General features: G+C 44.1%; 121 protein-coding genes (1 of these 121 running past the window's edge). 78 read left to right on the forward strand and 43 right to left on the reverse strand.

The window, feature by feature from the left end:
- Positions 1-396 precede the first annotated feature (396 nt).
- Together QNM16_RS23010 and QNM16_RS23015 are read left to right on the forward strand one after the other, a co-directional pair.
- Positions 397-759: a hypothetical protein gene (locus tag QNM16_RS23010; RefSeq protein ID WP_284022577.1), complete on the forward strand. Its 363-nt coding sequence runs from the start codon at positions 397-399 to the stop codon at positions 757-759.
- A gap of 535 nt (positions 760-1,294) precedes the next feature.
- Positions 1,295-1,783, forward strand: a complete 489-nt coding sequence (locus QNM16_RS23015) for a hypothetical protein (protein WP_284022578.1) — start codon at positions 1,295-1,297, stop codon at positions 1,781-1,783.
- A gap of 553 nt (positions 1,784-2,336) precedes the next feature.
- On the opposite strand, the gene QNM16_RS23020 is transcribed toward QNM16_RS23015, so the two are convergent.
- A complete protein-coding gene (locus tag QNM16_RS23020) occupies positions 2,337-2,855 on the reverse strand; it encodes a hypothetical protein (RefSeq protein WP_284022579.1) in 519 nt (172 codons plus the stop codon).
- A gap of 1,263 nt (positions 2,856-4,118) precedes the next feature.
- On the opposite strand from QNM16_RS23020, the gene QNM16_RS23025 reads away from it, so the two are divergent.
- Positions 4,119-4,343 carry a hypothetical protein gene (locus tag QNM16_RS23025; protein ID WP_284022580.1) on the forward strand — a complete coding sequence of 75 codons (225 nt, stop codon included), beginning with the start codon at positions 4,119-4,121 and terminating at the stop codon, positions 4,341-4,343.
- Positions 4,344-4,482: 139 nt separating this feature from the next.
- Here QNM16_RS23025 and QNM16_RS23030 read toward each other — a convergent pair whose 3' ends face one another.
- The 3 genes from QNM16_RS23030 to QNM16_RS23040 form a co-directional block, all read right to left on the reverse strand.
- Positions 4,483-5,382, reverse strand: a complete 900-nt coding sequence (locus QNM16_RS23030) for a hypothetical protein (RefSeq protein WP_284022581.1) — start codon at positions 5,380-5,382, stop codon at positions 4,483-4,485.
- A 550-nt stretch (positions 5,383-5,932) separates the two neighbouring features.
- On the reverse strand, positions 5,933-7,468 hold the full coding sequence (locus QNM16_RS23035) for a class I SAM-dependent methyltransferase (protein ID WP_284022582.1): 1,536 nt from the start codon (positions 7,466-7,468) through the stop codon (positions 5,933-5,935).
- Between the two features lie 129 nt (positions 7,469-7,597).
- Positions 7,598-9,253 carry a hypothetical protein gene (locus QNM16_RS23040; RefSeq protein ID WP_284022583.1) on the reverse strand — a complete coding sequence of 552 codons (1,656 nt, stop codon included), beginning with the start codon at positions 9,251-9,253 and terminating at the stop codon, positions 7,598-7,600.
- A gap of 831 nt (positions 9,254-10,084) precedes the next feature.
- Here QNM16_RS23040 and QNM16_RS23045 point away from each other — a divergent pair.
- The 19 genes from QNM16_RS23045 to QNM16_RS23135 all read left to right on the forward strand — a co-directional run bounded on the left by QNM16_RS23045 (position 10,085) and on the right by QNM16_RS23135 (position 26,236).
- Entirely contained in the window at positions 10,085-10,915 is an 831-nt protein-coding gene (locus tag QNM16_RS23045) for a hypothetical protein (protein WP_284022584.1), read from the forward strand.
- Positions 10,916-10,917: 2 nt separating this feature from the next.
- Positions 10,918-12,819, forward strand: coding sequence for a hypothetical protein (locus QNM16_RS23050; RefSeq protein ID WP_284022585.1), 1,902 nt, complete (start codon positions 10,918-10,920; stop codon positions 12,817-12,819).
- Positions 12,820-12,874: 55 nt separating this feature from the next.
- Positions 12,875-13,471 carry a hypothetical protein gene (locus tag QNM16_RS23055; protein ID WP_284022586.1) on the forward strand — a complete coding sequence of 199 codons (597 nt, stop codon included), beginning with the start codon at positions 12,875-12,877 and terminating at the stop codon, positions 13,469-13,471.
- Positions 13,472-13,481: 10 nt separating this feature from the next.
- On the forward strand, positions 13,482-14,066 hold the full coding sequence (locus tag QNM16_RS23060; RefSeq protein WP_284022587.1) for a hypothetical protein: 585 nt from the start codon (positions 13,482-13,484) through the stop codon (positions 14,064-14,066).
- Between the two features lie 10 nt (positions 14,067-14,076).
- On the forward strand, positions 14,077-14,793 hold the full coding sequence (locus QNM16_RS23065) for a hypothetical protein (RefSeq protein ID WP_284022588.1): 717 nt from the start codon (positions 14,077-14,079) through the stop codon (positions 14,791-14,793).
- Positions 14,794-14,926: 133 nt separating this feature from the next.
- Complete coding sequence (locus QNM16_RS23070) at positions 14,927-15,664, forward strand: hypothetical protein (protein WP_284022589.1); 738 nt, start codon at positions 14,927-14,929, stop codon at positions 15,662-15,664.
- Positions 15,665-15,668: 4 nt separating this feature from the next.
- The gene (locus QNM16_RS23075; protein ID WP_284022590.1) at positions 15,669-16,400 is read left to right on the forward strand and encodes a hypothetical protein; all 732 of its coding nucleotides are present in this window, start codon (positions 15,669-15,671) and stop codon (positions 16,398-16,400) included.
- A gap of 3 nt (positions 16,401-16,403) precedes the next feature.
- Positions 16,404-17,228: a hypothetical protein gene (locus QNM16_RS23080; RefSeq protein ID WP_284022591.1), complete on the forward strand. Its 825-nt coding sequence runs from the start codon at positions 16,404-16,406 to the stop codon at positions 17,226-17,228.
- A 221-nt stretch (positions 17,229-17,449) separates the two neighbouring features.
- Entirely contained in the window at positions 17,450-18,235 is a 786-nt protein-coding gene (locus tag QNM16_RS23085) for a hypothetical protein (RefSeq protein WP_284022592.1), read from the forward strand.
- Positions 18,236-18,253: 18 nt separating this feature from the next.
- Positions 18,254-19,033 (forward strand): hypothetical protein, encoded by a 780-nt coding sequence (locus QNM16_RS23090; RefSeq protein WP_284022593.1) that lies wholly within the window; start codon positions 18,254-18,256, stop codon positions 19,031-19,033.
- 66 nt (positions 19,034-19,099) lie between these two features.
- Entirely contained in the window at positions 19,100-19,780 is a 681-nt protein-coding gene (locus tag QNM16_RS23095; protein ID WP_284022594.1) for a hypothetical protein, read from the forward strand.
- 3 nt (positions 19,781-19,783) lie between these two features.
- Positions 19,784-20,731 carry a hypothetical protein gene (locus tag QNM16_RS23100; RefSeq protein ID WP_284022595.1) on the forward strand — a complete coding sequence of 316 codons (948 nt, stop codon included), beginning with the start codon at positions 19,784-19,786 and terminating at the stop codon, positions 20,729-20,731.
- Positions 20,728-21,315, forward strand: a complete 588-nt coding sequence (locus QNM16_RS23105; protein ID WP_284022596.1) for a hypothetical protein — start codon at positions 20,728-20,730, stop codon at positions 21,313-21,315. The genes QNM16_RS23100 and QNM16_RS23105 overlap by 4 nt, the downstream gene beginning before the upstream one ends.
- A gap of 10 nt (positions 21,316-21,325) precedes the next feature.
- Entirely contained in the window at positions 21,326-21,913 is a 588-nt protein-coding gene (locus QNM16_RS23110; protein WP_284022597.1) for a hypothetical protein, read from the forward strand.
- Between the two features lie 160 nt (positions 21,914-22,073).
- Positions 22,074-22,856 (forward strand): hypothetical protein, encoded by a 783-nt coding sequence (locus QNM16_RS23115; RefSeq protein ID WP_284022598.1) that lies wholly within the window; start codon positions 22,074-22,076, stop codon positions 22,854-22,856.
- Between the two features lie 16 nt (positions 22,857-22,872).
- On the forward strand, positions 22,873-23,631 hold the full coding sequence (locus QNM16_RS23120; protein WP_284022599.1) for a hypothetical protein: 759 nt from the start codon (positions 22,873-22,875) through the stop codon (positions 23,629-23,631).
- A 150-nt stretch (positions 23,632-23,781) separates the two neighbouring features.
- The gene (locus tag QNM16_RS23125; RefSeq protein WP_284022600.1) at positions 23,782-24,546 is read left to right on the forward strand and encodes a hypothetical protein; all 765 of its coding nucleotides are present in this window, start codon (positions 23,782-23,784) and stop codon (positions 24,544-24,546) included.
- On the forward strand, positions 24,539-24,928 hold the full coding sequence (locus QNM16_RS23130) for a hypothetical protein (protein WP_284022601.1): 390 nt from the start codon (positions 24,539-24,541) through the stop codon (positions 24,926-24,928). Before QNM16_RS23125 ends, QNM16_RS23130 begins: the two co-directional genes overlap by 8 nt.
- Before the next feature lie 66 nt (positions 24,929-24,994).
- The gene (locus QNM16_RS23135; protein ID WP_284022602.1) at positions 24,995-26,236 is read left to right on the forward strand and encodes a hypothetical protein; all 1,242 of its coding nucleotides are present in this window, start codon (positions 24,995-24,997) and stop codon (positions 26,234-26,236) included.
- A 72-nt stretch (positions 26,237-26,308) separates the two neighbouring features.
- Here QNM16_RS23135 and QNM16_RS23140 read toward each other — a convergent pair whose 3' ends face one another.
- Positions 26,309-26,761, reverse strand: a complete 453-nt coding sequence (locus tag QNM16_RS23140) for a hypothetical protein (protein ID WP_284022603.1) — start codon at positions 26,759-26,761, stop codon at positions 26,309-26,311.
- Between the two features lie 530 nt (positions 26,762-27,291).
- Between QNM16_RS23140 and QNM16_RS23145 the strand changes: the two genes are divergently transcribed.
- The 3 genes from QNM16_RS23145 (at position 27,292) to QNM16_RS23155 (ending at position 30,217) form a co-directional block, all read left to right on the forward strand.
- Positions 27,292-27,939, forward strand: coding sequence for a hypothetical protein (locus tag QNM16_RS23145; RefSeq protein WP_284022604.1), 648 nt, complete (start codon positions 27,292-27,294; stop codon positions 27,937-27,939).
- A gap of 473 nt (positions 27,940-28,412) precedes the next feature.
- Complete coding sequence (locus tag QNM16_RS23150; RefSeq protein WP_284022605.1) at positions 28,413-29,252, forward strand: dUTP diphosphatase; 840 nt, start codon at positions 28,413-28,415, stop codon at positions 29,250-29,252.
- Between the two features lie 62 nt (positions 29,253-29,314).
- Positions 29,315-30,217: a ProQ/FINO family protein gene (locus tag QNM16_RS23155; RefSeq protein WP_284022606.1), complete on the forward strand. Its 903-nt coding sequence runs from the start codon at positions 29,315-29,317 to the stop codon at positions 30,215-30,217.
- 67 nt (positions 30,218-30,284) lie between these two features.
- On the opposite strand, the gene QNM16_RS23160 is transcribed toward QNM16_RS23155, so the two are convergent.
- Complete coding sequence (locus tag QNM16_RS23160; protein ID WP_284022607.1) at positions 30,285-32,165, reverse strand: site-specific integrase; 1,881 nt, start codon at positions 32,163-32,165, stop codon at positions 30,285-30,287.
- Between the two features lie 48 nt (positions 32,166-32,213).
- Between QNM16_RS23160 and QNM16_RS23165 the strand changes: the two genes are divergently transcribed.
- Entirely contained in the window at positions 32,214-32,354 is a 141-nt protein-coding gene (locus tag QNM16_RS23165; RefSeq protein WP_284022608.1) for a hypothetical protein, read from the forward strand.
- Positions 32,355-32,380: 26 nt separating this feature from the next.
- On the opposite strand, the gene QNM16_RS23170 is transcribed toward QNM16_RS23165, so the two are convergent.
- Positions 32,381-32,659, reverse strand: coding sequence for an HU family DNA-binding protein (locus QNM16_RS23170; protein ID WP_284022609.1), 279 nt, complete (start codon positions 32,657-32,659; stop codon positions 32,381-32,383).
- 661 nt (positions 32,660-33,320) lie between these two features.
- On the opposite strand from QNM16_RS23170, the gene QNM16_RS23175 reads away from it, so the two are divergent.
- The gene (locus QNM16_RS23175) at positions 33,321-33,590 is read left to right on the forward strand and encodes a hypothetical protein (RefSeq protein WP_284022610.1); all 270 of its coding nucleotides are present in this window, start codon (positions 33,321-33,323) and stop codon (positions 33,588-33,590) included.
- A gap of 15 nt (positions 33,591-33,605) precedes the next feature.
- Here the strand turns inward: QNM16_RS23175 and groES are convergent, their stop codons facing one another.
- From groES to QNM16_RS23210, 7 genes are all read right to left on the reverse strand, one after another.
- Positions 33,606-33,896 carry a co-chaperone GroES gene (gene groES, locus QNM16_RS23180; RefSeq protein ID WP_284022611.1) on the reverse strand — a complete coding sequence of 97 codons (291 nt, stop codon included), beginning with the start codon at positions 33,894-33,896 and terminating at the stop codon, positions 33,606-33,608.
- A 125-nt stretch (positions 33,897-34,021) separates the two neighbouring features.
- Positions 34,022-34,573, reverse strand: a complete 552-nt coding sequence (locus QNM16_RS23185) for a hypothetical protein (RefSeq protein ID WP_284022612.1) — start codon at positions 34,571-34,573, stop codon at positions 34,022-34,024.
- A gap of 95 nt (positions 34,574-34,668) precedes the next feature.
- The gene (locus QNM16_RS23190; RefSeq protein ID WP_284022613.1) at positions 34,669-34,971 is read right to left on the reverse strand and encodes a hypothetical protein; all 303 of its coding nucleotides are present in this window, start codon (positions 34,969-34,971) and stop codon (positions 34,669-34,671) included.
- Positions 34,972-34,981: 10 nt separating this feature from the next.
- Positions 34,982-35,401: a hypothetical protein gene (locus tag QNM16_RS23195; protein ID WP_284022614.1), complete on the reverse strand. Its 420-nt coding sequence runs from the start codon at positions 35,399-35,401 to the stop codon at positions 34,982-34,984.
- A 43-nt stretch (positions 35,402-35,444) separates the two neighbouring features.
- On the reverse strand, positions 35,445-35,780 hold the full coding sequence (locus QNM16_RS23200; RefSeq protein ID WP_284022615.1) for a hypothetical protein: 336 nt from the start codon (positions 35,778-35,780) through the stop codon (positions 35,445-35,447).
- Positions 35,781-35,796: 16 nt separating this feature from the next.
- Positions 35,797-36,324 (reverse strand): glycoside hydrolase family 108 protein, encoded by a 528-nt coding sequence (locus QNM16_RS23205; RefSeq protein ID WP_284022616.1) that lies wholly within the window; start codon positions 36,322-36,324, stop codon positions 35,797-35,799.
- A gap of 153 nt (positions 36,325-36,477) precedes the next feature.
- On the reverse strand, positions 36,478-36,969 hold the full coding sequence (locus tag QNM16_RS23210; protein WP_284022617.1) for a hypothetical protein: 492 nt from the start codon (positions 36,967-36,969) through the stop codon (positions 36,478-36,480).
- A 270-nt stretch (positions 36,970-37,239) separates the two neighbouring features.
- Here QNM16_RS23210 and QNM16_RS23215 point away from each other — a divergent pair, with 270 nt between their 5' ends.
- The 4 genes from QNM16_RS23215 (at position 37,240) to QNM16_RS23230 (ending at position 41,573) form a co-directional block, all read left to right on the forward strand.
- A complete protein-coding gene (locus QNM16_RS23215) occupies positions 37,240-38,424 on the forward strand; it encodes a ParA family protein (RefSeq protein ID WP_284022618.1) in 1,185 nt (394 codons plus the stop codon).
- A gap of 9 nt (positions 38,425-38,433) precedes the next feature.
- Positions 38,434-40,338: a hypothetical protein gene (locus QNM16_RS23220; protein WP_284022619.1), complete on the forward strand. Its 1,905-nt coding sequence runs from the start codon at positions 38,434-38,436 to the stop codon at positions 40,336-40,338.
- Positions 40,338-40,871, forward strand: a complete 534-nt coding sequence (locus QNM16_RS23225; protein WP_284022620.1) for a hypothetical protein — start codon at positions 40,338-40,340, stop codon at positions 40,869-40,871. Before QNM16_RS23220 ends, QNM16_RS23225 begins: the two co-directional genes overlap by 1 nt.
- Positions 40,872-41,099: 228 nt before the next feature.
- Positions 41,100-41,573, forward strand: coding sequence for a hypothetical protein (locus tag QNM16_RS23230; RefSeq protein ID WP_284022621.1), 474 nt, complete (start codon positions 41,100-41,102; stop codon positions 41,571-41,573).
- Positions 41,574-42,181: 608 nt separating this feature from the next.
- Here QNM16_RS23230 and QNM16_RS23235 read toward each other — a convergent pair.
- Positions 42,182-42,814, reverse strand: coding sequence for a hypothetical protein (locus QNM16_RS23235; protein WP_284022622.1), 633 nt, complete (start codon positions 42,812-42,814; stop codon positions 42,182-42,184).
- A gap of 194 nt (positions 42,815-43,008) precedes the next feature.
- Positions 43,009-44,022: a hypothetical protein gene (locus tag QNM16_RS23240; protein WP_284022623.1), complete on the reverse strand. Its 1,014-nt coding sequence runs from the start codon at positions 44,020-44,022 to the stop codon at positions 43,009-43,011.
- A gap of 560 nt (positions 44,023-44,582) precedes the next feature.
- On the opposite strand from QNM16_RS23240, the gene QNM16_RS23245 reads away from it, so the two are divergent.
- Together QNM16_RS23245 and QNM16_RS23250 are read left to right on the forward strand one after the other, a co-directional pair.
- Positions 44,583-44,990: a hypothetical protein gene (locus QNM16_RS23245; protein WP_284022624.1), complete on the forward strand. Its 408-nt coding sequence runs from the start codon at positions 44,583-44,585 to the stop codon at positions 44,988-44,990.
- A gap of 12 nt (positions 44,991-45,002) precedes the next feature.
- Complete coding sequence (locus tag QNM16_RS23250) at positions 45,003-45,830, forward strand: hypothetical protein (RefSeq protein ID WP_284022625.1); 828 nt, start codon at positions 45,003-45,005, stop codon at positions 45,828-45,830.
- 44 nt (positions 45,831-45,874) lie between these two features.
- On the opposite strand, the gene QNM16_RS23255 is transcribed toward QNM16_RS23250, so the two are convergent.
- From QNM16_RS23255 to QNM16_RS23275, 5 genes are all read right to left on the reverse strand, one after another.
- On the reverse strand, positions 45,875-46,327 hold the full coding sequence (locus QNM16_RS23255) for a hypothetical protein (protein WP_284022626.1): 453 nt from the start codon (positions 46,325-46,327) through the stop codon (positions 45,875-45,877).
- 65 nt (positions 46,328-46,392) lie between these two features.
- Positions 46,393-47,475 carry a ribonucleotide-diphosphate reductase subunit beta gene (locus QNM16_RS23260; RefSeq protein WP_284022627.1) on the reverse strand — a complete coding sequence of 361 codons (1,083 nt, stop codon included), beginning with the start codon at positions 47,473-47,475 and terminating at the stop codon, positions 46,393-46,395.
- A 75-nt stretch (positions 47,476-47,550) separates the two neighbouring features.
- Complete coding sequence (locus tag QNM16_RS23265; RefSeq protein WP_284022628.1) at positions 47,551-49,707, reverse strand: ribonucleoside-diphosphate reductase subunit alpha; 2,157 nt, start codon at positions 49,705-49,707, stop codon at positions 47,551-47,553.
- A gap of 204 nt (positions 49,708-49,911) precedes the next feature.
- A complete protein-coding gene (locus QNM16_RS23270; protein WP_284022629.1) occupies positions 49,912-50,340 on the reverse strand; it encodes a hypothetical protein in 429 nt (142 codons plus the stop codon).
- A gap of 47 nt (positions 50,341-50,387) precedes the next feature.
- Positions 50,388-50,915, reverse strand: coding sequence for a hypothetical protein (locus QNM16_RS23275; protein ID WP_284022630.1), 528 nt, complete (start codon positions 50,913-50,915; stop codon positions 50,388-50,390).
- Positions 50,916-51,015: 100 nt separating this feature from the next.
- Between QNM16_RS23275 and QNM16_RS23280 the strand changes: the two genes are divergently transcribed.
- The 4 genes from QNM16_RS23280 to secB are packed head-to-tail and all read left to right on the forward strand — an operon-like array spanning position 51,016 to position 52,812.
- Positions 51,016-51,813 (forward strand): PD-(D/E)XK nuclease family protein, encoded by a 798-nt coding sequence (locus QNM16_RS23280; RefSeq protein ID WP_284022631.1) that lies wholly within the window; start codon positions 51,016-51,018, stop codon positions 51,811-51,813.
- Positions 51,806-52,072, forward strand: coding sequence for a hypothetical protein (locus tag QNM16_RS23285; protein ID WP_284022632.1), 267 nt, complete (start codon positions 51,806-51,808; stop codon positions 52,070-52,072). The genes QNM16_RS23280 and QNM16_RS23285 overlap by 8 nt, the downstream gene beginning before the upstream one ends.
- Positions 52,059-52,343, forward strand: a complete 285-nt coding sequence (locus QNM16_RS23290) for a hypothetical protein (RefSeq protein ID WP_284022633.1) — start codon at positions 52,059-52,061, stop codon at positions 52,341-52,343. Before QNM16_RS23285 ends, QNM16_RS23290 begins: the two co-directional genes overlap by 14 nt.
- Before the next feature lie 4 nt (positions 52,344-52,347).
- Positions 52,348-52,812, forward strand: a complete 465-nt coding sequence (gene secB, locus QNM16_RS23295) for a protein-export chaperone SecB (protein ID WP_284022634.1) — start codon at positions 52,348-52,350, stop codon at positions 52,810-52,812.
- Between the two features lie 8 nt (positions 52,813-52,820).
- Here the strand turns inward: secB and QNM16_RS23300 are convergent, their stop codons facing one another.
- The 12 genes from QNM16_RS23300 to QNM16_RS23355 all read right to left on the reverse strand — a co-directional run bounded on the left by QNM16_RS23300 (position 52,821) and on the right by QNM16_RS23355 (position 64,358).
- Positions 52,821-53,606, reverse strand: a complete 786-nt coding sequence (locus QNM16_RS23300) for a DUF5662 family protein (RefSeq protein ID WP_284022635.1) — start codon at positions 53,604-53,606, stop codon at positions 52,821-52,823.
- 96 nt (positions 53,607-53,702) lie between these two features.
- Complete coding sequence (locus QNM16_RS23305; protein ID WP_284022636.1) at positions 53,703-54,500, reverse strand: hypothetical protein; 798 nt, start codon at positions 54,498-54,500, stop codon at positions 53,703-53,705.
- A complete protein-coding gene (locus QNM16_RS23310) occupies positions 54,460-56,721 on the reverse strand; it encodes an AAA family ATPase (RefSeq protein ID WP_284022637.1) in 2,262 nt (753 codons plus the stop codon). Before QNM16_RS23310 ends, QNM16_RS23305 begins: the two co-directional genes overlap by 41 nt.
- 212 nt (positions 56,722-56,933) lie before the next feature.
- Positions 56,934-57,380 (reverse strand): hypothetical protein, encoded by a 447-nt coding sequence (locus tag QNM16_RS23315; RefSeq protein WP_284022638.1) that lies wholly within the window; start codon positions 57,378-57,380, stop codon positions 56,934-56,936.
- An 8-nt stretch (positions 57,381-57,388) separates the two neighbouring features.
- The gene (locus QNM16_RS23320; protein WP_284022639.1) at positions 57,389-57,709 is read right to left on the reverse strand and encodes an HU family DNA-binding protein; all 321 of its coding nucleotides are present in this window, start codon (positions 57,707-57,709) and stop codon (positions 57,389-57,391) included.
- 217 nt (positions 57,710-57,926) lie between these two features.
- Positions 57,927-58,955 (reverse strand): metallophosphoesterase, encoded by a 1,029-nt coding sequence (locus QNM16_RS23325; protein ID WP_284022640.1) that lies wholly within the window; start codon positions 58,953-58,955, stop codon positions 57,927-57,929.
- A gap of 172 nt (positions 58,956-59,127) precedes the next feature.
- A complete protein-coding gene (locus QNM16_RS23330) occupies positions 59,128-59,688 on the reverse strand; it encodes a RuvC family protein (RefSeq protein WP_284022641.1) in 561 nt (186 codons plus the stop codon).
- A gap of 8 nt (positions 59,689-59,696) precedes the next feature.
- Positions 59,697-59,975 carry a hypothetical protein gene (locus QNM16_RS23335; protein WP_284022642.1) on the reverse strand — a complete coding sequence of 93 codons (279 nt, stop codon included), beginning with the start codon at positions 59,973-59,975 and terminating at the stop codon, positions 59,697-59,699.
- Positions 59,976-60,025: 50 nt separating this feature from the next.
- Positions 60,026-61,180, reverse strand: a complete 1,155-nt coding sequence (locus tag QNM16_RS23340; RefSeq protein WP_284022643.1) for a P-loop NTPase family protein — start codon at positions 61,178-61,180, stop codon at positions 60,026-60,028.
- A gap of 86 nt (positions 61,181-61,266) precedes the next feature.
- Positions 61,267-62,355: a hypothetical protein gene (locus tag QNM16_RS23345; protein WP_284022644.1), complete on the reverse strand. Its 1,089-nt coding sequence runs from the start codon at positions 62,353-62,355 to the stop codon at positions 61,267-61,269.
- Between the two features lie 90 nt (positions 62,356-62,445).
- Positions 62,446-63,192 (reverse strand): hypothetical protein, encoded by a 747-nt coding sequence (locus tag QNM16_RS23350; protein ID WP_284022645.1) that lies wholly within the window; start codon positions 63,190-63,192, stop codon positions 62,446-62,448.
- A gap of 203 nt (positions 63,193-63,395) precedes the next feature.
- The gene (locus tag QNM16_RS23355) at positions 63,396-64,358 is read right to left on the reverse strand and encodes an AAA family ATPase (RefSeq protein WP_284022646.1); all 963 of its coding nucleotides are present in this window, start codon (positions 64,356-64,358) and stop codon (positions 63,396-63,398) included.
- A gap of 804 nt (positions 64,359-65,162) precedes the next feature.
- On the opposite strand from QNM16_RS23355, the gene QNM16_RS23360 reads away from it, so the two are divergent.
- Positions 65,163-65,711 carry a hypothetical protein gene (locus QNM16_RS23360; RefSeq protein WP_284022647.1) on the forward strand — a complete coding sequence of 183 codons (549 nt, stop codon included), beginning with the start codon at positions 65,163-65,165 and terminating at the stop codon, positions 65,709-65,711.
- Between the two features lie 55 nt (positions 65,712-65,766).
- Here QNM16_RS23360 and QNM16_RS23365 read toward each other — a convergent pair whose 3' ends face one another.
- From QNM16_RS23365 to QNM16_RS23385, 5 genes are all read right to left on the reverse strand, one after another.
- The gene (locus QNM16_RS23365; protein ID WP_284022648.1) at positions 65,767-66,087 is read right to left on the reverse strand and encodes a thioredoxin family protein; all 321 of its coding nucleotides are present in this window, start codon (positions 66,085-66,087) and stop codon (positions 65,767-65,769) included.
- 158 nt (positions 66,088-66,245) lie between these two features.
- On the reverse strand, positions 66,246-67,280 hold the full coding sequence (locus QNM16_RS23370; protein ID WP_284022649.1) for a replication initiator protein A: 1,035 nt from the start codon (positions 67,278-67,280) through the stop codon (positions 66,246-66,248).
- Positions 67,281-68,129: 849 nt separating this feature from the next.
- Entirely contained in the window at positions 68,130-69,554 is a 1,425-nt protein-coding gene (locus QNM16_RS23375; protein WP_284022650.1) for a DnaB-like helicase C-terminal domain-containing protein, read from the reverse strand.
- 112 nt (positions 69,555-69,666) lie between these two features.
- Entirely contained in the window at positions 69,667-70,569 is a 903-nt protein-coding gene (locus QNM16_RS23380; RefSeq protein WP_284022651.1) for a hypothetical protein, read from the reverse strand.
- A 35-nt stretch (positions 70,570-70,604) separates the two neighbouring features.
- A complete protein-coding gene (locus tag QNM16_RS23385; protein ID WP_284022652.1) occupies positions 70,605-72,791 on the reverse strand; it encodes a DEAD/DEAH box helicase in 2,187 nt (728 codons plus the stop codon).
- Between the two features lie 485 nt (positions 72,792-73,276).
- Between QNM16_RS23385 and QNM16_RS23390 the strand changes: the two genes are divergently transcribed.
- From QNM16_RS23390 to QNM16_RS23440, 11 genes are all read left to right on the forward strand, one after another.
- Entirely contained in the window at positions 73,277-75,247 is a 1,971-nt protein-coding gene (locus QNM16_RS23390) for a DEAD/DEAH box helicase (RefSeq protein WP_284022653.1), read from the forward strand.
- Between the two features lie 23 nt (positions 75,248-75,270).
- Positions 75,271-76,278, forward strand: a complete 1,008-nt coding sequence (locus tag QNM16_RS23395) for a hypothetical protein (RefSeq protein WP_284022654.1) — start codon at positions 75,271-75,273, stop codon at positions 76,276-76,278.
- A 130-nt stretch (positions 76,279-76,408) separates the two neighbouring features.
- Positions 76,409-77,617, forward strand: coding sequence for a cell envelope integrity TolA family protein (locus QNM16_RS23400; RefSeq protein ID WP_284022655.1), 1,209 nt, complete (start codon positions 76,409-76,411; stop codon positions 77,615-77,617).
- 364 nt (positions 77,618-77,981) lie between these two features.
- Entirely contained in the window at positions 77,982-79,046 is a 1,065-nt protein-coding gene (locus tag QNM16_RS23405) for a hypothetical protein (RefSeq protein ID WP_284022656.1), read from the forward strand.
- A 14-nt stretch (positions 79,047-79,060) separates the two neighbouring features.
- Complete coding sequence (locus QNM16_RS23410) at positions 79,061-79,747, forward strand: hypothetical protein (protein WP_284022657.1); 687 nt, start codon at positions 79,061-79,063, stop codon at positions 79,745-79,747.
- Between the two features lie 337 nt (positions 79,748-80,084).
- On the forward strand, positions 80,085-81,131 hold the full coding sequence (locus QNM16_RS23415) for a hypothetical protein (protein WP_284022658.1): 1,047 nt from the start codon (positions 80,085-80,087) through the stop codon (positions 81,129-81,131).
- A 14-nt stretch (positions 81,132-81,145) separates the two neighbouring features.
- A complete protein-coding gene (locus QNM16_RS23420) occupies positions 81,146-81,835 on the forward strand; it encodes a hypothetical protein (RefSeq protein WP_284022659.1) in 690 nt (229 codons plus the stop codon).
- A 218-nt stretch (positions 81,836-82,053) separates the two neighbouring features.
- Positions 82,054-83,163: a hypothetical protein gene (locus QNM16_RS23425; RefSeq protein WP_284022660.1), complete on the forward strand. Its 1,110-nt coding sequence runs from the start codon at positions 82,054-82,056 to the stop codon at positions 83,161-83,163.
- Between the two features lie 4 nt (positions 83,164-83,167).
- Positions 83,168-85,771, forward strand: a complete 2,604-nt coding sequence (locus QNM16_RS23430; RefSeq protein ID WP_284022661.1) for a DNA polymerase — start codon at positions 83,168-83,170, stop codon at positions 85,769-85,771.
- Positions 85,772-86,137: 366 nt separating this feature from the next.
- Positions 86,138-86,731 carry a dihydrofolate reductase gene (locus QNM16_RS23435; protein WP_284022662.1) on the forward strand — a complete coding sequence of 198 codons (594 nt, stop codon included), beginning with the start codon at positions 86,138-86,140 and terminating at the stop codon, positions 86,729-86,731.
- Positions 86,732-86,878: 147 nt separating this feature from the next.
- Positions 86,879-87,562, forward strand: a complete 684-nt coding sequence (locus tag QNM16_RS23440; RefSeq protein WP_284022663.1) for a hypothetical protein — start codon at positions 86,879-86,881, stop codon at positions 87,560-87,562.
- Between the two features lie 34 nt (positions 87,563-87,596).
- On the opposite strand, the gene QNM16_RS23445 is transcribed toward QNM16_RS23440, so the two are convergent.
- A complete protein-coding gene (locus tag QNM16_RS23445) occupies positions 87,597-88,625 on the reverse strand; it encodes a hypothetical protein (protein WP_284022664.1) in 1,029 nt (342 codons plus the stop codon).
- 215 nt (positions 88,626-88,840) lie between these two features.
- Between QNM16_RS23445 and QNM16_RS23450 the strand changes: the two genes are divergently transcribed.
- From QNM16_RS23450 to QNM16_RS23535, 18 genes are all read left to right on the forward strand, one after another.
- Positions 88,841-90,838, forward strand: coding sequence for a BRCT domain-containing protein (locus QNM16_RS23450; RefSeq protein WP_284022665.1), 1,998 nt, complete (start codon positions 88,841-88,843; stop codon positions 90,836-90,838).
- Between the two features lie 76 nt (positions 90,839-90,914).
- Positions 90,915-91,349 carry a hypothetical protein gene (locus QNM16_RS23455; protein ID WP_284022666.1) on the forward strand — a complete coding sequence of 145 codons (435 nt, stop codon included), beginning with the start codon at positions 90,915-90,917 and terminating at the stop codon, positions 91,347-91,349.
- A 12-nt stretch (positions 91,350-91,361) separates the two neighbouring features.
- Entirely contained in the window at positions 91,362-91,631 is a 270-nt protein-coding gene (locus tag QNM16_RS23460; RefSeq protein WP_284022667.1) for a hypothetical protein, read from the forward strand.
- A gap of 12 nt (positions 91,632-91,643) precedes the next feature.
- Positions 91,644-92,651 carry a hypothetical protein gene (locus tag QNM16_RS23465; RefSeq protein ID WP_284022668.1) on the forward strand — a complete coding sequence of 336 codons (1,008 nt, stop codon included), beginning with the start codon at positions 91,644-91,646 and terminating at the stop codon, positions 92,649-92,651.
- Positions 92,652-92,695: 44 nt separating this feature from the next.
- Entirely contained in the window at positions 92,696-92,899 is a 204-nt protein-coding gene (locus tag QNM16_RS23470; protein ID WP_284022669.1) for a hypothetical protein, read from the forward strand.
- Between the two features lie 65 nt (positions 92,900-92,964).
- Positions 92,965-94,878 carry a hypothetical protein gene (locus QNM16_RS23475; RefSeq protein WP_284022670.1) on the forward strand — a complete coding sequence of 638 codons (1,914 nt, stop codon included), beginning with the start codon at positions 92,965-92,967 and terminating at the stop codon, positions 94,876-94,878.
- A 316-nt stretch (positions 94,879-95,194) separates the two neighbouring features.
- The gene (locus QNM16_RS23480) at positions 95,195-97,084 is read left to right on the forward strand and encodes a hypothetical protein (RefSeq protein WP_284022671.1); all 1,890 of its coding nucleotides are present in this window, start codon (positions 95,195-95,197) and stop codon (positions 97,082-97,084) included.
- Complete coding sequence (locus QNM16_RS23485; protein ID WP_284022672.1) at positions 97,081-97,782, forward strand: hypothetical protein; 702 nt, start codon at positions 97,081-97,083, stop codon at positions 97,780-97,782. The genes QNM16_RS23480 and QNM16_RS23485 overlap by 4 nt, the downstream gene beginning before the upstream one ends.
- Before the next feature lie 28 nt (positions 97,783-97,810).
- Positions 97,811-99,610: a hypothetical protein gene (locus tag QNM16_RS23490; protein ID WP_284022673.1), complete on the forward strand. Its 1,800-nt coding sequence runs from the start codon at positions 97,811-97,813 to the stop codon at positions 99,608-99,610.
- A 129-nt stretch (positions 99,611-99,739) separates the two neighbouring features.
- Positions 99,740-101,140: a hypothetical protein gene (locus tag QNM16_RS23495; protein WP_284022674.1), complete on the forward strand. Its 1,401-nt coding sequence runs from the start codon at positions 99,740-99,742 to the stop codon at positions 101,138-101,140.
- 229 nt (positions 101,141-101,369) lie between these two features.
- Complete coding sequence (locus QNM16_RS23500) at positions 101,370-101,891, forward strand: hypothetical protein (RefSeq protein WP_284022675.1); 522 nt, start codon at positions 101,370-101,372, stop codon at positions 101,889-101,891.
- Between the two features lie 76 nt (positions 101,892-101,967).
- Positions 101,968-102,453, forward strand: a complete 486-nt coding sequence (locus QNM16_RS23505) for a hypothetical protein (RefSeq protein WP_284022676.1) — start codon at positions 101,968-101,970, stop codon at positions 102,451-102,453.
- 178 nt (positions 102,454-102,631) lie between these two features.
- Positions 102,632-102,889, forward strand: a complete 258-nt coding sequence (locus QNM16_RS23510; RefSeq protein WP_284022677.1) for a hypothetical protein — start codon at positions 102,632-102,634, stop codon at positions 102,887-102,889.
- Between the two features lie 101 nt (positions 102,890-102,990).
- The gene (locus tag QNM16_RS23515; protein ID WP_284022678.1) at positions 102,991-103,623 is read left to right on the forward strand and encodes a hypothetical protein; all 633 of its coding nucleotides are present in this window, start codon (positions 102,991-102,993) and stop codon (positions 103,621-103,623) included.
- Between the two features lie 115 nt (positions 103,624-103,738).
- Positions 103,739-104,383 (forward strand): hypothetical protein, encoded by a 645-nt coding sequence (locus QNM16_RS23520; protein ID WP_284022679.1) that lies wholly within the window; start codon positions 103,739-103,741, stop codon positions 104,381-104,383.
- Positions 104,361-104,627 carry a hypothetical protein gene (locus tag QNM16_RS23525; RefSeq protein ID WP_284022680.1) on the forward strand — a complete coding sequence of 89 codons (267 nt, stop codon included), beginning with the start codon at positions 104,361-104,363 and terminating at the stop codon, positions 104,625-104,627. The genes QNM16_RS23520 and QNM16_RS23525 overlap by 23 nt, the downstream gene beginning before the upstream one ends.
- Before the next feature lie 14 nt (positions 104,628-104,641).
- Complete coding sequence (locus QNM16_RS23530; protein ID WP_284022681.1) at positions 104,642-105,190, forward strand: DUF4262 domain-containing protein; 549 nt, start codon at positions 104,642-104,644, stop codon at positions 105,188-105,190.
- Between the two features lie 61 nt (positions 105,191-105,251).
- Positions 105,252-105,590 (forward strand): hypothetical protein, encoded by a 339-nt coding sequence (locus QNM16_RS23535; protein WP_284022682.1) that lies wholly within the window; start codon positions 105,252-105,254, stop codon positions 105,588-105,590.
- Between the two features lie 246 nt (positions 105,591-105,836).
- Here the strand turns inward: QNM16_RS23535 and QNM16_RS23540 are convergent, their stop codons facing one another.
- The 3 genes from QNM16_RS23540 to QNM16_RS23550 all read right to left on the reverse strand — a co-directional run bounded on the left by QNM16_RS23540 (position 105,837) and on the right by QNM16_RS23550 (position 107,770).
- Entirely contained in the window at positions 105,837-106,337 is a 501-nt protein-coding gene (locus QNM16_RS23540; protein ID WP_284022683.1) for a hypothetical protein, read from the reverse strand.
- Between the two features lie 248 nt (positions 106,338-106,585).
- Positions 106,586-107,425, reverse strand: a complete 840-nt coding sequence (locus QNM16_RS23545; protein ID WP_284022684.1) for a thymidylate synthase — start codon at positions 107,423-107,425, stop codon at positions 106,586-106,588.
- 39 nt (positions 107,426-107,464) lie between these two features.
- Positions 107,465-107,770 carry a hypothetical protein gene (locus QNM16_RS23550; RefSeq protein WP_284022685.1) on the reverse strand — a complete coding sequence of 102 codons (306 nt, stop codon included), beginning with the start codon at positions 107,768-107,770 and terminating at the stop codon, positions 107,465-107,467.
- A 228-nt stretch (positions 107,771-107,998) separates the two neighbouring features.
- Here QNM16_RS23550 and QNM16_RS23555 point away from each other — a divergent pair, with 228 nt between their 5' ends.
- Positions 107,999-108,568: a hypothetical protein gene (locus tag QNM16_RS23555; RefSeq protein ID WP_284022686.1), complete on the forward strand. Its 570-nt coding sequence runs from the start codon at positions 107,999-108,001 to the stop codon at positions 108,566-108,568.
- A 3-nt stretch (positions 108,569-108,571) separates the two neighbouring features.
- Positions 108,572-109,189, forward strand: coding sequence for a hypothetical protein (locus QNM16_RS23560; RefSeq protein WP_284022687.1), 618 nt, complete (start codon positions 108,572-108,574; stop codon positions 109,187-109,189).
- A gap of 3 nt (positions 109,190-109,192) precedes the next feature.
- Here the strand turns inward: QNM16_RS23560 and QNM16_RS23565 are convergent, their stop codons facing one another.
- A complete protein-coding gene (locus tag QNM16_RS23565; RefSeq protein ID WP_284022688.1) occupies positions 109,193-109,735 on the reverse strand; it encodes a hypothetical protein in 543 nt (180 codons plus the stop codon).
- A 123-nt stretch (positions 109,736-109,858) separates the two neighbouring features.
- Between QNM16_RS23565 and QNM16_RS23570 the strand changes: the two genes are divergently transcribed.
- The 9 genes from QNM16_RS23570 to QNM16_RS23610 form a co-directional block, all read left to right on the forward strand.
- Positions 109,859-110,311: a thermonuclease family protein gene (locus QNM16_RS23570; RefSeq protein ID WP_284022689.1), complete on the forward strand. Its 453-nt coding sequence runs from the start codon at positions 109,859-109,861 to the stop codon at positions 110,309-110,311.
- A 14-nt stretch (positions 110,312-110,325) separates the two neighbouring features.
- The gene (locus QNM16_RS23575) at positions 110,326-110,841 is read left to right on the forward strand and encodes a hypothetical protein (protein ID WP_284022690.1); all 516 of its coding nucleotides are present in this window, start codon (positions 110,326-110,328) and stop codon (positions 110,839-110,841) included.
- Between the two features lie 17 nt (positions 110,842-110,858).
- Positions 110,859-111,089 (forward strand): RNA chaperone Hfq, encoded by a 231-nt coding sequence (locus QNM16_RS23580; RefSeq protein WP_284022691.1) that lies wholly within the window; start codon positions 110,859-110,861, stop codon positions 111,087-111,089.
- Between the two features lie 8 nt (positions 111,090-111,097).
- On the forward strand, positions 111,098-111,478 hold the full coding sequence (locus QNM16_RS23585; RefSeq protein WP_284022692.1) for a hypothetical protein: 381 nt from the start codon (positions 111,098-111,100) through the stop codon (positions 111,476-111,478).
- Positions 111,479-111,810: 332 nt separating this feature from the next.
- Entirely contained in the window at positions 111,811-112,350 is a 540-nt protein-coding gene (locus QNM16_RS23590) for a hypothetical protein (RefSeq protein ID WP_284022693.1), read from the forward strand.
- A 112-nt stretch (positions 112,351-112,462) separates the two neighbouring features.
- Positions 112,463-112,783 carry a hypothetical protein gene (locus QNM16_RS23595; RefSeq protein ID WP_284022694.1) on the forward strand — a complete coding sequence of 107 codons (321 nt, stop codon included), beginning with the start codon at positions 112,463-112,465 and terminating at the stop codon, positions 112,781-112,783.
- A gap of 129 nt (positions 112,784-112,912) precedes the next feature.
- Positions 112,913-113,068, forward strand: coding sequence for a hypothetical protein (locus tag QNM16_RS23600; RefSeq protein ID WP_284022695.1), 156 nt, complete (start codon positions 112,913-112,915; stop codon positions 113,066-113,068).
- A gap of 365 nt (positions 113,069-113,433) precedes the next feature.
- Positions 113,434-114,762, forward strand: a complete 1,329-nt coding sequence (locus QNM16_RS23605; RefSeq protein WP_284022696.1) for a hypothetical protein — start codon at positions 113,434-113,436, stop codon at positions 114,760-114,762.
- 68 nt (positions 114,763-114,830) lie between these two features.
- Positions 114,831-115,343 carry the 5' end (the start) of a hypothetical protein gene (locus tag QNM16_RS23610; protein ID WP_284022697.1) on the forward strand. It continues 816 nt past the right edge of the window, so only the first 513 of its 1,329 coding nucleotides appear in the window; it begins with the start codon at positions 114,831-114,833; the stop codon falls past the right edge of the window.

Genomic DNA, 115,343 nt, shown 5'->3' on the forward strand with positions numbered 1-115,343 from the left:
CTTCACCTGTTACGATTTCAAGGTTGTCATTTTTCATTGTGTTCATATCACGGTTCCAATTAGTTATTAAGTTATGTCTGTGTTTCGATTGAGTTCTATTATATACAAATCATTGTACAACACAACAGGTAGTTTCATTAAAAACGCCTGTGCGGCAGTGGATTACACTACAAACCCGCGTACAATATGGCCGCAATGGTGCGAAGAAAAAATTAAAAATCGTTTTTTTGAATCATAGAAAAATCAACATCATTGTACATCGAGTTAATTTTTAACAGGGCTCAAACTCAGTGCATGCGAGAGAATTTCAACGTAATGACTTGATCAAAAACAACAAAGCAATATACTAGTAGCCGAATTTGAGACTCAGAAACACGACTTTTAAGGAAAGCCATCATGACACACTATCTAGCGTATTCAGACGAAATCACCGCTTTGATCCGTGCGCAATTACAACCAGAGCTTGAAGGGTTTATCAAAACACTCAGTGTTGACTCTCCATGCGTTCAGGGCTATTTTAGCGAAGAGGGAACCCCCTTAATCAAAAGCCACCTAGATAACGTCGGATTAGAGATGCTGTTTGGTGATCAACAGCAATTAGAAGAGCTGATCTATGATAGTGTTTTTCGTACTGCTGGCAGCTATTTGCGGCAAACAGAAGCAGGCTCAGATGAAGTTCTGGTCTTTTTGATAGATACCAGCTATAAAATTTCAACAGCATTAAGTGCACAGCTGTCAGCACCGCGAACCTTACATTAAAAACGACTATTTTGCGTCTAAGCTCAATGGTGCTTGTGCACTGAGTCAATACGCCACAATTGAGCTGCGCTTATTGACTATCACAGTACATAACGCAGCTTCACAAAAGCAACACATATAATGGTGCGTTATAAATGCCTAGCATAGCGTGTCAATCCATCGCCAAAAACACGAATTCTAAATGCATAAAAGGTGACCGGTCAGGTTAATATATCACCATGTTAGGTATAGACAAATCAAGTATCTAAAGCTTTGGATCAAGATTTAATTAAGCTATTTTAAAAAGCCTCTTTTTGCTCCTTGTGGAACGACATCCTTGCTTAAGCAGCCTATGAGCAAGGACAGCTACTCTAAAAACAACGATTTTAAGTCAGAAAATTACTAACTCTTTTCATGCAGAGCGCCTTATTTTTCAGTCATAAAGCGGGGTATTACACATCAAGCCAAACAGCAGAAAACGCTTGCATCACAGGGGCTTTCATACTAAATTTGTACAATATTTTATCACTTCATAGTTTGTTTAGGCGATTGCGTAATGATTGAAATTCAAGTTTCTAAGCCCGTTCTAAAATATCTGATGGATTATGATACGACTATGGAACACGGTAAGATGGTACGTGCCGCTAATGGCGGACATGTGCAAATAAACTCCGAACTGGTAGAGAAGGTGATCCAACAGTATTGCGGTGAAGACCTGACAATTATGCATGTCTCAGACATTAAAAACATTCTAAAAATGTGTTCATCTCATGTCATTGAGCACAGTAAATCAGTGCAGCGACATGATGTGTTTTTCAACGGCCGTTTTATTCGGGATTACCGTATCCCACCAACGCCCCAGCAGCGCAACGCATTGAAACGCCGTTTTGACACTCTAACTAAGTTTTTAATAAATAGCGAACGTCGAGCTGTCATCATGGTCTTTGAACGACTCCCTAGTTCAAACTTATGCAGCGCAACTTTACTCTGTGATGGGGTAATAGAAGATAAATGCTTAATTGGGATGAATGGTGGCATTCACTGAGGTAAAGCAAATAAAAAGCAGATAACCTGCGTGATTAAGCTCAAGGACTTAGCCACTAGATAGCGGTAATGGTACTCCATAGGCATAAGTCAAAACACCGATTTTAAACAATATAGGTTGCAGCCCAGAGATAAAGCACAGCAAGATGCAGCATACTAAGAGCCTGATTAACTTTAAATAACGCACTTTAAGCCAAACCTTTTTTGACATCTCAGTCCTAAAGCCAAACGAAAAACCCAATTCATTGTATAACAAATTATATTCTTGTCAGCTAAGTATTCTTTTAGATTAAACACAAAGCGTAATGGTGTGATAAATCAATGTACAACACTAGAGGGTTCATGTTTCACAACATGAATAATGGGCTAATAAAACCTTTTCTACAGTATCAAATACATATCTTTATTGGACAAAAGCCGATTTATCACACGAATATCGTATTTTTTAACGCGGCGGAAGCGCTGGGCTCTGAGCTCCACCACCTGAACCACCAAAAACACGCTTTAAATCACCTTTGTCCAACTCTTTCATTTTAAATTCTCTTTAGTCTCGTTTAATATCGCCTGGCATAGTAAGCATAATGTAGACACACCAATGAAACTGCAATCTGAGCAGCATTATGCAATACATCTCGTACATTTAACTTAAACCATGCATCTTGTAAAACCCATATACTATATAGGTAAACTTCAATTAGCGTAACCAAATTAACCACAAAAGTAAATGCAAAAATGTAAATAAGTCTCTTGTCCAATTGCGTGTATTTATGCTGTAAGTATACTTGCTTGAAAAATTCAAATTGGCGAAAACGGTAGGCGATCAAATGACGCCACCAAATCACAGCCGCAAAAACCACACAGAGCAACATGCACCAAGCATAAAAGCCTATTGGCATGGTACGAGACCAATCGCTCAGTATTAAATCAGCCCATTCCAATAAAAAATAAATCATTAACAGCCAGCGTGCTGCTATATTTTTCCATGAGATAATTAGACTAGCAGCCAAAGCGCCTACAATAATGTTGTCTACTGTATCAATGATATTTACCAAACTTAGCCAAGTTTCAAACATTCCTCTCTTGTCCTTCTTTTATTTTATTTTTTATTAGGTACTGCATCATAATTTTCATTCAGGTCTAAAAGACTTTACGTAAATTAATAATCCGTATTAGATATGTTAAACCTCAAGCTTTCCACACAAAACTGGACAAATATCTTTATACCCAACTTAGTTGTAGTGAGGTTTCACTCAAAACTAAAACATGCCCTTCTACTTCCGGTTGATGTTACCACACCTTTGTGACACTCAAAGAGCATACCTTATCTAGTCGGCATACTTTGCTTATGTAACACCTAAAAATTCGGATAAAACAATTGTTTTCACGCCAGTATTTATTAATTTATTAATGTAACCAAATGCTATGTTAGCATAACTTTTTTAGTTGATATAACCTAGCATGCAGGGGATTGTACCCCCTTATACTTAGATTAACTATATTGATACGAAATTAGTTTGCAAAATTGCGGTCTAATAAACGGTAGGTCAAAATAATTGGCCTCTAACCGAGTTGTAATGCAATGATTTCGTTGTATATGCATATCAAGAAAAACTCAGCAGCCAGTCAAAGGCCATGAATAAAAATAAATGAGGAAATTATGATAAAAACAGAACTAAGGTTAGCCCACACTAAACTTCATAGAATACAACATCAGCTGTACACAACGGCCATTCCTTCGATGATTTTATCTTAAATATAAAGGGAACCGGCTACAGAATAATATGCATGACATTAATAATATGTACATATTAATAGCCGAAAAGCTATGATAGTACACAGTCGAATACAAGCTGGTAACACTAAAATACAAGATGAATAAGCTCTAACAGCCGAGGTCCAATCTAATCATTCACGTATATTTATCATGCAAATAGGTTGATAATTTACCAGAGTGAAAATTTTTCTATTAAAAGAATTATTTGAATTAGGCTCTTTTAAATATAAATAGGACAGATTAAACTGACTATTTTTCAACCAAACAAACAAGATTAGGATCATTGTACATTGCTCCTTGACGCCATTTAATCAAAAGCGCAGAAGCTGTTATAAACAAAAATATCCCTTATATGGCAACAAGTTGCCGAAAATCATGCAATTGTATTATATAGGTGTGAGAAATATCTTACATAAGATTAAGCTTTCACGCCATTGCCAAGTCAAAGATGTATGTCAATAATGCATCCGAAACATTATTGCAATGTTTACAATTAGCGGCACACAAAAAGGAGTCTGTGTGCACATAATAACTGTTTAATCAGAACTTTAGAGGTTTAAAGATGTGGAAGGATATCTTAGATAATTGTAAGTCCCCAGAGGTAAGACGCGCTTTATTTTTAAATGAGCAACTAAGTGAAGGACATACGCTTGAACGGCATATTTCAGGTGAATGGACAGTAGAAAGAAGTGTAGATCAAGTGGATTTACTCCTGAACCCAAACGACTACCGAGTACATATTGAAGTCGTTAAAGGAGGAGGAGCGATCACTTCTTTAGCAATGTAACACTGTAGATCTTACAGACACGTTACGTATGGGCGCGCAGTCATATGAGAAATTGACTGCCCATCTAATTTGATCCTAACAGCTAAGCCAACCGTGATAGTGCCTTATTTACCGTTTCGTCGTCGCCCATCAAGCTAACCTAATGAACTACGTGATTTTCCCTTAGCTCAATACCTGTTCCGTCCATCATATTGTCATTGGGCACCTCTTCTAATAACCCTAAAGACAAGCAATCTAAACATGACAAATACGTTTGCGTAATAATCAAAGTCGCCGCTTGAGCTTGAAACTCCTGATCAAAATGTACTTGTAACGTCCTTCGCAGTGCAGCCACATCATCGACAGATAAATCAGCATTGTATCTTAGACGCGTCATCAGAACCTCTAAGGCTATTGCAACTCCATTGCCAATAATCTGTGAGGACAGTTCACACAACTGCGCTACGGGCTGATTGTGCTCGAAAAAAGCAAGCTGCGCGCTCTGTTGAAGCCAATTGACGATGCCAAGAGCGAACTCTGGGCTATTGTATTCTTTAATAATTTGTTTGACCGATGTGTCGAAAAACAAGTTTTTACCATACCAGTTATCACGCTGTGATAATAACTCAGGGTGATCTGTATAGTGACTTTCACTTAGGTATAAAAATAGGGTTTCAACCACCTCAAAGACACAATCAATGAACAAGCGCCCACCCCATCTTGATGACGTGAGACTATATGTAACAGCCGCATTTAAATCACGGGAAAAACATTTCGGCTCCGTTATTTGAGCACCACATTGTCGACGCATGTGCACGATAATCTCAGCAAGTTGCTCTCCCTCGAACGCAAATTCTAAGTGTGCAAACTGATTTTGTGGACTTTCAAGATAGTCTATATAAGACCTAAGAGAGTCAAAACCAGCAATGTTAACCGCATGAGCATGCATTAACGCCTCCAGATCTAGACCACTTTCCCCAACTAGTGCCTCGAAGTACTCAAAAAATGCAGCTGCTCCCGAGAATTCCTCGTAAAAATGCAACCTCTTTACCTGTGCCATATAGTTATCCTTCCATCTCACACAAACAAATAGCTGTTTTACAACATAGTGCTTGTTCGAATATCTGCGACTAATCGTCTATTACCAGAGCAATAAAGTTAGTCCATTGTAAAAAACAATTAATAATAAAGAATTAAAAATAAAAAACAAAACAACCAAAAGAACTAGTTAAAAGCTTTATTTTGTGAGATTTATATTACATTTGTTCCTCACGTTCATAGGCTTTTATTTCAAACCCATCTTTAAGTTCTTATTTATGGTACCTTGAGACGACGTATTGCCACCGCATCACGTCACCATCAAGCGCTTTAAAAGATATATCTCAGTATGAATTTACCTTGACCCATGGACCTCAAATAGCCGAAACACCAAAATGTATCTAGGCACTGCATCCAAACAAATGGCTATTGTGACAATATTTTTAGTTAGCAAAGAATATAGTAAGACGGGTTTATTGTACAACACTATAAGTCGGTATAAGTAATGTACAACCGAAGAGAAAGGGCAGTTATGCCCTTAAGATACTAAAAGTAGTCCTATGTAGATCAGCTTAGTCAGCATTTAATTCATGATACACTTCTTTTGCTTTGCTCTTTCCAAGCAATAAAGAAGCTGCCTTTTGAGAAGATTGCTTAGTGAAAATCCAAGCAGGATCGCCTCGTAAAGTGGCGTCAAAATTAGCAGATGGTTTCGCACTGGCTACCCCAGCGCCAATCGTCCCCATATACTTAGCATCTGGTAGCTCTCGCTTAATTATACTCATAAGTGGTTCAACTAAACGGTAACGGCCACCTGTACGCGCATTAAAATCATCAAACTTAGGGGCTTTTAAGTCACCTAATTCAATCACCAACGTACCACCGATTTTTAAACAATCCCATGCTTTGACAATGGTCTTTTTCAAAAACTCATCAAGGAAATCATCAATTGAAGGATAGCGAATATACGCTTGATCTTGATCTTTGGTATAACGTTCATTATTGAAAGGCGGTGGCGCAAACATGATCATATCAACCGGGTCAATCAACTCATAAGAAAAATCTTCCGCAGCCTCTCTATAAATAGATACTGTTTTACGCGTTTGACGACAAAATTTATCCAATTTACGACTGGCTTCAACAATACGCTTATCAGGGTCAATACCATGATATACCAAGGGCGTTTCAGCGGCTTCAAACCCTAATAACCGAGAACCCCAGCCAACACTAAGATCCAGAACAGATTCAGGTTGGAAATAATCAAATAGAGCCTTAGAAACAAATGGTCTGTCCGGCGTTGGAATATAACGGCGTATACCAACATACTTTCTCAATGTATCTCGAGAAACAAGCGCTTCGGAGCTATCCAACAAACGATGAAAAACAGAGCGCAATACTTTAGGATCTTTCCAAGACTCAGCAGGAGAATCGGCTAAACTGCCGCGACACGTCCAACGAATATCTTGAAAGAAATAGTCACCAGCGAAGTTACCAACATTATTTGCCAATATGGTTAACATGCCTAAAGGTTGTTGATATGTAAATCGAGAATCCGTTCTGGAGCCAGCCATAAAGTCGTTAAAATCGGCACGTTTTAAATCGAGAAAACTTTTCCAAGCCGCGTCTCTCGTTATTTCTCTTGTTGGCATAGACATACCGTTATCGAGCACAACTTTCTCAAGTAAACGGATCAACACAGAGCGATGTTCACTGGTATTATATTTTTTAAGCAACAAAGCCCAATCTTCTTTACCAATCCAAATGTTATTAGACTCAGTAACGTAGCGACGAGGATCTAACAACTCATATTGTTCACGCCGTGTCTTAGTATGCAACTTAGAAGACTCTAGAGATGAAAGTTTAGAGTCAGCCGCTTGGACCACAGTTGTAGAGCCTTGACGTTTGAATGAAAGCGTACCAGATAAACGTTTGCTTTGTGGCTTCTCTTCAGTAACAGGCATAGCAGAAAAGTCACGGCGAGTCCGTCGAGATTTACGCAAAGATGTAGATTTATCAATAGATTCTATAGAGGAACTTGAACTCTCTTGAAGATTAGATAAATGATTATCTGAGCTAAGATTAAAGTCTCGTTTTTGACGTCGGCTCATTAAAGGTCCTCGATAACTATCAACACATACAGTGTTCAGCTAGATTAGTCTTATAATTATTCAGCGATTATATAATCAATACCACTGCGGCGCAATAGAGAAGAACAACCATTGTACAAGGCCAAAAGGTTAATCAGGAGGTTTGAAATAAAGGCCATTAAAACGAGATAAAAACCATGAAGATGTACCAACCAAGCCAAAAAGAAAATACGGTTTCGCCAAGGCGTTATAGGAATGGCTGTAGCGGTTGAGACAAGTTGTTTTGCTAAGGGCTATTAGGTCATTGAGTTTAACTTTTATTTGTTTTGTTGCTTGTTGTATTGCTTTGTCAATATATCTATAAAAGGTCGCTTTTGATAATTGTGATCTCTTCTGTAAGTTTGTTTTTAGTTTTGGCGATTCCTTGATTTGGTAAAGGCTTAAGTTGTTGTTTTTTATATATTGGGTTACTTCTTTACAGAGTTTATCCAGTGTTGTTTGTGCCTTTGCTTTGTTTGTGTGTCTTGCTGCCATTTTTTGTTTTGCTGCTTTTTGACCTGCACTGAGGGTTTTCTTTTTACGTGTTTGTGTAAAGTTTATTGGCAGTTTTAATTCGTCGCTTAATATCTTTTTCAAGCGTGTAAACCCATAGTAATAGGTTGTTGTTGCAGCAGTGCTGAGGTAAGACTTGAGTTCCTGCGCTGAAAGACCGATATATTTTTGGTTTATTTCCTGTATAAACTGCCATGCGGCAGAGGGGTCCATTACTCTATTTGCACAATTGAATAAATGAAATGCAGTGAGATCACGTTGACCTTTTAAGTTTGGTTGTTCTTTCGATAAGTATTGGACCCATTGTGTAATTATTTGAGTTAGCCAACATTTTTGTCCAATGCTGTCATAGCCTTGGGCAATACCTGGTAACTTTTTAGGCACTTGTTGGGCTGTGTTGAGCTTGGGTTTTATCTCGCTCGCACGGCGTTGGGTTGATTGGGATTTGGGCTTGCTATTTACGCTATTGCCTTTTTCTAAAGAGGCTGGCGCATTTTTGGGATATTTCCATTTTAGCCCTAGTTCATCAACCAAGGCTTGAGGAGAAAAAGTCTTACCGCCACGATAGTAGTCGACGCTGCGCCAAGTTTTATGGTGTAACGAGCCCGGTAAGCGCATATTTCCTGAAGGGTTGTGCGAAGCTGCAAAATCAACAAACCAGTCTTTATATCCAAGCTGCTTTCGCTGAGCATCAAAACGAGATGTCAATTGTCGACTGATCTCGCGCCAGCGTGTGATCAATATTTCCCTATGCTTGGCTGATTGCGTTAGTTGTGCACAGTCGTATAACCAATATAAGTGCACACCACCAGAACCTGTTGTGACAATATTGGTCGCCATAGGAATATCTGCAAGCCACAGTACCTGTGCGACTTCATCAAGCACTCTCTGTGATGCTTGTGGTGTTAACGCATTGTGGTTCTTGGTATCAATCTCTATCCAATGGGCCACAAAGCCAAACAATTGTTTTTGGTTGCGCCATTTGTAAAATAGATTAGGGGTGAAATAAACACCATGCGTCGTTGATGAGCACTCACCTGTATTGATTGTTTGCATATAATCCTTGCGTGTTGTGACTTCGCGCAATGGATCATATTGCGGTTTACCACTGGCTTGATGATCGGTGAGTTCATCCGTTTCTCCACAGGCACGGCAAAACCAACGCAAAGCGGGTTCGTCACCTACTTGCCAGTCTTCATCAAAGACAGATGTAGGCATTTTGTTGTAATGATATGCGCCTGCTTGTATGTTCAAGGTTTACCTGTGCCATTTTAAGTGGGGGCCTAAGGCCCGCTATTCCCCTTAAAATAAACCGATATAAAACCCTCGCAACCCTTATTTTTAAAGGGCTTCAGCGAGTTTTAATGATTCCTCAAAAGCCACTTTAAAAGCCGTGATATTTACCTTTTCAAAACTTATAAATTTTTCATTTCCAAATCATCTTTTGATCCTGTTTTTAAGTCTTAAATTGTACAATACCGGTGTTTTAACGCTAAATTAGCTATTTTTTATAAAGTAGCAATTAAACTAATCGCTGTTCTAATCCTGTTGTAAGCTGAACAATGCTGTATAAACAAACACAGGGTGCATTGGTTTTCATCAGAAAATAGTTAATGTATTACTGGTTAAACAACGGTATAAACAACGGTTCTTTTTATATGTTAATTGAACTTTATGAGGTATTTTTAATGATTATACTGAAGCGTGACATGGGTAAGTGTCTATCCAATGTGCACTCAAAAAGTGCTCACAAGAACTGACCATATAGAAGTGCGTGCAGTATGTGCCCTCGGGTCACGCGCCAGTATCAGAATACACTTAAACCATGAGGATCGTGACCTGAGGGCACGTTTGATCATATTGATCTTAGCGATCGCAATGTGACCTTAGGGCACAAGAAGTTATTTTTAAAATTTGTTGTACAATGTATTTGATTGACACTTTTTATTGCCAAATTGTACAATACAATGACTGCTTTGAGCCTCTTTTAATCCCTGTTTCTATTATCTTGGAGCCTAAAAGCGGCTAAGACCGAGTTGCGTGTGCGATTGTGAATATAAACCTTGATAACGGGAGGAGGCCGCCATGGCACTCGGCTCACAAAAACCTACCATGTCGTTGGTCAGCGGATCATTTGGTGATCCAGATTGGTTACGCGATACCTTATTAGACACCATGACCGCTTGGCGAAATAATGGGAAGTTAATCATTGCCCTGTTCGCTGGTCGTCGTCCCACACGTGAAGAGCTTGAAAACAATCACTATTTAATCTCTGGATATTACGCAAACTACTCATTTATTGGCATGGTGACATTAGATAAGTATGGTAATGGCAACCGTTCAGCGCCTTTGCTTCTAAACCCTAAATTAAAACATCACCGCAGTGAAGGGGAAGGATTGATCGATGAGCAAGCAACCCCTTATTACAACATGCCTAATCGTGAGTCGGAGTTAAGCACAGACCCAAATGACATCGTCAATATGGTGTTCCCAAAAGGGATGTCTTATGGCTTACATGGGCCTACACAGCATTACGATATGGAAGAGCGCAAATTAGTTGCATTGAACGGTAATGATAATCATCGTGCGACTTGGGGGTTAGTGTGTTTTGGTACAACCACATCGGTAAGATCCGATATGATCTTTGATAATACAACCGCTGAGTCCCGACGAAGTGCATCTACTTTGACTCGAGAGGGCCATAATGTGTATATCAATACGAGCCGAGCAACCGCGAATTATATGTATTATATCACGGTTGGTGATATTGAAGATGAGCCGACCGCAAACCTGGTATTGCGCCATGGTGCGCAAAAAGGCCTAACTCGCTACGCTTACAGACAAATTGTACCTTCACGTTTGAGGATCCGTATGCAGGATTTGGTCATTAACCCTAAAATTAAGGATGGTCTGTAACTATGTCTCTTAATCATATCAAGCGTTATCTTGCGGGAAAAAATGGCCGCACCACCGCAGCTCGATACGCTAAAACTGTCTTTTCTAGTGATGTTGCCTTAATCGGTGTTAACGACCAAAATGTCATCGCGGTACACTGGCTAATGCACAATGCAACGCCAATAAAAGAGTATGCTAATGAGTCATACCTGCGCTCTCGAGATACTTTAAGTACTGGCCATCATAGAGTTAAGCATGCCACTTTTGACAGCAAGATAATGCGTTATTGTCTTGAGTATAATCCGGTTAAAAATGCACATAGCATGATTGACGAGCATACACATAACATCAAAGCGTGGTATTTGATCGGGTTGGATTTTAATGTGCCCGCCGAACTTGATGAAATCGGTTTGTCGCAAGGCGGTACTGGGACCTTTGGACTAGGCGAGTCTGCTGCGGTACTAAATGAAGCGGTACTGGCGAGCCAAGGGCGCTTTTGGTTACGTTGGGATTGCAGTAATGTGACTGTAAATTCAAACACCGTAATTAGCTTTGGTTTTGTCAATGAAACAGGGGCTTCTCACCTTGTATATCGGGAGTCCAAGCAGCTTGATAGGGTGAGTGGTACCTTTTCTTTCAAAATTGATGACGACAAACGCGCCTTATTAAAGCCAAACAATCGCTTTATTATTGACCTTGATTGGTTCAATTTAGGTATGCCATCAGACAACCCTGTGGGAGAAGCGGTTAATCAGTTGTCTGCCAGATTTAATGAAGTCGCCGCTTACACCGCCAAGATATTGCATGGGGTTGAGCACATTGACTTAGGCCCTATGCCTCAGTTGCCGGTTATGAAAAGCACAGTGCTTGACTTGATGGCGCAAGGCAATTGGTATGACTCATTTAATCTTTATGATGATACGGGACGACATCCGCCTTTAGACATCAATGAGGGACTTTATTTTAAGGGCGGTGCAGCAAAGGCCAGTCATTTTGTCTATGGTGGCTCCGATAAAACATTCAGTTGGCCTGCCTCAAATACAGAGGGCGTTAAGGTTACTATCAAACTATTAGGAATGCATTCTGGCACTCAAGTTTCACCGCCCTATGAGTTTAACTTACGTTTAGTACCTGCCGATGAGGACTGGCGCATTGCACGACCAATTATGGAATATAACGATGACCGAGCAGGGAATCATTGCATCTCAACCGATACTGGCTCTCACTATATCGCCGCGTGTTTCAATATCTCGGAGCGTAATAAGCCTGATGGCAAAACGGCAAGCGCCATCCCAACTCATAAAGCGCAAAAATATGAGTTGTATTATATGCCTGACGGCCGAGTCATGGTCTATGTCGAGGGAACATATATGACTACATTGCTGTGTAATCCTGTGTCACTGGCCCCAAATCGCGCGTTTCGATTTGATTTATTCTCTTATTATAGCGTGTTTGACATGCATGAGCTTAAAGTGGAGCGATTTGATGTGCCCACAGAATACGAGCATGACTTGACGCCTCATCTTGTTGCTGTTAATGCATTTAACTCCAGAAATAAACTTGTTGATACGACTGAAAGATTGAATAGCGGGGTGGATAGTTATGCTCATGGCGCTTGGATCCAGAATATAAACGAGTATGTGGACTTTACCTTGACGCAAGATGCAAAAGTCTCGTTTAAGGGTCATATTCACTATAACTATACAGTGGGAAAACTGACCAAGTTAGATGGTGACCAGCCTTTTGAACTTGAGCTGCCTCAGCTTAACTCTTCAGAATATCAGGTGATCCATGAAAACTTGCCAAAAGGACGCTACCGTCTTCAAGCCACGACTAATACTCATATATGTGTGACGGGATGGCGTGCAGAAGCGCCTGTGGTGCCACCGCCAGAAGCGCCAGTGCCAGAAGCGCCAGCACAGTAATAAAAAGGCGTTATACGCCCCGCGATATCATTCTGAATTTAATCAAGGAAATACCATGCAAGCCTCTAATATTGTACGGCATCAGTTAATAAACACGCTTTCATCCTTTGTACAACGAGAGCACGCCGATTATACCAACCCTACTTTTTTTATGCGGGGCGAGCCACCAACAAACGACGAGCTGGCATTGTACATGCGTGATGATTGGATCAGAGACAGAAAGTTACCCTCAGATCCAACGAGTACACTCAACGCCAAGCTACTTGGCTATGTTGATAATTTTATGAATACACACTCATGGGCTCGCTCTGAAGAGACAGTGGCACTGGCCAACGAGCAAGTGACAGAGGCTGTTGCGAATTCAACGGTTCATAACATGGTTAAAGGGCTTGTCGGAACGCCACCGACAACGAGTTTTACGCTTGCGACGAGCCATAGCCAGATCAGTGCGTCGGCGCAGCCTATTACCTGGAGTATAACACTGCTCAATAATGCAGCAACGGATTTAGTTAATGAACGCACACATGTGATAGTCAATCGAGTAGGGACTGCCAGTGATCCAACTGCTGAGGTGGTATTAAGTGACAATTTAGTGAGCACTTCACAGTTAACCTTAGAGTGCCTAGAAGTGTATTTACCTGTTTTTGGTTAGGGAGACCCTTGTGGAATTTAGTAAACACTTACGTTTTCAAAGTTGTAACGCACTGCGTAGTTTATATGCTTTTAATACTGAAGAGCATCGGCAAGTGACGTATTTAATGACCGGCGACTTGCCTGAGTTTGACGTGCTTGCGGATATTTTAGAGACCCAATGGAAGCAACAAAATATTGCACCAGATGCACCGACGTCGAGTTTACACTCTTTGGTTTTAGGTAAGACAGAAGGATTATTGGCGCAATTTACTTGGACTAATCATGAAGAGAAACGCCCTGTGATGTATTGGGAGACTCGCCCTGATTTAAAGGACAATGTATTGCGTACCGAAAGTGTCTTAGTGGGCTTATCAGGGACTGCTGAGCACAATCAAGTCACAATACAGTTTGACCATCAAGCACATGGCACGCAGCAATGCCATTGGATGTTAACACTGTGGGTGTCGGATAACCCAGTGGCACGCAGTCGTTATGTGGCACATCGTGTTGGGGTAGAGTTTGAGCCAAATGCAGAACTGGTTTTGGCATCTAATGCTTTAACTGCTGACAATCCAACATTGGATGTCATTGAATTTATCACGCCAATTCATTAAGGGGGCACAGGTGGCATATTACAGTCCGCAATTAGTTTCAGAAATGATGATGCGCTGCATGACCGGATTTAATGACGGTTTTTTTCCTTACACGGGCCTGTTCTATCATCATAATACAGGTAATAATCGAACTTGGGGTGATGATACGGTAACGGGCGGGCACCGTTCACTGACGTACACGAATGCGCGGATCGACCGAGACTTCAAGGGCAATATTGGTCATGTATTTCAATATGTGGGCACTGCCATGCTTAGGCCATTTGAAGAGTACAACAAATTTTTTGATGCCGCTGAACTGCCCGATGTGACGACTTTGCGTGAGGGAATGGGGCCAATCATATGTCGAAATAACCGTGTAGAGTTCACCATCTCTGGCACATTTAGTACGTATATCTTGAAATGGCTAAAAGATCAGGGCACGACCTACCCATCTTTTGCTGGTTATCTGCATATGATGCATTTAAATGGCTCTTCATTTCATGAATGGCCATTGATGCGTTATACCTTCCAAGTTAAAGAGCGCAGTTTAGCAGATATACCCGAGAACTGGGTTGGTCACCCTTATCCAGATTTTAAATTGGAATATGACGAAACTGCACCTGACGCAGCCACTGAGGTGGCAAGTATTACCATGGATATTACTCAGGTTGCCTGTGTATCTGAGCGTTTTGAAAGTGATGTCGAAACGTGGGCGGCATTGCCAATGAGAAGTGAGACGGCTTACTAATGAGTGTCACGATGTCTACTGGGTTTAAGCAGGTATTAAACCCGATCAACACTTTATAAGTTGATATCGAGATTTAAAAAAATAGAGCAGCGCCGTACTTTAACACCGACAAGTAACAAAGAGGAGTAGGTCAATGAGCCTAGTATTATCCGCAGCATTAAAGCAAAACCTCAATCCTATAAATACGTTGCAACAAGATCTAAATGGGTTGTTAGAAGCGGGAGAATTAGCGCTATATATGATGAGTACACCGCCGCCAACCCCTGAAGAAGCCTTATTAGGAATGCAAACTTACAATGTAACGGATTATGGCTCAAGTGGTCGCATTGTACATATGACCATTACGGCGATGCAAGAATGTGCAGGTGTGTTTCCGCTCAATCCAGAGCAATGGGCGCTTGCTTCAGATAAGCGCAATCAATTACTAAATTTAAGTCAAAATCCAGATACAAAGAGCATGATGCACCTTGTGCCTAAAGAGGATATTGATGCTGTTACAGTCCGTCATTCATTTGAAATAAGGCATAGAAATCTCACCTTGCTTGAGCGTCCTGTACAGTGGGCACTATTAGGTCGAGTGAATGACTCCTTACTAGGGCGCACATGGTTTAGGCACCTTCGTAACGCTAGCCATGGCGAGTTGATCTCGCAAAATGACCGAATTTTGGATTTCCGTGGCATGGTGCCTTTATCAGTTGGGAAGGTCGGCAGCACTGCTAATATTTGGATGGCGGACAGTCAGCATTCCGAGATTTGGCATACTGCAAGTTGGAAAGGCAATTCAGGGCGTTATCGCTGCGACTTACTTGACCATCTTGATATTCACAAAATCGAGTTGGGAGCAAAAACTACTTTATCTCAAGGAGCTTAGGAGAATGAGTGTAACTATTTCGAGCGGTTTTAAATCTGCACTTAATCCAATAAACAGTTTAGGGAAAGATTTAACCCAACTCCTTGAAGCTGGTGAACTGGCTATATTTTTAATGAATACGCCGCCGCCGACGCCTCAAGAGGTGTTGTTTGGTATACAAACATACCGTGTATCAGACTATGGGGGGAGTAATAAGGTGGTAGATCATACGCGCACCTTCTTGTCCGAATGCATGGGGGTGTTCCAGTTGAAGCCCTCAGACTGGGTGGACGCCCATGAGGTCGCAAGCCATTTGTTGGGCAATGCAGATCAGGGGCTGGCGCGCTCTTCATTTCATCTTATCCCTAGTGAGCAAAGAGGAAATATAGAGCTGCGTCATACCGGAAGTGTCGTGCACCGTAACGCGCCTCCTCGGGGCTTGGCTGCACAGTGGGCCTTATTGGGTCGTGCATCCGACTCCTGCAATACTCGTACATATGTACGACCAGGTGGAGAAGAAAGAGCGATACTATACTCAGAGCAAGATCGAGTTTTAGATTTTAGAGGCATGATCCCTTTAACGATTGGTAAAGTGGGTAGCCCAGCTAATATTTGGTTAGAGGATGGCTGGTGGAAGCCGCTCTACCCCTGGGTAAACTTGTATTATGGCGGTGCAAAACACTTTATTTACTATATTTTAGAAGCACTTAAAGTAAGAAAAATAGAATTGAAACTAAACACCACAGCAGGAAACTAACCTATGTCATACCCGTATTTTAAATTGGATACGCTTGAACAACGTCAGCCTTTCTCAGATTTGATTGAAAAAAATAGCCAGCTTAGCTTTTCGACCGAATCCTCTTTGGCCCATTTAACCGCACTGTCAAACACGGGGAGTGTGGTAACCGATGGTACTTATCTCGAAGCCGTGGTTGGATATGGATATCTGGTATTTTACGATGCGCAATCGCAATTGCTGGTCAAAGTCGATGCCGAGATTGTACAACAGCCTGAAATCATAGATAAGGATAGCCCTGATGCGCTCATTGGATTTACCGGACGCAAACGTTGGTTCGGTCGCGGAGCAGGCTGGTACGAGTCTCATTACCCCACTTTGCAATATGATTATCTATTGATGACTAAACCTCGGGTAAACTGTCGGATCAGACCTGTGCCGGATAGCTCTGGTGTGCTCAATGAAGGCAAAACAGTGCTCTTCCACTCTACGGTGTTGCAAGCTGGTGAAGTGGCGCAATGCTACTTTGTACAAACGAAAAGTAATATGGCACAACCCTTAGAAGGTGCGCCAACACTCGAGGCATTAACCTTAGCAACGCCTGAGCAGCTGGATGTAGACAATAAAGTGGCTTGGATAAAACTCGAACATGGTGGAGATAACCCCGACATTCAGTTAAGTGGACAAAGCTTAGTCAAGTTGTCACGTTTTATTGTGCAAAATGAAGCCTCGTTTAGCTTTGATATTCACAGTGAGGAAGAGATCAATGCCGCACTTACCGCGTGCAAGCAAAAAATGGATGCGGCAGAAATTGAGTATACGGATTACAGCGTATCAAACCCTGTGTGAGTAGCGCACAGAGAAGTAGATAAATTAACTAATATTATTGTACAATGATACTGTGGTCAGCAAAGCTGGTCATCAATAGATGAGACCTTTCCAGAGCTGCTGGATAATGTGAGAAATGTGTTATAAGCACGTCAAAGGCGCACAGTGAGGCGGCTGACGGAATGTAATTCTATACAGCTTAGTCGACTCTGACTGAGCCTTTACTTAATAGGTTTTTATCAATGGCTGAAACATTTGATATAAAGACGCTTATTCCAACCGAAGAGCTACAGCGCATCGCAATGCGTACATTCAGTCCTGGACATGTTCACAAAACGTCAAAAAGTGGATTGGCAGGGTACGATTTTGAACTGTATTTTCATTTTTATACAGGGAAAATGCCTTCTCGCAGTGAATTCTTATATGGTATGTATTTTGATCAAATCGGTGACACACATAAGACTAAGTCCCTTACGCTCGCTGAGCGGTATCTCGGGCACTTTTACATAGCTGGGAATGGAAAAACTTACGATTATTACGGTGCGTTAGAGGTAGATGCTAAAGCCTCGGGAATGCAACATCCAGAAGGAAAAGTACCTGAACATGCAAGTACAGACTATGTCACTGTGCCAAAAGATCCCGCAGCGGATCTAAGCTGGATGATGGATTGGTCTTTTAGCGCGAATAAGACATATGATATATACGGCGGTAATTTAGATGCTTTACGAGTTGTTGCTGCTGCCGGGGAACTTGTTCACGATGCGGCACCAACTTACGTGATGATTTCAAAGTCGGTTAATCCCCCCCATAAATACACCGGAGTTAAGACGGGTTTGCCGCCAGTTTCTGGGGTGAAAGTTGGCACGGTTAACTATATTGCTAATAGTTATGAATCTTCACGGCCACTCATTATGGGTAGTGTCGGGCCTGTGGGCTCGGGGGCGATGATGGAGTTAGCCTCAGGTTATGATTTATCTGGATTTGTGCGCCCAGTTTCGCTGCGCATCATGTGCAACCCTGTCGCTTAACTTTAGAAGGAGTCCTCTATGACATTACATGTACATCCCGCTGTATTGTGGGCATCTGAATCCACCCATGCCACTGAAGCAACAATACAACACCAGTATAAAGTTGGTGGACTTAACATTGAGTATGCGCGTTTTTTAGAAGGCAAGCCTGCTCTTTTGTTAATAACCGATGCTGATAGCAATATTTTACTCTCGATAGTTGGCAGTACGGGGTGGGAGCATAATGATATGGCTTCCTTAGATGAGTCATTTGATTTGGGCCCGCTCGCTATTCGCCACAAGGTCGGCGCCGCATCCACTTCAACGATTCACTCGTTGGGGACTAACAAAGAGCGCCTTTGGACGCCTTATTATCCGGCTTTGCGTTTTACGCCCGCGACCAGTTTTAACGAAGTGATCCGCCGCAACGGCACGGCGAAAAAAGCATATTTAATTGCCGATACACGGGAGCAATTTTCAACAACAGAAATTAGCGCATGGCCATCGGAGCTATGGAATGGTACGCAGGCGTTGGACCTGAACACACTACCAACCAATGTCACTTATTTAGAAATGAGCGTTGGTGATGTGACGTCATCGGCCACGGTCCGTTTGACCAATACGGTACTCAATGTCAACGATGGAAGCGTGCAAACTGCCGACCCTTATTTGGATATTTATTTTACCAATGCCTTTGATGATTGGTCTAATGCTAAAGCAGAAATGAAAGCCATTATTGATGGGCTCCCATGGATTGGCAAAGACATTGATGAAATCGTGGCAAAGGAAACATTACATTACAACTTACCAACCGAATAAGACTGCCAAGGGGGATAGCCCCCTTATTTGTGCAGTAGCAATGAATAGAACAGAGGATATGACATTATGCGTTGGCATGTTGATCAAAGGGTTTGGCCAAGCACTGAACTGATGTCAAACAGTCGGTTGTTGGTGATCCAAGAAGTAGAAGAGGTGGTGCTTGATACTTTATTGATAAGACCAAGTGATAACCCTACATATTGGCAAGAGCGTCCTGATTATTTAAACCTTGCGCGCTTGTCTGAGTTGACGGTGTTAGGGGAATTTGAAAATGTGGTGACACCAGCAATAACAGGTACTTTTCAGCTGGGTTTTTCATTGGCGAGCAGCCCAAAGGGAATTACAGGTAAGCATGAGGACCACACATGGCATCACCCTGCCAGTGCTGAACATTTTGAGTTTCAGTTAAATCAGCAGCGCGGTGCGTTGAATCATTTGCTTAATAACCAAGAGGGGACTTTGCTGTGGATACAAACCGTGTCACATCACAAAGACAATGGTCAGTACAATCCGTACTGGTTTACCTCGTCAACAAAAGATGTACTGACGGGTACCCGCGGGGCGGTTGGTGCCCATATTAATGACCCTAAAGCAATCGCGGTTAAACCGGATTACAACCACCCTTCATTGGCTTTTTCTCACCAGGCAGTGACAGGGATGACGCTGAACTCGTCACAGCAAACCGTATTAAACATCACTCCATTACTGCAAGATAAAATTGCAACGTACCCTTACGAGGCAGGATAAACAATGCATGTAGTTTTAAAACGTCGCGGTGTCATACTGCGTGCCACTTGGGATGGCTTACAAAAGCCAGCTCAGTTTAATTCGGCACATTGGGTTCGTATGTCACCAAGCAAGGCTCCTTCTGAAATCGCGGCCACTCCTAAAGTGGCCAATAGCTCGGTGATGATGAATCAAAGTGAGTTTAATGCGTTCGCTGGGGTTGCAGTCAGCAACTTTGTTGGTGGTTCTGTATCAATGAATTTCAGTGTATCTGCGCGCTTTGCGCAGACTGAAGAGCTCAATAGTTTGATTAGCCCATTAGCAACGGATGCGCAGCTTAATCCGTGGAGATATATAAAGCTAGGTGTAGATAAACAGGTATTCCCAGCCAAGATAAGCGGAGGTCTTCGTCATACTCCTGCTCAAGGTTGGTTTAATGCTAGCTATACCGACACATTTGTAGTGAACCAAGCTGCGGCTAAAGTGCAAACTTGGCAATCGGCAAACGTTACCAGCCAATTTATGGTCGAAAAATTAACACAATCTACGCTTCAGCTAGGCCATCTTCGTATTAGTTCAAACGATGGAAAAACAAGCAATGCGGTACAATTCAACAAACGCGTACTGGCGATGCATGTATATGATGGCAATAAGGTACAATTTTACGAGAAATCGGCTAGTAACCAACGTTTGCTGACAAATAAACTTGGAGAAAATAGCAACACGGTTATGCTTAACGCACAAATGCCCTCAGAGAGCTTATTTGAACCTGTGGCATGGGATGCAGATCATCACTTACCGGCTTATGGTCCAAGCAGTTTTGACAAAGATTTTGGTGAGGCAACACTTAGTGGTGTCGACCCATTATTTTTGCGCGCCAAGCCAACACACTATATTCGCCACAATGGCGCTTATGGCACGCAGACGGAAATCTTCCGTGATACCCCTTACACCGCAGAGGAGGGCGCATGAAGCACAATAATTGGAATGTGATGTTTCAGCTATTTACGGCCATGAAAGGGTATGTTGTTGACAAGCGGGTATTGACGTTTAAAGGCCCATTGCCTGAATTGTCTCAAGCAACCAGTCATACGCAAATGCACGCACATATTTCCGGGCGTTTAGATGATTGGATTGCAAGCTATGATACGGCACCGATTTACACTCATAAGTTTGAAGGGGCGGCAGTACCGAGCGGTATTCACGATACTGCGGCACTCGGTCATATCGGCGAAGACCATGCCGCATACTGGGATGTAGATTGGGATAACCCGGAGCATGTTTTGCGCATTTATTTGGGGCTGGGGGCAACGTTTGCACATAACGAAGCACTCTCCCCTGAGTTACCACATGAGCCGACTTGGTTTGTGATTGCTGATAAGTCTGATGGGCAGCTGCAAGGTGTAAGCTTAACGGCGGCTGGAGTACGCTTTGTTGGGTCGTTGTCGACGCCGTCCGCGCCAGATCCCAGTGCGCTTTTACAACTGGTGGTGCCAAGTCAAGCGGGTAAAGTTGCGCGTGGCCGGGACTTTACTAAATTAACAATCCCGATTTAAGGAGGACGTCATGCGTAAAAACTACTGGGTAAACTCGAACTTTATCCATTCCATCTGCTCTACTGTGCGCGGTAATTATATGTCAGGTCCTTCTTCTGGTCATCGCAGTGGCGGTGAATACGACATGTTTTTTATGCTTTCACATTTGGAGCCCGACGCTTTACTTGCTCAGTTTAAGCCGAATGACCAGGCATCTGGGCTTGTTGGTCCGCGTATACCGAGTGTGAATAAGGCGTCCGCAGGCTATGTATTGCCTCCATCTCACAGTAGTGTTAATGACGAAGGAGAGTTACTGCTGCACTGGCCTGAAAGTCACAAAGAAATATATTACCCTATGTTTCATCCAACACCGACCAATAATGAAAAGCCGCAAAGCTTTTTGTTGATGATGACAAACTCTATTGCTGCGCATTTTATTGCTAATAGCTATTCTTTTCGCACGTCATTTGGCAAATTTGTCGTTTATGCCGTGGGTACGGTGGGTGACTATCAAAGTGGCGCAGACATAGAATTTGAAGGCTTAGACAGTTGGCGTTTAGGTCGACCTTTGTACTTGGAGAACAATACCTTGAGGATCCCAATGAAGGTGGTTCGTTAATCGCCCATTAATGGTTAAATGAATGGTATTTATTGTACAATAAATACCATATAAAGATGTATGTAATGAGACTGAGATACTTGCAGTGGATTAACACTGTATTTTTGCACCCCGATGGCAGGTTAGGCTGAGGTCTAACCGAGAATAATAGGTTTAAACCATGGCCGAAACTTTTGATATCAATTCGTTATTATCAAACGAAGAGCTACAGCGAATGGCGATGCGGCCATTTTCTCCCTCTTTTTATCGACAAGAAGACTTAAATCAAGTTACACATGGCGCTAATGACTTTACGTTGCGCTTTCACTTTTATACTGGGCGTGTGCCGACACCTGCTGAGTTTTATTATGGTATGTACTTTGATAAAAAAGGGCAGAGTCATAGTGATGTAGGATTGTCTATGCCCGCAAGATATTGTGGTTATATGAGTTTGATCACAAGTGGAAAAAGTGACTCAAGCTATGGCTCAGTAGGCCCTCATGCCAAAATGTCAGGCATGCAGCATCCCGCAGGAAAAGAGCCAGCCAGTCACAGAGATGATTTTACCGCAGTGCCAGTGAATGCTCAGGCTGATTTGAGTTGGTTAACAGACATCAGTTTTAGTGTGAGTAATGAATATACTTTGTCATCAGGTGAACTAAACGCACTTAAGGGTTATGTCACAGCAGGTAAATGGGTCGGTGAGCAAGCCCCCACTTTTTTCTTTTTGACTAAAAATCATAATGCTCCCGTATTTACCCAGTGCAATGTTAAAACGCCAGACGCCAATATTAATGCTGGGGTTGTCAGTTACTTAAACACTAGCTATATAGAGCGCAGACCTCTGGCCATGGGCACTGTGGGAGGTTTTGGTTCAGGTGCGACTTTAGAGCTTTCGAAAGGGTATGATTTTTCTGGGGTGATCTCGCCAATTAGCCTGCGAGCACAGTGCCAAATAACCTAACAGGAGATGATGAACAATGACATTGATGGTACATCCCGCAGCGTTTTATGAGTCTGAATCACTGCTTCAACATAGCCAAAAGAGCTACAGCCGTACAGATCCAAATGACAAGTACATGCGATACCTAGAGGAAAAACCGGCATTGCTTGTATTGACCGATGATCAGGGTACGATTCTGCATTCAATTGTCGGTAAAACCAGTTGGAAAGGCAATGTTTTTCCTCCTCTAGGGGAGGAGTTTGACTTGGGCCAGTTATATGCGAGACAGAAAACTGGCGCGGCTTCAGCAGCTGTGATTTATCAGCTTGATCACCAAAATAAGCGGCCAATGACGCCATATGTGCCCTTGTTGGTTTTTGATACCCAGCGCGCGTATAGTGAAGAGGTACGCAATGCTGGGACAGTGGCAAAGGCATATTTGGTCGTTGATAAATATGAACATTACTCGAGCGAAGATATTACCTTATGGCCAGATGAGCTTTGGCAGGGGCAAGCGCCGCTTGACATCAACAGTTTGCCTGAAGGGGTATCATATCTCATGGTAAGTACCGGTGCTAGCCATTCAGATAATGCCGTGTTTCTATCTGATCTGCATTTAGATCCCAATACCCATATTATCAGGTTGGTTAATGATCAAATGGCCTTGTGTTTTCCAAACCTCATAGGCGATTGGTCCGATGCCAAAGCACAAATGATGGCGATTATTGCCGATTTTCCATATGTGGGACATTCTTATGACGAGGTGGTCGCAAAAGAAACACCGCCTGTAGTATAAACTTCGTTATATTTTTATTGCCAAGCCCAGCTTTATGCTGGGCTTTTGTGTTTTTTATTGTACAAGGCTGCATGTTACAATGGTTGTTAATTGAGACGAGAATGATGGGCATTGTGGCCTGTCTCTGATATATCGCGGAGTATATGCATCATGTCAGTGAATCAGTACGATTTTGAATTATATAGCGTTGATTTGGAGCGGCGCGGAGATGGCGTTTTCGCCCACTCTCGCCCAATCAATGTGCAGCTTACTAAAGGCGAGCCAGTTCTTAACCCTAAAGGGATTTTGTTAGAGCACGCCTCACAGCTGTTAGAGCGCAGGCAAGCTAAAATTGTGGTGTTAACCTGCGGTAAGAATGAAAAAGGGGAGCCTATGTTGGACCACTTAGGCTACATCGGTGTGTACGGTGAACCAACTTTCACCGATGTACAACCAACCAGTTTGTATGCGCTGTCTGAGGTGTTTAAACAGGTATCGGTGATCAAAGTGGCATTCGACAACTCAGGTGCTGGCCATTATCAAGAAGACACAAATGTACACAGTGCTATTTTTACGTTAAGTGGCAACGGGGCGCTGCGCCCCTTTGAGCAAAACAGCGCTGTGCTATGGCCGCAAGATCTGTTAGATACGATGCATGCACACAATGAATATCAGCAGTTGGTTAACGGCGAAACGCTTATGAACAGTGTCGCCTTAAACTCAGTATATTATCGCCGAAAATATCCCCAGACCCCAGAAGGTGGCTATCACTACGAGTGTTTTGCCGTGTGTTTATCCAGAGAAAAACGCACTTGGCTGAGTAAGGCCAAAGAGGTGATCAAAGGGGCACTAGAAATGGAAAGGGAGGCCATCAAGGACCAATTAATGCGTTTAGATGGGGCGTTGCATCAATTGAATGGGCAGGCGTATGACTGAGTTTAAACAGTGTTATATCAAGGAACTAAACAGAGCTTTTGTGATGGTAAAGGGGTTTCCGAGCAGCGATGAGTTGAGCGATTGGCTACACAATACCACAGGTACAATTTATTTCCTGTTCCCTAGCGGGTACAAACAAGAGTCAACCCAGATAGCGCTGCGCGCCAGGGTGCAGGCAGTACTAGAGAAGGTTGAAGTCGATACTGGAATGCCGGTACAGCAATCTTTAAGTCGAGTGAATACCTTGGTGTTATCACAGAGTGACTATGGCACAGAGCTTGATGACTTCGCATTTGTGCAAGCCTATGAAGCCACACTGAAAACCATCACTCCAAATCAGCCATCTGGGCGGGCAAAGAAACATATCCCGACATTTGGTTAAAGGTATTTAGGGCTTAATCGAATGTTAAGTCCGCAGTTAATTAGTAAATTTAAAGGAGACCCCGAAATGGGATTAATACTTGTCTTGATCATCGCCTCTGTGGCGATAGCAGGCAGTGCCGCTTACTTTTCAGTGATCGGTCTGGCTGCGATGTTTTCAGCGGCTTATTGGCCAGTTGTTGTCATGGGCTCTTCTTTAGAGCTCGGTAAGCTGGTGGCGGCCAGCTTTGTCTATCGCACTTGGGAGACAACAGGGTTTTTAATGAAAACCTACCTGATCGGCGCGATAGGCGTACTGATGATTGTCACCAGCTTAGGTATATTTGGCTTTTTATCTATGGGTTACGGAGAGTCGACGCAAAAATTGCAAGAAGTCACATTTACCATAGAAGCTAATCAAAAGCAGGTTTTACAGGTGAATGAAAGACTAGAACAGATCAATAAGACCATTGCTGATGTGCCGCCACAGTATATAACCAAACGCATGGAGCTCAGAGCTGATTATGCTGAGGAAGTTGCGCAATTAGAGCAGCAGCGTAAAGCTTTGCAAGAAACAATGGCTGCTTTGCAAAAGCAAAAGATGGAAGCCGATGCTCATGTTGGCCCAATTATTTATATTGCGGCGATGTTTGGTATCGATGTACAAGATGCCGTGAAGTTCTTTATTTTTGCTTTAATTATCGTATTCGATCCGATGGCAGTGATTTTAACGTTGGCGACCAACCATGCAATAGAGCAATATCAGAAGCGACGCCAGCAACAGCTAAGAGAGAAGCGCGATCATGATTTGGCGTTAGAGCATGAGCGCGCGGCTTCCCGCCAAGAGCAGGTTAAAGAAGAGGGGGATAGCGCTGAGCAAAAGAGCCAATCACTCAGTGAGGAAATTGCGCCAAAGTCAGAGCCCGAAGCTGAACTACAGCCTGAAGCGGCTCTCCCTCAAGGGTCAGTTGCAGTGCCTGAATCAATCGTTCAAAGTGTTGCAAAGCAAGCGCCTACTGTCAGTGATATGAACGCAGTACTCAATAAAACCCCATCGCGCCGAGAGACTTTGAAAAACCGTCACAAGAAATCAATACAAAAAACTGAAGAAAAAGGCGTGTTAAAAGTTAATGGGGTGGATATTCCTAAGCGGGTGATTTGTCAATTAGGTAAACCTGATCAAGATCTGCTGCATGGGCTATCAAAGGGAGCTCAATTTGGTGTGTTGGCAAATCAGCTGGGGATGACGCAAGTCAATCTGCGCAAGCGTTGTACTTATATCAGCACATTACTGGATTCTCAGGGCTTTAAAGTGGACTTACTCAGTTAACCGACTGAGCGAAAAAAAGCTGACTTTTAAGTCAGCTTTTTTATTGCATATAGATGGGCTTGTACAACTGGGTTATGTCCGAGGGATAGGGTATTCTCCAGTGAAAAAGTAAGCTTGGGATTTACCATCCCTCAGGGGCAAAATGTCGACGTTGTGTTTACCGGCTATTAAACTAGCTAATCGCGGTGCCAATTGATAATGGCACATAGGAACCACAGTTCTATCATCGATATCAACATACAATCTGCGTTCATCTTTATTAACCACAAATGTGACTGACTTTGCCGCACTGCTTCTTGCTTCATGTAATACGGTGAACAGAAGTCGATTAACCTGTGCTTTGGGGGTCATATCATAGAGTGTGATCAATGCGAGTATCGAAAAAGCCAGCATGGTGGTATTTGCAATTTCTAACAGCAACAACGGACAGCCTTCAATACAACCCATATGCATAACAACGATGGCTGCGGAAATTGCAGCTGCCAGCAGATATAGTCCCAAGCGTGTCACAGCTAAAGGTTTCATTTTTATATTTCCAATTATTGTTATAGTTCAATATATTTCAACGATGTGCACGCACGAAAAAGCCTGTGATGCACTGTGTTTCGAACTATACCAGACCAAATAAAGGGAGTACACCCTTTCAAGGTCAGTTTAATAATTTGGTTTTAGATGACTAAATTGTAATAAATATATAGTGTTTATTACGCGTGATATTTGGTTGGGTTACACGGCTTCATCAGGTGTAACAAATGTAACTTTTTTATATCGATCAATTAGATGTCTCTTTGTGATTTGACAGAGCACACTGAAGTTGTTTTGGGATTGTCCTAATTGTGCAATGCTTTTCAAAAAAGAGTTATTGATATGCTAGCAGCGTAAAGTGGTGGAAGAAGCCGTAAAGCCAATAAGGAAAATTGAAGCCGCCAATACATAGTCGCTTTATTTTAAATTGTACAATGAAGTTGATTTATGACTGTGGGTAGGATACTGTCAATGTGACGAGACCAAGGTGACTACCTTACGTTGCAACGAATGAGACAAAGAGAACCACAATGAAAGTAGTGCAGGCCATCTGTACATTGCTTGATATTGATGTGACCCATCAGCAGGCTAAAGATTTGGCGATTAAACGGTTAAAACAGCTCAATATCAATGGCGAAAAATGCATCCGGTGTGATGGTTTGGGTGTGACACACAATCGAGATAATAAGGGGATTCCCTGCTATCCCTGTGGCGGCTCAGGCTATATTGGCTATGGGTTAACGCGGATTGCGCTGAAGACGCTTAAGTTTATGCATCGTGATGGCCAATTGGATCGCTATCGTGCAGTGTGGCAAAACCAAGCGCATCTACAATCCTTATGCCAATCTTTTGATGATAAAGTACATGCATCGAATATTGTGGGGATCTATAGCCCTTTTTGGGCTGCTAAGGAGGTTGCTGGGGGATGGAATCATGACTTACAACTAATTCATCGTGAAATGAAAAAAGCCCGTCGAGATTTGATGAAGGAGCTAGATCCCGCCTTACTGAAAGACTTATCCCTATCCGAGCAGGCAACGAGAATGGCACATTGTCAGCAGCAATACACTCAGTCTATGCATATATTAGAGGCGCTCCTGTGTGAAGTGGATCTTTATTGCGCTTGGCACGCGAAACCTGATTTTAAAGCTTTGTGCTTCAGCTTAGTGCGCACCTAGCTTTACGTACTCACCACGGGTTACTTAGTCCTGCAAACCAGTGCACACCTTGTGTACACATCTATCCACAGAAATAGAGGATAACTTTTAAACATCACGAAACAAACCACTCATGTTTGTACAATGTTTAATTGTTTTTTATCTATAACTGTACCTTTAGTGGATTTTTAATTTTAGCTAATACAGTGATGTACAATCATTTCTTTGTGATTGACAAGTCATTGCTAAAAAAGAACTTTTAAAGCTTTACACCAAGTGAAATGCACCGTATTATCCTGCGCAGCAGCTTATTTAGGGACAACCTAGTTTGTACACATTTTAGCTGCCTATATTGAGACGATAGAGACTGACAGGCTGCTTTTAACTGGTACTTACAGTACATGTTTGGCACGGCCTAAATTGATACTAATGATAATTTTATAATCGAGCAGCAATGCTGCCAATTTGATACTAAAGAAATAGAGAGACCACTCATGGTAATAAAAAATGAAATGCGTGAACAGCTCATCGCAATTTTAAAAGAAGTGACTTGGCCAAAAAACGTGTCGCTTGATTCGGCTGTTGATGCCATTTTAGAGGCACCGATCGCAAGTGAGGAACTGAGATTGAGTTTGACCATTGGGCTACATGACTCGATCATGGCCAATCAAACTCGTTTTGCTGCGGATGATAACTTTCAGGTCAGTGACTTGATCAATGCAATGGTTGATGCGCATGATGTACAAGTGGCACATCAAGATATGCAGGATGTTGAGCATTTACCAGCGGGATCACTGGCATTACCTGCACCTGAGGCCCCGTACTTTATGGTGGGGGATGTGCCACAGATACAGTTGCTCAATGACCATGCTGTGCTTCCTGAACGTGCACATCCAACAGACACAGGGTTAGATGTCACGCCGATCCGGGTTGTTAAGCAGCTTAGAGCCGATACTTGGTTACTCGGGTGTGGGTTTGCGGTTGCACCGCCTATGGGCTTTTATTTTGATTTAGTTGCTCGCAGTTCTATATCCAAAACCCCAGTTATGCTTGCCAATGCGGTTGGGATCATCGACGAGAGTTATCGCGGTGAAGTGATGCTTGCTGTCACGCTCAAAGTAGCTGAAGACTTAGCCACATTCGAGCCCAGCAAGTTACTTGGCAAACCGCTTGCACAGCTTGTTCTTAGGCCTTTAATTGTCACTCCCGCGATGCAAATTGTTGAGTCGCTGGCGCAAACACAACGCGGCGAGGGTGGGTTTGGCAGTACTGATCCCTCAGCAAGCAATCATAGTTTGCTTGGTGAAAAAGGAGATGACGTGGCGCGGGGTTAATTTCGCGTGCGTCTTGAGCGGGCTCAGCCCGTTTTTTCAAATACAAATGAAAGGAAAAAACCATGAAAAATCATAAGAACTTGTTTTTCCCTGAGCAAGCAACAAGTGCTGAACCACATACCACAGAGCCACTCTATGCGGATCAAGCTGCCTATGAGGGGGCGTTGTTTGCACTGAAAAAAGACTTACTTAGACACTTTCCCATGCACTTTGGTAAAAACAGCCAGCCATGGTCTGTTGGCATTCGGGAGCAGCTAATCAAACACTATCAAAGCAAAGGCTATCCGCCAGCGCTAGTGATCCAGGCGTTGCACTTTGAAGCGCGTTCTATTAATTACCGAGTCAATTGTATGCTGGCTGGGGTAAACGCCGCGCGTATTGGGCTAGACGGACAAGCGGATGGTTGCTTAAGTCGTCAGGAATTTATTTATAACTTAATGCAGTTGTCAGGGCTAGTGCGGCGTAAAGACAAAAAGCAGTCATGGGCGTATAAAGAATGGGCGCTGCGCGAGACGGTATTGGGACTCGTGCGCAATGAATTGACTCGAGAGTCTTTAATAGCCGCTAATCTCAAGTCAAAATTTGTCGAGTTATGTGTGAGGTTTGCCAATGACCCGCAGGCGATAGAGGCGCTTGCGTTAAAAAACAAGCGCTCAGGTGCATTGCATCCAGCGGTGTATGGCGCACCTTATATACCGGATGAATTATTTAACGCATTTAAGCGACGCCATCATGGCCATATTACCGCAGGAAAGAAAAAGCCAAAACGGATCCAGCTAGTCACTGAAAACTACAAACTATGTAGCTTACTTGAAGCAAGTGTAGATAAAGCCTCGCTGGCTGAGCCGAAAACCCCCAAGCTAAAAACACCTAGGCACACTCTAAGATATGCCACGAGCAGGCAGAGTAAGGCTGATAATTCGACTAAACGCATGCCTATCACAGCAAGACAAAACGCTGGTTAAAGCCGATGCATAGGGCGTCTATTGCACTCTTCGATAGAGTTGTCGCCCGCTCAAACACTTCTTTCAATTAAGACTTTAACTGTGATTGATGCAGCTCTGAGAGCTTTTTTTGGTTTAAACTGTGATCGTTTTTACCATAGACATTCATCACCACGGCGACGCTATCCATCAAACTGGTCGCTGCAAGACGATAGTCACCTGTCCTGTCTAACACATAACTAGCAACAAAGTGGCGCATACCATGTGGGTTTATACCACGACCAACATTGCGTTCCGGCCAGCGTGTAAAAGCAGCACGAGCTGTCCATGCCTGTACAGATTTAGCAAGTGCAGTACGTTGATAGGGATCGCCCAGAGCGCGCTGGTTACTGGCCCGAGTTTGAACAAATAGAGCCTCTGAATGAATACCAGACTCGGCGCGAATTTGTTTTAGTAAAGCAAGTAGTGTGGTTACTTTTGGGTTGCTGATCAGCACATCAATGGCCTCAACTTCTCGCCCGCGTCGATTCTTTAAATAGCTGCGAGGGACCTTTATGCGCAGCCCTGTCTTGTCCTCAAATAGAGCTGGCGTATTGCCATTGTCTTTGTCCAACCATTGCAAAGCACACCAGTTGGATATGCGCAGCGGTACCTCCAAGCTCAGCAGCAACCATAAACTGATTTGAGCAGGCGCAATGCGATTGACACCTGTGCACTTTTTACTGTGCTCTAGTAAATCTTGGGCGAGAAGATGAATATCACTGACGCTTTGTTCTAGCGTGGCATCAAAGCCATCCAGTAACCAACCAATGTTACGCTTACCGGCATCGTCGGCATCATGTTGCAACTCAGCCATAAGATGACGCACATCTCGTTGCCAGCTTTTGACCTGACTGCTGAGGTAATTGGCCTGCTCCAGCCACAGTGTGAGATTGTCAAATGCTTCTGTGGGCACCTTGTCGTTGAGTGTAAAACTACTGACCGGAGCATGATAACGGGTCAAATACCCTTGCATAGGATCGATAAGCCCTGACAGTAAATTGAGCGTGGTTTGCAAAGTTGCGTAAAACTCACTTTCTAAACAGTCATCCACATAGGCTTCGAGGTACTCGATCACTAGCAGCATACTGAGATCAAGCGCAGTTGATTCGATATCAAAGTTTGCACATAGCCAGCGAAAGTAGCGCTCTAGCATACGCTCAAAATTGCGTGCAGACGCGTTACTGCCATCTGCGTTTGTGGTCCATCGGCCACCACCGATGAGTGCTTGAGCTTCACGTCGGTTTAATTTAAATGAGGCATGTGATAGCGCAGGCGTACGTGCTTTGGTTTTAAATAACAATAGGCGCTCTATTTGAGTCTGTACTTTGTCATCCCAGCTTACTTTGGGTAAGGCTTGAATCGCATTATGTGCGATTTTAGAGGTGCTTGTGGCAGCCAAGTTACTCGACGCGACAGACAAGTAATGGGGCGAGACATTAAAGTGGTGAGCCAGTTGAGTTAATGCATCATGGTGGTTTTTGGTTGGCTTAGAGCCTTTGCTCATCCAGCGCTTTAGTGTTGGTACTGGAATACCGCTATGGGTATGCAAATAGTCTAATTGTGCTTTTTGAGAGCAGCTGCCAAGTTGTTTGCGCGTTAAATGAGACAGCTTTTCTCCGATGCTTAACTGAGTGGGCAGCGCGTCATTTAAGCAGTGATCTTGATAATAGTTAATGAGCTTTTTCAAACGACTCGAATACGAAGCAACAGAGCTTGGTGAATAATCGTATTTTAGCATGTATGCTCTAAGCTTTTGCTGTTGTTGCTTAATGGCATCAGTCCCAGCATAAACGAGCAAGCTTGCTAAATCAGGGTCCGAGATGATCCGTTCATGTCGTATCATAGTCAGTAATACACTGAGATTGCGGGCATGCGCTGTTTTGTGCTGCGATAATGACGTTGCGAGTTGGTCGACAACAGAAGACATGAAAAAGCCTATTACATAGTTCTTTGGGCTACATAATAGGCTTTATTAATGCGCTTTTCAAATGTCTTGTTGTGCAACGCAGTAGGAGAGCCTTGTACATACTTAGAATATGATAGCGCGGTTCAAGATAGGCAAATTTTTGGTGGGTTGTCTGTATTGGTAGGCGTACTTATTCCCATACATGACTAACACCCAAGGGCAAATCAAGAAAAATATTAGCTATTCAGGGCTTCTTTGAGCGCTTTTGCCGCAGCAAAGTTGGCTGTTTCACGTGCTGAGATAGCCACGGCTTCACCAGTTTGTGGGTTTCGACCGGCGCGCGCCGCTTTATGGCGTCTGGTAAAATTACCAAAGCCAGACAGCTTCACTTCACCTGAACCCTTGCTGAGCTCTGTGGTGATCATATCAAATACCGCATTTACCGTAGTAGCCGCTGCTACTTTGGTGATGCCCGTTTGCTCAGCAACCGCAGCGATTAACTCTGATTTGTTCATTTTAAATCCTCGGGGCAAGCCCTCAATCATCGTCTCAATTCTCATTGTACAACTCCAAAAGCCGCACAACTCTTACAGACTTACATCTGATTGGCTGTACTTTCGCAGAAAATTAGAGTGTTTACAAGAGTAAAATACTATTTTGGTTGTACAATGAATTATTTTTATGGGTTTAATTGATGAAAATTAAGTATTTATCATATTGACGACATCGGCATGAGTGAGTGAACGCTAAAGTGGGCTTAGCCCGTGGGTGAGTGAGTATTTGAACATGCTGATTTGGTTTGTCTACGCGATATTTGAGTTCTGGCCTTTAGGGAATTATATAATTTAAACAGTCAGTTATATTTCTATATTGGCTCATCGTGCAGGTAGAGCAAAGCCCGAAGTAATGCTTTTGTCGTGGTGATGTATGAGAGAATTTAATTGCCTTCCCTCTATGCTTTGTACCTATATTTCTGATATGATCGCGCCGCTCTGTGCTTGATGGGCTATGAAGCAGACCTTGATAAGCTGCATGCATTACATCGCTGGCAGCCCAGTTTTACAAGCACGGCTAATTCTGTATTTGAATACTGACGCAGTACAGAAGATTGACACTAGGTATTAACTAACTTGCAGGTATAACGACGATGAGACATTGTCGAGATAGGCACTGCAAGTGTGGCAAGCCAGCGGCCTAAACGATAAAGACTTTATGAATAATGAACTGACGCCTGACGTTGTATTGGGCACACGGGTGGTATTTTCACACCCTACTTTCGCATTTGTACCTGCTTATGTACAAAATGGCCGCAAACATCTACAAAAAGACGCTGTGTATACAGTACTTGCAGTACATGGAGAAGATGACTCCGCGGCTATTGAGCTTGAGGAGGTGGTGGGTGCACATTTCGCTATCACTCAGTTTGATGAGTATAATGATGAATAACCCATGATACTGCCTTTAAGGCACTAATTTGGCGATTAGGTCAGACTCAGTAATGATCAAGGCTTCTTGACCATCGATGATTTCGATATGGGGCCGATAAGGTTCATGAAATACCACGGTATCACCGACTTTTACGCATACTGGGCGGATGGTTCCATTGTCAAGCTGTTTGCCTGGACCTACTTGCAGTACGACACCACGGTTAGGTTTGGGCTCATCTTGTTTAAGTAGCTGTATACGGCGTTCTTTGGGATCTTCTGATGTGCGCTTAACAAGAAGCAGATCATGCAGTGGTAAAACGGTCATAACTTAGGTCTCAGTATCTCAATTTTCATAGATTGTACAATGATGTGTGTTGGATTAATAGAGTCTTTTCAAGTGCAAAAAAAAGCCCAGCAAGAGCTGGGCTTCGTTAACGTAAAATCACATGGTTATGATGCGACGCGTATCGCTTCATAACACACATGAATTTTATCACCCGCTTGAGGCGCCTCTGCAAACGTAATGGTTTGTGCAGATTCGTTTACTGTAATGTCAGGGTTAAAATCAGCAACGCCGTTTTTAAAGACCATGACAGAACCTACGCGAGGCCTGCGCGCAACGTTAAACACCGTGTTTGTGCCGTCTACCGCACCCGCCGCTACTTCACCACGTACAAGGTCTGCTTCTTTGATGTAGCCCATATCGTTTTCAATGACTGAGATCCGGTCTTCATGTGCAGTAAATCTGTTTGTCACTGTGGTCGCAAAGTTTGCATCATCTGCAAGTGCCGCCGCCAGCTCATTCAGCGTATTTAGTGCATCAGGTGAGCCATCAATTAGCTTTCTGATCTCTTCATCAACGTATGTAATATCGGCCTTGTTAGTGCCCAGTGCTGTGATGTCATCTGCAAATTTAACTAAATCTGCTTCAAATGAAGTATCAATCAGCGAGCGGTCGATAGAAGCGGTGATAACCTGCGTATTCGCGCGAATTTTAGACATAAATGTGTCTCCATAAAATGATTAGGAATCCACTCAGTCTCAGGTCTCAAGGAATGAGGATGCAAAGATAATCTGAGCATCCATATGCAATGATACTATGAGGTTAAAGTTGCATCAATGACGATTTTATCGCCGCTGTGCAATTCAACCCTTGGTAATTTGGTGACAAATGTGGCATTCCCCTGCACTACAGGCAATGCGTAATCAGTAATAGGTTCTAAACGCAATCCATTTAAAGTTGCATTCACGCCAGCGCCAACTTGTAATAAGCCCCCTAATGGGATTTCGATTTGCGCAGGGTCATCATCACTGATGACATGGGTGAGCTGAATGGTCTTGAGCGTTTGACCGCCTCCTCCAGAGCCATAGAATTGTTGAGAGATAGAATGTGTAAGCATACTGAACTCCTTACTGTATCAAGCCACTGACTGGTTGGTAGGTGTTTAACGATACCCAGAATTCAAAACTATCTTGTCCTACAACACCGTTTACTATGTCAGCTTTGATGATGATTTCGCGTTCATTCGATGCCACAGGGATCGGAATACGCAGCGCACCTGCGGTGACTATATTCATCTCCATAGGGACGACCGTTGCCCCGTTAAGTGTTGACATAACAAAGGGCTCACCTGCATTGACCTTCGGATCTGCCATTAAAAATGTCAGCTTAACAGCGGCCAGATCAGAAACCTTTGCAAAGTTGGTATAAATCATGAGCTGCTCTTTGCCTCGGGTCGCAGCTGGTACACTCAATGCATTGAGCTGCTCTGGTGCGCTTTGTATTGCTTCAAACTCGCCTGAGCTGTTTAGAATGTTAGCGGTAATCATATCTTGCTTTCTCACCCTTAAGTTTGTTTAGTCGTTACGCTGCTTAACAGCCTGTAACCTGCCAAGGCACATCCATGAGCACTTGCTTTGGACTGATCCGCAGCTTGGCGACTTGCTCAAATGCGTAACGTGTATTGTCTTCGTTTAATGCTACCCAAGCGTGTGCACTGGGGTATACACTGTGAACCACAGTACCGTCTACTAACTCAATGTCGTGAACGAGCGAGGTAATTGATTTTGTTGTACAATTACGCGCATCAACCCAGCCAAAAAGATAGTGTGCCATCGGTGCGTGCTGTGATATTAAATCTTCAAAAATCGCTGAGGCATTCTCTAAGTCACTCTCAGTGATGCTGCTAATAGTATACTCTGATTTCATAGCTAAAGTCGTCCATTTATTTCTGTCTATCAGACAAGATGAATTGTTGTAAGCGGTATGTACGGCGTAGCCAACCGCGAAGATATTTTTGTTGAGTTTGATTGCGTTGTACAATTCGGCTGTAAAAGACAGAACGATAAGACAGGTAATCTAGTGCAATATTGGTTTCGCCCCTATTTGACAAAGCCTGCTGTAATGCGGCGCGAGAGCCTTTACCAAAAATGCCATCCGCAGTGGTTTTAATGGCTCTTTGCATAAAGCGGATTGCCCGTGAAACCCCCATATTTACTGCGGTATCAAATACGTGGCAGGCCAACTCTGTGGGCAGCTGGTCACATTTAGCCTTTAAAAAATAGTCTGTGTAATAGATGCGTTTGGCATCGTCGATGGTCAGGTTGGCAATGTCCAGTGACGGATAAGCGCGTTGCGAAATTCCGTACTTTGTTAGACCTCCTGCATCGTGTTTGTCATCACTCATATAGCCTTCAAATTCAAGGAGTACTTCAAATACCTGTTCAAAGACCGATGGGTAAGATTGTGTCATAGTGACCTCTCTTTGATGTTAACGTTATGCGGCGCAGGCCACATGAAACACAGTCAACATAAAGCTTATCCTAGCTTACTCAGGTCACAGAACGGGAGTTGTTCGTCTCATAATTGAATTGTACAACGAAATTCACTTAAATTGGAATCAGACTTATACATTAGGGTTAGGTTTCGTTTGGCCAGCACGACGCAATGCCCACTGATTATGCTGTTTTTGTTCATATAATTTTTTTGCGTGGGCCTCAATTTTCCTGACTGACCACCCTTGCCCACGCCACCGTTCAAAGGCAGATAATGTGACGCCAAAAGATTCTGCCAATTGACTGACTTCATGAAATTGACGTTTGTATTTTAGCCATACAAGCGGTTTGTGACTGTTTACTCGCTTGTTGGATATCCAAAATACATTTGACCAAATATAACCTTGTTCAGGTTGGCGTAACACCAGTTGATAACCTGTTGGCTTGGGGGGCTCTCCAACATCGGCTTTGAATTGTTCGTAATCCTCGCGCCATGATTTTTGAAAAGGTATACTTTGGCGCTGTGCTTTGCGTTTTAAATAATACCAACTTCGGTATTCGCGGGTGTGTGAGCGAGGTTTTGATTTACCAAAATCAAATTCCGCCAATGTCTGTGTTTTCATTGTATCGTGTTATTTAAACTGCTTATTTCTAATTTAATATTACCCGAATTTACTCCAGCTAAAAACCCTAAAAGCCTTATAAATAAAGGGCTTAGTCTGCACGCACTTTTGGTGGTCATTGTTTATTGTCAAAATAATTGGTCATAACTTGTGGTTAATACTTGCAAGTGCTTAATGTATGCACTAGTATGAAAATCACTGCGGTGCAAGCTAATTGACCTGCTCAACTAGCTGTACTTATAAGAATAATTCTCTATGGGAAGCTAACACATGACTAATTTCGCAAAGCGCTTTTTACCCGCCGAGATCCACAAGGTTTTGGTCGAACGAGAAAACCGTGCTGCCATCTGCATGCTCTCGAATCGTAAAGGGGGAACAGGTAAAACAACGCTCACGCTCAATATAGGCGAAGGCTTTGCGTTATTAGCTGGCAAACGTGTGTTACTGATTGATGTCGATCGTCAAGCTAACTTATCGACGGCTTATGGTTTGACTGAGCGCATGACAGGTCAAACTAGCCATGCTTTCTCAGAGACAGGTGTGCGTCCAAATGAGTTGTTGGTTCCGCCCATCCACCCAGATTACGAAGAAGGTGATCAGTTCGCAGCGCGCAGTTCCTCTGCGGAAGTGATGGAGCAAGATGGTAAACCTGTGCTGCCGTACGGAACCTTTATTGATGGCGAGATTGAGTGCCTAACCGAGCTTAACCCGCTAGGTGGTTGCGTTGATGTTTTGCCAGCAGACGGTGAGCGCTTAAAACACATTCAAACTCATGCTGAAAACTACAATGCACGCGCCTTGTATGCAAGTTGGGCAAATTGGTTATACAGTTCCGGTGCGCTGACAAACTATGATGCGATCATTTTTGATGCGCCGCCTCTGGACAGTGAATTACATGAAGCACTCTACCAGTTGTGTGATCACATGATCGTCCCAGTACAACCATCAAACGATACATTGTCAGCGGCGTCAGCAGTTGCGTATTCATGCTTCGGGGCTCAAAACTCTGACGAGCGCCCACGCACCATGACAACCATTATTAATCCATTGAGCAGCAATCGTTTGACGAACGAGCAGCGTACGTGGTTAGAAAATGTAGTTTGGAACAACCAGTTTTTAGGCGCGCTTCCTGAAAGCCATGAGTTTCCGCGTGCTAACATCATTGATAAGCGTCGTAACACACCGTTACCGCCTTATGATGAAGAACATATGTTACAGCTGAGCGATGATGAGCGTATCGTCGCTGAAAAAGAGTACATTAAAGATATTCGTAAATTGGTATTGCCGACCCGTACGACCAAAGCGGATAAATCAACCCGTGATAGATTGGTTCGTGTGATGAACCATTTACATGACAAAATTTTAGGCGAACCACTGCCAAAAGACCCATTTGTAACGACCAAGTCAACTGCAACGTCTGGCGCAGCTAAAGGTAAGAAAAAGGCGAACGCATAAGGACTTCCCATGAGTGATAAAACACGACAAAAAAAACTCAGCAGAAAGGCGGCTTTAAAAGGCCAAATGAAGCCACTGCAAGGCGCAGCGGGTAAGGCGGCGCAAGAGTTATCGAACTCCATGGGGAACCTCGGAGAGTTGTTTGCGCAGCAGCAAAAGCAAAGTAGCGAAAGCACCCCTATTGAGCAAGCACCTGCTGAACCTGCGTCTGTTGCACCTGAACCGACCTCTGTTGAAACACAAGATAAGACATCCGAAGCTGCTTCAGCTTCAGTTCCAGAGGAGCAAAAGCCTGTTGAGGTCGCTGCGAATCCTATACAAGCAGACGTGCCAACACCTGCAACCGCTCATGTTGAACAAGCGCCATCGACAGAAGTTGAAACGCCAGAGGTTGTAGAGCAGACTACTGAGTTACTGAAAACACCAGCGACGCCTTTGCTTGAAACCGAGCCAGCCGCCGTCAGTGGCAGCAACACGGGTACTTTGTCAGTAGACAATGTGAATGAGTTGCACCAGATACTGGCCAAGAGTAAGTCAGCTATGTTCATTGAAGTGAATGTCAATGAAGTCTATAGCAGCTTAGATAATCACCGTGATTTTGGTATTTCATTTGAGCGTTACTTACAGGTACTGCCTCCCTTACCAAATAACTGGGAGGAATTATCGGGCGTTGAATATGTGGATCAGGTTTGGTCAGATATCATCATTGAAATGACAGATAATGATGAACTGGATGACCAAAGTGCACGTGTGATGCGCACCACTTTGATTGATGTTTTTGACATTGGTTACAGTATTCAGAAAAAAGGTCAGATCCACCCGCCTTTGGGTTACTTGGTTTATGATCAAAAAACTGGTCAACCAGAACGCGTAGAGTTAGTTTCTGGTGAAAAGCGTCTGCGCTCACACTACATGTTTGGTCGCAAGCGTGCAGTATTACAATTTACCGAAGACAGCACGGCGATTGAGCCATCGGCTGAAGTGAATTATAGCCGTGAGGAGCTGCGATTAGCGGAAAACACCCAATCTAAAAAGCCTGATGCGGATCAAATTATTGATGGTGTGCGAAAGCTTTATCACGCGCATATTAAGCGTGACGGTTTAGAGGCGGTTGAGAAGTGCTCCGTTGCTGAGCTGGTTCGTTTATATGCGCCAGCGCTTGCCAGTGCAGGTGGAGATACCGAGAGTCGTGTAGTTTCTCGCAACGCCAGACGCTATGTGAATATAGCGACGCACCCACAAGCGGCCACTTTTATTCGGATCTGCAAAGTAGCGTCAGCCAGTGTCAAAAAACTGGATGAATTACGTGCTAAATTAACGACCGCTGCCAGTGAATTAGGCTGCGATATCACCCCTGCTTTTGTCTATGCCTCAGCTGCAAAAGCGGATGATGTGAACTTTAGCATGACGGATATTCCAGAGATTTTAAAAGAAAAAGCCCTAGATGCTTTAGAATTACTCAACGGTGCTAAGCCCCAGGGTGAGGTTCAGTTGAGTCCTGAAAAACACTCTAAGGTTGTGACACAAAAAATGGCCAAAGAATCTCAGCAAAAACTGGGTACTTACGCAATGACCGTGACCAAAGGTAAAAATGCAGAGCCATCAAGGCAGTATTCATTTTTACAAATGATGTGTATGGTTGTGGCAGTAAAGGGCAAAGTAACAACTGAAGATGCGGCGATGTTACATCGTTTAAATGCAGAGCGAGGAGAAGCTTTGGGCGACGAGAAATTGATCCGCTACCGTGAAAGCTTAATCAGTGCTTGGGAGTCGATGGAAAGTGAAGCCGGTATATTAACCAATAGCTCACATGAGACGAGCATGTTAATTGACCGCTTAGCAGCGACTAGTAATCCACTTAACGTCATACAAGAATTTATTAAAGAACATAATACTGATGGGAGCGCTAAATAATGGTCAAGCGTAGCCGAAGCCGTAAACATTTGCTGGCTCAGCAAAGCCCTAAGTCAGAAGCAATCAGCCGCCGATTGACAGTGAGAATACCGAAAAAACTACATACCTTGCTGACTGATGCAGTCGCGGATGAGCAACCTAAGATCAGCCGTAACAAGTATGTGAGTGATGCCGTGGTGCGCTTGCGTGAACGTCATGTAGTATCACGCTTGGAGCTGCCATTACTCGATGATGAGGGCAACCAAGATATGACCGCGGATGAGATGAAACTGGTCGACAATGTCAATAAAGGAGTTGCGATTTTAGCCGAAGATACCAAACTGATCAGCGGTGAAAGTGTGTCGTTACCTATTCGTTTCACTGATGAAGGTGTTGCGGCGTTACAAGATTTAATTACTCGCGTACGTACTCAGTTGCCAGAAGACAGCAAGGTATTTGAAAAGATCAAAACGATCTTTATCCATATTGCTTTGTGGGACAAAGTGATGGATGGGAAATCGATGGAAGAACTCAACGCCCAGTCGACAAACTAAAATACACTGTACAAATCCATTACATTATTAAGCGTATCCGTTGATACGCTTTTTTATTTTTTAGCGCACATTTCCCCGTTCATTTCTTAGTGGATATATCCCACTTTAAAAGCATATCTTTATATATAATAAGCAGTTAAGAGCATTGCCTTGTAATGAAATGTAATATCTTTTCAACACCTTGCTTACTAAGCTGGAATTCAGTACTGAAAACTCAAAAAGAATATAATGATGTTACATGCAAACGCCAAAGTAAAAATTAAGCTAGCTACTGAAGATGGTGAGGACTGTGGGTATTTAAAGGTGACAGGGCATAATAACCTAGATCCTTTTGTATCCCATGTGAGTGAAGCCGATGCGACGGTACTTGTGCTGGAACAAGTGAAGCACGCCGATGACGCATTTTATTATCGTATTGCTGACAGCACGCTATATATCGATTTTTCGCGCACTAATGACTTATTGTGTGCTTTTAGAGTGGAGTTGCCAGTATCACTAAGTTCGGCTTGTGCGTGGAAACTAACTGAGAATAATGAATTAGAAGTTATTTATCTAGGGCGCTCTCCAACAAATGTGTTTATTTCACCGGCCTGCAATGCCAGACAAGAAGAGCGAACGGCACATGATAAAAACCTCGTCTTTTGTAATTATATTGGATCAGGTACGGTAAAACCTTATAAAGTACAACTGATTGCACAGTAAATTTGACTGCTTGAATATGAGCCTCTCTCGGAGAGGCTTTTAGTATCGGACTTAATTTGAACAACACAAATTTTTATTGTACAACCTGACACGTGTATGATTACAGTGGGATCAAAGGTATTGTGCTTATTATTTTAAGTTACCCATCTTCTGAACGGTATACCTTTCTTTTAATATCATTGTATAGTGAATTTTTTTGTTAAATAAGTTTGCTAGCAGCCACTTTACTTTAATATTTTCACTTAAATTCTTTGTGCATTGATTTTTGTTTCGATGTTTTTTGATCTGATATCTTAATTTAGGCAGATAAATAGATCATGAATAGATGAAAAGGATCACAAAAAGTTTCGTTATTTATAGAAATGAAACTTTTTTTGATCTTTAAAATTACTATTAAATGGATAAATTTTTATTAAAATCAATGTTTAAGATTAAATTAGGTTTGGATTAAAGCGTGATTATTAAGGATATATATTCTTACTGTGGTAGATACTGGTGTTTTTTAAATTTTTCTCAATATGAGAGTGAGTCGATTTGAAGTTGGTTTCGTGTGAGATATGAAGAAATAACAGCTAAAAGGGGAAGCGTTATGCTTCCCCTTTTAGCTGTTATTCTGTAACTAATTTGCCATTTACCTTGACCAAACTAAGTTGGTAGTTTTCCATATAAGTCATTAAAGGCTCTAATAAATTCAATATGTTGTCACCTTGAGAGGTGTTTTTATTTATGATCAACGAGTGGCCGTCTTGTAATAGTTGTTGTATTGGCTCTAATGTCTCGAAGATTTTTATGAAGCAGCTGTTGCCTTCTTGAACTAAGCTATCCAAGGTTGCAATCACTTCGCGTTGTCTTTGGGTTATGTCTTTATCCAATTTATTGCTTGGTGTGGTGATAGTATTTGTTGTTGCGACTCCCATGCGTTCCTTCGCCTCAGCTAACTCGGCCCTTAGTGAGGCCAGTTCAGCATCTTTGGCGTTCAATTCGCGTCGCGCTGTGACAAGTTCGTCTTCATATTGGCCCATAAAGCCAAATGCTTCGCCAAGCTCAGCCGAGAGTTGCTGTATGCGCTCATCAACTGGCGTTAATGAGTCAGCACCTACTTCGTTTGCCCCTCGAGAATCGCATCGGCTTTCAATTGAGTGCGCTGCATCAAGCGCCGCACTTCCCTGAAATACCTTACTAACTCTTAATGCGGCAGCATGTACATTTTTTCTAAGTTGAGTAGAGTTCAAATCTTTCAATTTTGTTACGCCCTATAACACGCGAGCTGCTATGTCGATCAGCCCGACCCTTGAGGGTGGATACAACCTGACTAAGTTTAAATATTCAAATCTTAATCGATTAATTTTTTTTATTTTAAAGTGCATCTCTTCACACTGAGTCAATCCCTAAATGTCTACAATACAGTCACTTAGGGAGACGTATGAGTAACATTTTATCTGATGTGCTCGGACATTCCAAGCCAATTGATTACATTTTTCTGCATAAAATTAACAGTGTCGGCGATTATCTGAGCGGTTGCTCTGATTTCACCCGTTGGGTCTTGTTGATCGTCCGATTGGACACCGTTTAGTAGCACACTTGCAAGGCCAAGTTTTTCAAATTGCAGTTTAGAGTTGATAGTAAATTCTAAATCACAGGTATTATGTACCAAAAATAAACCGAGTTTTTCGATACCTGTTGCGCGCGTGATCAGGTTACCCAAGCTGTCATCGGTGACATCAATAGAGGGGAAATTACCATGATTGCCTGAGGTATCATCTAATGAAATGAGCTTCATACCCATTCCAAAACTCAAATCTGGGCAGTGATTAAAGGTCACCTCTTGTGCATCTGCAACGTGAGATTCATGGTAAAGCTTTAGTTTTTCCAGTAGCTTAGCTGAAATATTTAAAATGTCAGCTTTCACTGCAAAAGATGAATATTCAAGTAGTTCAAGCTCGGCAGAAAACATGTTATTGATACGAAGTGTAATGGCGTTTAGTACATCAGGTTTCGTTGAGAAGATAATTAAACGTGAATTGGCCAGATCAATGATAAATGGGACATGGGTAGTCACCTCAGCTGCGCCTTTTAATAATTGCATGCGTACAGCCATGGTGATGGACTCGCGCTCTTCTTTTGATAGCTTAACACCCGGTGGCAATTGGTTAGATTTTTCTTTAATACGAACTGCGGCAGCTTGTTTTATCGCTGTTGCGGTGATAACTGAAGAATCGATACGCAATGTACCTATAAAGCCTCCATCGAATTTTTCTAATACGTCCGCTTCTGGTGCAATATCTAAAGTTGACAACGGATGTACTAAGCCCATTCTTTTATTACTGCCATCTAGTGCTGTATCTGGTTGATAAGCCATAGAATTAAGTTTTTCCCATGTGATATTTTCAGTTGTTCGTATATGAAATAGGGTGGCTTTTTTGGCGGCTTGATCTAGGATGTTTTTCATTTGCTTTATTCTCTTCGTCTCAATATCTCATCTATAAACAGGCATTGCACTGTTTAACTGGTGTTACGTTGCTTAATAAATAGTATTTTTAATCATATAGTAAATTTAATATACAACGCTTTATTTCATATTTATTGCGCTACTATTGTGCAATTTGCATCGTAAGTTTTAACGCTTATCTGTTAGCGCGCAGTCATTTTGCCTCAAATACGTAGATTGTCAAGCACGTATATGACGTTAATTTATCTATGAACTACAATAAACTTTAATAAATTCAGTAGCTTTAGGTTTTTTGTGACAGGTTTATTATTTTTTTATGCCTCTCACAGATCATATTTTAGTGTAGCGTTGCGTAATATAATCTCCTGCAATGTAGTGAGTTACAAGCGATTTTAGCAAATAAAAAGTAACATTTTATGACATATATCAATGAGATGGTTTGGTGGAGAGATAACTGTAGCTCAAATTGGGCGTGACAATATAATCTACAGCCTTGTACAATCTTTAATGGTTTAATTTGTTTATAGTCCAGTAATTTGAGACGATGTGAGGAACTTCAAATGGATAGAGCTATAAGTATTGTTGAGCGTTACACTGAGCTGTTAGAGCGTGCCTCGACACATAAAAATCCAACGCCGAGTAATGGCGTCGGCAACCCGTATCACGGTAAAAATGGGCGATTCGTCTCTGCTGCGAATGCTGTAGTGGCGTCTAAACGTCCGAATGCATTGCGCCGCAGTGCGCCACCTCAGCGTTTTAGAATTGACGGGTGGAAAGATGAGCCAGCCAGTGATAAAAACCCGAAAGGCCTAAAAATTGCGAAGCTAAAACCTGCTAATGGGCCTGCTGGTCCGCAAGTATGTGGACGCTCTGCGCGTGCGATTGGTCTGGATATTCGATGTCACGATGGCAAAGTCATGGCAGGGCATACAGCGCTTGGCCGCGCCGCAGCGACATCGCGCAGATAATAAGGATTACGAATGAATTATCTAACGCCAGCAAAGCAGGCTTTGCTCAGTTGTGAGCAGGCTTTACATTCGCTCGTGTACCAGCGAGACATTGACGTTCCGCTACATGAAGCATTGAGCATTGATAAGTTGATTGACTCTGCAAATGCGTTCCGTAGCCCCAAAGATAACTATCTAGATATGGTGTCTTTAGAAGAGCCGCAGTGGAAATTAGATAAGCGCGGTAAAGAGTTGACGATTAGCTTTAGGTTACAAGCTAAAGGGCGCTCAGATAATGCGCTGGTCGCTAAAGACATTGCCACCATCCATTCCCCCAAGCTACGTTTTACAAATCTTAAAACGTATCGTGTTGAGCCGACAGATAAAGGGAATAAAAAGTATGCGGGCATGACGCCGGTATATATGTTGCGTGATGATAAGTTAGACTTGGACCGTTGGTATGTTGAAAATGAGGACAAATTCGATAGCCCTGAAGCGTTAGAGGCGGCGAAAGCCCAGCTGTATGACCTGTATTATGTCGAGCCGTTAAGTAAGACGACTAAAATCAAAGTACACTGTGGTTGTCTGGATTATCAATATACTTTTGCGCAGGCGAATAAGGCGCATGGCGCACATTTCGGCCGCAATGCAAAGCGCAGCAAGTCGCATGATTATCCCGATATGAATCCAGAGCAACATGCTGGGTTTTGTACACATATTCTGTTTGCTTTGGAGATGCTCAGCCAATACGAGGCGTTTTGGGATAAAAGCTTAAAGCCATCGGGTCAAAGACGTTCATCTCGCTCACATAAAGCGGGGAGCAGCACTTTAGGGAAGTGGGCGAGCTTCTACGGTTACTAGCGTTAAAAGAAAAAGTGCAGGCTTTACTCTGCACTTGCTCAATGCTATTTGGAAGATAAAGTCGAGAGGTTGTCCTCATCTATTCCTGTCAGGATCTGTCTGACTAGACGCATACCATCTCGCATGCCGTGCGTATATGGGTCATTGTGCATATTGTGGTTTTCGATCAGCTTATCGAGCAGTGTACCGATATCTCTTAAATGCTGGCCCTGGTGTGTGCTTTGGCAAGGATCACCAAATTGTCTACTCGCTAAGTCAAAGGCTCTGCCCGCTTTTTGTAGACGTGCAATGGCAGTTTCTGCGCCATTTGATTGGCAAACATATTGCGACTCTGTCAGCAGCTGGCAGAGGGTTTCAAGCGGCGCGACAGTGTAAGTTGGTTGAACTTCTAGCCCGATGATACCAGCCGCAGCTCTGTCTTTATGGCTAATAGGCGCGAGTGAGATAGCATTAAATGGACCAAAAGGCCCTACACCTGCACTACATTGTTTGGTCATGGTTCAGTGGTTTCCTAAACTAAAAAAGCCGAGGTATGACTCGGCTTTGGTTGTGACTGAAAAAATTAAAACTTATCGAATCCGCCAACGGCGTTAGATTGGTTATATGATGCGCTGTCAGTAAAGAAGCCGCCTTTGGCGTTGCCTTCACCGTGCATATCAGCTCGCTCTTCTAAGTGGCGGTAAGGGTTTTCTTCTACGCCTTCATAAATTGGGTCAATTTTTATGGCCACTAAGCGGCGATTTGCCAAGTGCTTGGTGTAGTGCTCACATGATTTTTTATCCATACCTAAAATACGGTCACCGATGATATGATGCGCCCAAGCAACTTCTTGGTCGACGGCTTTTTTGGTCATCTCAATGACCCAATCATGATCCGCTTCTGTAAAGGTCTCTGAAATGATGTGACGGAATAAAGTCACATGGGTCAATTCATCTTTATTGATCAGCTTGATAATGCGTGACGCGCCCGTCATCGCGCCTTGTGCTGCCAGCAAATAGAAAAACTGAAAGCCATTGTAAAAGTACAGACCTTCTAGCAAGTAGTTGGCAATGAGCACGCGCTTAAATCCTTGCTCAGTAGGGTTGTCTAAGAAGGCTTGAAACTCTCCGGCAATAAACTTGTTTCTTTCAAATAAAATTTTGTCGTCGCGCCAGCGATCATAAATACCATTGCGCAATTCCCTTGGGATCACTGACTCAATAATATATTGGTAAGAGTCTGCGTGGATCGCTTCTTGGAAAGTTTGAATGGCCAGTAACATTTTGACTTCAGGTGCGGTGATGTAGTCAGCGATGTTTGGTACGTTGGCCGTTTGTATTGAGTCTAAAAAGATTAAGAAACTCAAGATCCCTGTAAAGGTTTCTTTTTGGTCCTCAGTCAACAGGTCAAAGCGATCTGATTGAAGGCTGTTTTTTTGCGGGATCCAGAAATTGGCATACATGGTGGTTTTTAGCTTAGTTGCCCATTTGTACTTGGTATTGTTTAACTGGATCAGGTTCGTTGAATTACCGCCAATCAATTTACGTTCGGTTAGCTCGTCTGTGCCGTCTGGGTTAAATAGTCGCGCTTTTTTAAATTCTGGGTTCTCAATTTGCGTGCTTGTATTAGTAAATGCCTGCTGGTCGATTATGCTGGTTTCGCTCATATCATCCGTCTCAATTAGGTTTATTTTGGGTGGTAAAAAAGGGGCCTGTGCCCCTTGTTGCGCGGGAGGCTTAGCTTAGTTAGCGCATGCCGTACACGATGAATCTAAATCAACGTTGCGGGTGTAATAAATACACTTAATGCCTTTTTTCCACGCATCTCTGAGCGCTTGATAGCGGTAGAAAGCATCTTCTTGGTCGTTGTTGAGATCAAACGTCATTTCGTACGAAATACCAGTGTCTACCCAGCGCTGTACTGTGGACACAATGTCATTCATGACATATTTTGAAAAGTGCTTATATGCCTTGTAACCCAATGGGTTTTCATGCAAATAAGGAGGGACAATCGGTACTGCACGGTGATTGCTTTCATCGTAAAATAGCGCAGAATAAACCGGTAAAATGGATGCGACGCAGCCATGGATAATGGAACTGGACGTGTTCGGAGCAATGGCCATGATCTGGCTGTTACGGATCCCATGTTTGTTAATGGCCACTTGTAAGCTCTCCCAGCGCGATGGATCTGAGGCATGCTTAGCGTACTCTTCGATACGCTCGCCGGTGTCCCACATAGAACCTTGAAAGGCTTCAAACGCGCCGCGCTCTTCAGAGATTTTAATGCTCTCAGAAATACACGCATAAGCGAACTCTTCAAATAGTTCATTGATTAAGTCCATGCCTGATTCATAGTTGGTGTTGCGCGCCGCAAGGAAGTCATTGAGGCCCATTGCACCTACCCCAATGGTCCGGTATTTATTGTTGTGGACATTAGACTCTCGGATCGGCGTGGCGGTGAGGTCAATCGCGTAATCCAGAGCGCGTACTGCGGTGCGACAAGAGATTTCAAGCGCGAAGAAATCTGGCTGGTTTGCCAAGTTTACAGAGATCAAGTTACATGTATGGGCTTCTTCATCGGCCAACACATTTGAGTAAGACTCTACACACAAGTTACCACACGGGATGATGCCGGTATGCTTATTGGGATTAAGGCGGTTTACTGTGCACTTGTAGAAGAGATAAGGCAGCCCTGATTCTACGTGTAGTTTGATGATCTCTTTGATTAACTCTCGTGCTTTAACGACCGTGACTATTTGCAGCTTACCTTGCTCGTATGCTTTAACGGCTTCTTTGTAATTTTTGACAAACTCGTCGCCAAAGCAATTGACCAGATCAATGTCTAATACCGTGCGTAGTTCATAAGGGTCAAACAGGTGCCAGTCGCCATTTTCGCCATCGACTTCCCAGAAATAATCCGGTGTGACAACTTGAGGGAATACATCAAACGCCTTTGCTCTTTGGTCGCCTACTTCTGTTTGCATCTCTAAAAATGCATGAATATCCGCATGCCATACATCTAACGCGAGCGTCACAGCCCCTTGACGTGTGCCGCCTTGGTCTACATAGGTTGCAGTGTCATTAAACAGTTTAGCAATGGGAATAACGCCTTTAGATGTGTCTTTACGGCCGCGAACCCAAGAGCCTGAAGCACGAATGTTCGACAGTAATACACCGCATCCGCCCCCTTCTTTAGAGATACGTGCAAAGTTTTTAATGTTGTCAAAAATCGAGTCTAAATCATCGTTCATTGAGATGATGAAGCAGCTCGATAGATTACCCTCTGGGCGGCGTAAATTACGTAAAAATGGCGTGGCCAAAGAAAGGCGGCGTAAGCTTAATCCATCGTAGAGGTCTTGTACAAACTCAAGCGACTTTTCTTTACTTTGTGAGTTAATTAATAGTGCACACATCAAATAAGCAATTTGCGGTGTCTCGTTCTTGACCAAATACCCTTTGATGAGTTTGTCTGCACCTGCAAAGTCGTAATCTAAATCGCGTTCTGGAGCGAGTAGACGACCAGCTAAATTGAGTTCTTCATCGCTGTAGTGTTCAATGATGTGGGGGGCATATAAGCCCGCGTCTACCTGACTGTGTACGAATTTTGCAAACCCTTGGCCTTGGCGGGTTTCATCGGTTTCTTTCCAATGCTTCATCATCAGTAAACGACCGGCAACATAAGACCAATGTGGCTCTTCCGCCGTGGTCATAGACAGTGCGGCATACGTCAGGTTTTCCTGAATTGCTTCTGTTTTTACCCCATCATTAAAAATCGCAGAAATTTTTGACTCAAGTTGCAGGGGATTAACTTGGAGGTTTTGACTTGCCCAACCAATTACTTGTTTAATCTTGGCAAGGTCAAATTGTTCGGTAGAACCGTCGCGTTTTTGTACAAGCATTTAACGCTTCCTTTTTTATCTTTAGTATCAAATTTAATTCAGTCAAAGCATGCGCCTAAGTTTGGTACGCTCACTTTGTTGGCACGTAGTTTTACTTTTTACAAAGAGTTAGTCAAGCGATAAATGCAAGTAAATGCCTACGCCGCAAGTCCCTATGAACATTGTGGATTTTTAGCCGTAGGCAGATTTTTAGAGGGATTAAGGCTAGTCTGTTTTAGCGGCTAAGGTGGTGTTTGGCAGGCCTAATATTTTGCCAAATACGTCTCTAAATGAAGACGCTCCTTGGATCACCCCTGCAAACATCATGCGCTGAGCTTGCAGATTAGCGGCGGTTTGTCGCTCTTCTTCAGTACGTTGTTCTGGGTCCTCATTGAGAGACGCTTCGGTTGTGACGATTTCATCTTGTTTGCTTTGTGCAATGCCTTGTACATGACTTAGTGTTTTTTCAAGTGCTTGATCAATTTGCGCACGGGTGACTTGCTGGGAAGGCAGTGTGATAAGGCTATCAAAACTGCTGTGAGCAACCGCAAAACCGTTGTCACAATAAGTACATACGGCAACTGCTTTGCCAGCTACTGTGCCGATCACCGTCAGGTTTTGGCAGTGGGGGCAACGGGGGGTTTTATCTTGCATTACATTGGTCTCATTTAGTTAATAGTTTATTTTATTGTACAATAATTCTAGTGTTTCTGAGGGACTTCAACCAAGCTTTCACTGAAGATACAGAGCGTTGAGTCTCCATAGGTTCGTTTGTACTGTGGGATCTCGTCCTCTTCATACCTTGATACGCCCAGTTGTACGGCTTGCTCAATGGGTAACATCTGAATCGCAAAATAGTACAGCGGTTCCCAGTTAGGGTTAAAGGAAGAGCGTACATAGCATTGCGGATAGGTCGAAAAAAGCCAAGAGTATTCAAACTCTTCAAGTAACTTAGAGAGTACTTTATCCATCCCCTCAGGCGTCTCACATTGTGAAGGAACGTACTTGCGCGCATACTCCCTCACCGCCTCATCGACAATCTGTTCATGGTGTTCAAGAATGGCGTCACAGGCTTGATAGCGTTGCTCCATAGGGAGTTGCTTAATAAACTGCGAGGCTTGGTATCCATCGTCCATATAACATGTCAGCTCAAGCGCATCGTGTATGGTTTGCTTGACCTGTTCGACAGGCACAGCCTCAAAGGGCACTGTATTGTTTGTGTCTAGCATTTCACGGTCTCAATTAAATAAAACGCATGAATTATGGCATAAGGTATCCCTGTGTTTCTAGCGTCAATTAAGCTGGATTATTCTATCTAGCTCGGATAATATGAGCGCTGATAATAACTTGAGACTTGAGACTATACTCGTGATGACTAGTGCGAGGCGAAGTCGACTGAAACGCTCCACACGTAATAAAGTGAGTGCGTTTGTGTTGCCTAAACCGCCACCTTTTGTACAACGAATTGATTACACAGAGCTACAAGCTAGCACCTTATCCACTGGCCGTGTTTATGATACGCCAGCAGGCGGCTTTGCATCGATCACCACGTTATTGGGCAAAACCCAAGATCCTGAAAAAGCACAAGCATTGGCACAATGGCGAGAGGCGGTTGGCGCTGAGCAGGCCCAAGAGACTTTAGACGAGTCGAGTGAATATGGCACCTTGGTGCATGATACGATGGAAGCTTATCTTAGACACGAAGCGATAGATGCCAGTAAATTGCACCCGCTTGCTAAACGCGCAGTCAAAGAATTATGCCAGCTCCTCAAAGGACGATTTGAACAAACCTGGGCATTGGAAGTGCCTTTGTACAGTCCGACGCTACGAATTGCTGGTCGCACCGATGTCGTTGGTGTCTGGCAGGGGAAGCCTGTGATATTGGATTATAAAACAGCTCGCACACCGAAAAAGCGTGAAGACATTACGGATTATTTTGTTCAGCTGCTGTTTTACGCATTAGCGCATAACGAAGTATATGGTACCAACATTCGCCACGGTGTCATTGCGATGGCCGTGATGACAGGTGAGCCACAAGTCTTTGAGGTTGATCTTTGGGACCTTGAATTATGGCAAAAGTTTGAAGACAAGTTGGTGAGCTTTCACGGAGAGTATTTCGATGACTAACCTTCAGCAACAAAAGCTGGCACTAAACGGCGCAGAGCGAGTCGATAAATCAAAGAATATCAATCGGCTACGCAGTGCAATCCAGCAACTTTGGACCTTACTAGATAACATTGAGACGATTCAAGAAATGGCTGGTGAAGACCATGCCTTATATCAGCAGCTGGTGATGCAAGAACTCGCACAGCGCGAGGCTTTGGGGATCTGTGTGAATAACCGTGGACACCTGATGCTTGAGGAGTTGCCAGATGACGCTACGTGAAGTGTTAATCGCCCACTTTGAAACGGTGCGGCCCAACTTGTCCATTTATGGGTTATCCATCGCCCTAGAAGTGGAGCTGTATGTTGCAAATGCACAGCCAGAAGCACAGTTAGACAAGCAAATTGCCATGCTGACATCTCATCAAGTTGCCCTTGATCTAGCAGGTGAAGACAAAGATTTACGCCTGTGTATGGTCGAGGAACTAAACGCTATCAGAGTTGCAGCCCTTAGTGCGCTGCATGAATTTAACAATCAAACTATGAAAGAGTAAAACCATGTCTGAACAACAAACAGAATATAAATTTGAACTACAGAAGATTTATTTTAAGAACAGCACATTTTCAACTGAAGATACACCTGCGGTGTTCTTAGAAGAGTGGAAACCTGCCATTGAAATTGACTTAAAGACCCGTGCAGATAAGCTCAGTGATTCTACTTACGAAGTCGTGGTGGAGGTGATTGCCAGTGTGACCGATATGGACAATCCTGAAAAGGGCTTGTTCAAGGCATCGGTCGAACAAGCGGGGATCTTCGATATTGAAGGGTACACCGAACAAGAATTAGTTGGACTACTGGGCTCTCATTGTCCTGCTCAACTATATCCTTATGCTCGTCATCATATTGCTGAGCTTGCGTTACACGGTGGCTTCCCGCAGATGTTACTTGCGCCAGTTAATTTTGATGAAATGTTAGAGCAAGCGGTCAAAGATGCTGAAGCTGCTGCACAGACTGGTGAATAAACTCGCCATTATTGAGCAGCTTTAATTCCGCTGTGCTGTGATTGTGAGCTAAACTCCATCGGATCACGGCGGTATTGTTCTAGATAGTGCGCTTCATGAGTGTTTTTGAGTAGAGTTATTACTTCATCACACAAGTTGAAGCGCTTTTGCGTTACTTCAAACGAATGATAAATATCACCATCTTTGGTTCTCAATGAACTGGCTAACCAATCACAATACATTTCGAATAAATCGACTAAGGTCATATCCATAACCCCACCTGAAAAGTGTTCTGGGTGATGGCGATTATGCGCATAGTGGTGTTCAAGTGCAGGTTTTAATTCTGCTAGAGCCTTGTGGTAATCGACACTGCCGAATTCAACAAAAGAGAGGCGTTCCATACTTTTAGTAAAGGCATCGACTTCGGGTGCAAGCAGCTTTGACTGATCGTGCGTGAGGCAACGCCTGTGGATCTCTTGTAACCATACGCTAAGCAGGCTCTGCTGTGATGCGCGGTGCTGGGCTAACCAACTCTGTGTATTGGCAACTAAAGCGCGAACTAAGGGACTGGCCTTATCAAGCCACTGCCAAGCTTGTGTGCTGCTGTGCTCGAATGCGTGTAACAATGAGAACAGGGTATGAGGCTTGTGTTTCGTGACACTTGCAGTTTGCATCAATACATCAGCACCGTGCAATAAAAATCGCTGCACAAACCAGATGTGCCGCCAAGTTGTGGCATTGGTAACCAGCTCACAGGTGTTTAAATTGACCTCAAGCTGATCACCAAATGTGGGTGAATTCTTGTTTTGTAACATACATGAATACCTTTGAAGCAATGAAAATTTGCTCACTTCTCAGACGTCACTCAGCTCAAACAAGAAAACATTGTACAATAATTAGAGCCTATTTTCTCAAGTTTTATTCATGTTGCTTTGAAACGCAATATCTTGGCGTATACCTGATGTATTGGTTTCCAACTCCTTGACACGCTGTAAAATTGTCATTTTATATAGGGTTTCGGCTTTCGTGATAGACAGCGTTGTGTTTGTACTTATCAAGTCGACAATGCGTGCCATCGGTGAGTTTCGCAATTGCATTAATTGTGATCTGTATAGGGTTAGTTCTTTTCGCAATACATTGATTCGGGATAATTTTTCTGCCAGTGCATCTTGGCCTTGATGCTGGCTGAGCTGCTCCGGTCTCGTCTCATCGCCAGTTAACAAGGCTAAAATGCGGATAAGCTCGGATAACACGCCCTGTTTTTTGGCTTCTTTGGCTTCTAAAAACAGCGTATGTTTATTGCTATCGTCTGTTTTATCTGGGTGGGCAAGTTGAGCAATACGTCGGTATAACTTGTTCACTGATATCGGCGCATTGTGGGTGCTGCCGGACAGCTCAGAACGCACCGCTTGATTGGGCGTGGAGGCTTTTTCAGCGTCATCCAAAGGGATATCTGGTTCAGTGTCTGCTTGCTTGGTGCGCGCCAAATCAGCTTGTGCCCGGTTGTATTCCGTGGCGGCGCTCATGTACAGCTCATCGTATACAGGAAAGCGTTGTGCCAATTGTCCTGCGACTTCATTGGCACGTTTATCTAAAGTGGCATATTCGGCTTTAACCGTGTCTATCTGGGTTAATAATTCAGCGATACGAGCTGCTAAATCATGCCCATTAGTAGCGGGTGCTGACACCGGTGAATGACTGTGAGACATTTTTTATGGTACTCCCGTTATAAGTTTTAGTAATTTCAATGGCGGCATCAAAAGGGTGTTCAAGCCCTCGGTGGTCAATCAACCAAATTTGACGTTTTAGACGACGTGCGCGACGCTGCAATACATCCAGTAACCCAGTTATGCCGCTGTCACTCATCCATTGACTGGGTTCGTCCCAAATCTCAAAAGGTAGCTCTAGGCCTTTAGATGCTCTGATCATATTTGCAAGGCCCAGACTGGCAGCAAGACGCAAGCGCTGAGACTCTCCCCCTGACCATGCTTCCCATTTAACAGGCTCTAGGTTGTCTGCACTGTTGATAAAAGCAAAAAAGCCTTTTGATAAAGTCCCTTTTTTGGTTTCTTTGTCGACATCAAACTCCACTGACCAACCGCCTAATCCTAATCCATCTAAGGCACTGTTCACCTCGGCTTCTAACTCGTTTAATGCGGCGCTAACAGCAAATAATTTGACGCTTTTAAAGCCTTTAACCCAGAAGCGACTAGCCTGTTCTTGCATCACAATCTCTTCTAATTCTTCGAAGGCGGCTTGGCGTGTTTGAGTTAAGTTGTCGAGGCGGGCTTGGCGACTTTCTTGTTGGGATTGATAGGGGTTCGTTTGTGCTTCACTGTGCGCAATATGTTGCATTAAATCATGTTCAATGCGTGACCATGCCTTTGCATCAGCTTGGGCGTTGGCCAATGCGGCCTCTGAATTACTGACTTGTCGGCTGAGTTCATTGAGCTGAGTTTGGCAAGCTTTACGAGCTTGTGTTTCTATGTGCTTGATACGACTTGCAAAGTCCCGCTCTGATTCTTGCAAATCCCGGCGCGCTCCTTTGAGCTTGTCTCGGCTTAATCGCAATGTTTGACGGTGGGCATCATGGGCTTGCTTGACGGCGTCAGACAGCTCAGCTCGGGCTTTTTTATTGGCACGCAATGCTCGGTTATCTTTGCGCAAGGCGGTCTCAACAGTGTCTATTTGCGCCTCTAATTCAACGATCTGTGCTTCACATATCGCCAGTTCATGGTTAACTTGTGCAGGCGTTATTGGCTGGCCACAGGTTGAGCAATCACCTTCAAGGCGTTGGACCTTTTGCTCGCGCTGCTCGAGTTTGATGATTTGCTTATCAATGCTTTCCAGTGCCTGCTCGTGCTTTGCGATGGACGAGGTGATTGTGTTTGCTTGGTACTCGAGATCTTTAAGTTGCGCTTGTTGAGGTGGCGTGAACTCCGTGTCTTCTAGCGCAGTGAGTTCAGTGCTGGCTTTATCTAATTGCGCTTCTAGCGCCTCTTGCACCCTATCTCGCTCTTCATAAAGTGGCTGAGATTGCTTGTTTAGTTGACTTTCAAAGTTCGCTTGATGATGTGTTAACGCTTCTTGATGTGTCTGAAGTGTTCGTTTATCTGCTTCGATGGCATCTTGAATTGCCTGATATGTGGCCTGGTGCTCGGCCAGATCTTTTTTGAGGCGAGTGAGTGTCTGAGTGTGTTCAGCTTCCCATTGGGCAATTTGCTCACTGAAATCTTGGGCTTCTAATTCATCGAGCTGACCTTTGATGCGTTCAATGGCGGCACGTCCAGTGTCGAGTTTATCTTTCACATGATCGGCGTCTTTTTTAGCTTCATCTGAGTACTTATCCCACACATCCAAGTTTAACACTTTGGCGACCAGTGCAGCGCGTTCAGTGCTGCTCATATCTAAGAACAATGCTTGAAACTGAGAGAAGTAAGCGGCTTGTAAAAATTCATCAAATGTATACCCGATCAGCGCATCGAGCTGTTTTTGGTCCACGTTTTTTGGAGCGGAGTCATTTATTTGTAGCGTCAATACATTGGGGTTCCAACGACGGTTTATTGTACAAAGATCGCCGTTGTAATTTTCAAATATCACGCGATTGGTCACACTGGGCGTGAGGGCTTTTTGGTTTGGTCGTTTTTTACCCTGTGACTCTAAATCTCGGGCTTTATCTTCAAGTGCATGGGCTACTTGCCAGCTTGCAACATCACCCGCTTTAAGGCCCCGTGAGGTTTTGCCATAAAAAGCCAAAGTCAGGCCGTCAAACAGTGAAGACTTTCCGGTGCCATTGGCACCTAATTCGGGATCTACGTCGTTTTTGCCAGTGACAAAACACAAGCCGTCTTCTGGGTACTCTGTAAAGTCAAAGGTTTGTGCTTGTGCAAAGGTTTTGAACCCTTCCATAAACAAGGATTTTAATTTCATATTTAATATCTCTAGTATCAACTTAAAGGCGCGCGAGTTGCGATGTATTCGCTTGTGTCGCCGTCAGTTTGGTTAGTTTACCAGATCCGATTGCTAGGGCAAGCGCTGCGTATGGGTGGGATATAAGATTAGCGATGAGCATTAAAATGAAAAGAGGTAAACCATAGGTTTACCTCTTACGTCCCTGATACTAAAGTAAAAAACACTTATTTTTAGAGTAAGATAGACTCATTTGAAAAACGCATTGCCATGCCACTGAGCGTTTCGCCAATGCGGTCTAAGTCACCCGCAGAGGCGTCGTTTTTCAAGGTCAAAAACGGTGTAAATATCGTCCCTTCATCCGTTTTATTCATTTCTTCCCTGAGCACATTGTAGCGCTGTACAACGGTATCTGCTTGTAGCGGTAATACCAGTTGTTTGTGTGGTAACTTCCCTGTCAGTTGCGCTTCGCCTTGGGCAAACGCAATATGCACAGTCTCAGGCATAAGCGATAACGCTTCCTGTGTGTTGTACAACATAACAAGTCGCAAGTGCTGTGCTGGGATCGCATCTTTGATACCGAGGTTTTCTAACCTTTGTACGATAAGTTGCGCATCTTCTGGCATCAGGGCAAGCGTAATGTATCCGTGTTGGCCTGCCTTTGGCTGTGCATTAACCATAATTTTCCTTATTTGAAATCTGCTACGTTATTTTTCTCATTAATTTCTTCTTTTAGGCCTTCTGCCGGTGTGAAAGCAACCGTTAAATGCGGGTCAATCGGCACTGCTTCGCCTGTACTTGGGTTACGGCCAATACGGGCGTTACGACGCGTTAGTTTTAACGTACCAAAGTTTTGTACACGTACATCTTCACCGCTTACTAAGGCGTTGCACACAGCACCTAAAACGGTATTTACCATATCACTGCATTTTGCGGTAGAAATATTAATGTTGTCCGCGGCAAAATCCGCTTTAATCATTTCTGCCAAATCTTTTTTAGAAGCTGCCATTTTTAAATCCTGTCTTTCTCGTCTCAAATAAAATTCATATATCCGAACGATAAGCGATGACAGTTAGCTTTTCTTAAGTCTCATATTAAACCTTGTCGCTCCATGGAAGCTTCAAGATGTGCCAATTATGCAATGCCGCAGGGGGATACGCAAGAAGTTATTTTACGCATTCTGGACAAAGGTCAAAATTGTCCGGAACCACCCTGATTTTGTTCGATTAATCAACGGATTGCATTAGTTTCTTGGCTTTGTCGAGCAGCTCACCTTGGAGTGCTTGTGTTTTGGCAAAGCGCAGTAAAGTTTCTTGTGGTGACGCCACTGCTTTAAGCTCTGCGGCGGACTGTGTATGCGCATCACTTTGCTTTTGCGACACTGCCAATTTCTCAACATGTAACTGGCAGCCGTGAAATTGCCAATTATTTTTCACACAATGCGCTTTGATGCGTTTTTTATAAGTATTCCATAAATGCACGTCGCTTTGCGCCAGAGTGAGGTGGACCTTGACTTGATCGCCAGGCTGAAGATCATAATCGGTTAGTTCATCGACATCCTTCACTCTGAGGGTGACACGCTGTGGTGCCGGAAAGTAGAGTTCTTTGGCGATGGTCGTGGCATCGTCTTCGAGCATCACTACTCGAGGCTCAAATAAGTCGCCAAAGTGCACATGATAAGGGCTGGCAATATATTCAAGCTTACCGTGGCGCTGTGGACAGTGAATATCACCGGCCCATGTTTTGTGTGAGTCATCAAAAAAGTGATGGCTTAAACCATGTGAGATCTCATAAAACTCTGAGGCAATCGCACCGATCACACTTTGATGGACAAACACCGCAGCATATTCTGAGAAGTTAAAGTGGCCAAAATCGGCTTCTGGTGTTCGACTGTGCGGTAACAGTAATAGTTTGCCGAGTTCTGGGTCGTGATGGACCATAGGCTCTTTGACATAGGTTATGTTTGCCATTCCATCTAAGAAGCCAAAAAATGGCGTCGTTGGATCAAGATAATCGTGATTTCCCATGGTGATGATGACTTGGGCGTCGAGGGATAAATCGACCAGCTCATTAATCAAGCGGTTGGTGAACTTGGCGTTGTGACGGTCTTTTGCATCTGTCACGTCGCCCAATATGTAAATTGTGTTGATGTTATGCTCTGCAACTTGCGCTTTTAACCAAGGAAAAAGTGCCCAACGGTATTCGTCTTTGGCTTTATCGGTAAAGTGCAAGTCGGCCAATAGTAAAGATGCCATAGTTTGCCTTCTTGTCGCTGTTTGTCAGCGTTAGTCTCATTTAGTTACCCATCTAGCATACGTCGTATTGCGCTGAGCTGCAACCACTTTGACACGCAATTTACCGCCCAAGCACAACAAAAAAAGAGCCCGTAGGCTCTTTTAAAACACGATATAAATCAATCTGTCTTGATTATTTAAAGCCAACAGACATCAATTTAAAGTGATCTGTTTTGGTGGCTGCGGCGATGACTGCGACGGCATCGGCGATATGTTCATTTTTGGCCGTCAGTGGCGCATCTGGTTTTTTGCTTTTACGCAACCAATTGGCATCGGGGTGACGTTGATAGGCCCACTCAATCATTTGCGCTTTGGTTGCGGTTTTGCTGCCAACCGCGGCAAGTTTTACTTCTTCGGGCATGACCTGAATAAAGGGCTTGTCGATGGTACTGAGTAACCCTAGACAAATGCCCACCGACTTCATTGCTGAGGCATTTTGACTGCCCAGAGGCATCTCTGAGCAAACGATATCAGCTTCTGCAACCATTGCAGCCAGAGGGCTGAACAGCTCGCGACAACGCCTCAAGTCATCACTTGATTTTCGGATGGTTTTCTCTTTGGTTGGGCTGGTTTGAACTAACTTCAGCTCAGGCGTGGCGATGATGTCACCGCTGAGGGGATCAACATCAGCCAAGACAAAACCAAAGTTACTCATTGAAGGGTCTATGCCTAATACTTTAATCGTTCTTGCCATATTCTGCCCTATTCATTACTTGCTTGCGCTTTTTGGTCTCGTGCCGCCATTTGGCGTGCAACGGCGTGAGGCACCTCATTGGCAGCTAGTAATCCCAAGGTCTTAGCTTTAGTTAGCTCACAGGCAACGACAATCTCCTCTGTGGTCATATCCGCATTATACCAACGCAAGTTACCATTGCCGTCATAGCCAATGACAATCCCTTTGACTAAATCCACAGGGTTACCCTGGGCTAAGCTAGATAGTACTTTGTGAATGTGTTGCGTTTGCTGCATGTCATTTGTCACGATTATTCTCCTTATTTTTAAAGGTCACAGATGTGACCCTTGTACAATACTTATTTAAGTCGTTTACGGCCGTATTTACTGCGTTCAGGCAAGAAAGAGTCATCAATCTCACGCCAGCGTTTTTTCACTAAGGCGGTAATTTCTGTCATCACCTCGTAGTACTCGTCATCATCCATCTTTTTAATTTTTTTCACTGCATTGGCTAAGGCGGTTTTGGTCACGGTGGTTTTTGTCAGCTCGTCCAGTGAGTCTGTGGATTTTAAAAACTCCAAACAAGAGCTTAGATTATCGATACCATAGCCGAATTCAATAGAGTACTCACATTCGCGAAACGGCAGTGAAACCTTATTTTTCTTACACTTAGCTTTGACTTTAACCCCTGCTACACGCTCTTGGCGGCGCACGGTGCGCTTGATCTTACCAATTTCAGCAAGCCAGACAATTTGTGAGCAATAGAAGTCCAATGCTTTACCACCAGAGCGGGTATACTTTTCTCCGAAGGTCACGCCAATTTTTTCTCTGATCTGGCTGATCACTAATAACGTGATCCCCGCTTTTTCTAACTCTGCGACAATGCGGCGGAACATTTCAGATAGTTTCTTTTGCTTGCCCATGCCATAAGAGCCTTTGTCATTATCACGTTGTTTTTCATCGCGGTCGGATAATGCATCTAGGGAGTCTACGACATATAAGCATTTTTCAAACTTCATGTCGCCATCAGCGCGAGCTTTTATCAGCATTTGCAGGTGCTCGAATAAAAACTCCACGGTGTTGTCTGCGTTACCCGCGTCGTCAAACATCTCGACAAAGGTCACAGCCTCTACGGGCATGCCCATGGCTGCGGCGTACTCAGCGTCAAATGCGGCCTCTGCTTCTAAGTAAAAAATGGGTTCATCCGGCCACAGTTGATTAAAGTTCGCAGCAGCCTCTGTGGCAACCAATGTTTTACCCGCGGAGCGATCGCCTACTACATTGGCAATACGCCCGACGGCCCAGCCACCGCCAAGTACTTCATCTAAGGTGGTAGAGCCAGATGGGATAAAATCTATTCCGGATTTATCAGAGGTAAAATAAGAGCTATTGATTTGTGTTTGTGCGACATCATCTGCCATTACGTCTTGGTCTATCACTGTCTCTGTCTCGACTTTTTTTTCTGTAGCTGATTTACGCTTTAATCGGCTTGTTGCTTTTTTATCTTCGGCCATTTTATATTCCAGTCGTGGGTTTGGATGGATAAAAAAAGCCGCTCCAACGAACGGTAGCGGCTTTGGTCCTAGTTCAATGTGATGGTTTAATCTTCTCTCATGCTTCTTAGTTTATCGCGCACCGCGTTATTGCGTTTGCGTGGCTTTTTCAGACCTAGTTCTGCACAGATCTCCGCAGCCAATTCGTCGTCTTCTAATTCTTCGTAGTCAGGCACATCCAAATCGCCTTCTGAAATTAATGACTCTAGTTCATCTCGGTCCATCTCTTGTACATCATTGTACTCTAGGTCATCAAGGTCCTTCGGCTCGCCACTTTCCTGTGGCTCGCCGTGCGTAGCTGGTTCTTCTTCAGGCGTCTCATCTTCTTCTGAGCGGCGACGGCGTGACGGTTTCTCTTCTTGCGCTTCTTCATCACGGCGACGACGACGTGAAGGGCGCTCTTCCTCTTCTTCCTCTTTAGCTGGGTTAGCCATACCCATACCCGCATTAAAAATACGTTCCATGTGCTCTGGTTGCGGTTTGATCAATAGGCCATTGAGTGGCGTGTCTTCGATCTTTTCTAACCAATCATCCATTTGGTCTTCATCATCATGTAACGGTGTCGCGCGGCGTGCTAATTGAACACCTTCGTATTTGGTGTTGCGGCCTTTACCTGTGCGTGCAAATTCAATGTCGTAACCTTCTTCTGGGTCGTCTGGGTAGAAAATATCTCCCGAGCGCTTATCAAAAGAGCGCATAGATAGGTCTTTGTCGACTGTCCAAGGTGCTGACCAGACCAAAGGACCTGCGTCTTCATTGTCACGGTCAATGATATACATGAGCACGCGCTTACGTGCTTTAAGCTTATCGGCCAGTTCTTTATTGCCCTCAGCTTCGGCTTCCAAACGTGCTTGGCAGATTGGGCAAGGTTCGCCATAGTTCTGCTCTAAGCATAAAAACGAGCTGCCGTCTGTACCCACATCGTAGTGAACAAAAACATCTAAGCCGTAATGTTCAGCTTCTGTACCATTTAGGTTATCGAATGTCGGTGGTAAAATACGCAGCAGGTTGTCACCGTCTTTTACTTTATACATGTTGACGTCATCACTGATGAACCCATCGCGGTTTGTTGCTGATTGGTTCATACGTCTTTTCACATTGTCAGCACCGCGGCGCTTGTACTTAAATTTAGCCATTTTCAAAATCTCATTAGTATCAATTAGTTGGTAGCTACAGCTTGCGGGTGTGCTACCTATCAAATATTCGGGCTGCTTCAACAGTTTGCGTTAAGCTTGCTCTTCGAATAGGGAATCTGTCACACGTGACCCTCTGCGATTGCGCGCCTGACGACGTCGGGCTCGTTCGCGGGGGCTAAGTGCTTTATCATCGCTGTGCGTTTGTATTTCATCGGTCTGGGCAGACGGAGTATCGAGGTGCTTACCAATTTTCTTATTACTGGCTTCCTTGTCATCGACATCGGCGAGTAATTCTACTTCATTTTCAATGCCCGATAGCTGATTGCGAGCACGGCGTCCTTGTGCAATAACCGAGCGAACTTGGTTATATTCGAAACTTTGGACAGCTTGTGGGTTTGATTCTGAGCGAAAACTCGTATCGGTGAAAAAATTGGCTGTGTATAAGCTCACTAAATCGCGGATGATAAAGGCACGGTTGCGAAAGCTGTCCTTTAATGCTTCCCACTGGGCCGTGAGTGTGCACAATTCATTGTAGATGTAGAACGCTTCCTTGTGTTCTTGAGTCAGTGGGACTTCTCGATCGATTCTTGCTTCAGAAGACTTCCCCTCTTCTATTAGCAATTGTTTGCGTAAACGCTTTGCAACTTGGGCGTCGACTCGAGCGAGACGCTCTTTTGCAGAGTCACGCATTGAGGCAACTTCGGCGGCCATTTCAGAAATACGTTGTTGCAGCATAGGTTGTTGCATCAACATGTCATCTAAACGATGCTTGTCTACTTCTAATGACGCACGAAAAGTGTCAATAGAATAGCGTTCAAAAATCTCTGAAAGTTTCACGTTTATGTCCTCAATTCACGCTCGGCATCAAATGGCCTTACGGACTGTCTCACTGTTGTGGCTTACCGTATATTGGGTAAAGCCTCGGTATCATCATCTCAATTCGGTGCTCTAGTTGAGCAGCCAATTCAATGTAACGCAGTCGTCTTTTCCAAGCAAGTATTTTTTAAAAAAATCATCGAAAATATCCTTAAAAACACTTGTTATTCAAGAGAGTAGGCGAAGTCCGCAATAGCTTTGTACAATAGAGCTTCGCCATCTACCCCGACCATGGCTGTGCTGAAGCAATCGATCAGAGTGAGTAATTGTCCTGCTTTTGCATCACTGCTATACGTTTTGCTATTGCGGAGCATTTTGGCGGCATAATTGATACTGGCCAAACGGATAGACTCTGGGGTGTTACCCTCTTGGATTAAAGGCACGATGAGTGCCATCGCCCCTTTAAAAGACACGTTTGTGGCGGTACATAGGTAGCGCATTGGCTTGATGAACTCTGCTTTCGGTGCCATGCCGTCCTCTAATAAGTCAGCCAGTTCATCTTTGCAGCTTGCTGTGCTTGCTTTGCTGACTAAAGTGAGCATGTTACGCGCTGAACCTTCAGCTTTTCTGGCTAACCTGATTAAAGTTTTTTCATTCAGATCTGCATTTAAATGGTTATTCGCAAATTCACCAAGGTCAATGAGGTCATCAGTACTCAGTTCTTTCAAGTGGTAGTCTGTTGCGCGTGTTTTTATGGTCTTAGGCACTTTTGCATAGTCTGTTGTACAAAGAGCAATATACAAATGCTCGGGTGGTTGCTCTGTATCTTTAAGCAGCGCATCCCATGCACTTGGACTGAGTCTATGGCACTCATCGATGATGACCATTTTCTTCTGACCTTTGACCAAACCACGCTTTTTCACTTGCGCCATTAGCGCTCTAACATCGTCTACTTTTGAGTTGCTAGCTGCGTCTATCTCCAGTAAATTCGCGGGCTTGACGCATAGTAACTGATTGCCAATAATACGTGCTAATGTGGTTTTTCCTACCCCTGAATTACCTGTAAATAAAAACAGGTGTGGCAATCGACCTGAATCATGTAGAATACGCAAAGACGTGACCACGGCATCCTGCCCAATCACTTCGTTTAGCTCTGTAGGTCGTAGCACATTGTATAGATCGCTCATATAATTCCTATGTATTTCTTTGTTCAATTAGCTGGCACGCTAAACCGCCTGTTACACAGTCAATTAGCGCCAAATCGTGTTGCAATAGCATAACGGCTAGATATAAAAATGCAAGGAGACTAGGTAGGTATGCAAAAGGTTAATTATTTGTTTAATCTAAATCGTTGTACAATTTTGTGTTTAAGCGTTAGGGCGAAAAATCATTAATTTAAATTTTTGGTATAATCAATTTCGCAAGTTCCGAAAAGTGGTATTAATTACTGGGTTTTTGTGAGAAAAATTGGCCTAAAATCGTTTAATCTTTCCTGCATGAGGTAAATTCAAGTTCATAGTAAAAAAATTTTTCTATGAGTTTATTACAACTGATGAATAAAAAATGAACTCACTGTTGTACAATGAACAACAGCGAGCGGCGTTGATATTATGCGGCTTTGGGAGGTTTTTTGATCAGTATATTTACGTGAATATAACATGAGGTTTATGCAAAAAAATAGTTACATTAAGCGAGGTTAAACCCTGTAGCGCAGGGTTTCAGGGGTTGACGTTATTTTACTGAATCGGTAAAGTGCACACAACGAATTCAGATTCGACCAATTCACAGGTAAACGAGATTATTAACTTAAAGTTTACATTGTAAGAGATCAAATTGAGAAATTCGCGAATAAAAAAGGAAATAATTAGAAAGTAAGACTACAGTTTACGTAGGATGCTTTTAAGGGTTGGATCTCAATGGGATCTGACGGATTATTAAGAGGTGCCCGTACCTAAATAACAGCGAGGCACATGAGAAAAAGAGAATAAACCATGGCTAATGCTTTAGTAGACAACGGAAACAACACGACACACAGTGGCCGTCAAGACAACGCTGCCAAATTTGCACAGGTCCTTGGAACATCAATCAAAACATCGGCAGAGTCTGCACCAGAAGCCGCGAGCAATAAACAGATTGCGAGTGTCGTCAATGCAGCAGGTCGCCTCGTTCAAGAGCGAGATAAAATTAACGCGCGATTAGAGCAAATTAAAGATGCCGTAGCGCCTAGTGTTAAAGCATTAGGTGGTGAATTTAAAGGCGAAAACGTTACGATTACGGTAGAAGACGTTGATGTAAAGCGATTGCTTCCACGTGCAAAAATCTCCACGTTACTTATCCAATTATTAGGTGAAGTCGAAACACAACTTAGCCACGAAGGCGGGTTGTTTGATTTAATGCTATCCCTTGATGATGAAGCGAAAAGTGCTTATTTGATTCCATTATTGGATTTAATCTTTGAAAAAGCTGAGATGACAGAGAAAGCAAAGCGTTTGTATTCTGTGACTTCTCAAGAGCGTATGTACTTAAAAGAAAACGCGTAAGGTTCGCCTTACGCATTTCACTCCCCTTTTTACTCACTCAAAAACGGCTATTCAGTTAGCTTCCGTGTTTGGCTAATAAGCCAGCGAGTACCTCTTTTGATTTTACGCCCATTAAGCGCTCAACAATCTTTCCCTGTTTTAAAACAAATAACGCTGGTATACCACGCACGTCATAAGTTTTTGTGGACTCAGGTGATAGATCAATATCTACTTTGACAATTTTGGCTGCCCCGTTGAGATCGTCTGCCAGTTCATCCAAAGTAACGGAAAGCTTTTGGCACGGGCCGCACCAGGTGGCCATAAAATCGACTAACACAAGCCCTTCATTGATTTCTTCTTTTAAGTTGTCATCATTACAAATAATCACATTACTCATTTCTCTACTCCAATGATTGATTATGTTGTACAACCAAAACCACGTTAACGCGCTAGGTTTTTGCATCATTGCGAAGCCGCGTTTTAATTGGCAGTACAAGAGGTAAAAGTTGAATAAACACAAAGGGGGAGTGACGAAGTCACTCCCCCGCAAAATTCTTAAGTTATTTTGTAGCGAATAAAATCAACCACAATTTGCCCTTCAGCGCCACTACGAAAGTCTACACGCAACAGCATCGACGGGTCTTTTTCATTAATTTCTTGTATGGCCTTGGTGATGGTACTTTTGGCGTTTCTATCCAACTTAGAGCCCATCTTAGCCACTAGATTAGTTAAGTTGATACTCCACTTGGGAGCTTGTGTACGTCGGCACATTTTGCGCCCAGACGTGCCCCAGAAATTCTTACTTAAGATCTCATATAAACGCGCCGCAGTGGGGCGTGATAAGCTGCAAAAAACATCTAGAGAAACACGGCGTGAAAATTTATCGTTGTTGCAAATTAAAAAGTTGGTGTTAAACGTCACTTTGATCGATTGGATTTTGCCATTGCGGGCTTCAATGAACTCAATGCGATCTAGCACTTCGATCCGTTTTGATTCAACTGTGGTGCGCACGACCTCACCGTCTTTACCGTTTGACACTGTCAGAGAGTTATTGTGAAAGCTGAGAATTAAGTTTTTCCAACGCAGTAATGCTTCTTTCAAATGTAATACTTGCTTGCCACAGGTTGAGGTACCAATACTACGTAAAAAGCCGCGAATGTTGGTAATTTCAACGGTGCGGATTAAGCCGTCTTTGTCTGCTGTTAATAACTCTTTAGCCGTGGCTAAATCGACGTCAAAAACGGGCAGATGAGCACCCAACATATACAGTACTTTTTTATCGAAAAACGAAGGCAAACCAAAAAATGATTTAAAGCCTTGCGCCTCTAAGTCGGTATTCACCATGGCTTGAATTTCAAAACCGTTGCCGTCGTTATAGTAACGACATTGGTCAAGTTTGGTTTTTGCGCCAGTGATTGGGTCAACCAGAGTACGTGAAGGAATAAATAAAGGCTTATCTAAAAAATTAATATTGGTTTGAGCCACACTTGATTTGGTGTGCCCTTTTTTTGTCAGCGTCGTATAGTTCTCACTGTAAGGTGCACAGGGCACCAGCGGTGCTTTTACCGAGCTGGTTGGTAATAAACTCATATTCGTCAGTCTCATTGATCAGACCATAATTGGTCTTTAACACATCTATCAGGTCTGCGCCTGATTTTATCTAAAGTCTCATATCTCTGTGCGTGTTCAAAGTGGATCACGCAGCTGAAAAATAATAACGATGAATTCAGTAAAACTCCAGAAAAAAGTCAGCATATTTATGAGCTTGCAAGTATTTATCGGGCACAGCCATAAAAATCATGATAAGACCATGCCTGAGGCTCGATATTTTCGCTGCCAATATGAAGGTGAAAAACAGTGTGTGTTGCTTAGATTGCTGCGTGATTGAGTAGACAGGCTGCGTGATCGAATAGTCACAGCGTGGCAAAATTGCGTGATCGAATAGTCCAAAGTGCGTGATTGAATAGTCACAGTAAAAACGCAAGCCTAGATTTTATGTGGCTTGCAGCGGAATTTTTAAAGGTGGAAAGATTATTTAGAAAGTATATTAAGAAAGTAAGATCTAGAAAGAATATAAGTGAGGTAACAATGAACCTATTTTTTATTACTGACAACCAGATGGAGTTAGGTTCGCAAGCGAACCTAACACAACCCCACTAAGCTACGCTTAGTGTGATTGAAGTCTGACATGGTTTTGGTTGCAAATAGAGAAATAAAACACTTTGCTTCACTAGGCATCAATCTGATCTTGAACCATTAAAATATGATTGCCGCGAGAGACTGTGGCAGCCTTTACCGCTCAGGCTGCGTGTACGGCATTTCTGGGCGATTTCTTTTGTATATAAGGCGATGACTCAAAGTAAGCAAGAAAAGCGCTTAAAGCAGGCATTAAAAAAGAGCCTTGCGGCTCTTCTTTTACTAATTGGCGAGTTATCTGTATTAATCGACTTCATTCATCGCCATTTGTGCGCCGCTCAGTGTTTCAATATGTTCAATATAACTGTCATTCATCCGCACGCTGTCGAGTACAAACTGACCGGCTTGATACGCTTGAGTCATCAGAACTTGCCAGCCTTTTTCATCGTTTCGCGCCTTAACCACATAGGCCCTCATCAAACCTAATGTGCGTTCAGCCTCGGTTTGGTTCAATGAAATGATGTTATCGGCGATGGCGATTTTAGAAAAGTCTTCTGCAACGTGTTTTTCAGTGATCACCCCTACATCGGCACCATCTCGGTTGGTTTGTGTGGCGGTCACCATGGCAAGATTGCGCTCGACAGCAATACCACGTAAATCCTTGTACAATTGACCTAAGCTTTCACGCATTTTAGAAGCATCCAGTTTCATCAAGTCGGCATAGTCGATAACCACCATATCAGGAACAAAATTACAGTGACGTTCTAATTGGTCCAAATAAGACTCAAGCATGGGCACGGTGAGTTGGCCGGTAGGGAACTGTTTAATCACCAAAGGCATACGCTTTTGATATTTTAAACGTTTGATTAAATCATGGCGGATCCCATCATTGCCTTCCAATGTGGGACGTTCAATATGGCCAGGCGCAATACCCAGTAAGTTACCCTCATCATCTTTTTCTAATTCAACCACGGGTACATCTGAATTTCTTTTTGAAATACTAAACAGCATTTGCAAATAACGCTGTGACGTTCTGCCTTCGTGCATTTCTAGAGTCAGGTGAAGCACTTTTTTACGGGCCAGCAATGCAAACTTGGTGAAGTTCAGTAGACACCAAGTTTTACCGGTATTCGGCGGCGCCATCACTATGAATAGCTCTTTAGGTACTGGACCTATACCCGCCTTATCAAAATCAGGGATACCCGTAGGGTAGCAGTCTGTCATTTCTTCGAGAAAGGACAGCGTGCGCTCTAGGTCTTCGCCGAAGAACATCCCTAAGTCAAGGGACGCATCAGGTAGTCGCAGCGCCTGATGTACACTAAGTTCAGCGCGTTCAATGTCGCCTTTTTGTAAATGCTCAACGGCACTGGCCAGCTCTTTCTTTAAGTGGGCACCACGGATAAAACTACGCAGAGAATTAATAACAAACTCGCCATTAATGGCTTCGCGCTGCTCAAACAAATCATACAAGATGTCTTCATACATCTTTTTAATTGAGGCTTTTTCACTTTTCAGTTTATCTTCGAGTAGATCCGCGATGTGCTCGCTAGGCGGTGTTTTATAGCGGTTGATATAAGCTTGCGCTTCGCGACAAATTTCGCGCATGACGCGATTATCTAAATAATTTGGGTCAATTAAACTGTGAATTGTACTGCTGTATTCAGGGTCAAAGATTAAAAGTGACAGGATATTTACCTGCATGTTGTCAGATAGCTTTTTGTTATTCATCAAAGTCTCACGTTATTCATTGCGTGTTGATAATCCGATTAAAGCGGACTACCAACGATATATCATTGTACAAATGGAACGGGCGCGCTTAATGCGCCTGCACTGCACTTGGCTAAAAGCCAGAAAGATGCGTAAGTGCCTGTCCCAGAGTCGGTTTCGGTCGGATGCCATGTTGCCTTAAAAAGGTTCTTACTGCAAGTTCATCGTACTGAGGGGCGCAGGGTTTGGGAGTGATTGGGTAATTTGTCACCGCCTCTAGCGAGGAAAGCGGGAGCGGCAGAGAGCAAACTTGTAAGCCAACATCTATGAGCTCTTTATGTTGCTGATAGGTTGCTTCAAGTAATGCATCATCGCGCATGATCTCAAGCGCTTTGACGGAGCCAATGCCTTTGATCCCTTTATAATTATTATGTCCGCCTTTGATGGCATTAAAAATCACCCAGTCCTCAGGCGTTAAATCTGGGTACTCAGCTTGAAAATGACGCAGGCCATACAGGCCATTTTTTTTACAAAGATAGACGTTGTCATAGCTGAACAATTGATACAAATCGTCATCCGCAGATGCGATTAAGATTCTATCGTAGTCTGTGTGCAGGGCTTTGACGGCCAGTGCAAATAAATCATCGGCTTCCCACCCTGCTTCTCGCCAAACTGCTATCCCAGCTGTTTTTAAAAATTGATCCCCCAGTTGGCGCGTGTGGGCATAGGCTTCATCGGGAAACTGTTGCTTGCGTCGCTTACGGTCTTCTTTGTATTGTTCAAATACCTGTGTTTTACGATAGTACGGGCTACCATCAGCGCACACTATCATGTGCTCAGGTTTGTGCTCCCGTACCAGCGTACCGAGTTGATCGGTCAAGCCTAGCAAACCACCGGTATACAATCCCTTGCACATCATTTGTGCGTTGACGCTCAACCCTTTGTAAAGCAAGCTTGAGTAATCAACAAGCATCAATGTGCTCACCCAATCATCAGGTTTTTCTGCACTTTTACGTGCCCTGTCTAATAGTCCCATTTATCGTTGTCTCATTATTTATGCGAATAATTCACTTAGCGCTTTTTACTTCTGCGCTGCTTTTCATCATTGACCATGTTGTCCATCATGCCCAATAACATATTTGATTTTTGCTCGACGATTTCGGTCATTAAATCCTTACCCTCTTTGATGAAGTCTTGGATCCGTTCGTCTACCGAATTGATAGTGACTAAATCGTAGTAAAAGCATGGCTTTTTTTGCCCGCCACGGTGGGTACGTTTCTCGGCCTGCTGTCTTTCAATTGGCGACACCGGAGACTCATAAAATGCCATGTGGTTTGCCGTTTGCAAGTTCAGTCCGGTTGAACCTGATTTTGAGTTGACGACCGCAGCGATATATTTAGGGTTCTCACGAAAGTCATGTAAGAATGCTTTTTTGTCTTTGGTTTGTGCGTTGAGGGTCAGATAGGGAATAGCTGCTTTTTTCAACGCGCCTTCAATCATCTCTCCTGTGGCGATGAACTCATGAAAGATAACGATTTTTTCTCCCTCAGGTAAAGAGCCAATCAGGTCAGTTAGGGCGTCTAATTTTGGTTGCTCTTTGAAAATAATGTCTTCGTAATGTTTGGTTTTTTTCCCATCATCATCGAGCTCATAAACACGGATAAACCCTGATGCTAAGGTGCGCATTTTGATAAACGTATTTTCTACCTGTTGGCGTTCATCCATCCCCCCAGCCATTGCGTTTGCTTGAATTTCTTCGAGCATGTCACGCATGTATTTCAATGCATCTTTTCCCATGGCAACTCGTACGGGAATGAAGGTTTGCTTTGGCAAATCCATACATTCACTATCACGATAACGAATACTGCGGTTTTGGATCATGCGATTGAGCAGACGCTTTTTATTTTTATTAAACTCCCAATCAACAAATCCCATATGATTGACCTTTTTATCAAAAAAGGTTTCTTTGAAAATTTGCGGGTGATGGCTCAATGACGCACCCCGATCAATTAAGAAAAACTGTGCCCACAAGTCCATTGGGTTGCGGCCAAATGGGGTGCCGGTGAGTCCATAACGAAAGCGTGCGGATTCACACAAAGCATCGCAGATCTCAAATGTCAGAGACTCAGGGTTTTTACACTTATGAATTTCATCCATCGCGACCATATCAAACTTATCGGCTGTGTATTGCAAAGCCTCATGATCTATGACTCGGCGGCGGTTTTCTGTGGTGGTCACTAAGGATTGTAGGCCTTGGTAGTTAATGATCCAAACATCGCCATCGGCCTCTAACAGCGCGCGGCGCTCTTTGGCAGAACCTTCAAGTCCGACTCCTTTAAGCGTGGGTTGATGAACTTGAATTTCATCCACCCAAGACTGAATATTTGTGAAATTAGGAACCAATACAAGGGCGCGTTTTGCTTCACCTCGGGCGTGGCGATACATGAACAAGTCGAGGAGTAATTTAGTGTTGTGTGTAACGGTAAAGTCGTTGGTAATAAACAAGCCATCTTCTCGGTCTATTTTAATACAGACTGCTTGGCTGTGACCGTGTGGCTTTACACTCACTATGGTTTTATGGCGTCGCGTATCATCCACCAAAATTTCGTTATACTTGGACTCACTCGCCCAGTAACCCAGCGAACGAGCAAGGTACAATGACTGTTCAATATCTGTGCTGACCGCCATGGCTTTAAGGCGCTGTGCTGCACTGCCCATATTGTCGTCATTGCCCGCAAAATCAATATGTCTGGCTACTAAAGGTACATGGTATTTAATGCCTTTATTCACCTGTCCCATAAAGTGCTTTAGTTCCAGTGTTTGGGTAATCTGACCTGTGTCATCACACAGTGACCATAAGTGCTCAGCACAGCAAATACTGCGGGTACCATCATCAAAGTGCACAGAAAACAAATCAAGGCTACCTTGCGGATAAACACCTTCAACTTGGCAGTGTGCGCCCGAGGGGTGGATCAGTGTATCCCCGACCATGGTATTGCCAATGGTTCGCCATCCGGTTGGCGTGAGTACGCGTTCGTTGACATGTAAGGCTTTGCCGAGTCCCATATCCAAAAAATACATAAATGCGGGATTGGACACACCGAGCGCAATACTCGCCCATTGATGTTTATAGGGTTGGGTATGTACGGGAACGTCACTGAGTGTCTCTGTTAATTCTTCTAACGATGCTTGTTTTATCCATCGCCAGTCGTCTCTTGGGGCGCGAATAAAGCCATCAATTGCTTTTGGGTTTATCATATCTCTACCTAGTTCATTTAATCATTACTGAGTTGTTTTGCTGACGGCGATATCCGTTTGATGCGGTATATTTATCTGTGTTTGCCAGCCACCTAACGACGTTTGTTAGGGCGTTAGTCTCATTGTTATGCACTCTTGAGTGACCTCAGCGTTTCACTGAGTGCTGTGCGCAATGTACCACAATCGTTACTAAAAATTAAGCATGTGCACTGCGGCCTAACGGATTTCAACTTAATGTGGCTACGCACTTTTTATCTTGGTGTTAACCTTTGTACAAAGGAGAGCTTTTCTATCCCCATCCTCCCCTTTTCTGTCAATATAAAGTGTTTATTTTTACTGATGTATCTCAGTGTTATAGCGGACTGTTGAGCACAGGTAAAAGCTGGAGCAAAAACTTAAATCATTGTACAAAACACTTGCGGTGCAGGGTATTTGCTGCTATCTTACACGCTATGTTTCTAGCCTCTTGCGCCATTGCGTAGCCTATGTCAAAAATTAAAAATCAGCTTTATGCTCAACTAGATTGGACCTCCAACCGGTGGGGCTATGTTACGCTTGCGATTAATGGTGACCGCCAAATTGTGATCAAGTCACTGGATGGACGCTGTGAAAACTGGCTAGTGAGCGGGTTTAATGTTGATTTGGAATTTCAGGCAGATGCCGTTCGTTTGATTACATTTGATCCAATATCGAACATGATAGTCAAAGAATACGACCCTGGTATCAAATCTGGCAGTGACTTTGAAGCGCGTATGCTGGACACCCTCGAAGGGTTGGCAGACAAGCAATCTATTGATTACGCGGAACTTGAGTTTTGCCCTAAATGTGGTTCTCACAAAACCATTCGCATCAATGCGGGTCGACCAATGAAATCATGCAGTGACTATTTTGTGTGCTCTGGTAAGGAGTTAGCAAAAGAAAAGATTCACCCGCTGCGTGAGCTCGATGCCCCTAGTCAGCAATACTTCCTGCGTGAAGGACACATGTTGCCAGATGCCTTGGCAAAGACGCCCAGCCACAACAAGCAATCTGCCAGTGCCGAAGGTACGTTGACCTTTGGCGATGTCACAGAAGTGGATGGCCAATCGGGTGTTGGTTTGCCATTGGTCAGTGATGCCGATGTGATCCCCACCAGTACGTTCAAGCTTTTGACATACCCATTCAGTCATTTTAATCGTGTGCAAAGCACGCTGCTGGCCAATAACATCCATAAAAGTGATGTGAATTTAGTGTTGGGTACAGCGACGTCATCAGGAAAAACCGTCTGTGCAGAATTGTGTATGGCGAGAACTTTGGCCACCGGTGGGAAAGTTGTTTACGTCTCGCCTTTGCGCGCACTGACCCAAGAAAAATATGAAGATTGGTCGGAGACATTTGGCCGCGATTATGACATTGGCATCATGACTGGTGATTACCAGCTTACCGAAAGTCGCGCGCGCGAGGTGAATCAGTCAGAGATACTGTGTGTGACCTCTGAAATGCTCGACTCGCGCACTCGTAAATATGGCTCGGAGAAAAGTGCTTGGATAGATGATGTGCGCTTGGTCGTTGTCGATGAGTCACATATCATTGGTACAGCGCGAGGCCATGCTGTGGAAGCAGGATTGATGCGATTCACAGCGCTAAACCCAAAAGCCCGTATTTTATTTATGTCAGCCACCATGCCTAATGTGATGGATTTCGCAAAATGGCTCAGTGTGCTCAATGACAAAACAACCCAAGTGATTAATTCACCGTGGCGTCCAACCCCACTGACATGGCACTTCCCGCAGTACATTGAGCAGGGAGATTACCGACGCAATCAACAGGCCAAAATTCAAGAGGCCGTCAAAGCCGTGTTGGCGCCAGAGCGTGCCGATGAAAAGTGCTTATTGTTTGTGCATGATAAAACCACAGGTAAAGACTTAGTGCGTAAACTGCGTGCCGAGGGCGTGGTCACAGAGTTTCATAATGCCGATGCGCCAAAGGATACCCGAAAGCGCATTGAACGCGAATTTAAAGATCCCCTTGGCAAAATCCGTGTCTTGGTCGCGACTAGCACCCTCGCTTGGGGCGTCAACGTTCCGGCAAAAAATGCCATCATCGTTGGTACAACGCGCGGCATCAACCCTGTTGATCTTGCGGATATACATCAAATGGCCGGCCGTGCTGGCCGTGCACTGCCTCCTGAGTATTATATCCAGACGCCAGATGCTCAGGCTTATTCACAGTCGAGTTTTGACCGTCTGACATTGCGATTTTTAGAGAGTGGTGAGCACAATATCGCAGATGCTCAAATCATTGATATACGCAGTGATAAGTCACAGGCACCGCAGCCTCATATTGCTCCTAAACGACGTACCCGCAGAGCACGCCGAGCCTTTGATATCGATGTAGAATCTTTGATTGAAGACCTTGGCAGTCAACGTCAAAGGGTGCGGGGTAAAAGCCGTCGCCCGACAGTCAAAACAAATTAATAGCGCCTTGGAGATAAACAGCAATGGCTGATTTAAAAGCACATCACAAAGTGATCTTAGCTGACAGTGTAGAGGAAGCGAAAACTTGGCTTGCAGAACACGACGAGGTGTATTTGAACAAATATCACGGACATTGTTTGCTGATCTGTGATAACCCACCCCAGTGGCAAAGCCGTATTCAAGAATTGCGAGAAGTAGACTCACAGTTGGTGGATGAATCGACCCTTGGCTTTCATATTCTTGCAGAGGTTGATTCAGGCGCTATCACCAAGCGAGAGGATGTGCAAAAGTGGTTCAGTCGCTCTTTGGCATTTGTTCAGGGTAAGGTTGAGCAAAGCGTCGTGGATAAAGTATTACGAGATTTATTGATGACGCGCATGCTTTTAGAGACTGGCGGGCGTTTGCTGATCACCGATATCGGCAGAGTGTCTGCGGTTTGGTATTACAAACCGGAAGATGTATTTCACTGGTGGCGTGCTTTGCAAGATGTGGCTGATAATGACCTTTGGGAAAATGACTTGGCGATGTCTTACGCTGTGGGTGGTGCGCCGAGCTATAACCTAGATTACATTCCCAAAGCGCAGGCCAAGCAAGTGGAGGGGTACGAAAAAGAGTTGCTTAAGCAATTACGTAGCGTGCGAGCAACGGCACTGACAGCAGACTTGTACGACCATATCAGTGGTAAAGTGATCCCCGCTACGCGTTTATCAGGCTTTAAGTATGACAGCTCACGTATCTTCCAAGCGATGCGACAAATTGCCAAAGCATGTGATTGGGAACGTCCAGAAGGTTACTGGCATTTGCTGGAAACGCGTTTCAAAAATGGTACAACACAGTCTGTCGCCGAGTTAATAGAGGTGGAGGGGCTTGGCGTGATGTTGATCCGAAAACTTTCCAACTTTGGTATAAAATCGCTCTCCGATCTAATTGCCAAGGATAAGCGCCATAAAGTAGAGCGGATTTTAGGTAAAAAGTACGACACAGCGCTGGCCTCTGCAAAGCAATTGCTCAGAAAACAGTATGAAAGTTAAGCGCAAAAAATTGACCATTGTACAAACTTGAAAAAAGGTTTTACTTCTATGAAAAATCCGTTATTGTACAATTCGCCTTTAATAAATCGCTGTAACGCAGGCGATTACATCGAAAATTGGATAACCAAAAATGACCGATAAAATTAATTACGTTTTAGATGCTGCGTTGGAAGTACTGCCCATGCTTACCGACGAAAGTGATAGTAATTACTTCATTCAAAGCACAGATACGCCTGAGATCGTCAGTGGTAAAGTCTACGACGCATTTGTTTATGGCCTCACTGATGCGCAATATAACGCGTTAATTAGCAGTGCTCGCGAGTCAGCAGAGCGTGCTAAGGTTATTTCAACCGTTAAGGAATGGACAGATAACGTCGGCGATATTTTTGAATTGGAACTTAATCCGAACGACCTAGGCGCACAAGCATCGCTGTTTTCAGATTTCCCAGCGCCAGATAATGCTGGAGATGATGAAGACATATTAACTGTGGGCTGGGCGTTAACGCAGTGGCCAGCAGACACCGCTTTACCGGCTGTGATTGAATCTAAGCTCAATGCACAAGCGGTTCTTCCTAACGTTGCTGACAAACTTGCGCAAATGTTCCCAAGCGTATCTAAACGTCAACGCCGAGGCAGACGCAGAGAAGCAGAGCCAGTTTTAAGCCCTAAAGATCAAGAGTTAGCTGATTTAGCGAATCTTTCTCATACAGATATTAGTTCAGCTGAGGCAGCACTCAACGAGCTGAATTTAGATAATGCGGCAGCACAAGAAGAAGCGGCGCGTAAAGCACAAGAACAAGCACGGCGTGTGGCAGAGGCTGAAGCTGAGGCAGCGCGCAAGGCACAAGCTCAGCGTCTAGCGGAAGAGGAAGCACAGCGTAAGGCTGCGAAAGAAGCTGAACGTAAAGCGCAGGCTGAGGCAGAAAAACGTGCCAAAGCTGAAGCTAAGCGTTTGGCCAAAGAAGAAGCTGAACGCATCAAAGCACAAGAAAAAGCCAAGAAACGCTCCATCCGCACCACCAGTATCAGCGCCAATCCATACGGTGTGGTTGCAACCATGCGTAAACTTATCTTAATTGATAAAGAGATCCGCTGGGATGAAGTTGCGGCCATCATGGCTGAATTGGGCGTGGATGCGAAAAAAGGCACCTGGTCGCCAAAGTTGTCAGATTTGCGTGGCGCGTATGAGTACTTCGAGTCTATTGGTTTGATCGATCAAGACCATTTAGAAACCATCAGTAATGTCAGCGATTTAGTGCAATACGATGACAGTATGGATGCCGAGTATACCGAGCGCCTAGAAGCGGCGGTGATCAAGCATCTCAAATCTAAAAAGTAACGAATTTTATATATGCAAAAGGGTCAATATGGCCCTTTTTTATCGCCTCCCTTCTCTGTAAATAAAACCGCTCTTTTCTTGATAATAGATCGACTAAAAGCACTGCGAACCAGCTACTTAGACAGTTGTGGTTTACTACTTTTATTGTACAACAATTCAGGTATACTATATCCCGCTACACACAATAAATGAGATGTTATTTGTGGTGTCGCACAACCTCACTGCTGTAATTTAAAATTGAGCCTGCAAGCAAATATTGATAATGCGTGCGTGGCTGATTTTCATAATATCAGTGGTATAAGGACAAGGATAAGGGCTTCAAATAATAAGAAACCCGCTTTTAAACAAGATCAGGAAATATCAAATGAAAGCGTTATTTACTACTTCAATCGTACTGATGCTAAGCGCATTTCCCGCGCTGGCTGAAGATACCATCGTATATGCACGAGACATAGACTGGGGAACAACTCACAAAAAAGATAATGTTGCCGTTGCAGCATCACAATTTAGTGCTTATGCATCATCGCAAATGCTGCATCACAGTGTAGAGCAATTTGCTGATGAACAATCAGTAACAGGCCAGCGGATCAACTTCAGTGGCGGCGTATCAGCGCAGCTATCTGGCGCCTCAAAATTTTCTAAATTGGAAGGCAAAGCAACGGCAGGGCTGACTTCAATCGATTTATCAAATCTTGTTTTAACATTTGATAAGCCTGTCAGGTCTTTTGGTTTTAAGGCCGTGGATGTGAATGTAGGATCTGCGAATCTTGACATTCAGGTTGCATATCAAGATGGCACATCAGCCACTTTTAACTTACCAGAAGTGGTTCATGTGTATAACAACTTAACTTTTTGGGGTATCCATGCTGATAAAGCCATAAAAAGTGTTTCCATCGACCGCACAGACGTACAGGATAGAGTTTTTCTCGATGAGTTCGTGGTGATTGGGGAGAGTGTGTATCGCGATCCAACCTCAAATGAGGGACTTATTGAATATATTACGGATAGCTGCCAAGTCGCTCCGCGTGATTACATGGATGAGAATGGCGCAGTAGCGATTAAAACGCCACTTGGTCAATACATTAATCATGGCCATATCGCATGTACTGGTTCGTTAAAAGGCGGCAAGGTTTCTGTGATCAGAGCGTCTTTTTCAGCGAATAGGTTTTTAGGTAATAAATCGACAGATTGGTGCTTTGTGCGAAATAATTATCGCAATGTAACGATGCGTATCAGTCCTGCGCACTGGGGTCATGAAGTGATTGATGGCCAGAAGGTATCTACCATGACGATTCGCTTCACACACAGTGGCCAGTTCCCACACAAGCCATACGGTTATGCAGCGACTTATTGTCGGTTTGCTGACCCGCAAGCGGACAACATGAAGCTGATCGGTAGTTCTTATTCTGTAACCCGTGACACATTTTAAAGGAGTGAAAAGTCATGCAAAAAATGAATGCTATTTTATTGACCGCTGGATTACTTGCTAGTGCCGTATCAACGTCTACTTTTGCCTCTTCGTATGCGATGCGCTGTAGCTTGACTGGGGCGCAGTATACGGGCACCAAAACCGGTGAAATGGGCGGTATGGACCAAACAGTTTGGCAAAATGCTGCGGGTAATCGATACGGATTAGGTCAACCTACGCTTGCAGACGAAGAGTTTGCGGGGATCCCAACTCAGGTTATATGCCCTGTTCAAGTCCGTTCAATTGTTCACTCGCAATATTCTGATATTCTCTCTGAATTATATGTCGGAGCTGCGTGGCTAGCTGGACGTGAAGGGGATATTAGTTCGATTGTCAGTTGTGACATCGTACTGCGTCAAAAAGGACGTGAGATATTCAGAGAGCCTCTGAATATTATCAATGAAGTGGATTCGAGCTTTATCCGCTACACATATTGGAACTATAATATTTCTTTGGGTCTTGCTTACACACCTGAAGGAGAAACGTCTCCTGTGGTATTAAAGCAATACGGATTAAAACTAGACTCGCAAGCCTATCGTGCATTGGCGACTGATAACACGAACCTACCTGATAGTAGTTATGTTGATTGTACAGTTAATAATGATTACAGTCAGGCTCACGCGATCACGATTTTGCCTGCGGCAGGCAGATTCATTTTCTAACCACCCGATTTAAGGCCTTTTAAAAAGGCCTTTTTTATTCCCATTCCCCTTTACAGCGGTAACCACGTAACAAGGCCAATGCGCGAGCCATTAAGGTCAGCTTAGCTTACTTCTTTTATTGTACAACAATTCAGGTATACTATGCCGCGCTGCACACAATAATGGATATTATATTTGTGTTGTAGCATAGGATAACGACGTATTTTAAGACAAAACCCACAAGTGAAAAATGACAAAACACATGTGATATATATTTAAAATACCAGTGTTATGAGGACAAGGATAAGGGCTTCAAACAAAAAGAAACCCGCTTTTAAACAAGATCAGGAAACATCAAATGAAAGCGTTATTTGCTACTTCTATCATACTGATACTCAGCGCTCTCCCCGCGCTGGCTGGACAAACTGCACGAGGGGGTGAAAGCGCTGTTGCTGATGCAGCATCACGCTTTAAGGCTCAAGTCTCATCTTCGGCAGTGACCCAAAGTTTTGAGCAATTTACAGACAAGCAGAGCGTCTCAGGACAGCAGGTTAGTTTCGGTGATGTAACTGCACAACTTTCTGGGACGTCGCTCTTTTCTACATTAGAAGGTGTATCGACTGAGGGACAAACTGCGATTGAGTTATTCAATTCTACAGGGACATCTAACGACCTAACTCTGGCGTTTAATACACCTGTGAAGTCTTTCGGTTTTAAAGCAGTTGATGTAAAGATAGGTTTATCGAGTCTGAATATTACCCTGACATATCAAGACGGTACTTCCTATATTTCTCGCACATCTCATATGGTATATCAATCTAAGAACTTCATTTTTTGGGGGTTTCATTCGGATAAAGCAATACAAAGTGTTTCTATTGATCGCACAGACGTCAATGCTCGAATGTTTCTCGATGAATTTATAGTGATCACTGATGACATGCACGATGCTCCAAAGGCTTATGCTGGTTTATATCAGTATCAGACAGATGCTTGTCAGAGTCCCGTACGCAACTATTATGATGCACAAGGCGCGATTGCGATAAAAACCCCGCTTGATGGTCATCGGGGCCATGTTGCATGTATAGGCTCACTGAGGGGTAATTCGGTTACGGTTGTGAGAATGACCTATTCAGCTAACAGGTTTTTGGGTGGTCAATCAACGGATTATTGCTACGTGTACAGTAGTTATCGCAATGTGTCTTTGCGCATTAACGACCCCCACTGGGCGCATGAAATGATCGATGGTAAAAAAATATCAACCCTCACAATGAGCTACACGCACCACGGTCAGTTCCCACATAAGCCCTATGGCTCTGCTGGACCTGTTTGTCGATTCGCAGATCCGGAGGCCGATAATCTTAAGCTCATCAGCGGTACTTATTCGTTATACAGAGACACACTTTAAAGGAGCTAACAGTCATGCAAAAAATGAATGTAATTTTATTTACGGCTGGATTACTTGCCAGTGCAGTTTCAACAATGGCTTATGCTAACTATTCTTATGCTTATGTATGCAGTATGGCTGGTGAGCAGTATGCAGGCACTAACATAGGTCAATATGGTGGTATGGCCCAAACAGTTTACCAATCGGAGAGTGGCAAGCGATTTGGGATTGGCCAGCCAACGATTGCAAATCCAGAGTTGGCGGGGATCCCAACTCAGGTTATTTGCCCAATGCCAGTACGCTTACTTGCTCACTCATATTTTGGCGATATTACCTCAGAGCTATATGTCGGCGCTACGTGGTTTGCAGGACGTGAAGGAGACATTAGTTCGATCGTCAGCTGTGACATCGTATTGCGTCAAAAAGGGCGTGAGGTACTCAGAGAGCCTCTGGACATTACCAATGAAGTGGATTCGAGCTTTATCCGCTATACATATAATAATTTCAACCTTACGATGGGGCTTCCGTACATACCTGAAGGTGAAACGTTGCCTACGATAAGAAAGCAATATGGAGTAAAGCTAGACTCACAAGCCTATCGCACATGGGCGACTGATAACACGAATCTACCTGATAGTAGTTATGTTGATTGTACAGTTAATAATGATTACAGCCAGGCTCACGCGATCACAATACATCCTGCTGGGGGTCAATTTATTCTCTAATCATTCAATAAAAGGCCTTTTAAAAAGGCCTTTTTTGTTCCTTCTTTGCTCATTTTCATAAGATAAAATTCACTGCCTCACAGGCGTTTATAATTAAAATAACTTCTGATAGAATGACTTAATCCAGACGCGCACAAGCGACGGGCTGGTTAAATAAAGCATAAAGCTATGGCGCTTAAGCGTCAGAAGCTATCAATAATTGAGACAAAGAGACAACTATGAGCTGCAAAACTGACGACCTGCAAGAGGCGTTACAGTTGGTGAAGCCTGCTGTGAGCGTGAATAATATCTTACCCATTATGCAAAGCTACTGTTTTACCGGTACTTGTGTATTTGCATACAACGACTTTATATCCATTGGTATTGCCTTAGAAACCCCTTTTAGTGCCGCCATACCGGGCAACGCACTGAATAAGTGTGTGAGTACCATACGCAGTGGTGAAGTAACATTTGAGGCGCAAGGCGACAATCTCATTTTAAAAGCAGGACGCTCTAAAATGGCATTTGTATCGCAAAGTGCCGATGAGTTTGTGCTCAATCCCCTGCATTTGACCCATGATGCGTGTTTTTCAATGGAAGTCGATACCCGATTTTGCGAGGCGCTGTCCTCGGCGATGCTAAGTATTGATACACAATACTTTTTTGATGTCTTTGGTTCCGTCGCGCTGTCGTTTCAAAAAGGTAAGCCTCTGACATTGTACAGCACAGATGATCAGACCCTGACTAAGGTGGAAGTAGAAGGTACAACTTGCCCAAATACTGGGGACTTCAAGCCAAGCTTAGTATTATTGCCAAATGATTTCTGTAAGCAATTCCTAAAATTGTACAATCATTTCTTTGATGGTCATAACGGCAAGGTCACGATGAGCTTTGGCGAAACGTATTTGCATTGTAACTTTGGTGACGGATATGGTTGGTTGATGGTGGAGATCCCAGATGTGGACGTTATGCCCTATGAAGAAGTGTTTGCAGAGGCAATGCCCCACACCGACGAGCAGGCATGGTTTGATGTAGATGATGAACTGATCGCCATCTTTGAACGCGCAGCGGGTATTCATAAAATCGCTGTCAACAAGCATCAAAGCCAAGAAACCCTGAGCATCCGAGAAGGTAAGCATGCGCAAGAAGTGATTATAGCGCAAGAGACACAGCAGCATGACTTGGTTGATCACTGGCAAGGGGGAGCAGCCCCAGAACTCGAAGTGATGTGCAATCCCAACCACCTACTTCGCGCAGCTAAAGTCCTAAATCAAGGTCATTGGGCAAGTGGACAGGTCATTGTATTTAGAAATGACGCACACACCACACACATCATTTCAGTGGAGTAATGACATGGCCGGTTCATTCTTTGGAGACAGAAAGAAAAAGCGTATTGATAAAAAGGTACCGATGCGCACATTAGGTAAAGGCGGCTGTCATGTTTGTCCGCTAAAAGACACCTGCGAAAAGATGACTTGTCGCGGGGAGCTCGACAATGATATTGCGCTCGTTATAGACAGGCCAGCGGTCATTGATGAGCGTGCAGGTGAGTTTTTAACAGGCTCTAAGTGGCTACAATTAAAAAGTGCGTTGCCATCGGGGTGGTTACGAAACAAGATCACCGTACACGCGCTCGTGCAAGGCGCGACCCCCGATAATGACGAAGCGGCCAACGCAGGGGTTGCCTGTCGAAGTCGTTTTGATGAAGACTTTTTAGCGCAGCGTCCAACTTATGTATTGGGCTTGGGTTATGCGCCCTTAAAACACTTTTTAGGTGAAGGGGATATACAGGCTTGGCGCGGTCGTCAGGTACTATGCCACTACAAGGGTCATTCGTTTTGGTATTTTCCGCTGTATTCTGTCGACTATGTCGCGAGCACGCGCAGAGAACGACAAAAAGAAATCAATGAATATGAGCGTGCTTTTATTCAAGATATCAAACGCTTTTGCCGTGGCATTCAGCGAGGAACCTTAGCGGAAAACCCGCCTCAGCCAGTCACCAGCGGTTATGAAGACAACATTGAAATCATCATGGGCCAAAGTGATGAGGAGTTGGCCCGCGTAGAAACGGTACTCGAAGAAATGGGGACTTGGCCAGAAGTGGGCATCGACATCGAGACCACACGGCTGCGTCCTTATAGCAATCAAAGCAAGGTAGTAACGATTGCCATTGGCACCGACGACCATACTATCGCATTTCCTGTGAACCACCCCAAGGGGTGGAATACTCGCCAAAGAGCGCGAATAGAAAAAGCGCTGAGGCGTTTTTTACGTCGTAAGAAAACCCGTAAAATTGCCCATAACCTGCCCTTTGAACAAGAATGGTTAAGTTACTTCTACGGAGATAATATATTGAACTCACCATGGGATGACACCATGGCGATGGGCTATGTATTAGATGTCCGTCAAGGAGTTTTAAACCTTGATGCTTTGTGTCAAATCCACCTAGGTTTTCGCCTCAAAGAGCTAACTAGCGTGGATACCAGGGACGTACTTAAAGCCGACTTGCACACGCTGCTTTTATATAATGGCATGGACACCAAATACACGTATTTATTAAAACAACGATTGTGGCCCTTCATTGATGGCGATAAAGACGCTGAGTGGGTGCATGGCCATTTGATCCGCAGCTGCGCGACCCTTGCACGTACTCAACAAGTCGGCCTCAACATCAACTCTGAGTGGCTCGCTAATTTCCGCCAAGAGTGCATTGCAGAAATCACCAAGCTAGAAACAAGCCTAGACGAAGTCTACGAAATTCAAAAATACAACAGTCGCTATGGGCGACGCAAAGGCAAGCTTCAGCACTCTTCTCCAGCAGATTTATTGGTATTGTACAAGGACATGCTTCAGCGCCCCGAGGTCATGGTGGAGGACAACTTTGGTAATCGCAAGCCTTCGACCGATGACTCTGTGATGGAGAAGCTTGAAAATGCAGGACTGGAAAGTGCGGGGATCATTCGAAAGCTACGTAAATTGACGAAAATCATGTCGACTTATGTAGATGCATGGACCTTTTCAAATGAAGCGTTGGACAAAAAAGGGAAGCGCAAAGGTCTGGTTCATGACGATGGCAAGCTACACGCAAGCTTTAACTTGTACCGCACAGGGACTGGGCGTTTATCTAGTTCAGATCCCAATGCGCAAAACTTTCCCAAGCGAGGTGACGGTAAAAAAGTGCGTCAAGGCATAAGCTGCCCTAAGGGCCATCACATCGTCTCTGTGGACTACGGCCAAATTGAAGCCCGCGTATGGGGTATGATCAGTCATGATGAAAACTTCTGTCGTGCTTTGTGGGATAATTATGATGTGCATATGGCATGGGCTAAAAAGATTGCCACAGCCTACCCCAGCGTGATTGGCGGAGAAGACAAACTCGATGACATCAAAGCAATGAAAGCCTTTCGTGGCAGCGTTAAAAACCAGTGGGTCTTCCCTCTGTTCTTTGGCTCAAGCATGTTTAGCTGTGCGCGTACATTGCAGATCCCAACGGATGTGATCCAACCTTTATACGATGAGTTTTGGGATACCTTTGCGGGCGTTAAACGCTATCAAGATAGGATGGTCGACTTTTACAAGCGCAACGGCTACGTACAGACCATGACCGGCCGCAAACGCCATGGGCCGCTGTCATACAACCAATTAGTCAACAGCCCAGTACAAGGCACGGCGTCAGACATCGTGGTGGATGCAATGAATAGAATGGTCAAAGAAGGCATTCAACCTGCGGTTAATATCCACGATGACATCACTTTTTACTGTCCTGAAGATGAAGTGAAAGACACCGTCGAGTTTGTCGCGGAGCTTATGTGTCTGTCAGACTTTGATTTTATCAACGTACCATTACTGGTCGAAGCCGAAGCTGGCGAGCATTGGGCATGCCAAGAAGTGATTGGCGAGTATTCATCAGAGGACTTTATCCCTAACTTAAGAGAGAAGATCTCTGGTGGTATATAACGTTGTACAAAAAAATGAAAGTTTTCGCGAATAAGGGTAGCAGGACTGCCCTTCTTTTGCTAAGATGCAGTTGCAAGCCTAGATAAGCAAAACCCTTAAGCAACAAGGCTTTATGGGTAGATAGGTTAGCTTTAACACTAAAAGTCTTATTATTCAAAAGCGGCCCGCAAAACGTCAGTTTGCGGGTCGTCCTTTATCTGCATGTCCCCTATTTTACGCCCCATCAATTTGATTTCCCCTATGCATTGACAGGCTTCTGGGACGACGTACAATGATCATGATTTGAGACCGAGATAAGGCCTGACTATATGCATCATTGGGCCCGGTTGTATTTTTAATTGTACAACGAAAATAATAAGGCGAGATATGACTTCACAAGTAAATACGCAGTCGGCGTTAGAATTTGATGTAATTGTTGGCGCGACCGCAGATGGCTGGATAGGCGACCCACATGGTAACTTACCGTTTAAGCAAAGCGCTGATCTTGCACACTTTAAAACACTGACCGAGGGTCATGTGGTGGTGATGGGGCGCAAAACTTTAGATAGTATTGGCGCATTATTGCCTAATCGCTTAAATGTGATCATGACCAAAAACACCAAGGAAGTTGAGACTTGGCTAGAAAACTACCGGAATTTATCTGACCAAGATGAGCCCAAAGCACTGATAGTTTCAAGTTTTGACAACTTATTGCTGCGTCTACCTTCGTATCGAGCTGAACATCAAAAACTCTTCATCATTGGCGGGGAGTCTATTTATTCGCAAGCATTCAGTGCGGTGAATGTACAGCGTATATGGCTCACAACCATGTTTACAAGTTTGCCAGACGCCACCACAGAAAAAGGCTGGGCTCGTTTTGATATCCCTAACGATTACGTTGAGATGGTTGATAGAGGGATCATGCCTGCGGACTCAACAAACCAATTCCCCTACTCTTTTCGCGCCTATGTAAAGCGTTAGTCACGGCCAACACTGTGCGCAATTATGCTCGCGCACAGCCACTTTCACCTTCACATACTCTTTAGTTTACAGTAAGATAACTGCCTATAATCGAAACAATGATACTGTGCAACTCAGTTTGCACAGCACTGCGATAAGGCAAGTGTTATGACAAGAAGAAGTACGCGAGTCAGTGTGCCTACAGAGTTAAAAAGTGAGCTAGCCGCATTGAGCCACGAAGAGCTACAAGCGGTAGGAAAACTGGTTGCTACCATGACTGGTGGGAAGTTTGTTGCCAGTGACAAGGTGACAAAAGTAGATACCGGTGGGCAATTTAGCCGCAGTGAGTCGCTCTATAGCGCCATCACAGATTACTTGTACACAGAGACTCGCCATCGTGCTAAAAATTTTCAGTTGCTGTTGGCCCAGCAAGACAAGCAAGCTAAAGCCCTCATTGAAAAGCAGCGCGCATTTGATCAGTTTTTAGATGAAGCAACTGGCAGCCACGAATTGACAGAAGCTGAGCGCTATAAGTTTTATACCATTACCGCCAATTTAATCGGTGCATCACTTAAAGAGTTGAAAGTGGTGTTTACCGTTAACACCATGATTAATTGGTTAGACAAAGCCCCTGTGCTCTTCGATTGTGAATTTCCTTCTTACATCAAATCAGGGTTATTACACATGGTGGTCTTTGCCAGTTTGCAAAAACGTGTGGCAGGTAAGTCAGGGATTGTCAAAGAGGGGCGCAGCGATGACAGTAAAAAGCGTGAGCGCAGATCACGAGACTATAAAAAACGCCGTGAAGCCGCAGCAGCGGCGAGAAGGCAGCAATACAAAGTATCTTTGTAACATCTATTGGGTGGCGTGCCACCCAGTCATGAGATTAGATTTCTGAACATATCTCAGCAATTTCACTGGGATATAAATCCGCAGGGTCATCAACACCTTCATAAGGGATCTCTAAAGACATCAAGTTTGGAATGAGCGATAGTTCATCGAGCAGCGCACTGGCAGATTTGGCTTCACCGGCATCTAACAACACCACCACATAAGCAAAGTTGCGGTGCACATTGTACAAATCAGCGATTTGTTCGGGCGTGGCTGTTTTCGAAAACAAGCAGGTTGTGCGACAGTCATATGCCCGTCCATAAAAATCCATTTTAAGCATATCAAGCGGCCCTTCAACAACAAACAATGCTCGCCCTGTGGTATTCATTAGCCCATCATAGTCATAAATGGTCTCTTTGATATTGACCACAGACTTATCCTTACTTAAAGAGTTGTATCGCAACTGTTCATTTGGGTCTACAGAGCGACCTGTGTAGGTGCCTAATTTGTTATCACGGTAGATAGGTAAAATTAAGCGTTGCTGCCAACTGCCTGATTGTACGCAATATCTTAAGTCATACGTCTTGATGACTTTATCAATGTCTTGACGTCGAAAACCACGTTTCTTTTCAAGGTAACGGCGAAATGGCTGAGCAAAACGACTGTCCGTGATCGGTCTAAAACTGCTCGGCATAGGCAGGGTTTTCGGGGGAGATTGAACCGCAGGATTCGCCTGCTCCTCTATCCCGCTGAGCCACTGTGCAAGCGCATCAAACTCTTCTTTATCTACTGATTCAGCTGCATCACCGACCAATTGTGCGGCCTCTTTAAAACTTATTCCGGTGAGCTTGGTCATCAGGCTCGTGAGCTTTTTGCCGCGGTGATGACTGGAGCGCCAACAGCCCCAATGTCCAGAACTCAGCTCTATCCCCATATGCATAGAGGGATCTGGGTCACCCTCGGCTTCACACATTGGGCAAGACACGACACAGTGTCCTTTTGCGCAGTTTTTACCAGATGTTCTGTAATCAACACCATGTAGTTCTAAAAAGGCTAAAATATCGAATTTAAGTTTGCGTGCCATTGGCCGAGATTCTCTCTGTTCTTGCAATGTCTAGACGCGAAATAAATCATATGATTTGCGCGTTAACTTGCTCGTCTCAAATAATATAAAACACTGCCCCATAAGGGATTGCGTATCAATTTTGTGCACGTATAATAGCTAGCATTGCATTGATATGCAATGCTAAATAAATGAGACAAGTTACCATTGTACAATGGTATGAACGGACGGATAATATGATGAATAATGCCCTATCGCCACAGGCGAGCACCTTGCTTGCGGATCACTCTGAAGTCTTTGATTGGTTATGTGAATTTGTTGAAAACGCTACGGCAACAGTGCAAAACACAACAAAAAACAGCTTACTTAACATAATCTCTATTTTAGATGATTTTTACTACAATACTGCTGAGCCCTTACTCGCTGATAGTCACTATGATGTACTACGTGAACTAAGCGTTGCCCAAGGCATTGCACTTGATCACCATACTGGAGCTAGCGCCAGAGGTGACACCGTGCAATTACCCTATTACAGCGGCAGCGCCGATAAAATTAAAGCACGGACAAAAGGGCTCGAACGTTTTGTCGGCAAGTTTTTAAAGCACGATGCTCCCACTCAATTTGTATTGAGCGACAAGTTAGATGGACTTAGTGGCACATATTGGCGCGATGAAAGCGGCCATCACTTTGCAAGCCGTGGCGACGGTAACGAAGGAACAAATTGGGACCACTTATTACCCTATCTCGCTTTACCTCCACTGACTGTAGGCGAGGTGATCAAAGGCGAAGTAATCCTCTCACAAAACGATTTTAACGCCCTATCCAGCGTCAGCAATGTGCATAATATTGAGAAAAAAACCTCAGCTCGTCATATGGTTGCAGGAATGACCGCCAAGTTAGACAGTGATGAAAATACAGGATACTTGCAATTTATCGCCTTTGCTTATCCGAGCTTGGACGCCTTGCCTCTAGCGCAAATGCAGCGTTTAGAGCAACGCGGTTTTAAAACTGCTTGGTATCAGTGTGTAAATGTATCAAAGTCCACACAAGCGCAGTTTATGCGTTCTTTGGAAGAGATTTATACCGCTAGACGTGCCAGCAGCGCATTTCAAATAGACGGTTTAATTGTCACAGCCAATGTTGAGCATAGTTTAGTGACAGAGGGTAACCCAACTCATATGGCAGCCTTTAAAATGCCGCTGCCAGAGCAAATGGCGAGCACTGAAGTTGAGTATATCGAATGGAATTTATCTCGTTACAATGTGTGGGTACCACGGATTAAGATCCAACCTGTGATCATCGGTGGGGCCACATACAACTGGTGCCATGGCGAAAACGCCCGAGCCATTGAACGCGATGGGATTGGCCCAGGTGCGAAGGTGGTGCTATTGCGATCTGGAGATGTGATCCCTGATATTTTTGCTGTGACCGAACGTGCGCAGATGCAGTTTCCTGAACGCGCTTACGAATGGGATGAACGTGGCGTAGAGTTAGTTTTACCCGCTGGGGAGTCCTCTCAAGAATCTGATATAAAACAGATTTCCCATGTTTTAACTGCCATGGGCATGGCGGGTATGAAGCTTGGGACAGTGAAGCGGATCTACCAAGAAGGTTACACCAGCTTAAAGGATTTTCTTGCTTTGGATATCCGAGCCTTGATTGATGTACAGGGGATCAAAACCCGTTCAGCAGAGAGTATTTATGCCCAAATACACCAAGTTAAAACACAGGGAGTGCCCTTGTACAAATTGATGGCAGCCTCTGCTGTGTTTGGTCGAGGGTTTGGCGAAGCGAAGTCAAAGAGCGCACTTTGCTCTGCCCCAGAGTTAACAGACTTGCAGCCGATCGCCTATAATGACACAATTGTACAACGAATAGCTGACGGTGAAGACTTTACAGTTGAGAGTGCACAACGCTTTATGCAGCGTTGGCCTAACTTCCTCGCGTTTATAAAGGAAGTCGCTGACGTGAAGGTGTTGACGGATATAACCGCATCATCGGGCATACTTGACGGCAAAGTGATTGTATTCACCGAATTTAGAGACGCTGACTTACAAGACATCATCGAATTAGAAGGTGGCAAAGTGGGCAGCAGTGTTACAAAGAAAACCACAACGGTTGTCACTTTAAACCCTACTGGCTCGACAACTAAACTTAAAAAAGCGCGTGATATGGGTCTACCCATCATGCTTCCGCAGGACTTCGCTTTGAAGTACCAACTAGACTGGGGTTAATTCTTCAGTTAACTGCACAATTAAGTTTAGTCACGGGCCACGATGTGGCCCGTTTTAGTAGTAGTGAGGTAGTAATATGACCGTCCCCAAAAACCAACTGGCTAAAGCTGCCGTACAAGCGTCAACCTCGTCAGTTGCCAATGGCAGTAAAACCATTCAAGCCTTGGTCGCCAAACGCTACGGCGTAGATGCCTCACTAGGCACTGTACTTGAGCAAGTAACACAAGAGCTTAAAGCATTATCCGAAGAGCCTGAAAAACTCAAAGAGGTTTTGGCGACACAATCTTTGGTATTGGATCAAGTGTTCCAGCTGTGTGTTGAAACCAGTTTACAGCAAACTAATCCCAAAGCTTTTAATGCCATTCTCAATGTTGGCTTGAGAGCCCAAAGCGCGTCAAGACAAACGTTAGAAACCTTGTCTCAAGTTAGCGAACAAGCACCGAAGACACTGCCCAATAAAGTGCATAGCCCGTCGGCTCACAGCACAATTGGTAATAAAAAGCAGGCCTAAAGTCGGGGGATTATGGGGTATTCAATCGTATCAAAAAAGCGTCAAGCGGCTGTTAATCAACATCAACCTTGGCGACAAAGCACAGGTGCTCGCACTGAGGAAGGCCGTCGCCTCAGTGCTCAAAATAGCACAGTGCACGGTCTTCGTAGTCAAGAGTTTTTAGCCATCAAAAAGGCCCTAGCACAAGCCGAAGCGCTTTTGGCTGAAGGGTTTTTAGAGCAAATTACAACACATACAAACAACGCTCATTCGGCCCCCGACGCCGAGGTAGCAGTAAAATAAAGAGAACGCCTTATGAGTGATGATAAACCCAGTTTAAAAGTTGTGATCAACAACGAGGTGGAAAACCCACAAGAAGAGCAAAGCCACGTTTATACAACGGTTGATTTACACGACCATAAATTCAGCGGTCACGCCCTGACGGATGCCGTCGACATCATAGATAAGGGCCGAGAAGAAGCTCTGCCTGCGAATGACTTAAAAGATTTGGGGATCAAGCTCTCTATTTTGGGGATGTCCGAGTCACATATTAAACGCATGGGACGACTTGATCGGGCCATGAATATGATTGAACAGCAACTGGCTACCCCAGATCGACTAGCCCAAATGACCACCAAAGAGTTAACTAATATGTACAAACTTTTGGGTACTTCACTCGAGGTGTCTCAAAAGTATGTGAAAGAATCTATGTGGACGGTCAATGTGGGAGAGCTGCAAGAACAGATCACGGACTTGGTATCTGGTGGCAATCATGCCGATGGCGATGAATCTGATCACAGCACCCGTGAGGTGGTTACCGACATCTTCCGCCGCGTTTCCACACTCGGACAACAGATCTCAACCAGTAAAGAAGTGGACATCCCACAAGTCAATCCCGTGCATTTACCTAATGACTTATTAGACGATGAAGGGCGCAAAGAAGCCGAGCGTCAGCGGGTCGCCTCTAATAACGCCATCATTGATGAAGCGCGTGCCGAATATCAAAAGGAACAGGCTCAGTTGCAGGCACCGCAAACTGCCAGTGAAGCCTCTGAATCTAGCGGCAATGGGTCACCCAGCGCAGGGCTTGATGCACAGCAATGGGATGAAGTCATGCACGATGAAATGGGGCAAAGTAGTGAGCTTGAACTCTCCGAGTTATTGCCAAAAAATCCAACTGATGACGATGTCCCCTGTATAGATGAAAAAGACATTGAGATGTTGAGTGACGTTGAATTATCAGCGCAAGAGCAAGCCATTTGGGGCGATGATAGCCTAGGCGGCAAAGATGACCCATTGGCTGATTTTGACATTGATTTATAGCGTATGAGCGGTGAGGTGTTAATCCAATTTGGAGCGTACTAACAATGGACCCAATCATAAAAGTCACCAAACGCGGTGAAGTAAAAAAATCATGCCCCAAAGGCTATAAACTGGTCAAAGGGAGTTGTGTCAAAATGACCAACAGTGAAATTCAGCGTCGCCGTGAAGGGGCACGTAAAGCAATGCGCAATAAAAAACCGCCCAAACCAAGGCGACCTGCGGGTATGCCCGAACCGAAAAAGAAATGAGACTGTACCGTCGGCAGTCGGCGGTACTTTTGCCTAATCGCGGCAAATGTGAGGAATGAGACAACGTGCTACAAACGAATAAGCTAGACCCTGTTATAGACAGACAGCGAGAACAATTAGCCCGACAACTTGTCGATGGTTTTGGCTATAAGCAAGCGATGAATGCTCTGGCGCAAATGTCAGGATATGAGTCGACGCCGCCGACCATTTTAGAGTTTATTTTTAACAACGATTATATGGGCGACGTATTGGGTGAAAACTTATTCCCAGTATGGCGTGCCGCACTTGAAGAGATTTACGCGAATCCATTTTACTCACCGTATCGTGAAATTATGATCACCGGTGCCATTGGTCTGGGTAAATCGACCTTTTCATTAGCAGGTAATATGTACGATGCTTGCCGCATGTTGCATTTGAAAAACCCGCATAAGACCTTTGGTATTTTAAAGACCGATCCGATTGTGTTTGCCATGGTGTCGGCGACCAAAGATCTGGCCGAAAAAAACCTTTTATCGCAGTGGAAAGAGCTGGCGGAAGCCTCGCCATTTTTCCTATCGCAAATGGAAAAAGCCAAAGACAAAGGCATTATGTTTCCAAAGAAAATCACTGCCATTTCAGCCTCACGCAAAAATGACTTACTGGGTAAAGCGGTAGCCGGCGCGCTCCTCTCCGAACTTAATGACCAAAAGGCCATTAAAGGACAAGCTGAGGACAACTACAACGGTGTACTAAGTCGACAAGACTCACGCTTTGGTACGGCCTTTTCAAAAACGGGTTCTTGGGCTGGACGAATTTGGCTCGATTCATCACGCAAAGATTCCAACTCATTTTTAGATGTGCAAATTGACAAAGGGCGTGGTCGTCGTGATGTCAGAGTGTTTGATTACGCCCAGTGGGAAGTCCACGCATTTCGCGGGCGTTATTCTGGTGAAACCTTCAAAGTGTTTATCGGCTCATCGACCCGCGACCCCTTTATTTTAACTAACGCCAAGCAAATTGTGGGACTGGATGATACTTTGATCATCGATGTACCAGTTGAATTAAAACAGAATTTCGAGTCAGACATCTATAAATCACTGCAAGACTTAGCGGGTAAAGGCACCTGGTCTGCACACAAGTTTATCCCTTCTACCGAGCGGATCGGTCAGGCAATGACCCAAGCCAACCCAGTGCGCAGAGAAATCATTCAGCTGGACTTTTACGAGTCACATGACCAATTGATCAACTATCTAGACCAGTCGGCGTTAAAGCTCAAAGTACGCGAGCCGAGATACATTCATATCGACGTTGGTCTAACCAAGGATAAACTGGGTATCGCCAGCTGTTATGTGGCGGGCTATGTCACACGTAAGCACACGAATGTGTTAGACGGCTCAGTACAAGAAACCAGAGAGCCGGTTTATATGTTTGACTGGCTAGTCTGTGTTGAGGCCAAAGCAGGACAAGAAATCCCATTTTACAAAATCAAAGAGTTTTTATTTTTGCTGCGCAATCAATTTAGCTACCCAATTGCGAAGGTCAGCGCCGATGGTTATCAATCCCGTAACCTTAGACAGGATTTAGAGCTTGCCGGATTCGAGGCAACCATAGAGTCTGTAGATAGGCTGCGCGATCCCTACGACAGTTTTAAAATGGCTTTGTTAGCGGGGCGACTTAATTTGCCTAAGCATTCACTGCTAGAAACAGAACTAAAAAACATCATGGATTTGGGACACAAAATTGACCACCCTATGGAGAACCCTGATGGCTCTCGGGGCTCTAAAGACTTGGCCGATGCCTGTTGCGGTGCGGCGTGGAATGCCTATCAGGCGATGGCACAAGAAGGCGGGGTCACCGGTCGAGATATCTTAGGCATGTTAGGCGACACCAGCACGGTTGATAATGAGTCAACCTATGCGTCGTTTTTAGACAACCGTGACGATCGATTTATGGATGACTTCACCGGCTTACTGTCTCATCAGCCCGGTGATATGTGGTAAGCAATGAGCCCAGCTCAATAATCCACTGCGGCGCAGCCAAACGCCGCAGTACCAAACTCCCCTCTCTGTAAAGATATTAAAAAGTATTGTCATAACATACGCTTAGCAAGCATAAAATATACGACACCATCTTGTTGTACAACGAAAGTGCTGTTAGACTCTGTGTCTGTAAAGCTGTGCCCTTTGGGGTACAGGTTATTACAACGATTGAGACGCTGAATGAGACAGTCAGCCTAAACACTTGTTAGGAGACACCCCAGTATGATGACGCTGTTAAGTGTAACTGTACTTCGGGATTTATATATCGGAGGCCGAGATGTCTGAGCTATATAATTCCAAAAATGTACCTACGTTCGACTCGTTAAATGAAGATAACGTATTTAGGACCACCAACGATCACGCCGGTGAGCTGGTAAATCAGCACCTGAACCGATTTCGTGATGCTGTAAAAGATCAAATGGTCGACCGCGAGATGTCCCGCTCTGAGCTCACAGGCTCGGCAGCGATGGCCATGGTATCTGCGTTTACCAAAGCCTCGGATACCAAACGCGCTTACTCGCAGTCACTCAAGCATGTGCAAAAATATTATTTAGTCGATGCCCTGCTTAACCTAGTCGCCGATGAAACCTTGGTTGCTGATATCATGACCGGTGAAATTGTGCACCTGCAAAGTCCGCGCAAAGAGGTGGATGATGAGCTTAAACTGCTGCAAAGACGCTTAAACTTAGACCAAATCTTTGAAGATATAACCTTAGATTTACTCAGCTATGGCGATTACACCTTGTCGATGGACCTTGACCCAGAAGAAGGTGTTGTGGCCATCAGCGACGATGTACAACAAGAAAACATTGTTGCCTTGTATCGCCATGGCTTACCGGAAAAATACTTGGTGCGCGAAACTAACCGCATCTTGATAAAGCCGGCCAGCACCCATCTGCATTTTGCTTTGGGACGCAGTAAACTGCGCATTGATTTAGGTGAAGAGTTTGGCGTTAAAGACAAAGATCTCGAAGCACTGAAAAAGAAACTACCAAGTTATATACGTGTTGGCCGTCCATTACTGCACGGCGTTCAATCTAAACTCAAAGAATTACAGCTGTTGGAATCACTGGTCCCAGCCAGCAAATTGCATCAGCTCAGCACAGGCTCCATTGTTGGCGTATCGGTGCCACCGCAAACTGAACCCAAAGAAGCCTTTGCCATTTCTCGACGTTATGAGCAGCTACTCAACAATAAAACGTCATTAGATAAGCGCTCGGGTGATTTATCCGATGTCGGCTCGATTTTATCCACGGCCGGTCGTACCAAGTGTGTGCCAGTACTGGGAGACAAAGGCAATCTGCAAACGGTCGATGTCAAAGAAAACCGTACCGCAGATGACATGCTCAGCAATATTCGCGATAACCGAGCAACCATTTGTGCCACGATTGGCGTACCGCCAGAGCTGTTATTTGGCAGTGAATCGTCCGAGTCCAAAGGCGAATTTTTAAAGCGTCACGCCCGTTACCTGCGCAAGATTAAGTCCATCCAAGCAGCATTGGCCAACGGCGCAAAGCAATTGGCAATGGCGCATTTACTGACAAAAGGCATACAAGTATTGCCGCAAGATATTCACGTTGTATTTCGTAATGAAGTGGTCAACATTGATGAGTTAGATAAGCTTGAATTTGCCGATCAGGTCAACTCTATGGTCTCCGATCTGTGGATGTTTATGACCGAACTCAACGACAGCGAACAGTTTAACGGCCGCATTGATTTTGAAGCCCTCTCAGATTGGATGCGCCGCCAAATGGCGTTGTTCGGTAGTAACCGATCATTTATCTTGCCATTGCAAGAATCTCTCAATGAGCAGACACAAGATAAAGCACAGACCCAAAATGCAAAGCAGACGTCTTCTGCTTCTGACGCCACTGAGTCTGATATTCCCAAGGATGCGATTTTAGATGAAGCGATCAAACTATTAGCCAGCAAGCTTCAAGAAGTGGCCGCCGATGTTGGCGATGAGATCAATTATGAAGAAGTGAAGGTTAATAAAGAGCACAGCGAAGCTGCGAAAACCAACAACAACAGTACACAGTCAGAGCACGCCACCGTAGTAGATGAGACTGGGACGCTCAACGAAGTGGCACAGACACCCGCCTCAGCACAGGCACAGGCACAGGCACAGGCACAGCAAGATAATCAAGATGAGGAAATACAACCATGATGCGTTTAACAGAAGAAGCGGATCGCATAAGCTTTTTAAGTGAACTAGGCTATGCGCTAGATACGGACATGACATCCATCCCAGAAACGGAAATCCATGAATTTGTTAAGCGTCGTTCAGGACTCATCCGCGGCGCAAAAAAAGCGGCATTGTCAAAAAAAGCCAAGCGCAACTGGCGACACAATCGCAAAGCGTTTATGAAAGGAATTAAGAAGTTTCATAGCTCAACCAGTGGTAAGCGACTACATAGGCAAATGGGCCGCTTTTTAGCATTTCGTATTACCAGCAGTGGTACAAAGTCTTCTAAAATGCTCAGAGAAACCTTGCTTAAAGCGGTGTCTAGCATGCGTACCCACTTGTATATTGAAAATGAAACTTACCAATCAATTCAAGAGCAGCGCGATTTGGGGATCATGATGGACTATGTGGTCCCTGCATTATTAGAAATCGAGCAGCGTTGGTGGCAGCAAAGCGATGGCGAATTGCTTGTGGAAGCGCACTCTGTATCACTTTCAGACGATGAATTTGAGATGCTCATGTGCTTAACACACCCAAATGCGATCAATTCCGCTTTTTTTGAGGTTGGACACTCAGAAAATTACATAAATGTTGTACAAAGCACACTGCAACATTGTACAATGAGTGAAAATGAGTTAAGTTTTCTACAAGCGTTTAAAGAACGCTTGAACAACTCTTAAATTTTTTATTGAACTAATGAGGTAACGCATGTCACAACGAGATCTCTTCGTTGATGCGTTTGAACTGCCTGAAACAAAGTACGAGATCCACGAAGCGCTAGAAGCTAGCGTTTCTGACGACTCGCCAAACGCAGGTGTAGTTGACGGTGAGAATATTCTAGCCCGCGTGGTTGGACCTTTCTTCCTCGTTGACGGGAAATCCCGCAACGGCCGCTATTACACGCGTGAACTATGGGAAAAGGCAATCGAACGTAACAGTGAGCAAATGGCGAACGGCACTATGCTTGGGACCATTGGCCACTCCCAGAAGCTGGACGATGAAGCACTTCTTCAAGGTTTGGCAAGCCACCGCGTGGCTCGTCTGTGGATCGATGATGATCAAGGCGTAGGCATGGGAGAAATCCTTGTCCTTAACACTCCATCTGGACGAGCATTAAACGCTTACCTTCGAGGCGGGGTACAGTTTCCTGTATCTAGCCGAGGCTATGGCGGTTTCCGCAACGAGAAACGTGACAATGCACCGGTAATCGATGAAAACAGTTTCGAATTAGAAACGTTTGATTTTGTTCGCGTGCAAGGCGTGCCTATTGCCATTCCAAAACTAGTCGAAAGTTTAGATAAGGAGGCTACTAAGATCCACACTTCACTGCTCGGTGAAGCCACAGATCCACAAGTAGTCACCGCTGACCCATCAACACCTTCTGAGGAAAGAGAAATGAGCGCAAATAATACTGCGGCTACTATCTCAGCGCTTGCGCGTCAGAAAGCACAAGTTGAAACTGACTTAACTGCTTCTTACGCCGAGAATGAAGAGCTACGCAGCACAAACGAAAAGTTAACTAACACTGTTTCTGAACTAGAAGCGCAAGTAACAGACGTTAACGCAACAAACGAAGAACTTGCTAAGTACCAAGCACTTGGCACTGTTGAAGCCATTGCAGAGGTTTTTGACCGCTACAATGTGTTAAAAGCAGAGCACGCTGAGTTGGTTGAAAAGGCAAGTACTTTAGAAGCTGTACAAGCAGAATTAGCTGCTTACAAAGCACTAGGTACGGTAGAAGCGATTGAAGGCGCACTATCAGTTGCTGAGAAGTTCTTAGACGACAACGAAGCATCAATTGATGAAGCGTTAAGCGTAACTGAGCAATACGCACAGTTAGGCACTGTAGAAGAAATCAACGCAGCACTTGACCTATTAGAAGCTTATCAAGCTGTCGCGACACCAGCTGAACTTGAGGAAGCAACTGAGCTACTAGCACAATACATTGAGCTAGGCACAGTTTCTCAAATTGAAGAGCTGATCGAGCGTGCTGAGCAGATGGCTGAGTCTATCCGTCAGCAACAGTTTGACGCACAAGTTGCAGAATTAGCGTCTGAAACAAATGCACCGACTGATATCGTAGCAGAAATGCTTGAGTCATTTGGTGAAGAGCAAGCACGTGACATGTTAGTTCGCCTAGCAAGCCACGCAGCAGCTGAGCAGCGCGAAGAAGACGTTGTTGAAGTTGAAGCGCCAGCTCAAGAAGAAGAAGCAGTGGAAGAGCAACCAGAGCAAGAAGCTGATGACGTTGAAACGCATGATGCAGACGAAAATGATGCAGATGACGAAGACGACCAAGATACGGATGAAGATGAAGACGAGAAAGAAGACGAAGTAATTGCTGAGTCTGCGCCTAGACGCTCTCGTGCAGGTTCTCTTACTGAGACCCTAATGAATCAATTCAGCCCAGTATCAGTTGAAACGCTTGAGTTGTCTGAAGAAGACATCAGTGCTGAAGACAACAGTATCAATATGACTGTTGGTAGCTTATTCGAGAGCTGTAACTAATACTCGAAACCAAATGATGTGCAGTTGTCATGTTGGCAGCTGCAAAGTGACAAATAAAAACACCACAAAGTTGTAATACACAGACATATTTTTACAACGGTGTGATTGAGACAAATGAGGATAACTACCATGTCTTTAAATGAAAACGCAATTGGCGCACGTATTGACCGCGGTGCAGAACAGTATTTCGACAAGTACAAGCCATTCATGGAAGCGCTTGAAAAGAAATCACTACTATCACAAGTACGTTCAATCACGTCTAACGACGTTTATGCGCTTGGTAAGCAGTTAGAAAACTTCGAAATCTACAAAGATCTTTGTGAAGAAGATGGCACTATCGGTCAACTAGGTAAATTACCTGACGTTGCACTAGAAGTGCTTACAGTTGCTTACGGTACATCTCCACTTTCTGCGATTGCTTCAATTCAGCCAATCGACGAAGAGCAAAGCACAATCTACTACAAGAACATCGTTGCTGCGACAACAAAAGGTTCAGTAACAGCTGGTGACGTTCTAAGCGGCCCAATGGGCGGTGACAACTTCGCAGCTGACGGTTATGCGTCTTCTGCAATTGTTGGTGAAGGCCACAATGAAACAGCAAAAGACACAACTGAGTACAACTTCACACTAACGTGTGCACCAGTTCGTGCGGGCTCTGCGCGCATTGAAATTGAATCTCTAGGTCTAGTTGCAACTGACAATGGTTCAGGCCAGCTTATCGGTTTCGATATTCAAGGTACTATCGATTACAACCTAGGTGTTGTGAAAATCGTACTTAAGAACACGCCAGACGAAGGTCACGCGATCACAGCTTCGTACCAAACTGATTATGAGTCTGCGGAAGACATTCCTAAGATCCTAATGAAGTTTACTTCTAAGACTGTAACAGCACGTCTATGGGCACTTAAAGATACTATCGGTATGCAGCAGTCTTACGCACTACGTCGTCGTTTCGGCATGGTTGCAGAGGACGAAGTAGCACAAGACCTAGTTGCAGCTATCAACTCTGAGCAGATGAATGCAGCAACACGTATGCTACTTGCTAAAGCGCAAGGTGTAACAACATTCCAAAAAGCAGCACCTTCTGGTATTTCTTACGCTGAGCACAAGCAAGGCTTCAAAGATGCACTAGCACAAGCTGAAGCAGTGATCTTAGGTAACGCTGGTCGCGGTACAATCTCTGCACTAGTTGCAGGTCGTAACGTATGTGCACTAATCGGCACATTACCTGGCTTCAACAAGCTATCTGACGGCGCGGCTATCGGTCCACACATCTTCGGTACTTTAGACGGTATCCTAGTTATCCGTGTTCCTAACCAGCACGTTATGGACCCAGATGAAGCAGTTGCACTTTACAAAGGTAAGTCAAACTTCGAAAGCGCACTAGTATCAGCACCATACATGCCACTAGTCGTAACAAGTGCACTACCTCATGGTTCTAACCCACTAATGAACCAAAAAGCTGCGGCTGTTTGGGGTGCAATTGACGTACTAGTACCAAACTTCATCACTAAGATTAAACTAGTGTAATGAAGTTAGGGAACTAACTTATTAAAAGGCAGCTTAGGCTGCCTTTTTTATTGCCCGTAATATTGCCTAGTGCTCAGTAAAAGTGCCTAAATTCAACCGTGCTGATAACCCATCCATCGCATATACCTTGTTGCATTCATTGCATATTTTAATTATCTTAGCTGCTTAATTAACGCGCTTAAATACTCTGCATCACACTCACTGCGGCGCAAGCAAAAGGAATAAATCGATGAAAGACATCATAGACATTAAAGATGACGAGATGGTTGTTTGGCAAACCCCAAAAACGGCCACGGGGGAGAATCATCCTAGAGAATACCCGATGGCGACTGGGATTATTATAAAAACAGACTCAGAAGATGATGCAGCACTGTTTTCTTATCACAACTTTAAAACTTTACTTGATGGCGACTGGGTAATGCTTCTTGTATATAGTGAAGATGCAACCGAGCATGCGGAGCTAAAATTGTTTCATTTTGACCAGTTTACTCTCGTCGAAGAAGACGAACAGAATTACTACAGCACCTATTTTGAAAATGGTCAGGTTAAAGTCGCCGCCGTTGGCAAGCCAAACCATGCATCAGAACAAGCCCTGCGCGTGTTTGCTACCATCATGCACTATAACTATGATTTTATCGCGCGCTTCACACTGGGCGATGTGAGCAAACTATTCCTTGCTGATGAAGACATCAGTGAGATTTTCTATCACAGTGTCAAAGGCCAACCATTGGTTGAGCATAATATTATCTGATCGGAAACATCATGGCTGACGCTCTTTCAATATCATTGTACAATATAATATATTTGTACTATGAAAGGACAATGCTATGCATTTTGAGACGCGCATTAGTAAGTTATTGAACAAATTAGATACAAGCGACCTATTTGAGCTGTTTGCCATTCACGAAATGGCAAGTTTCAGCAGTAACGCAAAATCAGACAGAGAGCTGTTTTCGTTTGCCGGCCTTGGTAAAGAGCTCAAAGGGGACTGGTCAATCAATGTCTGGCATTCGGGCAGTGCCAAAAAGGTCAGACTAAAACTAATGAAAATGGACCAGATCTCCAGTAGGAGTAAGTCAGGGTCTTATTACACAGCCTATATGGATGGCGGCCAAGTACACATTGAAAAAATAGGTCGTCCTGATAAGGTGTCAAGAAAAGCCCTCAAGGCCCTTGCCGCTATTTTTTATTATAATCAAGACTTGTTATCAGACTTTGCAAAAGGCACTACAAACCTCAGACGAAAAGAACTAAGCGCCGCGCTATATAAAGGCGTCAAGGGCAAGTCAGTTAAAAGCTATAAATCGGTTTAATTCCCCCAAAAAGCCAGTGTTTACTGGCTTTTTGCTGTCACGACCTCTCACCTACTCCCAGCCTGTGATTAAAATTAAAACTATTGACCCACAGCATCCTAACCAGTAAGTTAAATATGTTTAAAAAAGAGACACATCATAACTTTGCATTGACCTGTAACCCTGAGACGGAGAGACCATGTATACACGCACACATCACGATACACTTGAAAGTACCACATACTATACGCTCATGAGACAACTGGGTGTCAGTCATGTCACCCTCAGCAATGGGCTTGGGGCCTATCATATCGATGAAACCGCAGTACAACAGATAATTGATGCCATCGGCACGCAATTAGGCCACAAGCCTTATCAGGTAGCTTTAGGGGGCCATACTTTGCAAAGTTTCGATGATTTACTCACGATCGCACGTGCCGCCGCAAATGCAACTTAACTTCCCTGCACTTTGCCTTGGTTGCGAGCCAAACATATGGCGTTGTACAATAGTTGTAATTGCGCAGCGCATACTTGTATAAACTAGCTTGAGGTAAAACCATGTCAAATACACATTGGGACAGTGCGACCGCGCTTATTGAGCGCATCGCTCGACTTGATGCCAGACCAGAACTTAAGGTCATTTTAAAGCGTCATTCACATCGCGTAGAATATGCTTTTTACGTTAGAACGGCCACAGGCGAGACAGAGCCGGTGATCAAAGTCGGCGAAAAATGGTATTACGCCAACATTGTGGGCGATGAAGAGGTGCCCGCGGAGCGCGTGAGAAAACAAGGCATGGTAAAACAGCTATCATTCGACTCAGAAGTGATTGATGAGTCCCTTTGGCCAGACTTAACTACCCGCTGGCACGACTTACTCAGCGATGCGCATGAACTGGCAACGACCCGAGCTGACTTACTTATTGTTGACGGATTAAAAGTAAGTGGGTCTTTACTTACACCTTTTTGGCAAGGGCGAGAAGAGCATGAAGCAGGGGCCATCCCGTACACTGTGTACGAAGCACAAAACACATATGAAAAATACCTCGATGAAGTCAACAAGCCGACCACTTTGCATCAAGAGTATGTGGTGCTCGTTCCTTATTTAGATGCGCTGATCGATGAATTAGAAGCACGTTTACGAGATCAAGCACAGGCCACGGATGCGTTAACCCATGCTGAGGAAATATAACGAGTCGCCTTAATCATGGTTGTACAATCAATTAAAATATAAAGTATTGCGCAGCACCAACTTGTGCGCTACCATCAGAGCCTAATTGAACTTAGATAACGTGTTAGGCATAAATATGAATGTCATATTGTCTGCTGAGCAGTATGCAAGACGGCAGAAACAAAAGCGGTTTATACGTCGTATTAAGCTTCCTTTGGTCGCCACTTTCCTGATCGGCGCATTAAGCTTTACATCGGAAGCTGCGTACCGCTGTGATGAACTGCATCAATTGGATGCATCGCAATTACACACCTTGCTCAATGCATTTCACCTCGGCTTAGATCATGGCTATGGATATTCTTTGGCGGCCATTGCGTGGAAAGAGTCATTAGCGGGTAAAGTGAAAGTAAACTATTCAGATCCCTCTTTTGGGGTGTTTCATGCGCACCTAACTTATGCCGCACGCCGCGAAGGTGTCACCAGTAATTTTAACAAGAACATCTTAGCGCAGCGCCTGATGGATGATATTCAGTTTGCAGCATCTCATGCCATTATGGAGCTAGACTATTGGAAGTCTGTGCATGGTGACAATAATTGGCGTAAGATTTGGGCCAGCTATAACGCAGGCCATAACTGGGAAGCCGTACCACATTACGCCGCTGATATCGCCTATAAAATCCGCGTACTGCAAACCTGCTTCATTCCAAAAATGATGCTAAACCTCAGTAAGCAAAATTCCCCATCTCATCGCAGCAAATATGTCTTTTTGCAAAGCAATTAATGTGATAGCCGTGCCCTCAGCCACTCGACCAGAACATGGGCGCAGGATACAAGTGCTGACCTTGGATGGCCGCATACTGCAACACAAACGTACTTTTTTAAAAGACAGCCAAACGCTTAACACGCTGCTCGATAAAGTAAAAACCAAACTGCGCACACAGTCCACGCAAAGTCTAGACCCTCACTGGTGGACCGATGTGACGGAGTTAACCACTAAGCGCTATCGCGCCATACATCAAATTTAGATTGAACGGAGAGAATGATGATTGAGATAAGCCATAATTTAACAGATACCACAGATCCCACCCATGAAGAGATCCTCAGTAAAGAAGAACTGATCCGCCGTACAGAACAAATGCGCGCCTCATTTACCACCTTGATTGATAAACATGGCTTTGCTGTGATGGGCGTAACGGAGGCATCTGCGTATACCATAGGGCTGGCGAAAAAAAGCTTACCTGATTTAGTCGTGACCTTGCCGATCCCGCACAATGCGTCGGCAGAAATTATGAAAGCAGTGTGGACAAAGTGGACCAATCACGGTTACGCATTAACCCCGCTCACCGTTGAGTTTGGAGAGCTATCACTTAATCTACAATTGCGACCATTGGCACGCTCTAAAGCCCTTCTTGAACAACTAGTGGTGCAGGCAGAACTCTTTTATGAAGCATACCCTGCGTATCACAACAACCGTGCGCCGCTCCCTGATTACGTGCAAATTGTTCTGCCAGATCAAGATGGCAACTTTCCCACAGAGGCACAATACAATAGCGAAGAGTTTCCACAAGTCGTTTACGACCTAGCTTAATTGTCATGAGCAGTCCTTGGCCAAGCAGTTGCACAAGGACTCCCCACAAGAGGGTAAAATAATGATTTATAATAATACCTTAGCAAGCAACGAGCACTTCGTCATGATAGCGGTTGTACCGCAAGGGGCGAGTCCAAAGTCGCTATCTATAGAGCAACAAAAAGCACGCTGGCAAGCAGTTGAATCAACTGCCGACTTTATTCGAGATAAAGTGTTTGAAGACAAGCCATTGATGGCCAGTACCCACATTGAGCGTGAAATCAAACCGCGGCAATATGGCATCTTACTGACCATTAATGGAGATGAAAAAAAGCTCACAACACTACTTAAAGAGGCTGCGAGAATAGCTAAACACAGTGGTATCAATATCGTATCGAACCTGTTAACCCCTGACACTTAGAACAAACAAGCCAGCAAACGCTGGCTTTTTTGCGCTCAAAAAGAAGTCATCGCGACGAGCACGCCGCTCCCTTTCTTCTGAGTTGATATCCCCATTTTAAAAATCGCCAAAAATAAATCAGCGGTGCGCAAAGTGCTGCAAGACTGGCAAAGGCGTGTGCGTCACGCGACTTGCCTTCCTCAACGATATACAAAGCAATGCAGGCAACCCACAGCGTAAATATGATATATTGGACTATCAACAACATTAGCCAGCCTCTGCAATCGGATCAGCTTGTGCAGACTCAAGCGCTTCTTCATCATACTTTTCCGCATGATACTGTTCCCAGCTGCGCACTAAGCCACGCATATGGTCCCAATGCATTGCATAAAGCTTTTTACGAGTCGATAGGTTCGCGGTTGGCAAGTGGATAGGCTTACCATCCAAATCGGTAATACTGCCATGACCCAGTGGCTCAACTTCAAAATGCCCTTTTAAACTCAGAGAATCCGTCGTGATAAGTACCACCAGTGCCTGTCTGCCCAAAGGGATGGAAGGATCATACTGGTTAAACCATGCGCTCAACATCATGTGCTCCATCATTTTGACCTTGCGACTAAAGCACAGGGTATCTTCTAACTTCACCTGTGTGATCTTACGTACACCCGCAGGGTATCGGCCATCTGCAAAGGCAATCACTTCCAGCTCTTTCTTTTTGCTTGTCCGTGTTACTACACCAAGCATTTCTACTTTGTTTTCTAGACTCATAATGTCCTACTTTTCTCGGTCTCATACTCACACAATCCTGTATCGACTGTGTCATGTCTCAGTTGCACGCTATTTTGCCTTATTGTACAACGTATGTCATGCATATCTGTTGTCTCTATCTTTTGCTGCAATGCGGTCTATGCACAACAGGTTAGCGCGCAGCGTCTTTCAATATGTCCATTAGGGTAACGGGTTAAAAGGTAGATACCGCTAACTTAACATAATTAGGAGTCTGACTAAAAAATCAGCTACACAGAAAACGGGTAACGGATCGCATCATGGGATTGATAATTTACCAATTTAAAATCATCGGTCGTCACCCAGGTCTCAACGTCTTCCAACGTTTTGATATCGGGATTTATCCAAATCTTCGGATTAGGGAGGGGCGAGCGCTTTAATTGTACATCGCGCATCAATTCAACTTGGTTGTCGTAAATATGAGCATTGGTTATATGATGACGCGCCCGACCGGCCTGATGCCCAGTGATCTGCGCCATCAAGCGCAATAACACCTGTACTTGCGTGGTATTGGCCCCTGCTAAGCCCAGCGGTACATCACAACTGCGCTGATAGCTCTCTAGATATAGGGTGCCATTGCTAAGGGCAAAGTTATGTGTGTGCATACAAGGTCGTAAACACCCTTTATCAAACTCATCCGGTTTATAAAATGTGATGATTTCCCCGCGGTCATCGCAATTATTTTTAAGGTTATCATACACTTTTCTGATTAGATCAATGCCACCAAAGTCTTTGGCAACCGCCCCGTACACCTTGCCCATATCATCCTCACCTTGACGATTCGGGTTCGTAAGCCACTGACTATTTTCATTGGCATTGGCATCCCAAGAGCGGGTGCCTAACTGACGAAAGGTCTTTGCAGAAGTGGCACCGCGTAAATAGCCAAGCAGCTCAGCAACGGCCAATTTAAAAGGCACTTTACGCGTTGTGACTATCTCAAATTCAGGCCCCGAGCAATCGTATTCCAACGTTGTACCTATCAAGGTTAAACAACGAGTGCCCGTGCGCGAATTCTCTATCCAGTGTCCATGGTCGAGGATGCGCTGCGCTAATTGTTGATATTGTTTCATTTCTCTCAAGTCTCAATGGTTATAATTTTTATCCAGAACTTAGTACAGATTAAAGCTTAATTGTTGAACCACTTTTAATGCTTCATCACGCGACGGGACAACAGGAAACCCATTGTAAGTCATAGATAGCGAGTCAAACCTCTCCTGCTCGCCCAATAACTCAACCCAATTTGCCACCGCCTCTTCAAACGAGCTGGCCACTTGATTACTTAATCGCTCAGGGACAATGTTACCTGTCTCGGTCGTGACGATTGTCCAAAGTTCAAATGATAATTGGTCTTCATGGAGGAACGTGGTCGTCTCTTCCGTCGAAACAAATGCATTAGCTAGCCAATTTGTATTCATAATAAAGATACTCCTAAGTCTCACGCAGCATGCGATAGAATATGTAAAAACCGCATACCGACTGAATATTACGCTGAAATCCCCTACGTAGCAATAGAGAAGCTTCAAATAGCATAGCATGTTTTGCTGTGTCTTTTCGATTTATTGTACAACAAATAAATTTGTGCCATTGAACTATTGATATATTTAGTACATAGTACGGTTTTCAATACAGAGAATTGTACAACGATGAGTACCGAATCTACGGTCTCTTTGATAGACACCCTAGAGGCGCTACAAAAACAACACAAAGAACATGCAGCCTCTGTCAAATGTATATTAAAGCGACTAGACCTTGCGCTAAAGCGCTCTAAAATCACCTTGCTTGGCCTCTCAGAGGACGGCGAGCCCCTATATAAACCCGCTCATTTGGCATCACCACGAGATCAGTTACGCTGTGGTTTAATGGTTGAGAATGAAATAAAAGATGCCCGCGTCATTGCCCTAAACAACCATCATTTCCGCACTCAAGGCGAGACAAAAGGACAAAAACTGAATAAATTAGAGCATGAGCTTTCCGTCTTATCACAAGTGCTACCAAGTAAAATATCTGAAAAGCAACTTGTTGATATAATTAACGAATACACGCAAAATGCGCTACATAATAACCCCGAGATCAGTGAACCCCAGATGGTTGCCAGAACCATGAAGTATTTACGAGACTCGATGTTTGGCCGTTATTGCAAACGAGAGGCACGGGAAATTGCTGAGATGACCGCCAGCGCCAATATCAACAGCCGCCTTATCACAGCTTGGTGATGCATGATGAGATTTGACCAAGCACTTATCATGCAAGAGGACATCAGTGAGCAACGCGTTAAACTGGACGCAAGTTTCGATGAAAAGCTCGCCGCACTGCGACAAGTGTACGAGCAGCGCAAAACCAACCTCGAAAAAAGCTATGCCCAAGCAAATCATGTCATTACCACCGAGTCTCCTGCTTTGACAGATCCGAAAGTGCATTTAGGTAGCCAAGCGGTCCGTATTGTCGGTGATGCAGCCCTCGCGGGTCGCGACTTTGAGCACTGCTGTTTACAAGCCGCGACCAACCTCGCGCGCACACAGGGGCAAAGTCTTGGCCATTATAGTTATTGCACAGTAACTCGCGGCGCAATCCATGGGTTGTTTCAAGTGCTTCCATTTGGCGGTAAAGCTCAAGCCAATGACATTCCGCTATTTCGCATCGAAGGGACGCCAGAAGTGGCACATAAAATCCTAACCGGTTCGCAACTGCCAAGTAATGTCATTGAAGCGGCGAGTTACTTTGTCTATCACTTACCCGCTCTATTTAAACTAGGTTGGCGCTGGGAGGACACGGTCGTGCGCAGTAGCGATCTATTTGCAGGTGATCCGAACATTGCACAGATGCTCACTCAGTAGCCCTTAATTCAGCGTTGTCGCAGTGGCCTGTATCATATTGCGATAGCTGCTGACCGGCCATGTCAAAACCAGCTCTCTGATCTTGGGGTGCTGCTCAAGATAAAGCACAGCACTGAGCAGTGCATCCAATACCCCAAGCGGCAGAGCCAATGTCATCACGATACGAGTCAAAGCATTGGCGCGTAATTCCAAGCTGACCGAGCCACGAGTAATCTCACCGATTGTGACGTGTAAATCTTGCCAGCGCTTACTTGTGGTCGACACGTGCACGCAGGCAAGCAGCGCCGCACGAATATCGTCTGCCTGAAATGGCATATGCTCGGTATGACGTTTATTAAACAGCAAGTCTTTCAAAGCCTCACCAGCAAATACCAGTGTTGCTTTTAACGGCGGTCGACGCGAGTCTCCGGCCTCTTCAGGGGCATGTCCGGCCTTAAATTCTGCACATAATGTCAATCGGCAAACATCTTTAAGCGACACCACTCCACTCATCTGAATGCGCTCAGGGGTATCTCGATAATACGTGTCATAGATCACGGCGTACATAAAGTCCTCGGGTATCAAAATCTCACAACCGCAGTATATTATAAAATATTGTACAAACAATCACTTTTATATTGTACAATGATCTACCAATGAGAATGCGCGTGAGCGACTGGGAGTGAGACAATGAGCAGAGTAAAAAGCTCAGCCAAGTTTATGGCTGCGCTAATGATAATGATGGGCGTTAGCACAACGCACGCCAATACCATTTACGAGCAATCTGTGGACGTCAGTGAGTTAGTCTCTGTTTACGACGGTGACACCATCAAGGTAAACATTGCAGGCTGGCCTCATATTATCGGCAGAGCCATCAATGTGCGTGTTCATGGCGTCGATACGCCAGAGATCCGCAGCTACAAATGCCTAGAAGAAAAAAACCTTGGTGAACAAGCTAAGCACTTCACTTTTGATTTCGTTTCCAGTGGAAAAATCACCCTACACAACCTGCAACGCGATAAGTATTTTCGAATTTTAGCGGACGTGAAAGTCGATGGCGTCCCGCTCTCTCGACGCTTGATTGAAGCGGGCTTAGCCTTCGAATATTACGGTGGCACAAAGCAATCTTGGTGTAATGGATAACCTTGGAAAAAACAATGAACGAACAACTCAATAAATTAACAATAGCCGATGCACAGGCAAAAATGTATGCCGAATTCGATGCCGACTTAAAAACTAAATGCCCTTGCTGTCATGCAGTGAAACGTGCCTACAAACGCGCTCTGACGCATTCAATGATCAATGCACTGCAACTTGTCCAAATGCACACCCAGCACTGTGTGGTACGTGAATTTCATTTAGAAACCATACTCAAAGACGCAACTTGTCATTCAGGTACCCGTGGAGATGCCGCAAAGCTGCGCTACTGGGGGCTCATTGAACGGGGTAAACGCGGTAATGGCTACTATCATTTGACAGAGAAAGGCAACCAATTTTTAGCCGGTGAATTAGCCGTGCCCACCCATGTCACCGTCTATGAAAACCAAGTATTGGCACACAGCGACAGTACTTTAGTTTGGAATAGCAGTGAAGGAACAAAAACCACAGAAAAACCCAATAACCGTGGCTTAATGGGCAGCTTAAAAGCCGCAGTTAAAAACGTATTTAATTGATTTTTATTGGAAATACCATGCTAAACACACAACCCCAACTAAGAAGAAACACCCTTAAATTGTGGCAAAGTGAGCGTCAACTTATTCGCATTTACCTTGCTAACAACATCAGTCTCACTGGGTATATTGCAGAGCATGACGACAGTTCAGTACTACTTGAACTACAAGGGCAGGACAACGCATTTACTTTAATTGATAGAGACAAGGTTCTAAGCATTTGCAGTCACGCCTATTTGGGTAAATCATAAGCGACATTATGATAGGCGAAATTACCCCTGAGCTTTGGTCGCCAAGCCAAGCCGAACTGGATTTACAGGCCGAACACGGCCTGTTATCCGTGCGAGATGAAACGCTTTTTTTCAAATGTATTCGCAGTGGTGGCTGCTGTAAAACCAACCTGTGCCCTGTCGGTGAGCTTGACCAAACAGCACAGCAATGTCGTTTTTTACACCCCCACAAAAACCTCGACACAGGTCATACATTATATCGTTGTACTATCGCCCATGAGCAACACACCCAAGCCGCTTGTCAGATCAGCAAAGGTTGCTGCATGCCCTGGTCACAAGCCAGAAACGACCTATTAAACGCACATAAATCTGACCTCGCCAATTTAATCGCTGTTCTGAACATAGAATAATGTGTTAGACTTGCAAGTGTGTATCTATCCTTTTACTTAGATATTTACCCCACATTGATTGAGACTGCATCCTGTGAATAATCATATTCTCTGGTCATTGCTTGACTAAAAAGCACGACCAAAGAGCCCTGATTTAAGCAGGCAGTTTTACTTATCTCCCGTCATATATGACGATATTTAAGTGCCCAAAGCTGCGCATATGAGACATTAAGACACACGGTTTTTTCGTTAATTAGTGCGCAGGCCATTGCCATACGACTATGACCTTGAACTGTGTAACTGCGTTACTTGCGTGATGTGAATGCGGTCAATTCACATATAACGGAGGTTACATGGCTTACGCTCCTTCAAACGCTGATCTAAAAAACGCTGCAAACTTATTTGCAGAGGTCAAACGTCTTGAATATACAAACACAATGCTGAGCGATGAGGCGAGTTATGCAAAGGCTGCACTAAAAACAGCACTTGATAAATTGGGTTTCGATTGGTCTCCCGCCAGTCGTGACTATTCGATAATGCAACGTGTCCTTGAAGTAACATCACTGCCAGAAGTACAGTCTTCTTTGCAACAAAGTGAGGAGCTTAGAACACAAGCAAATCATACAATTTTGCAATTGCGACAAACGACGTCACTGTTAGTGCGAGACCGAGATTGTCTACTATTGGCTTTGACACAACGGTTTAAGGATCAAGCTTACCGCTGCGATTATATGGGCGAGTTTGCCGTGATTATCGAAGCTGAAGTTGGTAACTTTTGCTGGTTTATCGACAAGGAAAGTATGGCCTTATTTACGGACTTAACGAAAAAATCAGCGCCTAGCCAAATCTTGTCAAAACACGAGCGCGCCAGTTTATTACACGCACTGCTCTAGACAACAGGCTAGGTTAGCTGTTATGTTGTTGGCCCTAACTGAGGAAAACACCCAGTTAGGGCCACCTGTATTAGAGGTGAGCAATTTAATTTGAGACTTTGAGAGAATAATAATGACTGTATTTCCTAATGGACAGATCCGAGCGCTATTCAGCGTGCCTGCAATTAACGCTGTAATTGAGAAAGAAATGCCTGAGTTTGAATACTTACCAGAAGTACTAAAACTTATATCAGGTGTTACAAATCAAGATGTTACGCAAAGAGAACATGATTTGATCATGGGTGATAAGCGCCTACTCATGTTGCTAGATGCGGCCAGTGATGATGTCAAAGCCCAAATGGCAAAAGTGTCAGGTTGGACACAGTCATTTTGTGAATTCGGGGCCAAATTTGCGGTGAGCGTTGTACCACAGCCCAAACCAATTACAGAATAAACGTTTATAGTGTGCGCTAGGCTAGCTACTTTTTTATGACTAAAAGAGAAGCAATGAAGTACTTGCTTTAACCTAATCAGAATGCCAAAATCATTGTATAATGTTTTTATATTAAGAAGCAGAATTGATATGACCCGACTTGAAAAAGTACTAGCCGAGCTCACAGAACTTGTTGAACAACAGCAAGATAGACAATCTCACCGCGCAGTAACACCTGCATGTGGGGATGTCTGTATTTGCAATAATACGTGTGGTTGTGCCGATGATGCCAAAGAAAATACTTAATATTCTTTTTGCTTTAACATTATCGGTGCTGCTAGTCCGTTTAAATAACAGTACCTGGTGTTACATAATGACGGCTGAAAGTCGTGATACTGGTTATGCAAATGTAGCAAAAACAAAGGCAGATCAGAGAGCTGGCTCACTTAATTGATAATTATATCACGGCACTGAGCACAATAAATCGATACTATGAAGTTCACCCAATCCCATCGCTACCCTTTGTACAAAGATAATAAAAATAGTAGAATTACAAAGAACACGTAAAGAAGATATTTTCTTTATCCGAGACATGAGAATGCCCACAATCGCGATTGTGAACCGGCTATGAGACAGCAATAAACCTAACTTAACACCTAGGAGTTATTAGCATGGCATTTTCCATGAAATCAGTGCTTGCGGAAACATTTGTTAACGCAACTTCATCATCAGTAAACACGCACGGTTTGCACTCTGTTACCTTTACGCTTGAAAACGCTTTAGCATCAGGTGACTTCCTATTGCAAGCAATACGTCAACATGCGTCAGATAACGCTATTACATTAAAAGAAGACATCAGTAACTCATATCTTTCTGTGTATTTAGTACCAAATCGCAACGCAACGGCAAATGGCGTTGACAAGAATAAGTTCGACAATGGTGACTATGATGACACCTTAGTAGCTCGTCGTATTCCATTGAGTAAACTGATCCAATCCCAAAGTGGCAGCACTTTATACGCTGCGTTTGAGATCTCAGGCTTACCTGCTGGCATTGACTATAAATATGCTTTTGAACTGGTGCTCAATAAGCAACCTCAGACAGATTGGTTAACATCTTCTGATATTATCGCTTTAGAGGGTACAGAAATTGGTAAACCAAGTGTCACCATCAAAAAAGTTGAAGAAGGCAGTGCCGTAAAAGTCACGATTGATACTGCTGTCACTGATGATACAGACACATTTGTACTAGAAGTCATCGACTCAACAAAGGCGAAAATGCCTGAAATGAGTTATGACGAGACTGTAATATTGACCTCCAACTTCACTTTTGATCCAGATGCCAAGCCAGTCTTCACATTCTCACCAACGACCGAGAATATGCGCCGCTACGTTAACTATGAAATCCGTGTGCGCGCTCGTAAAGCTGAAGCTGGTAAAGCTGACTCTGCAAGTGAATACGAAGTGGTCACAGCTGAGCCATTTATGCTGCCTTGGTTGTCAGACTTTGTTGACCAAACGGTCATTCAAGGACGACAAGTCGAAGACACACTAGTTGCAGATTTGGCACAAAATATCCTTGATAATGCACAAGTACGTGACCAGTTACGTGGTGCATTAAATTCAGGGTCTTATTCAAGTGTCGCATCACTTCTTTACGATATGACACGTGACGTCGCCGTAGAAGAGTTCCAAACTATGGCTATAAAATTCTCACAAATTCGTGAGTTTTTACGCCGCATTGCACTTTATAGCGAGATTGACGAAAGCTATGCTGAAATGCTGGATCTAAGCGACCCTGAACTCAAAGAAGCGTTTACTTTCGTGACCAAACAAGGTTACCGAGAAGGCATCCCAACAAGCTATTACACTTGGTTAGACAAGGCATTTTATCTTGGTGCCGTTGTCGATACACAGACCAATAAAATCGCAGAAAATAAGTTCCATGTAACAGTGCGCGGTTCTGTCTACAGAGACCGTGCAGAAATCCTGTTCTCATAATAGAACTCGCCATCTGACTGTAGGTCAAGCCTCACCGCTTGACCTCTTTGACTAAGGAATACTGCATAATGATTCTTGATTTAAATGCTTTTCTGAATGCTTCAAACCCCGTTGCCACGATTGCAGATCCGCAGCCTGAATACGACGGTTTGATGCGCCATGGCATTACGCTAATTGGTTTTGAAGGCCAGCAGGCGCTGCGTGAGGTGCTTAAAGACCAAGCGCTATTACCTGAAACCTACTTGGCTATTTATGTGGCACCAAAAGACGCACTTGATCAATCAGGCACTTCTTTTGATGAAGCACACACCAAAACACTCGTCCCCTACAAATTTGGTGGCAGCATTTTGGTGCACAAAGCGTCCTATGATGACGGTGACAAATACAACTATAAAACGCTCTATGTAGATGGGCTTCTATCAGGCACAGACTACTATTACGGCATTAAACTCTTTGTTGATGGCGTAGAGCAAGCGGGCTTTACCGAAGGCGTATTCACGACCGCAGGTGCCGCAATCGTCCCGCCAGATCTAAATAATTTGTCGATAGCTAAGCCTTCTGATGACTACAAATTACTGTAT

This window comes from Pseudoalteromonas umbrosa (genome assembly GCF_030125375.1).
Classification (GTDB): Bacteria; Pseudomonadota; Gammaproteobacteria; order Enterobacterales; family Alteromonadaceae; genus Pseudoalteromonas; species Pseudoalteromonas umbrosa.

Bases quoted from the DNA above. Each gene is read 5' to 3' on its own strand.
- QNM16_RS23400 (WP_284022655.1), top strand. From the start codon at position 76,409: ATGACCGATAAAATTAATTACGTTTTAGATGCTGCGTTGGAAGTACTG.
- QNM16_RS23030 (WP_284022581.1), bottom strand. From the start codon at position 5,382: ATGGCACAGGTAAAGAGGTTGCATTTTTACGAGGAATTCTCGGGAGCA.
- QNM16_RS23540 (WP_284022683.1), bottom strand. From the start codon at position 106,337: ATGAGTCTAGAAAACAAAGTAGAAATGCTTGGTGTAGTAACACGGACA.
- QNM16_RS23560 (WP_284022687.1), top strand. From the start codon at position 108,572: ATGATGAGATTTGACCAAGCACTTATCATGCAAGAGGACATCAGTGAG.
- QNM16_RS23390 (WP_284022653.1), top strand. From the start codon at position 73,277: ATGTCAAAAATTAAAAATCAGCTTTATGCTCAACTAGATTGGACCTCC.
- QNM16_RS23520 (WP_284022679.1), top strand. From the start codon at position 103,739: ATGAATGTCATATTGTCTGCTGAGCAGTATGCAAGACGGCAGAAACAA.
- QNM16_RS23055 (WP_284022586.1), top strand. From the start codon at position 12,875: ATGCAAGCCTCTAATATTGTACGGCATCAGTTAATAAACACGCTTTCA.
- QNM16_RS23165 (WP_284022608.1), top strand. From the start codon at position 32,214: ATGCGCTTTTCAAATGTCTTGTTGTGCAACGCAGTAGGAGAGCCTTGT.
- QNM16_RS23140 (WP_284022603.1), bottom strand. From the start codon at position 26,761: ATGAAACCTTTAGCTGTGACACGCTTGGGACTATATCTGCTGGCAGCT.
- QNM16_RS23370 (WP_284022649.1), bottom strand. From the start codon at position 67,280: ATGAGTTTATTACCAACCAGCTCGGTAAAAGCACCGCTGGTGCCCTGT.
- QNM16_RS23325 (WP_284022640.1), bottom strand. From the start codon at position 58,955: ATGGCATCTTTACTATTGGCCGACTTGCACTTTACCGATAAAGCCAAA.
- QNM16_RS23225 (WP_284022620.1), top strand. From the start codon at position 40,338: ATGGTCAAGCGTAGCCGAAGCCGTAAACATTTGCTGGCTCAGCAAAGC.
- QNM16_RS23240 (WP_284022623.1), bottom strand. From the start codon at position 44,022: ATGAAAAACATCCTAGATCAAGCCGCCAAAAAAGCCACCCTATTTCAT.
- groES (WP_284022611.1), bottom strand. From the start codon at position 33,896: ATGACCGTTTTACCACTGCATGATCTGCTTCTTGTTAAGCGCACATCA.
- QNM16_RS23465 (WP_284022668.1), top strand. From the start codon at position 91,644: ATGAGTGATGATAAACCCAGTTTAAAAGTTGTGATCAACAACGAGGTG.
- QNM16_RS23025 (WP_284022580.1), top strand. From the start codon at position 4,119: ATGTGGAAGGATATCTTAGATAATTGTAAGTCCCCAGAGGTAAGACGC.
- QNM16_RS23470 (WP_284022669.1), top strand. From the start codon at position 92,696: ATGGACCCAATCATAAAAGTCACCAAACGCGGTGAAGTAAAAAAATCA.
- QNM16_RS23285 (WP_284022632.1), top strand. From the start codon at position 51,806: ATGACTAACCTTCAGCAACAAAAGCTGGCACTAAACGGCGCAGAGCGA.
- QNM16_RS23220 (WP_284022619.1), top strand. From the start codon at position 38,434: ATGAGTGATAAAACACGACAAAAAAAACTCAGCAGAAAGGCGGCTTTA.
- QNM16_RS23010 (WP_284022577.1), top strand. From the start codon at position 397: ATGACACACTATCTAGCGTATTCAGACGAAATCACCGCTTTGATCCGT.
- QNM16_RS23035 (WP_284022582.1), bottom strand. From the start codon at position 7,468: ATGAGCCGACGTCAAAAACGAGACTTTAATCTTAGCTCAGATAATCAT.
- QNM16_RS23255 (WP_284022626.1), bottom strand. From the start codon at position 46,327: ATGACCAAACAATGTAGTGCAGGTGTAGGGCCTTTTGGTCCATTTAAT.
- QNM16_RS23070 (WP_284022589.1), top strand. From the start codon at position 14,927: ATGAGCCTAGTATTATCCGCAGCATTAAAGCAAAACCTCAATCCTATA.
- QNM16_RS23085 (WP_284022592.1), top strand. From the start codon at position 17,450: ATGGCTGAAACATTTGATATAAAGACGCTTATTCCAACCGAAGAGCTA.
- QNM16_RS23245 (WP_284022624.1), top strand. From the start codon at position 44,583: ATGGATAGAGCTATAAGTATTGTTGAGCGTTACACTGAGCTGTTAGAG.
- QNM16_RS23110 (WP_284022597.1), top strand. From the start codon at position 21,326: ATGCGTAAAAACTACTGGGTAAACTCGAACTTTATCCATTCCATCTGC.
- QNM16_RS23230 (WP_284022621.1), top strand. From the start codon at position 41,100: ATGATGTTACATGCAAACGCCAAAGTAAAAATTAAGCTAGCTACTGAA.
- QNM16_RS23090 (WP_284022593.1), top strand. From the start codon at position 18,254: ATGACATTACATGTACATCCCGCTGTATTGTGGGCATCTGAATCCACC.
- QNM16_RS23195 (WP_284022614.1), bottom strand. From the start codon at position 35,401: ATGATTACCGCTAACATTCTAAACAGCTCAGGCGAGTTTGAAGCAATA.
- QNM16_RS23270 (WP_284022629.1), bottom strand. From the start codon at position 50,340: ATGCAAGATAAAACCCCCCGTTGCCCCCACTGCCAAAACCTGACGGTG.
- QNM16_RS23345 (WP_284022644.1), bottom strand. From the start codon at position 62,355: ATGGCTAAATTTAAGTACAAGCGCCGCGGTGCTGACAATGTGAAAAGA.
- QNM16_RS23145 (WP_284022604.1), top strand. From the start codon at position 27,292: ATGAAAGTAGTGCAGGCCATCTGTACATTGCTTGATATTGATGTGACC.
- QNM16_RS23250 (WP_284022625.1), top strand. From the start codon at position 45,003: ATGAATTATCTAACGCCAGCAAAGCAGGCTTTGCTCAGTTGTGAGCAG.
- QNM16_RS23460 (WP_284022667.1), top strand. From the start codon at position 91,362: ATGGGGTATTCAATCGTATCAAAAAAGCGTCAAGCGGCTGTTAATCAA.
- QNM16_RS23050 (WP_284022585.1), top strand. From the start codon at position 10,918: ATGTCTCTTAATCATATCAAGCGTTATCTTGCGGGAAAAAATGGCCGC.
- QNM16_RS23330 (WP_284022641.1), bottom strand. From the start codon at position 59,688: ATGGCAAGAACGATTAAAGTATTAGGCATAGACCCTTCAATGAGTAAC.
- QNM16_RS23150 (WP_284022605.1), top strand. From the start codon at position 28,413: ATGGTAATAAAAAATGAAATGCGTGAACAGCTCATCGCAATTTTAAAA.
- QNM16_RS23080 (WP_284022591.1), top strand. From the start codon at position 16,404: ATGTCATACCCGTATTTTAAATTGGATACGCTTGAACAACGTCAGCCT.
- QNM16_RS23115 (WP_284022598.1), top strand. From the start codon at position 22,074: ATGGCCGAAACTTTTGATATCAATTCGTTATTATCAAACGAAGAGCTA.
- QNM16_RS23385 (WP_284022652.1), bottom strand. From the start codon at position 72,791: ATGATAAACCCAAAAGCAATTGATGGCTTTATTCGCGCCCCAAGAGAC.
- QNM16_RS23395 (WP_284022654.1), top strand. From the start codon at position 75,271: ATGGCTGATTTAAAAGCACATCACAAAGTGATCTTAGCTGACAGTGTA.
- QNM16_RS23485 (WP_284022672.1), top strand. From the start codon at position 97,081: ATGATGCGTTTAACAGAAGAAGCGGATCGCATAAGCTTTTTAAGTGAA.
- QNM16_RS23590 (WP_284022693.1), top strand. From the start codon at position 111,811: ATGGCTTACGCTCCTTCAAACGCTGATCTAAAAAACGCTGCAAACTTA.
- QNM16_RS23445 (WP_284022664.1), bottom strand. From the start codon at position 88,625: ATGGCACGCAAACTTAAATTCGATATTTTAGCCTTTTTAGAACTACAT.
- QNM16_RS23155 (WP_284022606.1), top strand. From the start codon at position 29,315: ATGAAAAATCATAAGAACTTGTTTTTCCCTGAGCAAGCAACAAGTGCT.
- QNM16_RS23430 (WP_284022661.1), top strand. From the start codon at position 83,168: ATGGCCGGTTCATTCTTTGGAGACAGAAAGAAAAAGCGTATTGATAAA.
- QNM16_RS23305 (WP_284022636.1), bottom strand. From the start codon at position 54,500: ATGTCTCACAGTCATTCACCGGTGTCAGCACCCGCTACTAATGGGCAT.
- QNM16_RS23455 (WP_284022666.1), top strand. From the start codon at position 90,915: ATGACCGTCCCCAAAAACCAACTGGCTAAAGCTGCCGTACAAGCGTCA.
- QNM16_RS23105 (WP_284022596.1), top strand. From the start codon at position 20,728: ATGAAGCACAATAATTGGAATGTGATGTTTCAGCTATTTACGGCCATG.
- QNM16_RS23340 (WP_284022643.1), bottom strand. From the start codon at position 61,180: ATGGCCGAAGATAAAAAAGCAACAAGCCGATTAAAGCGTAAATCAGCT.
- QNM16_RS23595 (WP_284022694.1), top strand. From the start codon at position 112,463: ATGACTGTATTTCCTAATGGACAGATCCGAGCGCTATTCAGCGTGCCT.
- QNM16_RS23575 (WP_284022690.1), top strand. From the start codon at position 110,326: ATGAACGAACAACTCAATAAATTAACAATAGCCGATGCACAGGCAAAA.
- QNM16_RS23310 (WP_284022637.1), bottom strand. From the start codon at position 56,721: ATGAAATTAAAATCCTTGTTTATGGAAGGGTTCAAAACCTTTGCACAA.
- QNM16_RS23130 (WP_284022601.1), top strand. From the start codon at position 24,539: ATGACTGAGTTTAAACAGTGTTATATCAAGGAACTAAACAGAGCTTTT.
- QNM16_RS23215 (WP_284022618.1), top strand. From the start codon at position 37,240: ATGACTAATTTCGCAAAGCGCTTTTTACCCGCCGAGATCCACAAGGTT.
- QNM16_RS23095 (WP_284022594.1), top strand. From the start codon at position 19,100: ATGCGTTGGCATGTTGATCAAAGGGTTTGGCCAAGCACTGAACTGATG.
- QNM16_RS23355 (WP_284022646.1), bottom strand. From the start codon at position 64,358: ATGAGCGATCTATACAATGTGCTACGACCTACAGAGCTAAACGAAGTG.
- QNM16_RS23020 (WP_284022579.1), bottom strand. From the start codon at position 2,855: ATGTTTGAAACTTGGCTAAGTTTGGTAAATATCATTGATACAGTAGAC.
- QNM16_RS23075 (WP_284022590.1), top strand. From the start codon at position 15,669: ATGAGTGTAACTATTTCGAGCGGTTTTAAATCTGCACTTAATCCAATA.
- QNM16_RS23160 (WP_284022607.1), bottom strand. From the start codon at position 32,165: ATGTCTTCTGTTGTCGACCAACTCGCAACGTCATTATCGCAGCACAAA.
- QNM16_RS23375 (WP_284022650.1), bottom strand. From the start codon at position 69,554: ATGAATAACAAAAAGCTATCTGACAACATGCAGGTAAATATCCTGTCA.
- QNM16_RS23495 (WP_284022674.1), top strand. From the start codon at position 99,740: ATGTCTTTAAATGAAAACGCAATTGGCGCACGTATTGACCGCGGTGCA.
- QNM16_RS23420 (WP_284022659.1), top strand. From the start codon at position 81,146: ATGCAAAAAATGAATGTAATTTTATTTACGGCTGGATTACTTGCCAGT.
- QNM16_RS23565 (WP_284022688.1), bottom strand. From the start codon at position 109,735: ATGTACGCCGTGATCTATGACACGTATTATCGAGATACCCCTGAGCGC.
- QNM16_RS23170 (WP_284022609.1), bottom strand. From the start codon at position 32,659: ATGAACAAATCAGAGTTAATCGCTGCGGTTGCTGAGCAAACGGGCATC.
- QNM16_RS23125 (WP_284022600.1), top strand. From the start codon at position 23,782: ATGTCAGTGAATCAGTACGATTTTGAATTATATAGCGTTGATTTGGAG.
- QNM16_RS23200 (WP_284022615.1), bottom strand. From the start codon at position 35,780: ATGAAATCAGAGTATACTATTAGCAGCATCACTGAGAGTGACTTAGAG.
- QNM16_RS23545 (WP_284022684.1), bottom strand. From the start codon at position 107,425: ATGAAACAATATCAACAATTAGCGCAGCGCATCCTCGACCATGGACAC.
- QNM16_RS23380 (WP_284022651.1), bottom strand. From the start codon at position 70,569: ATGGGACTATTAGACAGGGCACGTAAAAGTGCAGAAAAACCTGATGAT.
- QNM16_RS23315 (WP_284022638.1), bottom strand. From the start codon at position 57,380: ATGGTTAATGCACAGCCAAAGGCAGGCCAACACGGATACATTACGCTT.
- QNM16_RS23210 (WP_284022617.1), bottom strand. From the start codon at position 36,969: ATGAAAACACAGACATTGGCGGAATTTGATTTTGGTAAATCAAAACCT.
- QNM16_RS23280 (WP_284022631.1), top strand. From the start codon at position 51,016: ATGAGCGCTGATAATAACTTGAGACTTGAGACTATACTCGTGATGACT.
- QNM16_RS23555 (WP_284022686.1), top strand. From the start codon at position 107,999: ATGAGTACCGAATCTACGGTCTCTTTGATAGACACCCTAGAGGCGCTA.
- QNM16_RS23265 (WP_284022628.1), bottom strand. From the start codon at position 49,707: ATGCTTGTACAAAAACGCGACGGTTCTACCGAACAATTTGACCTTGCC.
- QNM16_RS23415 (WP_284022658.1), top strand. From the start codon at position 80,085: ATGAAAGCGTTATTTGCTACTTCTATCATACTGATACTCAGCGCTCTC.
- QNM16_RS23535 (WP_284022682.1), top strand. From the start codon at position 105,252: ATGATTTATAATAATACCTTAGCAAGCAACGAGCACTTCGTCATGATA.
- QNM16_RS23600 (WP_284022695.1), top strand. From the start codon at position 112,913: ATGACCCGACTTGAAAAAGTACTAGCCGAGCTCACAGAACTTGTTGAA.
- QNM16_RS23530 (WP_284022681.1), top strand. From the start codon at position 104,642: ATGATGATTGAGATAAGCCATAATTTAACAGATACCACAGATCCCACC.
- QNM16_RS23450 (WP_284022665.1), top strand. From the start codon at position 88,841: ATGATGAATAATGCCCTATCGCCACAGGCGAGCACCTTGCTTGCGGAT.
- QNM16_RS23410 (WP_284022657.1), top strand. From the start codon at position 79,061: ATGCAAAAAATGAATGCTATTTTATTGACCGCTGGATTACTTGCTAGT.
- QNM16_RS23190 (WP_284022613.1), bottom strand. From the start codon at position 34,971: ATGCTTACACATTCTATCTCTCAACAATTCTATGGCTCTGGAGGAGGC.
- QNM16_RS23435 (WP_284022662.1), top strand. From the start codon at position 86,138: ATGACTTCACAAGTAAATACGCAGTCGGCGTTAGAATTTGATGTAATT.
- QNM16_RS23300 (WP_284022635.1), bottom strand. From the start codon at position 53,606: ATGTTACAAAACAAGAATTCACCCACATTTGGTGATCAGCTTGAGGTC.
- QNM16_RS23405 (WP_284022656.1), top strand. From the start codon at position 77,982: ATGAAAGCGTTATTTACTACTTCAATCGTACTGATGCTAAGCGCATTT.
- QNM16_RS23440 (WP_284022663.1), top strand. From the start codon at position 86,879: ATGACAAGAAGAAGTACGCGAGTCAGTGTGCCTACAGAGTTAAAAAGT.
- QNM16_RS23585 (WP_284022692.1), top strand. From the start codon at position 111,098: ATGATAGGCGAAATTACCCCTGAGCTTTGGTCGCCAAGCCAAGCCGAA.
- QNM16_RS23525 (WP_284022680.1), top strand. From the start codon at position 104,361: ATGTCTTTTTGCAAAGCAATTAATGTGATAGCCGTGCCCTCAGCCACT.
- QNM16_RS23100 (WP_284022595.1), top strand. From the start codon at position 19,784: ATGCATGTAGTTTTAAAACGTCGCGGTGTCATACTGCGTGCCACTTGG.
- QNM16_RS23580 (WP_284022691.1), top strand. From the start codon at position 110,859: ATGCTAAACACACAACCCCAACTAAGAAGAAACACCCTTAAATTGTGG.
- QNM16_RS23205 (WP_284022616.1), bottom strand. From the start codon at position 36,324: ATGACACAATCTTACCCATCGGTCTTTGAACAGGTATTTGAAGTACTC.
- QNM16_RS23365 (WP_284022648.1), bottom strand. From the start codon at position 66,087: ATGAGTAATGTGATTATTTGTAATGATGACAACTTAAAAGAAGAAATC.
- QNM16_RS23500 (WP_284022675.1), top strand. From the start codon at position 101,370: ATGAAAGACATCATAGACATTAAAGATGACGAGATGGTTGTTTGGCAA.
- secB (WP_284022634.1), top strand. From the start codon at position 52,348: ATGTCTGAACAACAAACAGAATATAAATTTGAACTACAGAAGATTTAT.
- QNM16_RS23135 (WP_284022602.1), top strand. From the start codon at position 24,995: ATGGGATTAATACTTGTCTTGATCATCGCCTCTGTGGCGATAGCAGGC.
- QNM16_RS23360 (WP_284022647.1), top strand. From the start codon at position 65,163: ATGGCTAATGCTTTAGTAGACAACGGAAACAACACGACACACAGTGGC.
- QNM16_RS23120 (WP_284022599.1), top strand. From the start codon at position 22,873: ATGACATTGATGGTACATCCCGCAGCGTTTTATGAGTCTGAATCACTG.
- QNM16_RS23570 (WP_284022689.1), top strand. From the start codon at position 109,859: ATGAGCAGAGTAAAAAGCTCAGCCAAGTTTATGGCTGCGCTAATGATA.
- QNM16_RS23045 (WP_284022584.1), top strand. From the start codon at position 10,085: ATGGCACTCGGCTCACAAAAACCTACCATGTCGTTGGTCAGCGGATCA.
- QNM16_RS23185 (WP_284022612.1), bottom strand. From the start codon at position 34,573: ATGTCTAAAATTCGCGCGAATACGCAGGTTATCACCGCTTCTATCGAC.
- QNM16_RS23015 (WP_284022578.1), top strand. From the start codon at position 1,295: ATGATTGAAATTCAAGTTTCTAAGCCCGTTCTAAAATATCTGATGGAT.
- QNM16_RS23260 (WP_284022627.1), bottom strand. From the start codon at position 47,475: ATGAGCGAAACCAGCATAATCGACCAGCAGGCATTTACTAATACAAGC.
- QNM16_RS23605 (WP_284022696.1), top strand. From the start codon at position 113,434: ATGGCATTTTCCATGAAATCAGTGCTTGCGGAAACATTTGTTAACGCA.
- QNM16_RS23490 (WP_284022673.1), top strand. From the start codon at position 97,811: ATGTCACAACGAGATCTCTTCGTTGATGCGTTTGAACTGCCTGAAACA.
- QNM16_RS23275 (WP_284022630.1), bottom strand. From the start codon at position 50,915: ATGCTAGACACAAACAATACAGTGCCCTTTGAGGCTGTGCCTGTCGAA.
- QNM16_RS23505 (WP_284022676.1), top strand. From the start codon at position 101,968: ATGCATTTTGAGACGCGCATTAGTAAGTTATTGAACAAATTAGATACA.
- QNM16_RS23425 (WP_284022660.1), top strand. From the start codon at position 82,054: ATGAGCTGCAAAACTGACGACCTGCAAGAGGCGTTACAGTTGGTGAAG.
- QNM16_RS23320 (WP_284022639.1), bottom strand. From the start codon at position 57,709: ATGGCAGCTTCTAAAAAAGATTTGGCAGAAATGATTAAAGCGGATTTT.
- QNM16_RS23510 (WP_284022677.1), top strand. From the start codon at position 102,632: ATGTATACACGCACACATCACGATACACTTGAAAGTACCACATACTAT.
- QNM16_RS23480 (WP_284022671.1), top strand. From the start codon at position 95,195: ATGTCTGAGCTATATAATTCCAAAAATGTACCTACGTTCGACTCGTTA.
- QNM16_RS23550 (WP_284022685.1), bottom strand. From the start codon at position 107,770: ATGAATACAAATTGGCTAGCTAATGCATTTGTTTCGACGGAAGAGACG.
- QNM16_RS23290 (WP_284022633.1), top strand. From the start codon at position 52,059: ATGACGCTACGTGAAGTGTTAATCGCCCACTTTGAAACGGTGCGGCCC.
- QNM16_RS23515 (WP_284022678.1), top strand. From the start codon at position 102,991: ATGTCAAATACACATTGGGACAGTGCGACCGCGCTTATTGAGCGCATC.